We start from the raw sequence: 96,602 nt of genomic DNA on the forward strand, positions 1-96,602 counted from the left end.
CCGGTGAAAGCGGATAACACAACCGAAGGAGAAGAAAAAGGTAAATTCACTGTAGGGGGTGTTGAAGGTAATGANGTAACTGTTAACGATACATCTAAACAAGATGAACAACCGAAAATCGATATTAATAACATAGCGGGTCAAGCTCAAGTAGCTGAGGGTACTGAAGGTTATGCTCAATTCTTGCCATCAAATATCGCAACTGAAGAGATAAGTAATACAACCGAAAATGGTGTAACAAAAGTTGTTAAAGGTTTTGTTGTAAAAGGTACAACAACTAGTATTCCAGCTGATTCAGAGGTCGATGTTACGATTACCGCTAATGGAGAAAATTATTTCACCGGTAAGGCTAAAGTAGGTGCTGATGGTGCTTGGGAAATCAAAGTTCCGACAAGTACAGTAACGACAACAGTAACAGGCTCTGGCGAAGATGAAGTTACAGAGGTAGTGACAGAATTCAATAATCCTAAATTCGATGTTTCTTATGATGTTACTGCGAAAGTTACTGTTAATGGTCAAGAAATTACCGATACGGATAAAACTGAAAGTGCACCTGTTGTGACTGATATTTATCTTCAAGATAATTTGACGGATGATGCACAAAATGTAGCTGATTTCTATACAGATAATGGCGAATATGTGGGTCGTATTGATGGTATGGCAGATTCTGATGCAACTAAAGCGATTAGCCGCCAAACAGGTTTAACCAACGATCCAAGTGCAGAATTACACTTTACATTGGATAAAGAACCTAAAGCGGGTCAAGTTGTTAAGGTGTTACGTTATACAATTGTTGATGGTAATGAAGGACGTGTTGAAGATTTAACGGATCAAATGACAAATAATGGTCTTAATTACACTGTTAAACCGACCACACCACAAGCGGAAACAACAAATACACTTTATCGTTACAAAGTAGTTGTTGAAGATCAAAATGGTACTGATTTATCTGAAAAAGTCTTTAACTATCGCTTAGATACCATTGTTGAGTCAATGGATGTTAAAGAGTTAAATTCTGATACCAATACCATGGTTCTTAAAGCAGATGGAGTTTCAGAAATTGGCGCGACCATTAAATATAAATATCATACAGGTAGTGGAGAAAGCGCGCTTAAAGATGCTGTTGATAATGGTGATGGCACTTATACGATTGATTTAGCAAACTGGAATCGTAAGGTCCCTCAAAGTATTACTCTTCAAGTAATTGATGCGGCAGGTAATGTTTCCGAAACGAAAATTAATGCAGTGAGAAACTTGTTTACTAGTTATACAGCTGAAGAGGGACCTGATCCAAATGGTACTCGATTTGATAGACAGTTAGTTACCGGTTTTGCCCAATCTTCTACCAGAGCTGAAAATGGCGCATTTGTTTCTACAGATGGCAATGACACCTTAATTGTCGGTTTAGATAATTTCGGCGGTATGGGGGTGAGCAATGGCTCTGTAGGTCGTAACATCAATGTTGGTTCGAAAATTCATATTGAAATGGGCAAAGGTGATGATCATATCCAAGTTCGAGGGTCTGTCCAATCTATGGGGTCTGCTACCGATGGTTATTTTGATATGGGAGAAGGTAACGATAAGCTGACTTTTGCTGAAACATTTGTTGTTGGTAACTACAACATCAGAATGGGTGAAGGTAATAACACTATTAACTTTAGTGGCACTACTGTACAAGCAGCAGGTTTAGATATTAGTTACGGTGATGGTAATGATGTGTTACGTGCCGATGTCAACAAAGATTTCGCCGGAACTAAAACTATCAGCTTTGGTAATGGCGATAACTATATGGAAGTTGGCTCTATGTATGATAAGAATACGATTACCTTTGGTAACGGTAACGATGTATTTATTGCTAAATCTGTAGGTACAAAAGCACCTTCAAGTGGTGTCATTGATATGGGCGATGGTAATGATACTTTCTCTGTGAGTGGATTATTTGCACGACAAGAAGCTAAGTTAGGTGCTGGAGATGATGTAGCCATTATGGGTGATCGTATCGAAACCGGTGCAGCTTGGGCAAGACTCGACGGTGGTGATGGTAATGATACTTTAGTCTTAACCAAATCAGATGGTAAAGTAAGCTTGCAAAATGTATTGAATTTTGAGGTGATTGATTTAACCACGCCAACGGCTCAAACTATCGGCATTAGCAATAGTTATATTACTCAAGCTAATGACACCACAAAAGCTATCTACATTAAAGGTGGTACAAATGATACCGTGGACTTCGGTGATAACGGTAAATATATTAATGGTACCAAATTTAAAGATGGCGGTGGTGCTATTAAATCTAACTGGAATTTCTGGGAAAAAACCGAATCCGATGTAGTTCACGATGGTATTACTTATGACAAATATACTTATCGTACCGCAAGCGGTGAGGTAAATGATGAGGCTATCTATATCCAACAAGGAGTCCAAATCATCTAATTGTCTTTAGTGACTTAACTTAGTTCAAATCCCCCGCTGTGAAAACTCGGGGGATTTCTTTGAATAGGGAAATTAAAATTTTGAAAAAATTAACCGCACTTTTGGCAATTTTTATATGTGATAACATTATGTATTAGGGGAAATAGAAAATATGTAATTTTTATCTTATGAAAAATTGTCCTTATCACAATTAGAAACTCTTCCCCGAAGGGATTAAAAATTAAAATAAAGGCAATATTTAAATTGGGATTTTTAGATTGAAAAAAAATTAGAAAAGAGTAAGATGTCGAATCTGTTTAAGTGCAAAATAAAATAATAGAATATTCATTTTATTTTTCTTATTACCAATGAGATAGGATTTAAAATTTTTATAAAATACAATCACTTAATTAAAAAGATCTAGAAGGAGTCTTATGAAATATTTATCATTGTCTAAATATTCATTCTCAGTTATCGGTATGTTTATTTTATTCTCACCAAATATATTGGCGAAGACAACATTAACCGATATTTTACAATATGCGTTTATAGCTGATCCGACATTAGACGAAGCAAAAGCTAATATTGCCATGGCTGCAAGTCAAACAAAAGTATCGGAGGCTGGTCATATTCCAGTGGTATCACTAACAGGTACCCAAGTGTTAAGTCAACAGCATCGTTACACCAGTGAACGCCGTTCGGGTCCCGGAGTCGCTGCGAGAGTTAATCTTTATGCGTGGGGAGGAATTGAAGCCGAAATTGAACGTGACAAACATAAACAGACTTACTATCAGCATAAATTGACTGAAACCCAAGAAGTGATGGGGCAGGATATTGCTCAACTTTATCTAATGGCATTAAGGGCGAAAGAAACAATTGCAATTTATAAAGAGAGCTTACAGCGCCACGAAAAGATATTAAAGAATCTTGGGGTGATTGCAAGTTTTGATGAAGGACGTTACTCAGAGGTAAATGAGGCTCTTTCCCGTAAAAATCAGGTTGAAACCACAATTTTAATGCAAGAACGAATTATGCAATCTGCGCTTAATCGCCTAAGCCGTTACAGTCAAAAAGTCCTGTCTGCATCGGATTTGGTTGAACCCTTCAATCAAGTCAATGTGCATCAATTTATTGAGCGTTATAAAAATCCAGAAGTAAAAAATAACCCAAGTTATTTGGCTCAACAAGCTGAGTTTAATAGCTCTCGTGCTGCCGTTGAGGCTGCTAAAGCAAGACGTTTGCCAGCAATTAATCTAGAGGGATCCGCCAGTCGTCACGAGCGTGAACTTTATGTCAATATGTCTTGGGATATTTATAATCCCGCGACGAAATATGCGGAGCAACAAAGTTATTACTCTCAAAAAGCTGCAGAAGCAAAATTACGTGAAATTGAGTTGTCGGTGCAAGAAAAGTCGCTAACCTCTGAAACGGACATGATTCGTAACCAAAAATTGGCTTCCGTAGCTAAGAAGCAAATTGCTTTGCAACGCAAGGTAGTAAGCGATAATGAGTTACAATTTGAGGTAGCAGCTCGTAGTTTGATTGATCTACTTAATTCTTATCAAGAATTAACCCGTATTCAGATTGATGAAGTCACCGCTAGAAATGATTTTCGTGATGCTGCATTAGCTTATCTGGCCTCTCAGGCTCGTATTACAAATTGGGTGGGAATAGAAAACTCACCGAAATCTAAACATAAATAACATAAAAAATTAAGTTGTATGAAATCGATTATTGAACATTTGGCATTAGTGACTCAGTTACATGGCACGCCTATTGCACAAGAAGCATTAACCGCTCAAGTTATCAGAGATCAGCGGTTAGATGTTAATTTTTCCTCTTTAAGGGAGGTTTTAAAAACTTATGGTTTTGAAAACTCTATTTCCAAACGGGAGCTAACCGATATTCCAAGTTTGGCAACGCCTGTTGTGGCTATTTTGGAAGATGAAGAAGCCTTGGTAATTACAAAAATTGAAGGAGCGGGTATAAACCGTCGTTTTCATATTCGTCAAACAGATAAGGTGGAACGGGTTTTAGATTATAAGGAACTAAAGGATATTTATTTAGGTTATTGTTGGTTTATTAAACCTAAAGTTACCTCCGATATTCGTTCTGAATTACCGGAATACCATTTACCGAAGGCTTGGTTTTGGAAAGTAATTTGGCGTTTTAAAGCCTACTACGGACAAGTAATTTTAGCCACCTTCATTATTAACTTTTTGGCATTAGTCAGCTCATTATATGTAATGAATGTCTATGATCGTGTGATTCCGAATAAAACTTATGAAACCTTATGGGCACTGAGTATCGGGGTTGTACTCGCGATTAGTTTTGAATTTGCAGCTAAAATGATTCGTGGACATTTGACGGATATTGCAGGGAAGAAAGCGGATTTGATTATTAGCTCGGCTTTATTTAGACGGGTTATGGCATTGAGGCTTATTGATAAACCAGCATCGTCAGGATCTTATGCCAATAATCTCCGAGATTTTGAGTCTGTCCGTGAATTTATGACCAGTGCGAGCTTACTCGTATTAGTAGATTTACCTTTCCTCTTTTTATTCGTCTTTGTTATTTATTTAATTGGTGGGAAATTAGCGCTTGTTCCATTAATTATTATTCCAACGGTAATTTTAGTAGGGATTGCCGTACAGCCCAAATTAGCGGCAAGAATCAATGAATCTATGCGTGAATCGTCACAACGTCAGGGATTAATCGTTGAAGCATTGGATGGTATTGAAACATTAAAGGCTAATAATGCAACGAATTGGGCACAACAACGTTGGGATATGTACACAGCAAAAACATCAGCTTCACAGATTAAAGTGAAAGATTTAAGTAACTTTGTCGTGAACTTTTCTGTCGGATTACAACAATTAAATACGGTGTTTTTAGTGTTATTAGGTACCTATTTAATTCATAGTGAAGACGAAGCCAGCCGTATTACAATGGGGGCATTAATTGCTTCGGTGATTTTGTCCGGACGGGCATTAGCGCCACTCGCTCAAATTGCAGGGTTGGCAACACGTTTCCAACAAGCACGTTTAGCATTAAAAGGGGTGGATGATATTGTGAACCGCCCGATTGAAAGAGTTGATGATCGGAAGTACATTACTTTAAAACAAACCCAAGGTAAAATTAGCTTTAACAATGTGAACTTTCAATATAATAAAGAAAGCCCGAATGCTTTATCACAATTATCAATCACTATTAACCCGGGTGAAAAAGTAGCTATTTTGGGTCGTGTCGGAAGCGGAAAAAGCACCTTATTAAAATTAGCAGCCGGTTTATATGAACCTCATTCGGGTAATGTCACATTAGATAATGTAGATCTACGCCAAATTGATCCAAATTATCTCCGTAATCAAGTCGCATTGTTTGGTCAGTCCCCACGCCTTTTTTTAGGAACATTACGTGAAAATTTAGATATTGCTAGAGCGGATAATTTTGCGGGTGATGTTGAATTAGTTAATGCTTTATATCGTTTTGGTTTAGAGCATTTAGTAAATAGCCACCCAAGAGGATTAGATATGCCGTTGGGCGAAAATGGACAAGGTTTATCCGGTGGTCAAAAGCAATTGGTTGCACTTGCCCGTTTAACAATCAAAGATCCGCGAGTTGTGTTACTTGATGAACCAACCAGTGATCTTGATCAAGGTACAGAAGAAATGGTACTGCAGGCTCTTGCGCGTTGGATGGGGAATCGCACCATGATTATGGTTACTCATCGTCCTCAAGTGTTGAAATTAGTTAACCGTATTATTGTGATTGATAATGGAAAAGTAGCGATTGATGGACCGAGAGATGCGGTTTTAGAGCATTTAAGAAAGAATGAGCAACAACAAGTACAAAAATCGCAGCCACAACAAAAGCAGGCAGCCAATACAGCTGAAGGAGAGGAATAGTGAGTGAAAAAATAAAGCAATCGGATTTAACATTAATTAATGATTTGAACGCCGCATTACAGGTTGAAAAACACCGAGGTATTTTTTCGGTCATCATTCTCTTTTTTATTTTCCTCGTTACCTTCGTAATATGGGCATATTTTAGCCCTCTTGAAGAAGTAACCCGTGGACAAGGCAGTGTTATTCCGAGTAGCCGTGAACAGATTGTACAGAGTTTGGATCCCGGTATTATTCAAGAAATGAAGGTTAAAGAAGGGGAAATTGTTGAAAAAGGGCAAGTATTATTGACCCTTGATGATACCCGTAGCTCAGCAATATTGCGTGAAAGTGAAGCAAAAGTTCAAAACTTACGTGCAGTGGTTGCTCGTTTACAAGCTGAATCTGCAGGTAAACCATTGGTATTTGCCGACGATATTCCTGAAGATGTGGTTTCACGGGAAACCGCCGCTTATAATGCTCGCCGTAAAGCGATGCTTGATGCAGTGGAGGGGTTAGCACAGAGTAAAGCGCTTTTAGATAAAGAGATTGCAATTACTCAGCCTATGGTAAAAAAAGGAGTAGTTTCTCAAGTAGAATTGCTCAGAATGCAAAGACAATCTTCGGATTTTGCCCAACAAATTACCGAACGCCGTAATCGTTATTCAGCTGATGCTAATAATGAACTGGTTCAGACTGAATCCGAGCTTGCCCAAGCCCGCGAAAATATGGCAATGAGGGCTGATCCGGTAGAACGTTCACAAATTAAAGCACCTTTACGTGGTGTGGTAAAAAATATCCGTATTAATACCGTAGGGGGGGTGGTACAAGCAGGGCAAGATATTCTTGAAATTGTCCCCCTAGATGATACTTTACTTGTGCAAGCTTATATTAGTCCGAAAGATGTCGCGTTTATTCGACCGGGACAACCTGCTTTAGTAAAAATCAGTGCCTATGATTATTCTATTTATGGCGGTCTTGAAGGGAAAGTTACTTTGATAAGCCCTGATACGTTGCAAGATGAACGCCGTCGTAGTGAATTGAACTTAAATGCGGATCAAGCTTATTATCGGATTTTGATTGAAACACAAGGAACATCAATCACTGATAGTAAAGGTCAAAAACTGGATATTACACCGGGAATGACAGCAACGGTAGATATTAAAACCGGTGAAAAAACTGTTTTCCAATATCTCATTAAACCAATCACTCGTATGAAACAAGCATTGCAAGAACGTTAATTCATAAAGAGCATTGAAGGTAAAACAATGCTCTTTTGTTTTTGAAACAAGAAAAAATGCGATGAATTTTCACCGCACTTTTTTGAACTCTATTCTGTCGCCTCTTTCAAAGGCACTTCCGGATCAGGCTGACCGGTGATGCGATTGCGTAAATCACGACGGATAATTTCAATCATCCAGAACCAGAAAATATGACCGACTAATTCGGAAATGTGTTCATAGAGCGGCCATTCCGCAACAGGCGGTGTTAAGCCCAACATTGGGAAAGTGATATAGTGAACACAGATGTTTGCGATAATACCGGCACCGATACCCTGCCAGAATTTGATTTTTGGGAAACGTTCTGCTACTAAGCAGTAACCGATAGCGAACACTAATGAGAAAATGATGTGTGTCACACCAATCCAGTTAAAGGCATGATCTGCAAAAGTGAATGCTGCTTCTGTTGGATCGATACCTAAATAATCACGCAAGAAAACGTGTGGAGGGTTTAAGAAAGCACGTGAACAAACTTGCAATACTTGATCTTGGGTCAATCCCGTAATATCCACTTTACAAGCTGCTGCGAAAAAATCAATTGGGCTACGAGGTGGGAATGGATGCTCAGCTCCCCATTTTACAAAGGCAGAGATGATACCTGCGATAATACCGACAAAAATTGCCACTCCATAACGGCGACGATTTGGCGGAGTTTGAGTGAAAATACCTGACATATTTTGCTCCGAAAATGTTAAAAAATTAACCACACTTCTTTAACATCAAAACCAAAAAAGTGTGCTACAAAATTTCACCGCTTAATCATTATGCGCTTATTTTTACATTGTAAAAAAATAATCTACTGATAATTCACGGTGAAATATGAACACAAATTCTTTACCAATTTAGCTGAACAGTCAAGATTTAAAATTATTTTCTACTCAAAAAAGAGTATTTAAACACTAAAGTTTTCACTCTTTATCGCTTTTCACTACATTCTTTAACACCGAAACCTATAAATCAAATCCCCTATAAAAATGCCCCGCGGCTTATCAGGCAACGGGGCAAAAATTAATATCAATTCAGCCAAAATTATAATTTAGCTGCGAGCATCGCCTCTAATTTTTCTTGGTCGATTGCGAACTTACGAATACCTTCAGCCAGTTTTTCGACTGCCATGGCATCACTGTTGTGCTGCCAGTAGAATTCCGCTTCAGTTAACGGTTGAGGTTTGGTTTTCACTTCACCTTTATATTCAAGTTTACGTACAAGTGCGGTTGAATTTTCTTGTAATTCCTTGAGGAGTGGCGGCGCAATGGTTAAGCGATCACAACCGGCTAATTCGGTGATTTCACCCACATTACGGAAACTTGCTCCCATCACCACGGTATTGTAACCGTACTCTTTGTAATAATTGTAAATTTTGGTGACAGAAATCACGCCCGGATCTTCTGCCGGTGCATATTCTTTTTTATCACTGTTCGCTTTATACCAATCGAGAATACGCCCCACAAACGGCGAAATTAAATATACCCCTGCTTCGGCACAGGCACGGGCTTGCGCTTCTGAGAATAATAAAGTGAGGTTACAATTAATGCCTTCTTTTTCAAGAATTTCTGCCGCACGGATACCTTGCCATGTTGAAGCGATTTTAATCAAAATACGATCATTTGAAATGCCGGCAGCGTTGTAAAGTGCGATCAGTTTACGGGCTTTCTCAACGGTGGCTTGGGTATTATAAGAAAGGCGGGCATCTACCTCAGTAGAAATACGTCCCGGGACGATTTTTAAAATTTCTAAACCAATATTTACCGCTAATTTATCTTCCGCATCAATTAATTGTTGTGCTTTATCATTGCTTTGTGCTTTAGCATAGCTTACAGCTTCATCAATCAATGGCGCGTATTGTGGCAATGCCGAAGCACTTAAAATTAAGGAAGGGTTAGTTGTCGCATCTTGTGGTTGGTATTTTTTAATGGCTTCAATATCGCCGGTATCTGCTACCACCACCGTCATACTACGAAGTGAATCTAATTGAGTTGTCATTGTCTTCTCCTTGTTTTAATTGATGCTCATAACGATAGCATAAATCGAATTTGTAGTGATAGTGTGAAATCGCAATATATCCAATAGTTTTTATAAAAAAATAAAGATTTTTTATTTTTTACAAAAATTGTGATCAATATCACCTTTATCTCCAAATAAACGCTTTACAAAATCAGATATTTAAGATAAACCAGTTAAAGATAAGGATTCTAACCATAATGAACTAAAAACAATAATCCACACAAGGAGCGTATATGCAACATAACTTACTCACTAAATTTGTTTTTTCAGCCCTCACGTTAGCCCTCTCCGGCACTCTTTATGCAGCCCAAGTGCCTGCTGGGACGGAACTTGCGCCTGTACAAAATATTGTGATTAATAACGGTGCGGAGCCACAAAGTTTCGATCCGCATAAAACTGAAGGCGTACCGGAATCACAAGTGGCTTATCAATTATTTGAAGGCTTACTGAGCACTAATTCAGACGGTGAATTAGTGCCGGGTGTAGCAGAAAGTTGGGAAAGCTCACCGGATTATAAAACTTGGACATTCCATCTCCGCAAAGATGCCAAATGGTCAAACGGTGATCCGATTACGGCACAGGATTTTGTGTATTCTTGGCATCGTTTAGTCAATCCTAACACAGCATCACCTTACGCCAGCTTTTTAGACTATATGCAGGTGGCGAACGCGCAAGATATTATTGACGGCAAGAAAAAACCGGAAGAATTAGGCGTTGAAGCCAAAGACGATCACACCTTTGTGGTTTATTCCTCCAATCCCGTACCTTATGCCGCCGGTTTAACCACCCACCAATCTCTATTACCCGTACCGCAAAAAATCATTGAAAAATTTGGTGATGCTTGGGTGAAAAAAGAAAATATTGTCACCAATGGCGCTTATAAACTAAAAGATCACGTGATCAACGAAAAAATTGAGTTTGAACGCAATCCGCTTTATTGGAATGATAAAGAAACGGTCATAAATACAGCGACTTTCTTGGCGATTGAAAATGCGAGTACCGATGTATCGCGTTATCGTGCCGGTGATTTGGATATTACCAATTACGCGCTTCCACCGGAGCAATTTGTCAAGTTGAAAAAAGAATTGCCGGATCAAGTTTTTGCAGCCCGCATTTTGTCAACTTATATGTATGAAATCAATAATAAGAAAGCGCCTTTCAATGATAAACGTGTACGCCAAGCCTTAAATTATGCCCTTGATCGTAATGTTATTACCGATAAAGTACTGGCGCAAGGTCAAACACCCACTTATGTTTTCACACCGACTTATATTGCGGAGGGGGAGCTCATTCAGCAACCGGCTTATTCCCAAGAACCAATGACAAAACGTAATGAAGAAGCCATTAAACTATTAGAAGAAGCCGGTTTCAGCAAATCCAATCCGTTGAAATTTACCATTCTTTACAACACCAATGAAAACCACAAGAAAGTGGCAATAGCTGCTGCCTCTATGTGGAAAGCCAATACCAAAGGATTAATTGATGTGAAATTAGAAAACCAAGAATGGAAAACTTACATTGCCAGCCGCCGTACCGGTCATTACGATTTGGCTCGAGCAGGTTGGCTTGCGGACTACAACCAAGCTACGACTTTCGGTAACTATTTCTTATCAACCTCCAGTAACAACACGGCAAAATACGCCAGTGCGGAATATGATAAGGCAATGGCAGAATCCTATCTTGCCACTGACGCAAAAGGACGTGCGGAAGCCTATGCAAAAGCAGAAGCGATTTTAGCGCAAGATTTTGCTATCGTGCCGATTTATAACTATGTAAACCCTCGCTTAGTGAAAGCTTACGTGGGCGGCTATACCGCTAAAGATCCGCAAGATCATATTTTATTGCGTAATCTTTATATCATTAAACATTAAGAAAAGTGCGGTTGGAAAAACGCCTGTTTTTTTGACCGCACTTTTATTTTTATAAAATCCTTGATTCATAAACAAGGAAAGAAATCGTAGTGATATTTTTGGGTTGGAGTAATCATGTTTAAATTTATTCTTAAACGCGTGTTGGAAGCCATTCCCACGTTGTTTATTTTAATCACCTTTTCTTTTTTTCTGATGCGTTTGGCTCCGGGTAGCCCTTTCACCTCCGAACGAGCCTACCCGCCTGAAGTGATGGCAAACATTGAAGCAAAATATCCCTTAAATGAACCCTTGCATAAACAGTATATGCTGTATTTAGAAAATCTTGCCAAAGGGGATTTCGGCCCCTCTTTTAAATATAAAGATCAGTCCGTAAACGATTTAATAGGTTCGGCATTTCCCGTCTCCCTTAAACTTGGCAGCATTGCTTTTTTGTTTGCACTCACCCTTGGTATTTCAGCCGGAACAATTGCCGCATTAAAACAAAATAGTCGATGGGATTACATTTTGATGAGTATGTCGATGACGGGCGTAATTATGCCTAGTTTCGTATTCGCACCCCTCCTTGTATTATTTTTTGCCATTTGGCTTGGTTGGTTGCCTGCCGGTGGTTGGAATCAAGGGGCTTTACCCTATTTAATTTTACCGGTTGCCTCACTCACCATTGGCTATGTCGCGGGGATTGCACGGATTATGCGGGGCTCAATGATTGAAGTACTTCATTCAAATTTTATTCGTACTGCTAAAGCCAAAGGGCTTTCGACCCGTCGAATTATTTTAAAACACGCCCTTCGCCCGGCACTGTTGCCTGTCATTACTTATCTTGGCCCGGCATTCGTCGGCATTATTACAGGTTCAATGGTGATCGAAAGTGTGTTCGGTTTACCGGGTATGGGAAAATTATTTGTGAATGGTGCGTTGAATCGTGACTATTCTTTAGTGTTGAGTTTAACCATTCTTGTTGGTTCGCTGACTATTTTGTTTAATATGATTGTGGATATTTTATATGCAGTCATTGACCCGAAAATTCGTTATTAGGAGTGTGCAATGACCCAACCTATTAATCAAAAAAACACCGAATTTGTCGAACAACTTGCCGAACGGATAGACGAAATGCAACTTGAGGGGCGTAGTCTCTGGCAAGATGCAAAACGCCGTTTCTTCCGCAATAAAGCCGCCGTAGTCAGTTTAATTTTATTAATGCTGATTGTGTTATTTATTACTTTTGCCCCCTTCTTTTTTCCCTTCACTTATGAAGATACGGATTGGAATATGATGGGTATTGCCCCAACCACTGAAGGGTTACACTTCTTTGGTACGGATTCTTCAGGTAGGGATTTGCTCGTTCGGGTGGCTATTGGAGGACGGATTTCCCTTATGGTAGGCATTGCCGGTGCGTTAATCTCCGTAATAATCGGAACAATTTATGGCGCAATTTCCGGCTATTTTGGCGGCAAAGTGGATATGGTGATGATGCGTTTCCTAGAAATTCTCAGCTCATTCCCTTTTATGTTTTTCGTGATTTTACTCGTCACCCTTTTCGGACAAAATATTTTATTGATCTTCGTTGCTATTGGGGCGATTGCGTGGTTAGGTTTGGCTCGTATTGTACGGGGGCAAACCCTTAGCCTCAAAAACAAGGAATTTGTTGAAGCCGCCATTGTATGCGGTGTACCGCGTCGTCAAATCATTCTCAAACACATCATTCCCAATGTATTAGGTTTAGTGGCGGTTTATGCCTCTTTAGAAGTACCGGGATTGATCCTATTTGAATCCTTTTTGAGTTTCTTAGGTTTGGGGACACAAGAGCCGATGAGCAGTTGGGGGGCATTATTAAGTGATGGCGCAGCACAAATGGAAGTCGCCCCTTGGCTTTTAATTTTTCCGGCATTCTTCCTCTGTTTAACCCTATTTTGTTTCAACTTTATCGGTGATGGCTTGCGTGATGCCCTTGATCCGAAAGATCGTTAGGAGAGGTTTATGGAAAAACAACAGAAAAATCAACCGCACTTATTGGATGTGCAAAACCTCTATGTCAATTTCCATACGCCCGATGGTATTGTTACCGCGGTGAATGATCTTAATTTCACATTAGATGCGGGACAAACTCTCGGTATTGTGGGAGAATCCGGTTCCGGTAAATCCCAAACGGCCTTTGCTTTAATGGGTTTGCTCGCACAGAATGGAAAGGTTTCCGGTTCTGCAATATTTGACGGTACACAACTGGTGAATTTACCCACGGCACAACTCAATAAAATCCGAGCCGAACAAATTGCGATGATTTTCCAAGATCCCATGACATCATTAAATCCTTATATGAAGATTGGTGAACAATTAATGGAAGTCTTGATGCTGCACAAAAGTTACGACAAACAAACTGCATTTAATGAGTCGGTGAAAATGTTGGACGCGGTGAAAATGCCTGAGGCAAAAAAACGTATGGGAATGTATCCCCACGAATTTTCAGGTGGTATGCGTCAGCGTGTAATGATTGCCATGGCATTACTTTGCCGTCCGAAATTGCTCATTGCCGATGAACCGACCACTGCGCTTGATGTGACGGTACAAGCCCAAATTATGACCTTATTGAATGAGCTTAAGCGGGAATTTAATACAGCAATTATTATGATCACTCACGATCTTGGTGTGGTAGCGGGAATTTGCGATAAAGTGCTCGTGATGTATGCCGGTCGCACAATGGAATACGGCAATGCGGAACAAATTTTCTATCATCCGACCCATCCTTATTCCCTTGGGCTGATGGAAGCGATTCCTCGTCTTGATGGTAAAAATGATACGCTCGTAACGATTCCGGGAAATCCGCCAAATTTGTTACATTTACCGGCAGGCTGTCCATTTTCACCTCGTTGCCATTATGCAGGTGAGCAATGTAAAACTGCGCCAAAACTGACCGCACTTTCCAAAGAACATTTGCGGAATTGTTGGATTCCGGCGGAACAATTTGAGGAGCGCCCCCTATGATTAAAGAGAAAAACCTGTTATTAGATGTTAAGAATTTGGGCGTATCCTTCAAAATCAAAAATGATAAAGCCCTCTTTTTTGCTAAACCGCAAACCTTAAAGGCAGTAAAAAATGTGTCTTTCCAGCTTTATGCCGGCGAAACCTTAGGCGTGGTGGGGGAGTCGGGCTGTGGAAAATCCACCCTCGCCCGTGCCATTATTGGCTTAGTGCAAGCAAACGAAGGCGAAATTATTTGGTTAGGCAAAGATCTACGCAAACAATCTCCTAAACAATGGCGTGAAACACGCAAAGATATTCAAATGATTTTCCAAGATCCGCTCGCATCGCTCAATCCTCGAATGAATATCGGCGAAATTATTGCGGAGCCGCTCAAAATTTATCAACCTCATTTGAACGCGGAACAAGTAAAAGAAAAAGTGCAAGCGATGATGTTAAAAGTAGGGCTATTGCCAAATTTAATTAATCGCTATCCCCACGAATTTTCAGGGGGACAATGCCAACGCATCGGTATTGCACGAGCGCTGATCATTGAGCCTAAGATGATTATTTGTGATGAGCCGGTTTCCGCACTGGATGTGTCTATTCAGGCTCAAGTCGTGAATTTGCTGAAATCATTACAAGAAGAAATGGGGTTATCGCTGATTTTTATTGCCCATGATCTTGCTGTGGTAAAACATATTTCCGACCGAGTGCTTGTGATGTATTTAGGCAATACCATGGAGCTAGGGAGCGATGATGAGGTGTATAACCACACCAAACACCCTTACACCAAAGCTCTTATGTCAGCCGTGCCGATTCCTGACCCGAAATTGGAACGAAATAAAAATATTCAGCTTTTAGAAGGGGATCTCCCTTCTCCCATTAACCCGCCATCCGGCTGTGTATTTCGTACCAGATGCCCGTTGGCAGACAAAAATTGTAGTACTAAAAAGCCGACGTTTAACACGGAGAACAACACCCATTTTGTGGCGTGCTTAAAAATCTAGCGGTAAAAGTGCGGTTGAAAAACATGCTTTTTATCCAAATACTTCAACACAGCATTATCATAGAAAATAAAAAAGTTGGCTTATGCCAACTTTTTTATTCTGTTCTAAAATGAACTATTTTTTTAACAAATCACGAATTTCGGTAAGTAATTTTTCTTCGTTTGAAGGTTCGGCAGGCGCTGCCTCAGCCGGTTTTTTCAATTTATTGATGCCTTTTACCATCAAGAAAATGGCAAATGCAATAATAATGAAATCGAAAACGTTTTGAATAAACATACCGTAGTTTAATGTTACTGCCGGAATATCACCTTTTGCCGGTTCTAAAATAAATTTTAAATCTTTAAAATCTACACCGCCGGTTAAGATACCTAATACAGGCATCACAACATCACCAACAAGTGAACTCACAATTTTACCGAATGCACCACCGATAATTACACCGACAGCCATATCGACAACATTACCACGCATCGCGAATTCGCGAAATTCCTTTACAAAGCTCATAAATTTTCCTCTTTGCTAGTTAAAAACTAGGCGTATTATATGTGTTCTTTGTTTAAAAAGTAAACCCTTTAGATAAAGAATGAACTTGGTTGGAATAATTTTTCTATTTCAGAAACCGCTTTCTTATCGCCTAAATACACGATGACATGATCACCGTCCTGAATCTCAACATTTTTATGTCCGATAATCACTTCATTATTACGTAAAATTGCGCCAATAATGCACCCGCTAGGCAAACGAATATTACGAATAGTTTTTCCTACAATATTGGAAGTATTTAAATCACCGTGGGCAACAATTTCAATCGCTTCGGAACCTCCATGATGCAAACTCGCTACATTTTTCACATCACCTTTGCGCACATACCCCAACAAAGCAGAAATTGTCGCTTGTTGCGGAGAAACGGCAATATCAATCGCCCCCCCCTGAATTAGGCTGATATATGCCATACGCTGAATCAACACCATGGCTTTTTTCGCCCCTAAACGTTTTGCCAACAAAGCCGACATAATGTTGGCTTCATCATCGCTACTTAATGATAAAAATACATCAATATTCTCAATGTGTTCTTCAAACAACAAATTTTGATCGGAAGCATCACCATGAAAAACCAAGGTTTTTGCTAATTTTTCCGCTAAGGCTTGTGCACGTTCCTCATTACGCTCAATTAATTTTACCGTGCAATGTTCTTCCAATTGTTTTGCCACGCCGGCGGCAATATTCCCTCCACCAACAATCATCACACGTTTATAAGGCTTTTCGAGGCGTTGTAATTCGCTAATTACCGCTTTAATATGCTCTGTCGCACAAATAAAGGTTATTTCATCACCGGCTTCAATAATTGTCGAACCTTGAGGACGAATCGTTTTGTCACTGCGTAAAATTGAGACAATCCGAAATTCAATATGCGGCATATGTTCTTTGAAGGCCGATAAAGCATACCCCACCAATGCCCCACCGTAATAAGCCTTTACCACCACGACACTGATACGATTCTTGGCAAAATGTGCCACTTGTAATGCGCCGGGATAAGCAATGAGACGGGTAATTTCATCCGTCACCAAATTTTCCGGTGAAATCAAATGGTTGATAGGCACATTTTCATCATTGAATAGTTTCTCTTTTTCCCGTAAATATTCCGAATCACGGATACGTGCAATACGCGTTGGCGTGTTAAATAACGTGTACCCCATTTGGCACGCCACCATGTTGATTTCATCCGATGATGTCACCGCCACCATTAAATCCGCATCCGCTGCACCGGCATCACGCAACACTTTTGGAGAAGAAGGAGAACCTTGAACCACTCTTAAATCATGCTTTTCCTGTAAATCCTGAAGCCGTGGTGATTCATTATCCACTAAGGTAATATCATTATCTTCACTAACCAAACTTTCCGCTAATGTCGTCCCTACTTGTCCGGCACCAAGGATCATTATTTTCATGCCCCACTCCTTGTTAAGATAAGAGGTTGAATACCAATTTTCGCCGAATTTAAACCGCACTTTAAGGCTTCCATTCGGCAACAAATTTCATCGGTTACCGCATTTGCCTGCATCATTTTTTCTTCCGTCACACCTTCAGGTGCTTTTTGAAACAAAATCGAATCCAATAATCGCTCGGCGTGCATTCCTTCTCGACAATAATGCAACACACCGACCTCATCAAATAATGTCGCCACCTTACTTATTCTTGTTGTTGCAATCCCCAAGGCACCGTCTTCACCGCCTAGCTCACGGAATAACACATTTTGAGGAAAACCACCACACGCCAAGAAAAAAGCACGGCGAAACACCACATTCCCCCCGCATGTCATTCTCATATACTGCCAAGCAAAATCAAAATTAGGATGTTCGGCATAACGCTGCGCTAACCCTACCGGCTTTAAAGCTAAACGAACCAACGAAGTGTCCGGTTGGAAATGAAAGGTTGCTGCTGCCACTTCTAATGCCCCTTGCTCGTAGGCATCGTCCGCATCTAAAAAAGCGATCAATTCATTCGTAGATTGTAACGCTCCCCAATTTCGTGCTTTTGCGACACCACCGTTTTTATTCATTGATTCCACAAAAATTCGTTCCGGATACTGGGCAGAAAGTTGATTTGCCAATGCAAGCGTCTCATCGCTTGAAGCGTCATCAATCAACCAAATTTTTCCCAAACAGGGTTGATTCAAGACAGATTCCACCGCCCGTATTAATGTTTTTTCCGCGTTATAGCAGGGAATGATCACATCAATATTAGGAAACATAATTGTCCTCTTTTAGGTTAGACTCGCTTACGCAGCTTAGCATAATAGAATCCGTCTCCGCCATTTTCTTGCGGAATAAACTGAAAACCGACCGCACTTTTATCATCATTCACATTCCCTTCAAAAGGGAGCGGTAATAATTCCGCATTTGAATGCTCTGATAAAAAAGCGCGAATTTGTTCATCATTTTCTTCCGGTAACACTGAGCAGGTGGCATATAACAAAATGCCGTTCGGCTTCAATTTCGACCAAAGGGCTCTTAAAATATTTTTTTGTAATGTTGTAAGTTGTGCGATATCCGTTTCTTGGCGTAGCCATTTAATATCAGGATGGCGGCGTATCACACCGGTAGCGGAACAAGGGGCATCTAATAAAATGCGGTCAAATTTAACCGCACTTTGCCCGATTTCCGCCAACCATTGTTCGGGCTTGGTCGCATCACCGCAAACAATAATCGCCTGCTGATTCAAACGTGCCAGATTTTCTTCCACCCGTTTCAAACGATGAGCTTCCACGTCTAATGCAATCACCTTCGCTTGTGGGGCGAGCTCTAAAATATGGGTAGTTTTCCCCCCCGGTGCGGCGCACGCATCTAAAATCCACTCATCATTTTGCGGTTCAAGTAAAGCCGCCGCCCATTGTGCACTCAAATCCTGCACCGTTACCACACCTTCCGAAAAGTGAGGTAATTTTTGTACCGATGTTGGTGAAGCCAAACGTAACGCCTGAGGATGAGGGCTTGTTTCAGCCAAAATGCCGATTTCCGCTAATAAAGTGCGGTAATTTTCTACGCTATTTTGTTGTGCATTAACCCGTAGCCACATCGGCGGTTTTTGATTATTCGCATTGATGATATCACGCCAATTCGGATAGGCTTTTTTCAACTTATTTACAAACCATTCCGAATGCAAAGTTTGCCAATGCTTATCCACTTGCGCCAAAATGGTTTCTTTTTCACGCAAAAAACGACGTAGTACGCCATTTACTAATCCGCGGAAACTGTCTGATTTCAACGCTTTCGTCGCATTGACAACTTCATCCACCGCAGCGTGGGTCGGGATTCGCATATAAAGCAACTGATACAGCCCAACGAGCAATAAACAATGCACAATACGGGTTTTGCCTTTGAGCGGTTTATCCACAAGACGTTGGATAATCTGCTCCAAACGAGGCAGCACACGGCACACACCAAAACAAATTTCTTGGAGTAGCGGTAAATCTTGCACTTTCAGAGTTGGTTGCGCCTCAGGAATCAAAGTAGAAAGGGATTTTCCTTCATCAAGTACCTGTAAAATCACCTGCGCCGCCACTGCTCTGGAGGAAAGTGCGGTGGATTTTTTCGCTGTTTTTTTCATCGGTTTATTTTTTGCCGATTTTTGCTGCGAACGCTCGTTTTTCATTAGGCTAACACCTTACCAACAGGAAACCAGTCTGCACGTCCATTCAACAAATCTTGAACCGACATCGGCTTTTTACCTGCCGGTTGCAGTTGCAGAATATTCAGTACGCCTTCAGCCGTGGCAATTTGAATGCCCGTTTTATCCGCGCATAAAATCGTCCCCTCCGGTTTATCTTGATGGGGTAACACTTCCGCTTGATACACTTTTAAAGTTTGTGAATTTCCCTCTTTATCTTCTGTACTGAAATAAGCCATAGGCCAAGGATTAAAGGCCCGAATATTGCGTTCAAGTTGTGCGGCGGAAAGAGACCAATCCAATCTCGCCTCTTCTTTGGAAAGTTTGTCCGCATAATTACTTTGGCTATCATCTTGTTTTTCAGCGATAAACTTTCCACTTTCGAGTTGATCAAGTACCTCAATGAGTGCCGGCGGTGCCAATTCAGCCAATTTTTCATAAAGACCGGCTGAGGTTTCTGTCGGCAAAATATCACAATACACTTTGTGCAACATATTACCGGTATCTAACCCTTCATCCATTTGCATAATAGTTACACCTGTTTGCGTATCTCCCGCCCAAATAGCCCGTTGAATCGGAGCAGCACCACGCCAACGAGGCAAAATAGAACCATGTACGTTCAAGCAACCCAAACGTGGCACACTTAACACAACCTTTGGCAAAATCAAGCCATAAGCTACTACCACCATCACATCGGCATTCAGGGCTTGTAATTCTGCTTGCACCTCTTCCTTGCGTAAGGATTTAGGCTGATAAACAGGGATATTATGTTGTTCGGCAAGCTGTTTCACAGGGCTAGCCTGTAATTTTTTACCACGCCCCGCCGGTTTATCAGGCTGTGTATAAACAGCAATCACGTTATGTTGGGAGTGGAGTAAAGCTTGTAAATGCTGCGCCGCGAAATCAGGTGTGCCTGCGAAGATAATATTGAGTGGTTTCATCATGTTCTGCGTTATGTTGATAATGTTCCCAATAGTATGGGAGAGAAAGTAAAATGCGGTCAAAATTAACCGCACTTTTCGTGATTATGTCGCGTACAAGGGGGAGAGATGTAGGGACACACCGCGTGTGTCCCTACATTTCGTTGAAATCCCTGTTTTATACATTGACTACATAATATCGGTTATTGTTTTGCTATTTGTTTTTTGTATTTAACTAACTTTTCTTTAATACGTTGGCGTTTGAGCGGTGAAAGATAATCCACAAACAAAATACCGTTAAGGTGATCAATTTCATGCTGAATACAAATGGCAAGTAAGCCGTCTGCATTTAAGGTAAATTCTTTACCATCACGATCAAGGGCTTTCACTGTGACTTTTTCTTTCCGCGGCACAAGGGCTCGTACACCCGGAATGGATAAACAACCTTCTTCAATACCGGTTTCGCCTTCCGACGCCAAAATTTCCGGATTAATCAAAACCAGTTGATTTTGTTTATCACCCTCAATATCAATGGTGATAATGCGTTGTAAAATATCAACCTGTGGTGCAGCTAAACCTATGCCTTCTTGTTGATACATGGTATCGAACATATCATCTATAATTTTGCGAATGTCATCATTGACTTCAGAAACGGGCTCACAAACGACTTTTAAATGTTCGTCAGGATAAATTAATACATTAAGTGCGGTCATAATTTCTCTTATTGTTTAAACTGTAATTTGTTGCACGATTGTAGCACAGGAAGGCTCTCCTGTCCTTAATTTGGGTGATTGACATAAACGCTATTATCCGAACTCCAATTCAACCGCACTTTCGCCCAGCATATTGGCTAATTCCGTCAAAATTTCATCGGTAGGGGTAATCGACCACTGAACCCCAAGACGTAGAAGCGCTCTGCCTTTTGGACTTTGATAATACACATTAATCGGTAATGTTCCGCCGCTCACCGGTTCAAGCATTTGTTTTAGTTGCTTAATAAACATTGGCGTTATCTGTTCGTCCGATAAACTAATAGCAAGAGATTTTGCATAACGGGAACGGGCTTCATCTAAGGTCATCATATCCCGTACGGTCATTTTTAAACCACCGGAAAAATCATCAAAGCTCACTTGTCCCGATACCACAACGACAGTATCTTTTTGCAATTTTTCACCAAATTGCGCCAAACTTTCGCCAAACAACGTAATATCCAAACGTCCAGAGCGATCATCCAATGTTGCCACACCCAATCGATTACCTTTTTTGGTGATGGCGATACGTGAAGCCACAATTAAGCCGGCTGCTGTACTAATCTGCCCACGGCGGTTTGGTGTGAGTTCTTTTAAGCGTGTTGAACTGTAATGAGACAGCTCTTTTAAATAACGACTAATCGGATGACTACTTAAATAAAGCCCTAAGGTTTCACGCTCGCCGTCTAGAATTTGTTTTTCCGTGTAAGGTGGCGTATTGGCATAAGCACTTTCCACTTCTTCGTGACTTTCCGTCAGCACACCGAACATATCCGATTGCCCCATCGCTTCATCTTTGGCGTGTTGATCGGAGGCTTTGAGGGCATCTTCTAAATTTTTAGACAAGGCGGCACGATGTGGCCCTAATTTATCAAACGCCCCTGACATAATTAGGCTTTCAAAGGTACGTCGGTTGATTTTTTTCAAATCGACACGAGCGCATAAATCAAATAAATCTTTAAAAAATCCCCCTGCATTGCGTGCAGTAATTAATGCGTCAATAGGTCCTTCTCCCACGCCTTTAATCGCACCGATACCATACACAATTTCACCGTTTTCATTCACACTGAAATGATGTTTGCCCACGTTGATATCCGGCGGTGTGACTTTTAATCCCATACGCAAACATTCATCGTACAAGCCGACAATTTTATCCGTATTATCCATTTCCGATGTCATCACCGCCGCCATAAATTCCGCAGGAAAATGGGTTTTCAACCAAAGTGTTTGATAAGAAACCAAAGCATAGGCTGCCGAGTGGGATTTATTAAAACCATAGCCGGCAAATTTTTCCACCAAGTCGAAGATCTTCATGGCAAGTTCGCCGTCAACGCCATTTTTGATCGCGCCCGCTTCAAATACGGAACGTTGCTTTGCCATTTCTTCCGGTTTTTTCTTACCCATCGCACGGCGTAATAAATCCGCTCCGCCCAATGTATAACCGGCTAAAACCTGCGCAATTTGCATCACTTGCTCTTGATACAAAATAATGCCGTAAGTCGGTTCTAAAATGGGTTTCAGGCTTTCGTGTTGATAATTTGCATCAGGATAAGAAACCTCCTCGCGCCCGTGTTTACGGTCGATAAAATTATCCACCATACCCGATTGCAACGGGCCGGGGCGGAACAGTGCCACCAACGCGATAATATCTTCAAAACAGTCCGGTTGCAGGCGTTTAATCAAATCTTTCATACCCCGTGATTCCAACTGGAACACGGCGGTGGTTTCAGAACGTTTGAGCAACTCAAAAGACTCAGGATCATCCAATGGAATGGCCGCAATATCCACCATGGGCTTGCCTTCCCGCACCATACGGGCATTCACCATATCCAACGCCCATTTGATGATGGTGAGGGTGCGTAATCCCAAGAAGTCAAATTTTACCAAACCGGCATATTCCACATCATTTTTATCGAAATGGGTAACGGGATGAAGCCCTTCGCTGTCACAATAAAGTGGTGAGAAATCGGTAATGAGTGTCGGTGAAATTACCACTCCACCGGCATGCTTACCGGCATTTCGGGTTACACCTTCCAGCTTGCGCGCCATATCAATCAGGGCCTGTACTTCCTCATCGCTATCATAGGCAACCTGTAATTGCGGCTCAGCTTCAAAGGCTTTGGCAAGGGTCATACCCGGATCGGGCGGAACCAATTTAGAAATGCGATCCACAAAACCATAAGGATGACCCAATACCCGCCCTACATCACGGATTACCGCTTTCGCCGCCATCGTACCAAAGGTGATAATTTGTGATACCGCTCCACGCCCATAGGTTTCCGCCACGTGCTCAATCACCCGATCCCGTCCGTCCATACAGAAATCCACGTCAAAATCGGGCATAGACACACGTTCAGGATTTAGGAAACGTTCAAAAAGCAAATCAAATTCCAGTGGATCGAGATCAGTAATTTTTAACGCATATGCCACCAATGAGCCCGCACCGGAACCTCGGCCCGGCCCCACGGGAATATCGTTATCTTTCGACCATTGAATAAACTCCATCACGATCAAGAAATAACCGGGGAAGCCCATTTGGTTAATCACATCGAGTTCAACCTGCAAGCGTTCATCATATTCGCCACGTCTTTCTGACCGCACTTTTTCATCGGGAAACAAAAATGCTAAGCGTTCTTCCAAGCCCTCTTTCGATTTCATCACCAAATAATCTTCCGTGCTCAGTTCCCCCGTTGGAAATTGCGGTAAGAAATATTGCCCAAGGCGTAAGGTGACACTACAACGCTGTGCGATTAATAAGGTATTTTCAAGAGCGGAAGGAATATCGGCAAATAAGGCACACATTTCCTCTTCCGTGCGGAAATACTGTTGTGCTGTGTAAAGTTTAGGACGTTTGGGATCGTCTAAGGTATAGCCATCATGAATAGCAACTCGAATTTCATGAGCCTCTGCATCATCGGATTTTAAAAAGACCACATCATTGGTCACCACAAGAGGGAGATTTTGTGTTTCGGCTAAAGCACAGGCAGCTTTAATATAGCGTTCTTCATCGGGCTTGCCGGTTCGTGTTAATGCCAAATAAAAATGATCAGGAAAAAATTCTTGATAAAAATCAACCGCACTTTGTGTTTCAGTGGCATTTTCTTTCAACAATTTTTTACCCACATCACCTTTTGTTCCACCGGATAAAATAATCACGCCCTCGCGGTGTTCGATCAACCAATCTTGATCGATATAAGGCAAATCGGCATAGCCCCGTTGATACGCCTTCGACAAGAGCAGGGTGATATTTTTATAGCCCGTATTATTTTTCGCCAACAAGGTCAGCTCAAATAATTCATCGCCGCATAGCTCACTGCGCACCCGCACATCCGCCCCGATAATCGGTTTAATCCCGGCAGATAAAGCCTCTCCATAAAAACGCACGACACCACAAAAATTGGAAAAATCTGTCAGTGCCATCGCCACCATATTATTCGCCGCACAGGTTTTGACCAAAGGTTTCACTTTGGCAATTCCATCAATCATCGAGAAATCACTGTGTGTACGAAGGTGAACGAAACGGGGTTGTGATGGCATGGAAAATCCTCATAGGTTAATGTGCGGTCATTTTAACGAGATTTTTTTAACGACTCAATCAAACAAAAAGTGCGGTGAATTTCACCGCACTTTTATAACGTTTATTATCTTATTTTCTTGCGAGAGGTGGAACAAACATTAAACCTAAATCCCAAGGTTGTTCAATCCAAGTATTTTGTGGGATGTCGATCACATAATCATCCACTAATTCTGCCCCTGCCGGTTTGGCAAAAACGGTAACAAATTTTGCATTAGGATACATTTCACGAATTGCACGAGCAGTGTTGCCTGTATCCACTAAATCATCCACCACAATAAAGCCTTCTCCGCCGTTAGGCACTTCTGCTGCGTGTAAAACTTGCAGTTCACCTTGATTTTTATGATCGTGATAGCTAGCAATACAAACGGTTTCTACATGGCGAATATTTAATTCGCGTGATAACACGGCTGCAGGAAATAAACCGCCACGGCTCACCGCAATAATGCCTTTCCATTGGGAAGCGGGAAGTAAACGCTCTGATAATTTGCGGGCGTGCATTTGGAACATATCCCAAGTTACCACATATTTTTCGCTCATAATTACACCTTAATATCAATAAATAAAAATTGCGTAAGGATAACCTGAAACAAGGTTTTATGCTATTATTTCGTGAAATTTTTCGTAAAAAGGAGCGAATATGTCTGAAATTACCACCCTACAACCACAATTATTATGGAAATGGTTTGATCAAATTTGTGCCATCCCTCATCCGTCTCATCATGAGGATAAATTGGCAAATTTCATTGTGAATTGGGCGAAAGAAAAACAGTTTTTTGTGGAACGTGATGAAGCGGGCAATGTACTGATTCGTAAACCGGCAACAGTGGGAATGGAAAACCGCATTCCGGTGGCATTGCAAGCCCATTTGGATATGGTACCGCAAGCCAATGAGGGCAATCCGCACGATTTCACCAAAGATCCGATTCGCCCTTATATTGACGGCGATTGGGTAAAAGCACAAGGTACAACGTTGGGGGCGGACAACGGAATTGGTTTAGCCTCCGCCCTTGCCGTGTTGGAAAGTTATGATGTGGCGCATCCCCCTCTTGAAGTATTACTCACAATGACAGAAGAAACCGGCATGGACGGTGCATTAAACCTTCGCCGTAATTGGTTGCAATCGGACATCCTCATTAATACAGATACGGAAGAAATCGGCGAAATTTATATTGGCTGTGCTGGCGGCATTAATGCCAATTTGGAACTACCGATAGAACGAGAAAACAATGCTTTCGAGCATTGCGTTCAACTCACCTTAAAGGGCTTGCGTGGCGGACATTCCGGTTGCGATATTCACACAGGCAGAGCCAACGCCATTAAAGTGTTAGCCCGTGTATTAGCAAAACTTGCTCAAAACCAACCGCACTTTGCTTTAGCGGAAATTCGTGGCGGTTCTATTCGTAATGCGATTCCTCGCGAAGCCGCTGCGGTGATGGCATTCAATGGTGAGGTTAATGTCCTTGAAAGTGCGGTCAAAAATCTTGAAGTTTTACTCAAAGAAGAATTGGCGATTGCCGAACCGAATTTAACCCTTTTTATTGAACCGACAAATAAAGCCGAAACGGTATTCACCGCACAAAGTACAAAAACGGTGATTCACCTGCTCAATGCCTTGCCAAATGGTGTGATTCGCAACAGTGATGTGATTAAAAATGTAGTGGAAAGCTCGCTCAGTATTGGTGTGTTAAAAACCGAAGGCGACAACGTAAAAGGCACGATTTTAGTCCGTTCATTGATTGAAAGCGGTAAGGCTTATGTGACCGAATTATTAAGTTCCGTTGCTACCTTGGCTGGCGCAAAAACCGAATTTTCCGCCCCTTACCCAGGCTGGAAACCGGTGAACGACTCCGCCATTCTCAACCTAACGAAAAAACATTATGCCGACGTATTAGGCAAAGCCCCTGAAATCAAAGTGATCCACGCAGGTTTGGAATGTGGCTTACTTAAAGAGCATTATCCGCATATTGATATGGTGTCTTTAGGACCAACCATCCGCAACGCCCACTCACCGGATGAAAAAGTACAGATTTCAGCGGTGCAGACTTATTGGGAGGTGTTGGTGAGAGTTTTGGGGGATGTTTTGATTAAATAAAAAGACTAAAATGGCAGGATTACACCTGCCATTTTTATTTATTAATAAAATGAAAACTAAGTGCATATCCAGATCTTAATATCTTCAATCCATCTAGGAACAGAATACGAGTCAGATAAAAGTTCTACATATTTTTTAGCAAACTGTAACTTCATTTCTCCGTCATTACTATCAAAGAAATTCTTTAAATTACTCTGTTCACTGGGTCTTAGATCTAAACTAAAAGATGATGCTAATTCCATATAATCCTTATTTTCATCTATAAAATCAATTATAGGAAATTCATCTTTAAAATATTTCAAAGTATCAACAAATAGTTTTCCGTTTAAACAATCTTCAATTTCTGTTTCAGGTGAAATTGGATTTTCATGAATATTAACCATCATAGTTTCTTGGCTTCTTGGATTATTGACTATCCTTTGACATTTGAAGAATTCATCACTATCAACTTTATAATTAACTAGAGATCTATCTGTATCTGATAACAATAAAATCTTCCCTCTTTTGATATTTTTGCCTATACTATCTTTCATTTCACTATAAGGCGTTAACATATTAGAATATATTTTCTTAATTTTTTTAGCACCTCCGACAGGAACAATCCTTAATTTATTTAAATTAATCTCATTTTCGAAATATCTTTCTAAATAAATTTTCTCTGAACTACCTTCACATATAATCCAATTATATGGAGTATCAGAAAAAATATTAATTAATATTGATTGGACAAAATCAGTGGTACTTTTAAGTTGAATATCATATGGAAGTCGACCTTTAGATTCCTCTTTTTGTTGAGACATTTGTTCTTGGTAGTTACTAGTATTAATAAGATCAAAATGATGACTACTATCTATTTTTGAAATAATACACGTATTTCCATTATTTAAAATTGGTAGATATCCATACCAATGTGATGTAAACAAAACTTGTCTACAGTCATTCCCAATATCAAATAATGAATTAAATTGGTCAAAGCAAGCCGATATATGCAGAGAAGCCTCTGGCTCATCAATTCCTAATATCAGATTCTTTCCATCAACCCTATGATTCTTCAACAAACTATGAGCAACATCTATAATGGCTTTTTGTTTCTCTCCAGAACTCATTTCTGACATAGGTATAGTTTGGTCATCTTTTATTTTTTTATGCAATTTTCGCACATTAAAGTATGTATCGATTATTAACTTATAGATATCTGAACGTTTAACTTTTGATTGTCTATGCTGTACTGTCTTATACACATATCCATCTAACTCACTTTCTAAATCAGAAATAAATCTATCTAAATTTCCATTTATTTCTCTAATCGTAGACTCTGTAATTTTACTTTTCAAAATATCTTCTAGAGACTCTCCCATTAACATCTGAACTTGTTTTGTTTCAAGTTTCATAAACTGTTCAGTATCAATATCTTTAGGAATATAAACATAATCATATAAATCTCTAATATACTTAATTACTTTTTCCAAAGAATCATCAGTTATAATATCTGTTTTTATTGAATCAATAATAGGACAAATAGCTATATTCTCATAATTAATACCAATAGGAATAATTAATTTAGAGTCGTAGATATCTTTACTACAAATAATCTCTTTTAAAGACAAAAACGTGCTCTTAGCATTATTACCCATGCCATTGATATCTTCTTTTTTGATAGATCTAAACAACCTATCTAATTCGGTCAAAATACTTAACAAATCAGAGGAAATTGTTTCATCTCTATCTATTATAAAAATTGGCAATATATAGGGATTCGCTGCTCCATCACGTCCAGATGTCACTCCTTTTTTCTTTGCATTAAGATGAAGATTCCATTCTTTATCACGATTAAAAAAATAATCTAGAGCTTCTAGTATAGAACTTTTCCCTATACCATTTCTCCCCAAGATACCGCATAAATTATGTCCATCGGATAAAGGTATAAAATTCACTTTAGAATAAGTTTTAAAATAGGTAATAAATAATCCAGATATCATAACATCCCCTTTTAACAATAAATTAAAGCCAATAATAAACGCATAGTATACACTTTCATTATAAATAGCTATAAATTAGTAATCGTAAGTTTAATATTTTTATATATCCAACAAAAAAAGCCCATTTCGGAGCTTTTCCTTATCTATCTTATAAAATTAATCTTCCATTTTGGCATCTAATAATGCTGTTAAACTCTGCGCTAGTATCATTAGCAACAAGTTCAAATCCCGATTCTATTTCACATCGCTTATAAAAGTTTACTTCACCCACTTCCACAAGGTCATCAGCACAAGTAATCCAATCATCAAATTTGAGAAAATAAAGGCAAACATTGCTATGCCGGATAGTACTTGATTATGGTAAAAAACAACGGCACTATTTGCCATGGAGGCTAAGCCGAATGAGAAAGCCCATAAACCGATGTTTAAGCCTTTTTCGATAATCCAAGGGAAAATTCTCAATAGAAAAAACATTTGCAAAAAGCCATAGCCCCATAGGATTTTGGCGAAAGTATCGACTTTGCCTTGATTGACGGCGAGATAAGCGGAAGCGCAAACAAATGCCGGGGCGAGAATAATCCCCATGGTGGCACGAAAAGGCGGTTCTAAGGAAGAAATGCGTAAATGTTGGAGTAATACGGGTTCAAACATTATCCACGCTAGGAAACCGGCACCGAAAAATAAATAGCCAAGATCATGATAGCCTAATAAAGCGACTGAACTTGCGCTAGTGAAGTTTGCGGCGACAGAGGGTAAATAAAAGGGTGGGCGTGTTGATTTTTGCTCAAAAACACCGCCTTTCCAGAGTTCACTCATTCTAAAAGAAGAAAACAATAATTGCCCGATGGTTCCGAGCCAAATCATCACTTCCGCTATCACAGGATTCCAACGATAGGCAATATCGCCGACTAACATGGTTGTGATAGGAATCAAGGCAATAAAAGAAAAGCGGACAGGGCAGTGGTATTCCTCTTTTACTTCGTGGAAATAATAACTCAATTTATACCCATACATAGCAATAAAGGCCAACCAAACGGTCATTGCCGTAATACCGATCACATCGCTAATAGTTTGCGCCCAAGGGAAGAAATCCGCCAAATGCCACCATGCCAAAGAGAGTGCCCCTAATCCTAAAGGGATACCAAAATAGCCGGTGGGCAGAGGAAAAGTTTTTGTTGTACCCATTTAATTATCCTTATAAAAAATCTTTGCATAAGTCTAACAATAAATAGTATGACTTTCTCAAAAATTTCAAATTCTTGAAAAAATGACCGCACTTTGAATTCTCATTGCTAAGTCATTGTTCCTATAATAGTCAACAAAAAAGCCCCTTTCGGGGCTTTTTTATCTATATTGCAAAATTACTCTTCCATTTCGGAATTTAATAATGCCGCTAGGCTTTGCGTTGCATCATCTGCGATAAATTCAAATTCCGCTTCGATATCCGCATCGGTTGCAAAAGTAGAAATTGGCTCTTCAATTGCTTCCACCGCTAATTCCGCTGCTTTTTGGCGGTTTTTAATGCGGTTTTGGTGATACGCAAAACCGGTACCAGCCGGAATTAAACGACCCACGATCACGTTTTCTTTCAAACCGCGTAATTCGTCACGTTTACCTGCCACAGCTGCTTCGGTAAGAACACGTGTGGTTTCTTGGAACGATGCAGCAGAGATGAAGGATTCCGTTGCAAGAGATGCTTTGGTAATACCCAATAATTCGCGCTCGAACTCAACCAACGGTTTGCCTTCCGCTTCACGTTTACGATTGACGATTTTCACGCGGGCCACTTCCACTTGTTCCCCTTCAAGGAATTCAGAGTCGTAAGCCTTAGTGATCACCGCTTTACGCAACATTTGGCGAACGATGACTTCAATGTGCTTATCATTGATTTTTACCCCTTGTAAGCGGTAAACATCTTGCACTTCATTCACAATATATTCGGTTACAGCACGTACGCCACGTAAACGTAAAATATCATGTGGTGTTTCCGCACCATCAGAAATCACATCACCACGTTGTACCATTTCACCTTCAAATACGTTGAGCTGACGCCATTTTGGAATCATTTCTTCGTACACTTCTCCTTCTGCCGGCGTAATTAGCAAGCGACGTTTACCTTTGGTTTCTTTACCGAAGGAAACGATACCTGAAATTTCAGCCAAGATTGCCGGCTCTTTTGGTTTACGGGCTTCAAATAAATCCGCAACCCGTGGAAGACCACCGGTAATGTCTTTGGTTCCCACAGATTCTTGCGGAATACGCGCCAATGGTTCACCCACTTTCACCGCTGCGCCATCGTCTAAGCTCACGATTGCTTTACCCGGTAGGAAGTATTGTGCAATAACATCGGTTTCCGGTAAGAATACGTCATTACCGTTTGCATCAACTAATTTGATGGTTGGACGTAAATCTTTACCTGCGGTTGCACGTTCACCCACATCTTGTACCACAATAGAGGATAAACCGGTTAATTCATCGGTTTGACGTGTTACGGTTAAACCGTCCACGATATCTACGAATTTCACGAAACCAGCTACTTCGGATACAACCGGCATGGTATGCGGATCCCAGTTCGCCACAGTTTCACCCGCAGTTACTTCTTGACCATCACCTTTACTTAATACCGCACCATAAGGCACTTTATAGTGTTCTTTGGTACGACCAAATGCATCAGTAATAGTTAATTCCGTATTACGGGATGTTAAAACTAATTTACCTTCGTCATTCGTTACAAATTTCGCATTTGCTAAGTGTAATGTACCGGTATTTTTCGCCTGTACGCTAGATTCCTTCGCAGCCGCAGATGCTGCACCACCGATATGGAACGTACGCATGGTTAACTGTGTTCCCGGCTCACCGATAGATTGTGCCGCAATTACACCTACCGCTTCCCCTTGATTGATTAAGTGACCACGCGCCAAGTCACGACCGTAACATTTCGCGCACACACCATAATCAGTATCACAGGTTACAACAGAGCGTACTTTTACGCTATCCACCGAATTTGCATCTAATACATCACAGAGTTTTTCATCCAATAATGTATTACGTGCAATTAAGACTTCTTCCGTACCCGGTTTATAAATGTCTTCTGCCGCCACACGACCTAACACTAATTCACGAAGTGGAACTTTTTCATCTCCGCCTTCAATTAATGGGGTCATTACTAAACCTTCATGCGTGCCACAGTCATCTTCAATAATCACTAAGTCTTGTGCCACATCCACCAAACGACGGGTTAAATAACCGGAGTTTGCTGTTTTTAATGCGGTATCCGCCAAACCTTTACGCGCACCGTGAGTTGAAATAAAGTACTGAAGTACGTTCAATCCTTCACGGAAATTAGCTGTGATTGGCGTTTCAATGATTGAACCGTCCGGACGTGCCATCAAACCACGCATACCGGCTAGCTGACGAATCTGTGCTGCGGAACCACGCGCACCGGAATCCGCCATCATAAAGATACTGTTAAAGGAGGCTTGCTTTTCAGGTTTACCTTCACGGTTGAGTACTTCTTCTGTAGAAAGGTTTTCCATCATTGCTTTTGCAACGCGTTCGTTCGCCGCAGCCCAAATATCGATCACTTTATTATAGCGTTCACCTGCCGTAACAAGACCGGATTGGAATTGCTCTTGGATTTCCGCCACCTCGTCTTCCGCTGCAGAAATAATTTCATATTTCTTCTCAGGGATGACCATATCATCAATACCCACTGATGAACCGGAACGAGCAGCATAAGCGAAACCGGTGTACATAATTTGGTCAGCAAACATAACCGCTTCTTTTAAACCTAAACGGCGATATGCTTCATTAATTAATTTAGAAATCGCTTTTTTGCCTAATGTTTGATTAAACAATGCATACGGCATACCTTTTGGTGCGATCATCCATAAAATTGCACGACCGATCGTAGTATCTGTGAGCGTAGTTTTCGTTTCAAACTCATTCGCATCGTTTTTCACATATTTGGTAATACGTACTTTTACACGAGAATGTAATTCGGCCTGACCGGTACGATAAGCCTTTTCAGCCTCGCGCGGATCTTGCAATAACATACCTTCGCCTTTACCGTTTACTTTTTCACGGGTCATATAGTAAAGACCCAACACCACATCTTGTGATGGAACGATAATCGGCTCACCGTTCGCCGGTGAAAGCACGTTGTTGGTTGACATCATCAACGCACGGGCTTCTAATTGTGCTTCAAGGGTTAATGGTACGTGAACCGCCATTTGGTCACCATCGAAGTCCGCGTTAAACGCTGCACAGACGAGCGGATGTAATTGAATCGCTTTACCTTCAATTAAGATTGGCTCAAATGCTTGAATACCCAAACGGTGAAGTGTTGGTGCACGGTTCAATAGAATCGGGTGTTCACGAATCACTTCCGCAAGGATATCCCAAACGATCGCATCTTCACGTTCAACCATTTTCTTCGCGGCTTTGATCGTAGTCGCATAACCGCGGCTTTCTAATTTCGCATAGATAAACGGACGGAATAATTCCAATGCCATTTTCTTCGGTAAACCGCATTGATGTAGGTGCAAGTATGGCCCGACGGTAATAACGGAACGACCGGAGTAATCCACACGTTTACCCAATAAGTTTTGACGGAAACGACCTTGTTTACCTTTAATCATATCCGCTAAAGATTTTAACGGACGGCGGTTAGAACCGGTAATCGCACGACCACGGCGACCGTTATCCAATAAGGCATCGACCGATTCTTGTAACATCCGTTTTTCGTTGCGCACGATAATATCCGGCGCAATCAAATCTAATAAACGTTTTAAACGATTGTTACGGTTGATCACACGACGGTATAAATCGTTCAAATCAGAAGTGGCAAAACGACCACCATCAAGTGGTACTAACGGACGTAAATCCGGTGGAAGTACCGGTAATACGGTCATCACCATCCACTCCGGTTTATTACCGGATTGCACAAATGCTTCTAACAATTTTAAGCGTTTAGTGATTTTTTTACGTTTAGTTTCAGAATTGGTTTCTTGTAACTCTTCACGTAGTTTTTCGCATTCCACGTCAAGATCCATACCTTTTAACAGATCTTGGATCGCTTCCGCACCCATTTTGGCTTCAAATTCATCTTGCCAACGATCTTCGGCATCAAGATATTGCTCTTCCGTTAATAATTGACCGCGTTCTAAATCCGTCATACCCGGTTCAGTCACAATGTACATTTCAAAATAAAGTACACGCTCAATATCACGTAACGGCATATCAAGTAATAAACCGATACGGGATGGAAGGGATTTTAAGAACCAAATGTGTGCCACCGGTGAGGCTAATTCAATATGACCCATACGTTCACGACGCACTTTGGTTTGTGTCACTTCAACGCCACATTTTTCACAAATCACACCACGGTGTTTTAAACGTTTATATTTACCACATAAACATTCGTAGTCTTTTACCGGCCCGAAGATACGCGCACAGAAAAGACCATCACGTTCAGGTTTGAACGTACGGTAGTTAATGGTTTCAGGTTTTTTCACCTCACCAAATGACCAAGAACGGATCATATCCGGTGACGCTAACCCAATTTTAATCACATCAAAATCTTCACTGGTTTTTGACTGTGCTTTTAAAAACTTAACTAAGTCTTTCACAAATGTTCTCCTGTCGGAGTTAAAGGTTTAAAGTGCGGTTAAAAATCACCGAGAATTTTGACCGCACTTCGGCGATTTTTGTAGTGTGTGAATTATGCCAATCCACACACCCTACTTTCATTACTCTTCGTCTAACTCAATATTTAAACCAAGTGAACGGATTTCTTTCATAATCACGTTGAAAGATTCCGGCGTACCCGGATCCATTTGTTGGTTGCCGCTGACGATGTTTTTATACATCTTCGTACGACCGTTCACATCATCGGATTTCACGGTTAGCATTTCCTGTAAAGTATAAGCTGCACCATATGCTTCAAGCGCCCATACCTCCATCTCACCGAAACGTTGACCACCGAATTGTGCTTTACCACCTAATGGTTGTTGCGTGACGAGACTATAAGAGCCCGTTGAACGTGCGTGCATTTTGTCATCAACCAAGTGGTTCAATTTGAGCATATACATATAACCTACGGTTACCGGACGCTCAAATTTCTCACCGGTACGTCCATCGTATAAGGTGATCTGTCCGGAAGTCGGTAAACCGCCGAGTTTTAATAACTCTTTGATTTCCGTTTCATCCGCACCATCAAACACTGGGGTAGCAACCGGTAAACCTTTACGCAAGTTATCTGCTAAACGTAGCACTTCTTCATCAGTGAAAGTGCTTAAATCCACTTTTTGTGAACCATGACCTAAATCATAGGCTTTTTGCATATAACTGCGTAATTTTTCTACTTCTTGTTTTTGTTTAAGCATCGCATTGATTTGATCACCAATACCTTTTGCCGCTAAACCTAAGTGAGTTTCAAGGATCTGACCGATATTCATACGGGATGGAACGCCCAGAGGGTTTAATACGATTTCAACCGGTTGGCCGTTTTCATCGTACGGCATATCCTCAACAGGATTAATTTTTGAGATAACCCCTTTGTTACCGTGACGACCCGCCATTTTATCACCAGGTTGGATTTGGCGTTTCACCGCAAGATAAACTTTCACCACTTTCAATACACCCGGCGCAAGATCATCACCTTTGATGATTTTCTTACGTTTCACTTCAAGTTTGAGTTCAAACTCTTTACGAAGCTCTTCGTATTGCTCTGCGAGTTGCTCTAATTGATTTTGTTTCTCTTCATCGGCAATGGTTTGTTCTAACCATTTAGTACGATCTAATTTATCTAATTGCGCTTCATCTACGCCACCCGAAATAAGAAGATTGCGAACACGCGCGAATAAACCAGCCTCTAAGATTTCTAATTCATCGGAAAGATCTTTCTTCGCTTCTTTTAATTGCATTTCTTCGATTTCTAGCGCACGTTTGTCTTTTTCCACGCCATCACGGGTGAAGACTTGTACGTCGATAACCGTACCGCTTACGCTGTTTGGTACGCGTAATGAAGAATCTTTTACATCAGAGGCTTTTTCACCGAAAATTGCACGTAACAATTTTTCTTCCGGTGTTAATTGGGTTTCACCTTTCGGTGTCACTTTACCGACTAAGATGTCTCCACCTTTTACTTCCGCACCCACATAAACGATACCGGATTCATCTAATTTGCTGAGTGCCGATTCACCCACATTTGGAATATCTGCGGTGATTTCTTCTGCGCCTAATTTAGTATCACGAGCCACACAAGAAAGTTCTTGGATATGAATGGTGGTAAAGCGATCTTGTTGAACCACACGCTCAGACACTAACATGGAGTCTTCAAAGTTATAACCGTTCCATGGCATAAATGCCACACGGATATTTTGACCTAACGCCAGTTCCCCTAAATCGGTTGAAGGACCGTCAGCCAACACCTCACCACGATTAATCGGATCGCCTAAATTCACACAAGGAATTTGGTTGATACAGGTATTTTGGTTAGAACGGGTGTATTTGATTAAGTTATAAATATCAATCCCCGCTTCACCTGCAACGGTTTCATCTTCATTCACTTTAATCACAATACGTGATGCATCCACATATTGAACGATACCACCACGTTTCGCCACAACAGCCACACCGGAATCAAGAGCAATTGGTTTTTCCATACCTGTTCCCACTAACGGCTTGTCAGCACGTAATGTTGGAACAGCCTGACGTTGCATGTTTGCCCCCATCAATGCACGGTTCGCATCATCATGCTCAAGGAATGGGATCAATGCCGCCGCTACAGACACTACTTGTTGAGTGGATACGTCCATATAATGGATATCTTCAGGTTTATATAAACCGGACTCACCACGCTCACCACGAGCCGTAACAAAAGCATCAGTAAAGCGATTATTCTCGTCTAGATTTGAGTTTGCCTGAGCGATGATATAATTTGCTTCATCAATGGCTGATAAATATTCAATTTCTTCCGTCACTTGACCGTCAATGACTTTGCGATATGGGGTTTCTAAGAAACCGTAATCATTAGTACGAGCAAATGCGGAAAGGGAGTTAATCAAACCGATGTTCGGACCTTCAGGCGTTTCGATTGGACATAAACGACCATAATGGGTGTTATGTACGTCACGTACTTCAAAGCCTGCACGTTCACGGGTTAAACCGCCCGGACCCAACGCAGAAATACGACGTTTGTGGGTCACTTCTGATAATGGGTTGTTTTGATCCATAAATTGCGAAAGTTGTGAAGAACCAAAGAATTCTTTCACTGCCGCAGAAATTGGTTTCGGATTAATTAAATCCTGTGGCGTGATCGCATCCAAATCACCTAAAGATAAGCGTTCTTTGACCGCTCTTTCTACACGTACTAAACCAATACGGAATTGGTTTTCAGCCATTTCGCCCACAGAACGGATACGACGGTTACCTAAGTGGTCGATATCATCCACTTCACCACGACCGTTACGGATATCAATGAGTTTACGCATTACGGCAATGATATCCTCATGGCTTAAAATCCCACTTCCCACACCTTCAGGAATACCTAAAGAACGGTTGAATTTCATACGACCTACTGCAGATAAATCATAACGTTCCGCAGAGAAAAATAAGTTGTGGAATAAGGCTTCTGAAGATTCCGGTGTTGGTGGCTCACCCGGGCGCATCATACGATAGATTTCATAAAGCGCACTGGTTTTATCGTCAGTCGGATCAACACGTAAGGTTTCGGAAATATAAGGACCGTAATCTAAATCATTGGTGAACAAGGTTTCAATAACGTTGTAGCCTGCTTGTGCTAATTTCGCTAGAACTTCTAAAGAAATCTCACCATTTGCCGGACAAATAATTTCACCGGATTCCAAATCCACATAATCTTTTGCGGCGACTTTACCCACGATATATTCGGTAGGTACCACAACTTGTGTGACCTTATCTTTTTCTAACGCTTTAATATGACGTGCAGTAATACGACGACCACGTTCTACATAGACTTTTCCGTTTACTTCAATGTCAAAGGAAGCCGTTTCACCACGCAAACGTTCCGGCACAAGGGTCATTAATAATTTATTATCTGCGATTTCAAAGGTCACCTTATCGAAGAATAAATTTAAGATTTCTTCGGTGGTGTAGCCTAACGCACGAAGAATAATTGTTGCCGGTAATTTACGGCGACGGTCAATACGTGCATAAAGATTATCTTTCGGATCGAATTCAAAATCCAACCAAGAACCACGGTAAGGAATGATACGTGCGTTATAAAGCACTTTACCTGATGAATGAGTTTTACCTTTATCGGAATCAAAAAATACGCCGGGGCTACGGTGTAATTGTGAAACGATAACACGCTCGGTACCGTTAATCACAAAAGTACCATTATCAGTCATTAATGGGATCTCACCCATATACACTTCATTTTCTTTAATATCTTTAATTGCGCGTGAAGATGACTCTTTATCATAGCTCACAAGGCGTAATTTAACTCGTAAACCTGCCGCATAAGTCGAACCGCGAATTTGGCACTCACGAACATCAAATTCCGGCTCTTCTAAACGGTAATCAACATATTGTAATTCTGTGTAGCCATTATTGCTAACAATTGGAAAGACTGAACGGAAAGCAGCTTCTAAGCCTTGCTGACCATCAGGATCTTTTTGAATAAATTTATCAAACGAATCTAATTGAATGGTTAATAAATAAGGTACATTTAAAACTTGCGGACGTTTACCGAAGTCTTTACGAATTCGTTTTTTCTCAGAATAGGAGAGACCCATTGGTTGGTTTTCCTCTATCAATTTTAGTGAGACTGAGCTGATACAAGAAAAAGTGCGGTCAATTCTGACCGGATTTTAACTTATACCAAAGTATGGACACCGTTTTCAGGAACCGCACTCTGAACCTTACTTCTGTAGTGGGCTACTCAAATAAAAACGTCTATTATTAATTTGAGTGGAAACAGATAAGATTAAACGGAAAATTATTATCTGTTTTTGTGCCTATTTTGATAGCACAAAATGGCTGATGGGTAAACCACCAGCCATCAAGCCTGAGAAACAGGGCATAAGAGAATCAAAAATTATTTGATCTCTACTTTTGCACCGGCTTCTTCTAATTCTTTCTTAAGCGCTTCAGCTTCTTCTTTAGAGATGCCTTCTTTTAACGCTGCAGGCGCAGATTCAACCAAGTCTTTCGCTTCTTTTAAGCCTAAACCGGTCGCACCACGTACTGCTTTGATTACTGCTACTTTGTTTGCACCAGCTTCAGCAAGAACTACATCAAATTCAGTTTTTTCTTCTGCCGCTGCCGCTGCGCCACCTGCTGGTGCTGCCGCTACTGCTGCCGCTGCTGAAACGCCGAATTTTTCTTCCATCGCTGTGATTAATTCAACGATTTCAGTTACAGTTTTAGAAGCAATCGCTTCAATGATTTGTTCGTTAGTTAATGACATAACAATCAATTCCTAAAATAAATAAAGTTAAATGAAGTAAGAAACGCTTAACAATTAAGCTGCTTCTTGTAATTTGTCGCGTAATGCCGCAAGAGTGCGAGCAAGTTTGCCTGCCGCAGCTTCTTTCATTGTGCCCATTAAACGTGCAATTGCTTCTTCGTAAGTTGGTAATGTTGCTAAGAATTCAACATCTTGGATCTTACCTTCAAAGGCTGCACCTTTAATTTCAAACTTATCGTTTGCTTTAGCAAACTCTTTGAACAAGCGGGCAGCTGCGCCCGGGTGTTCATTAGAGAACGCGATAAGTGTTGGACCTACAAACGTATCCTTCAAGCATTCGTAATCTGTGCCTTCAACCGCACGGCGTAATAAAGTATTACGAACCACACGCATCGTTACACCAGCTTCACGAGCTGATTTACGTAATTCAGTCATTTTATCAACAGTCACACCGCGGGAATCTGCGATCACTGCTGAAAGTGCACCTTTGGCTGCTTCATTTACTTCAGCAACAATTGCTTGTTTGTCTTGAAGATTTAATGCCATTGGCTTTTAGCTCCTGAATACACTCCGATTTCTCGGAATTAATTTACCCAATCTAAGATTAGGACGACTTCGGTGCCCAGAAGCAAGAAAAATTCTTATTCTGTACACCATCTACGTAGGATGATTAAGATTGCTCCCCTACGGTCTTGGACGGGGCTTGAATAGGTCAAGCACCAACCAGAAATTTTACGCGCTAGGCGCAAACAAGGGTGGAATTATAGAGCCAACCCCTCCCTTTGTAAAGTCTATTGTTGAAAAATTCTGCGAATTTTAACCGCACTTTTTTGTTATTTTCTCACCGCAATGGCTTCAATTTCCAGCCCAACATCTTTTGGTAAACGTGCGACTTCTACACAAGAGCGAGCGGGAAAAGTCGGATGATTGTTCTCTTTAAAGAAACGCTCATACTCCGCATTCACTACAGCAAAATCATTTAAATCTTTCACGAATACGGTCGTTTTTACAATGTCCGCCACGCTTAAACCGGCTTGTTCCACAATTGCTTTTACATTTTCTAAAGATTGACGGGCTTGCGCTACAATATCAGTCGGCACTTCGCCTGTTGCCGGATTTACCGGAATCTGACCTGAAGTCAACACCAAATTCCCTAAATCAACCGCCTGAACATAAGGACCAATTGCCGCAGGGGCTTTCTCGGTATGAATAATTTTTGTCATCATTAATTCTCCTTTTCTTATCTACCATCGAGAAAAATGCGGTAAAATCAACCGCACTTTTTATTAATCAATTTCCTTCAACACATCATCAGAAAGCTCTTTTTGTGAATCTTCTTTTACCTTTCCATCATTGACTTTAAATTCTAAATTTTGGAAATAGGCTTCACGGAACGTCACATAAGGATCTTGTGCTTGATTCAATAATTCTGCATTATCCAAATTTTTTGCCCGTGCGTCTAATGCTTGCACACCGTATTTAACCAATGAAAGTGGGTTACCCGCAACCCACTCCCAGAACGGATACATATAGGCAGCATCGACTACCGCACCGGTTAATTGGCGGGGTGTTGTCGCATTATAAAGTGGAAGCACCATATAAGCCCCCTCATCAACACCGTAACTACCTAACGTCTCACCAAATCCACGTTGTTCATAAACCTGTAATTCTTTGCTTGCACTGGCAAAATCAAATAAACCACCGATGCCGAATACGGTATTAATCCAAAAACGATTAAAATGCACAAAAGCTTTTTTAGGCTCGCCCTCAATCATACGGTTTATAAAACTCACCGGCTCATCCAAATTATTCGCTACATTAGTGAGCCCTTTTGTTAGTGGCTTCGGTAGATAATCACGCCAACCTTTTGCTGCGGGTTCTAATACGTAGCGATCCACTACTTTGTAGTTAAAATCCCACATCGTGCGGTTAAACCCTTCCATTGGATCATTACGCTCTCCATTTGGCTTGGTTGCACAGCCGGTTAATACCATTGCCCCCAAAAGTGCGGTCAATATTGCCTGTTTTTTCATAAAATATCCTTTAATTCCGAGAATAGTTTAGAGCGTCCCCATAACTTATAAACTATAAGCCCTAATATACGGCAACTTACCTTTCTCCAACATATCTTGAATGCCGCTCTGGTGATCATTGTTACCTAAACCGCGTAATTCAAAGGTAACACCAATACTGTTATCATACAACACCTCATCTTGTCCTTGATTTTGGCGGCTTGTCACATAACGTCTTGCGCCTACACCAACCGCCCAACAGCAGCTGTTATACTGTACGCCAAGGTACTGTTCTACCGGTTTTTTCAAGGCTAAGTCTTGATAATACTTTCCTACTACCGCCCAATTATCCGTCACTTCCCAGGCGGCCACTAAACCTAATTGTTTAATATCTTGGTTGTAGGCATTAGCGGATCGCCCTAAATTTTGGTCGATATAAGCTTGGCTCGCATAACGATAATTTAACTGAATTAAATTATTTCTTTCCGGATTATATTCAATGCTGGTATTGGCTAATGAGGTTTTCTTTAACTGAGTATCATATTGATAGCTACCGTGCCAGTTCCAATTATCGTTGATTTTCCAGTTTGATTCCAACGCCCAAGAGGAAGAAGAACGCTGCGTACTATTTGCCGGATTACTGTCGATTTTAGAGTCCGTTAAGTAGTAGGTTTGTCCGGCAGAGAAATTAAAACGCTCCGTTGAATGTCTATCATAAAAACGGGTTGTTCCCCCTAATGTGATTTGGTTAGCAGAAGCAATACGGTCTAACCCACTATAACGGCGATCACGGAACAACGAATAATAATCTTGCTGAACTAACGAGGAATCGTAACCATACCCCAAATAATCACTAGTACGGCTCGAACCGATATTGCTTTGATTACGATATGGGCGATACAAATACTGCACGCGCGGTTCAAAGGTTTGCGTGTAATCTTTTAAGAAGGTGGTATCCCGTGCCAAAACGGTTTGTAAATCCACTTTAATTTGCGGAATGACCCGATTAACCCGACTTTCAATCTCTTCTGCGCCTACCCCTTTTCCTTTTTTCTGTTGGTAATGGGTCGCATAAAGTTTGGTTTCAATATTCAGGCTACCATATTTATTCGACATTGCCGTGGCTAAACTTGGCTCAAGATGAAAACGCCAAGCCGTTGGCATAAGAGTACTATCATTATCAAAACGCACTGCTTGAGAAAATAATTTGAAGTCTAACCAGCCATTTGCTAAATCATTTTTATAATAGTTAAAATCAATTTGCGGCATCGCCCGATAAGGTCCGATATTGACCTCATCAAAAATTTGGAATTGGCGGGCGGAAATGGCGAAATTATAATTTGGCTGATAATAAGCGATACGGGCATATTGGTTGGCATAACCGTCCGTGCTACTCCCATAGTCAGAAGTAAAATCGGTGAAATAGCGTTTATCACTCACACGCGTATAGTCAATATTCAAACGCCAATTTTGAAGGAAAGACGAACTGTGATTCCAATAAAAAAGATGACGTTTACGATCCTCGCTATAGTATTTATCATAGCGATCACGCCCTAGATATTCACCGGCAACTTTGCCTTCGCCAACCGGCGTTAAATAACGAAATTCACCGTTTAATTGCCAACCACGGTGTGACATATATTTCGGTGTAATGGTCGCATCATAATTCGGTGCGATATTCCAATAAATCGGTTGGGAATACCAATACCCGTCACGGCTCGAACTTCCTGCACTCGGAATTAATAAACCGGAACGGCGGCGATCACCGATAGGGAGTTGCAAATAAGGGGTATAAAATACCGGCACACCCAGCACTTTAAAACGTGCGTGCCACATTTCCGCATATTCTTCTTTAATATACTGACGAATTTCCGAGGCATCCACCGCCCACGCATTATCATTTGGTAAGCAGGAAGTAAAAGTGGCATTTTTCATCACACGGGTATTATTGCGCAATTCAATCTCTTGCGCTTTTCCCCGCCCTTGGCGACCCACCAACTGATAATCGGCTTCCGTCACATTTCCGTCTTTCGAATCCAAATTAAAATCCGCGTTTTGCCCCAACAGATTAATTTGATCGTCTTTATAATCAAATCCACCACTCACATGAGCAAAACGTTGTAATGCTGCCCCTTCACCGGTTTGCTTTACTTCCACGGAATCGGCAACCAAATGACGATTACCTTGCTTGAGATCCGCATTTCCTCTATAAATAGCACTTGTCGGCTGATTAATTTCCGCATCGTCTGCTTCAATATAAACAGGCAGATCATTTGGATTATTCGAGACGACTTCTTCACCGGAAAACTTAGGCACGCCGACCAAACATTGAGCACGCAAATCCGCCAAACCCGTTTGGCTATAAAGTGCGGTCAAAATAGAAAGGGAAATTAAAGTATATTTTTTATTCATAATTCAATGTTTCATTGATGAAATTGAAGCGATTATACTGGAATATCATTTACAACAACAGCCATTTATATGGTCGTTCACTAAGCCCATGGATTGCATAAAGGCATAGCAAGTGGTTTCCCCTACAAAGACAAAACCCCGTTTCTTTAAGGCTTTTGACATGGCTTTGGAAATGTCGGTTTTTGTCGGTACGGCAGATAAATCCGGTACATCATTTACCATGGGCCGATGGTTCACGAAGGACCAAATAAAATCACTGAAATTTTCACCGCACTTTTCCATCGCCAAATAAGCATTGGCATTTTTGACGATGGCTTCCAATTTCGCACGATGGCGAATCAGCCCTTCATTTTGCATACAGGCATCAATATCAAGTGCGGTCATTTTTGCGACTTTTTCGGGATCAAATTGATGAAATGCCGCACGATAGGCTTCACGTTTTTTCAATACGGTAACCCATGACAATCCGGCTTGTTGCCCTTCCAAACAGATTTTCTCAAATAACTTTTGACTATCAAATTCCGGCTTGCCCCACTCATTATCGTGATACGCAATGTAAATGGGTAAATCCCCTGCCCACGAACATCTTGTCATTGAATCTCCTTTTTGAGTTCGCTATAAACCTTCGTAAAATCCGGCATCACTCCACGCCATAAACGGAACGAATGTGCCGCTTGCGCTACCAACATTCCCAATCCGTCGCTGATATTCGCCAACCCCAGACTTTTACAATTTGCAATAAAGGGCGTGTCTGCTCCTTTGGCGTATTGCATATCATAAAAAGCCAGCCCCAATTTGAGGATATCCGCCGAGACGGGGACGGTATTTCCGCTTAAACCCGCAGAGGTGGCATTAATAATCAAATCGTAAGATTGGCAAGGAATATTATCCATCGCCACCGATTGAATCTCGCCATAAGGCTGAAATGTCTCCGCCAAGGCTTCAGCTTTTACTAAAGTGCGGTTAGCTAACACAATATTTTGTTGGGCTTGTAATAAGGGCAATAATACACCTTGAGTTGCACCGCCTGCCCCTAAAATCAAAATACGCTGATTCGGTTTTGTCCAATTTAAACGCACTAAATCCGTCACTAATCCCACGCCGTCCGTGTTATCGGCATAAAGCCTACCATTCTCTAATTTTTTCAGCGTATTACAAGCCTGTGCAAGTCTAGCCCGCTCACTGTGTTCATCGGCAAGTTGATAGGCTCGCGCTTTAAAAGGTGCAGTCACATTACAGCCTTTTGCACCACAAGAGAAGAATACGGCAAGTTGTTGCTCAAAGGTTTCCGGATCACCCAATTTTGCCTCATAGATCATCTCTTGTTGGGTTTGTGCCGCAAATTTACCTTGAATCCAGGGCGATAAACTTTGTGCAATAGGATTTCCCCACACCGCATAGCTATCCATAATTATCCTTGTCTAAAAAGTTGGTTAGTAATCAAATCACGAATTTCCGACGGATTTTTGGCTTTACCCACCGCCAAATCTAACACGGGAAAATCCTCACCAAATTGTAACCGCACTTCCTCTGCGGTTCTGCAAGGAGGCGCACCGGTTAAATTCGCGCTCGTTGAAGTCAAAGCAAAACCCGTTGCTTCGCATAAGCCCTGCACCGCAGGATGATCGGTCAAACGTACTGCAATGCGATTAAATTTTCCGGTAAGAAAAGCGGGAACATTCGATTTTGCCGGCACGACCCAAGTAATAGGGCGATCGTAGTGAGCCTTTAATCTCGCAAGTTGAGTGTCATTTAAACCGCAAATATCAATAAAAGGTAACAAGAAATCCAGCGTTGGCGCAATCAAAATCAACCCTTTTTCCACCGGACGCTGTTTTAAATCAAGCAATTTTTTGACCGCACTTTCGCTGAGTGGATTACACCCTAAACCAAACACCGCCTCGGTGGGGTAAGCAACAACCTGATCTTGTAATAAATATACGGCGATTTGTTGTAAAGTCATTTGGACATCTCAAAAATATGACGACAAGTTTTATTGGCGCATTGCATTTGTTGCCCTGTTTCCTTTTCACTTTTTAATAAGGCGAGGGGGAAACCGCATTGCGGGCAAGGAGCTTCATAAGGCTGTGTCGGTAAAGAAAATTTACAATGGGGAAAGCTGTCGCAACCATAAAATGTTTTACCTTGTCGCCCACAGCGAGCCACCAAATTTCCTTTCCGACATTCGGGGCAGGGTATTTGCGCGTCTATTTTTTGTTCTTCGTGCACCACAAAATCACACTGCGGATAAGCACGGCAACCAATAAACATCCCAAATGCCCCTTGCTTCAACTGTAATAAATCGCCACATTGCGGACAGGATTCCTCAAGCTCTTTCAATACCTTATGCTCTACTCGATGCAGAGGACGTAAATAATCACATTGCGGATAGGCGCTACAACCCAAAAACAACCCTTTTTTGCCTTGCTTCATTTGCAAAATCGAACCGCACTTAGGGCAGTGTTCTTCTTGTTTAGTGTGATGAAAAAGGGATTCGTTCATAATCACTCCGCATTCGATAATATTTCTTCCAGCATCTCTTGGTTTTCCATCCAATCAGTCTCTACCGCTTCCAACGCTTTTTTTGCCTCCACTTGTTGCACCAAAAGTGCAGTCAGTTTTTCTTTATTTTCAGCACTGTAAAGGGCAGAATCCGCAAGTCGGTTTTCAATTTCCGCAAGCTGTTCGGTCAATGTATTCATTTTTTCTTCTAACTGTTTGACTTTCTTACGAAGCGGGGCAGTTTGCTGGCGTAATTCAGCCTCTCGGCGTTTTTGTTCTTTACGACTTTGGTTGGAATGGGCACTTTCTGTCGGCACATTTTCTTCCGCTGATTTTGTGGCAGATTGGCTGTTTTGTTCCATCAGCCATTTTTGATAATCCTCTAAATCCCCTTTAAATTCTTCCACTTGTTTATCATGTACCAAGTAAAATTCTTCCACCGTATTGCGTAGTAAATGGCGATCGTGCGACACCACCACCAATGATCCCTCATAATCCACCAAGGCTTCCGTCAAGGCTTGACGCATATCAAGATCCAAATGGTTGGTCGGCTCGTCTAACAACAATAAATTCGGGCGTTGCCAGACAATCAACGCCAAAACCAAACGAGCTTTTTCACCACCGGAAAAGGAGGACACGGGCTGATTCACCTTATCACCGTGAAAAGCAAAACTGCCGAGGTAATCACGCAGTTGTTGCTCTGTTTGATCCGGTGCGAGTTTTTGCATATGCCACAAGGCAGATTCTTCCGCACGGAGCGTATCAAGCTGATGCTGGGCGAAATAGCCCAATTGCACACCTTTGGCGAGCTGTACCGTACCGGAAAGTGCGGTCAGTTCTTGCGCCAAAAGTTTAATCAAAGTCGATTTCCCCGCCCCATTTTTACCAAGTAATCCAATACGGGAACCCGGCACAAAATTGAGTTTAATTTTACTCAAAATTTCAACCGCACTTTCCCCACTGCCATAGCCTGCGCTCGCTTGTTCAATCATCACTAAAGGATTAGGCAAAGAAACAGGCGGGCGAAAAGCAAAAGTAAAGGGATTATCCGCATACGCCGGCGCAATTAATTCCATTCGTTCTAAGGCTTTCACACGGCTTTGCGCCTGTTTTGCTTTAGTGGCTTTAGCTTTAAAGCGATCAATATAACTTTGTAAATGGGCAATTTTTTGTTGTTGCTGGCGATACATTGCCGCTTGTTGAGCGAGTTTGGTGGCACGTTGCACTTCAAATGAGGAATAATCCCCCGTATATTCGTTGAGCTTTTGATGCTCTATATGCAAAATTTTAGTCACGATAGGATCAAGAAAATCACGATCATGAGAAATCAACACTAACGTGCCTTGATAATTCATTAACCAACGTTCAAGCCAAATGACCGCGTCCAAATCTAAATGGTTGGTGGGTTCGTCAAGCAATAATAAATCCGAAGGGCAAAGCAACGCTTGCGCTAAATTCAACCGCATCCGCCAACCACCCGAAAAAGATTTTACCTCATGTTTCGTTTCCGCCTGCGTAAATCCCAGACCGTGCAACAGCGTTTCCGCCCGAGATTGAATCGTCCAAGCATTAATGGCATCAAGCCTGTCGTGAATACGTGCAATGGCGTTGCCGTCATTGCGTTCATTCGCCTGTTCCAGTTCTGCCTGCAAACGACAATATTCTCGATCCCCTTGAATTACATAATCCAATGCGGATATTTCTAACGCCGGCGTTTCCTGATTCACCCATGATACCGCCCAACTCGACGGATAAGAGATTTCTCCCCCCTCGGGCTGAAGCTCTTTTTTCAATAACGCAAACAAAGAAGATTTGCCACAACCGTTTTTCCCCACCAACCCCACTTTTTGTTTTGGATTAATAGTCGCCGTAGCATTTTCCAATAATTCCGTTTGACCACGTTTTAAGGAAATATTATTAAATATAATCATGTTTATAAAATATGCCTGATTTTATGGCTATTTTGCCGAATTAGATACAGTCCAACTACGACACGAAAACGGAACTCATACCTTAACAACGATATTGTCTATTCCGTCAAAGAATTACATCATAATCTAAATACAAACGGTCAGTTTGCCAAAAAATTTTGTAAACTGACCGCCTGTATTTTGTGATAAAGATAAAAATCAGCTTTTAGTTTTTAGCCTTTAACAAACGAATAATTTCTTTTAACGATTCAATTTCATTTTGTTTTTGTGCTAATAAGTCATCTTTATTTTTTATTAATTCATCTTTAAATAAAATGAGATTGTCTTTATTTTGAATAATTAATTTTAATTTTTCTATTTCTACGGCACTTAATTCATTACTACCGTAATAGGTAACATTATTATTATCGGCGGAATCGTTAAGCATAAAATAAACGCCCTTATTTGCAGTTTGCATAAATTCTAGGGCATCCATATTGAAGATATTCGCAATTTGTTCGAGTTTTTCCAAACTGAGCTTGGTTTCTCCCCGTTCAATGCGTGCATAGCCGTTAAGCGACATATTCATTTTTTCTGCCATTTCTTCCTGCGACCATTTGCGAATTTCCCGCATTGTCCTAATTTTTTCCTTCAAATCCATTACACACCTCATTTTTTGGTAAATTTGCACCGTAAAAAGAGAATTTCACACCGTTTACGTTACTGGTTCATTTATCGCGAAAGACTAGAATAGATTGTAGGTTTTATCTGTTTTTTATGCAAGTTTACATTGTGATAGGGTTCAGTATGTCTGATTTTCTTTCCTCTTTCCTTTCGTCTTTCAATTTTAATTTAGGCACATTCGGTTTTCCGTTAGAAACGGTCATTATCTTCTTTGCGGTGATTGCATTGTCGGTTTATTTGGATCTCTTTGCTCATCGTAACAACAAAGAGATCACGGTCAAAGATGCCTCTCTCTGGTCTCTGTTTTGGATTGGGCTGGCATTGGCATTTTATGGTTATTTGTGGGGGCGTTTTGATAAAGCGTGGGCAGATTTGTACCTTGCGGGCTATGTCTTGGAAAAAAGTTTATCCGTCGATAATTTAATGGTGTTTATGGCGATTTTTGCTTCATTTGGGATTACGGGGAAATTACAACATCGAATCTTATACTGGGGCATTATCGGGGCATTGATTTTCCGTGCGGTATTTGTCGTGATTGGAGCGGGATTATTTGCTGCAAGCCCTTATGTTGGCTTTATTTTTGCGGCTTTTATGATTTGGAGTGCCGTCAAAATGCTAACCGCGGGGGAGAATGATGATGAAGAAATTGAGGACTATTCAAACCATTGGAGCGTACGTTGGACGGGTAAACTGATTCCAACCTATACCAAATTATTTGGCGAGCGTTTTATAGTGAGACACGCTGAATTAAATGCTCAGCAGATCTCGTCCATTACACGCAAAGGCTTACGCTATGCCACGCCTGCCTTTTTATGCCTAATGGCGATTGAAACCTCCGATGTGGCATTTGCTTTTGATTCTGTGCCGGCGGTGATTGCGGTAACACAAGAACCACTCTTAGTTTATGCCGCAATGATTTTCGCCATTCTCGGTTTGCGTAGCTTATATTTTATTCTTGCCGCATTAACCAAATATTTAGTACACCTCGAAAAAGCCATTATTGCTCTCTTATTTTTCATTGGCATCAAAATGGGCATTCAATCTTGGAATCATGCCATCGGTGATACGGGAATTCATATTTCCCCGAATACCAGCTTATTGATTGTATTAGGCGTGTTGGCGTTAGGGGTGATTGCTTCGTTTGTATTTCCAGATAAATCAGAAAATTAAATAAAATTTAAGGAGATTAAGTATATGTATAAGACTAAACGCATATTGATCACTTTTTTATCTTTATGCTCTCTTTCTCTCAACGCACAACAATATGTAATGCCTCCAACATCCAGTACAAGCAGTTATGTTCCCGTCATTAGTGATGAATTAATGAAGCAGTGTGTAGAAATTTATAACAAAGCAGATTGGTTGGATAAGGCATTAAATAAGACTTATTTAAATCAATATTCAAGTTATGACATAGCTGAATATAACCGCAAAGTGAATCAAGTCAACCAGTGGACAAATTGGTTTAATCAACATTGTGCAGGAAAACAATCTCATTCTGCGTGCCAAGCTGCACAAGAATTAAATCGTAAAGCGGGTAATCCTACCCAAAGCTGTCGTTAAATTTATTTAATCAACCATAACAGGAGAGACAAAATGTCAGTATCTTTATCAAAAGGCGGTAACGTGAGTTTAAGTAAATCCGCTCCAGGGTTAACAAAATTAGTCATTGGTTTGGGCTGGGATACCCGTTCAACAGATGGCGCAGAATTTGACCTTGACGGAAGTGCATTCTTACTCACATCAAGTGGAAAAGTGCGGTCAGATTCCGATTTTATTTTCTACAATAATTTAGTTGCCGCCGATGGCAGTGTCGAACACACGGGTGATAACCGCACGGGTGAAGGTGATGGAGACGATGAAAGTTTAATCGTACATTTGAATAAATTGCCAACGGCCATTGAGAAAATTGCGGTAACGGTTACTATTCACGATGCTGAAAGTCGCAAACAAAGTTTCGGGCAGGTGTCTAATGCGTTTATTCGTTGTGTAAACGGTGATAATAATCAAGAAATTGCCCGCTTTGATTTAACCGAAGATGCCTCAACAGAAACAGCGATGATTTTTGGTGAAATTTATCGTCATAATGGGGAATGGAAATTCCGTGCCGTCGGTCAAGGCTTTGCGGGTGGATTGGCTGCTCTAGCAAGAAATTACGGTATTAGCATCTAATAACAGCGAAATAGGTAAGCGATTACCTATTTTTCTTTGTGGAGAAACAAAATGGCAATAGATGTAACGAAAAAACCGAAAATTTCACTGAGCAAGGTGGTGTTAGAAAAATCGGGGGATTCTCACCGAGTCGATCTTTCAAAGAGTAATGAACAAATTACGATTAATTTAAATTGGACGCAAAAGAAAAATGCAGGGCTGTTCGCTAATTTGTTTAATAAAAATCAGGATATTGATTTGGATTTGGGTTGTTATTACGAATTGAATAATGGCGAGGCATCTGTTATTGACGGATTGCAATTTTCCCACAATCGGGGCGGTGCGAAAAATCAGAGAACCCGTCAAGGTTGCTATACTCAGGCACCTTGGATTTGGCATTGTGGCGATGATAGAGGTTCGGGCAGCCAATCCGGTGAGAATATTTTGGTCAATCCAAGTGGAGTAGAGGCTATCCGCCGTATCATTGTGTACTGTTTTATTTATGATGGTATCGCAAAATGGGGAGAATCTGACGCCGTTGTTACGGTGAAAGTGCCCGGACAGCCCGATATTGTGGTGGAAATGGGCAGACAAACCGATCCGAGAACATTTTGTGCGATTGCTTCTATTGAATTTAATGGAAAACAGATGGCAGTTCGCAAAGAAATTACTTTCCATAAGGGACATAAAGAGTGCGATAGGTACTATGGTTGGGGCTTTAGTTGGGGAACCGGGTCAAAGTAAAGTATTTTCGTGAGAGTAAAAAGTCACTTTTAGAAAGTGGCTTTTTTTATGAAATATAATCACTTCGACAAAAGCAAGCAAGGTGGGCAACGATAAATATCCGCTTGCCTGAATTGGCAAAATAGGCGCTTGCAGGCGGTGAGATATTGGCAAAAATAGACACATCTCAAATAACAAAAAAGAATTATTCTCAATAACTAAAGTATGTTATAATTTGGCGCTTTTTACTTTTAACAGGAAAACAGTGATGTCTAAATTATATCAATTTCTTTTCGCTGCCGCCGTACTGGTATTCAGTGGCTTTACCTCCGCCGTCACAGTAAAAGACCAAAAGGGCGAGTTCAGCTTAGAGTATGTGCCACAACGGGTAGTTGCTTTGGAATACTCTTATGTTGATGCGTTGGCGCAAATCGGTGTTAGTCCTATCGGTGTGGCAGATGACAATGACAAAACCCGTATATTGCAGCAGGTACGGGACAAAATTCAACCATGGCAATCGGTCGGCACACGTTCCCAACCAAGCCTTGAAGCTATTTCGGCGCTCAAACCGGATTTAATCATTGCCGATGAAAACCGTCACAGCGGTGTATATGAAGAACTAAAAAAGATCGCGCCGACAGTTGTATTTAATTCCCGCAATGAAAATTACCGTGAAAACCTTGAAACAGCCCAAAAAATTGGTGATTTACTCGGCAAATCCGATCAAATGCAGGCACGCATTGCCCAACATCAACGGCGGATAAGCGATATCGCCCAGCAACTATCGAAAGGATATAAAACAATCATTGGCATTTCCCGTGAAACGGAATTTCGTTTATACAATAATGAATCCTATGCCGGTGGTTTAGTTGAGGCCTTGGGGCTTACAATGCCTAAAGCCCCTGCCGATAACAAACCCAGTGCGTTGGTCGGCTTAGAACAAGTCGTAGCAGAAAAACCGGAACTAATGATTATTACTCACTACCGAGACGAAAGCATTGCGAAAAAATGGCAAAGCGAAGCCCTGTGGAAATTGATTCCGGCGGTAAAACAACAACGCATTTTGACCGTGGACAGTAACCTTTGGGCAAGAGCAAGAGGGATCGAAGCAGCAGAACTAATGGCACAGCAGCTGCAAACTTTTTTGACAAATACAAAATAGATGGCACTTTTGCTACGTTGGGCTCTCCCGATTATCACCTTACTTCTGCTAATATGGGGAGGCCTATTTCTCTATTACCCCACCCCGATTTCAGCCTTGGACAGCCTTAGTATTTTTGGGCAGTCAGTGGATGAAATCGTCCAAATCACTGTCTTTGATCTTCGTTTACCCCGTGCATTAACAGCTGCAATAATGGGGGCAAATTTAGCCGTTGCCGGCACACTGCTTCAAACGATTACCCGCAACCCGCTTGCATCTCCCTCGCTATTAAGCGTCAATGCCGGCGCCAGTTTAGCAATGGTCATTGCCACCGCTGTATTACCGACAACTTCTCACCATTACAGTATTGCACTGATCGCTAGTCTTGGCGGTGGTCTTAGCTGGTTGTTGGTAATGATGATTAGCGGAGGTTGGCAACTGAATGCAAATCGCCAGCGAGTTATTCTAGCCGGCATTGCGGTATCGCTGTTTTGCGCCGCATTGACCAAACTGGTCATCATCATTGCCGAAGATCACGCCGCCAATATTATGAATTGGTTGGCTGGTGGTTTAGCACACGTTCGTTGGGGCGAATGGCAAGTGGCATTCCCTTTCTTTTTACTCACGATACTGTTTAGCCTACTATTTGCCAGCCGATTGAACTTACTTCATTTAAGCGATGAATCAGCACAAACACTAGGGATAAATTTATCCCTCATCCGTTGGTTAAGTAATGTCGTCGCACTACTGATTGTCGGTTCAAGCGTTACTATTGCCGGTCCGATTGCTTTTATCGGCTTATTAATTCCCCACCTTGCACGTTATTGGATAGGTTATGATCTTCGAAAAGCACTACCGATAGCAATGCTATTCGGTGCAAGTTTGATGCTGTTTGCCGACATTATGGCGCGAGCGGTCAATTTTCCTAGTGAGATCCCCGCCGGAGCAATTTTAGCGCTGATCGGAGCACCAATTTTTATCCTATTTGCACGAGGAAAACAGACATAATGGTAAACACACGGTCAGTTCCGCGCACTTTTTTACAAAAAAGCCTCTATTTTGTCTGTTTGCCAATATTATTAGGACTAATAATGGCAAACCTCCAATTCGGTACGGTGAGCCTATCTTGGCGAACTATTTTTGACATTGTACAAAACCCTGCTCATCCTTACGCTTTTACCTTAATGGAATACCGTCTTCCCCGCACTTTACTGGCAGTTGTGATTGGCGGTTCATTGGCAGTTTCGGGGGTATTGATTCAAAGTATCGTCAGAAATCCACTCGCTTCGCCGGATATTTTAGGCATTAATAGCGCAGCAGGGCTAGTCGCCGTAGTATGCTTACTGTTCTTCCCTGCTCTTGATTTCTATTGGCTACCTATATCCGCCTTTATCGGTGGTGTAAGTGCTTTTTTATTACTTTGGTGGCTATGTGGACGAGATTTTCGCCCGATAAAAATGGCGATTGTTGGTGTGGCATTGGCGAGTTTATGGGTCGCTCTCAGTCACTATCTGATGCTCTCATACCCAATGGACATTAACGTCGCAATGCTATGGCTGACCGGCAGTTTGTGGGGACGCAGTTGGAATTATGTCTCGGTTGCCGTGCCACTCCTCTGCATATTATTACCGCTGAGTGTGGTATTTTGTCGAGATTTAGATACCTTATCCTTAGGTGAGCAAAAGGCCGCCAGCCTTGGTGTGCCATTGCAGGCAACACAAATAACCATTTTACTCTTGGCTGTTGCCCTCGCTACTACGGCAGTTGCTGTTTGCGGCCCGATTAGCTTTCTTGGTTTAGCCGCACCGCATTTGGCACGTTATCTTGTGGGCGGAAGACATGGCCGCTTACTTCCGACCGCCTTTTTATTAGGGGCGATATTACTACTGCTGGCGGATATTTTGGCCCGTGTCATCGCTCCCCCCATTGAACTTCCCGCCGGTATTCTTACTGCCATTTTAGGAGCACCCTACTTTTTCTATTTACTTATGAGAATAAAATAATGCTTGCTGTTACCGATCTTCAACTGGCTTACCAAGAGACTATTATTATCCCAAATCTAAACATCACCTTTCCACAAAACCAAATTACGGCATTACTTGGGCCAAACGGTTGTGGCAAATCTACTCTATTGAAAGCTCTTGCCCGTTTGCTGAAGCCTAAATCGGGAAAAATTCACTATCAAGCGGTCGATATTTGGCAAAAATCTGCAAAAACCTATGCCAAAACCCTTTCATTCTTACCGCAAAAACAGATTATTCCTGAGGGGATCAGCGTGAGAGAGTTAGTTTCTTTCGGACGTTCTCCTTATCTGAATTTATGGGGGCGATTAAGCCCGCAAGATGAAAGCTTAGTGGAACAAGCGTTAGCGGCTACCCAAATGACAGTATTTGCCGATTATCCGGCGACAAGCCTTTCCGGTGGTCAGCAACAACGAGCGTTTCTGGCGATGGTGCTGGCACAAAATACTGAAACTGTTTTACTAGACGAGCCGACCACCTATTTGGATCTCAGCCATCAAGCCGAGCTAATGACAATGATGCGTACCTTACAGAAACAGGGCAAAACAGTTATCACAGTATTACACGATCTCAATCAAGCCTGCCGCTACTGCGATCATTTGGTTGTTCTGAAACAGGGTGAATTGGTTAAACAGGGTACACCGAAACAGGTAATGAGTGAACGACTGCTGAAACAAGTATTCGATCTGGATGTCGAAATTCACGCCGATCCCGTCAGCCAAACGCCGATGTTTGTCTTTAAATCATAACATTCTACAATTTCTAATAAATTATATTTTTGTTCGGTTTACCTATGCTTCACATTCAGGATCACCGATACCATTATCTAAAATTTATCGTTCTGTGTTTGGATCATTAGATGAATTTCCCCCAAATCAACAAGCAATAAAAAAATCTGCACCTTAATCTGTTGGGTTTTACCAACATTTAGGTGCAGATTTAATTAATGATGTTTAATTAAGTTAAGAAACTTAATGACTTCACCGAGTAGAGATTACCACTGGTAACCTACCCCCACGCCACCGGAGTAGTGACCTACAGAGTTAGCCGTACCGGTTAATTTCAAGATAACCTTACCGTTATCACTGGCTCTTGAGTAACCCAATGCAACCGCTGATGCACCGCTATATCCGCCTGCTGCTGCGGCAACCATTGATTTACCCGGCAACATTACCTGTGGTAATGACGCAGCGGCTGCAGCATTTGCACCAATTCCACGAACGCGTTTATCCAATTTATCAACACGGTTATTGACGTTATAGACATCTCCACGAACCTGATCTAACTGGGCTTTATTCACAGCATCTGTCGGTTTCACACCCGGTGCAACATTGCTAATGATTTTGTTACCGGCATTGATACCACTAGTCGTTACGCTTGGTCCGCCATTAATAGTTAAACCATCATTATTAACCGTGGTATTACCGATATTCACGCTACCATTATCCCCTAAAGTGATATTTTCAGCTAATTTCACTGTTAGGTTACCGCCTTCGTTAACAACACCAATGTTCTTATCGGTTAATTTACCGTTTGCACCACCCGTGATGTTTAACGTCTCGTTCAGTTTCTTAGCAATTTCTTTACCGTCATCACCTTTGAACTTCAAGCCGTCATTTAAGGTTGCCACTTCTTCGGTTTGACCATTTGGTTTTTCGTAAACAATACGCGTTTTACTTGCACCATCTTTACCGTCATTACCGTCCAGGCCTTTAGTGCCATTTTTCACACTAATGTTGGCAGACGCACTATCTTTGCCGTCAGCACCTCTTGGACCGGTTAAGCCGATTGAGCCGTCTTTACCGTTGATTACAACAGATGATCCGTCTTTGCCGTTTACACCGACTGAACCGTCAACACCATCTTTGCCCGGCTGACCGTCTTTACCCGGTTCGCCTTTTTCACCGATAACTAAGTTGTTACCCGTTGAAATTTCGTAACCGTTATCGATCTGTTTCACAACAATATTGTTACCTTGGTTGAGGTTAAAGGTTTCGTTATTGTTGATCCGCTTATCCGTCGCCGTATCTTGACCATTAGTCGCAAGATTAAAGCCGCTGTTTGTAATCGCTGTATGGAGCTGACCACCATTGATCGCTTGTTTGCTGTTCGGGCTAATATCCCCATCTGCCACATTGTTCACCACTTTATTACCGGCATCAATACCGTTTTGGGTGATGGATGGGCCGTCTTTGATGGTAAGACCATCGTTGCCGACTGTGGTGTTACCCATTGTTAAGTTGCCGTCTTTCAACGTCGTTCCGCCAATGGTTACACTACCGTCTTTAGTCAGGTTCAGATCTTTATTGAGGCTGACCGCAAAGTCTTTACCGCCGGAAGCGTTAGTACCGTTTGCAACCACTTTCACGTTTGTATCACCTTCGCTGACACTTTCTTCTTTCGCAATCTGTTTTTTCATTTCATCGGAAAGATCGATGTCATAGGTCGTCGTGAAGTTTGCGTCATCACGATTCGCTGTCACTTTCACGCTATCAGAACCTTTAACCACAGATTTTTCTGCATTAATGGTATAAATGGTTTGATTGTTAGCTCCTGTGCTACTTGTCACATTCACGTTCTTACCAGCCGTGACTTCTGTTTTCGCTGCCGCCATACTTGTATTTAGCTGGGAAAGATTAACCGCATCCGTTGCATTCACACCGTCCGCAACATTGGTGATCCGTTTATTCCCTGCATTGATACCGTCAATAGTAACACTTGGTCCACCGGCAATGGTTAACCCTTTATCATTGAGGGTGGTGTTGCCGATAGTCACGCTACCGTCTTTGGTGAGGTTCAGATCTTTGCTCAATTTAACGGATAAGTTGCCGTTTTCATTGGTAACACCGATATTATCGTTGGTAAGTTTGGTTGTATCCGTTACACCGCCGGTAATATTCAGGGTTTCACCCAATTTCTTCGCAATTTCCTTACCATTGTCGCCTTTGAACTTCAAGCCGTCATCTTTGGTTGCGATTTCACGAGTCGTGGTTGAACCGTCTGTATTGGTCGTGTTGTAAACCAAACGCTCAATGCCTTTACCGCCTTTATCGTCGGCATCTAAGGTACCGGTACCGTTAGCAACAGTAATATTGACTGATGCACCATCTTTGCCGTCAGCGCCTCTTGGACCGGTTAAGCCGATTGAACCGTCTTTACCATTTAAGACCACAGACGCACCGTCTTTACCGTTCACGCCAATCTTACCGTCCACACCGTCTTTGCCGTCTTTACCAACCGTGATGTTATTTGAGGTTGCAATTTCATAACCATTGTTGATTTGTTTAATCACAATGTTATTACCCGCATTGAGGTTGAACGTTTCGTTGTTGGTTAAACGTTTACCTTCTTCGCTCAAGTCGTCAGACGTCTCAACCACACCGTTAGAGCCCACTACTTTTACAGATTTCAGCGCAAATCCGACCGCACTTAAGGTAGTGTTGGTGATATCTTTGGTCGCATATTTCAAATCGCCCACATTCACGGCATTCTTCAACGCATCGCCGGTAATGTTATTCAATACGTCATTGAAAGTGGCGTTACCTGAAATCAAGATACCGTGTGGTAATACGCCGCTATCCACATTGGTAATTAATACCGGTGCGGAAGCATTTTCGCCGATAAATTTCACCGTGTCACTCGGCACGTTGGTTAATGCACCATTATTATCTACATAGCTGTTTGTAGTGTTAAAGGTAATGTTGGTTGTGCCTGTTGCATTGTCATAAACTGCATTGACTGATACACCTGTACCGTTATTAAAGTTCACCGTATTACCGTGCGTTACAAAATCAACCGCTTGACCGTTGTTTTGTAAGTTCCAACCGGCATTCAAGATATCGCCCACCGTCGCCGCGTTATTAGTGATGTTTTGGTATTTATTACCTGCTGTATCCGGATTAGACTTGGTGTCATTTGTTACATTGTCTAAGTTACCTTTTACATTAGTAATAGTTGTATTACCTGCATTGAAACCATCTTTGTTAATAGTCACATTGCCAATTGCTAAGCTACCGTTTTCGGTTAGGTTCAGATCTTTCGATAATTTCACTTCCAACGTACCATTGTTGTTATTCACACCAATGTTGCCGTCTGTAAGCTTATCTTTATCCGCTCCGCCTGTGATGTTTAACGTTTCGTTGAGTTTCTTCGCAATTTCCTTGCCATCATCGCCTTTAAATTTCAAGCCATCGTTCAAGGTTGCAATCGTTTCTGTCTCACCGTTTGGTTTAACATACTCAATACGGGTTTTACTTTCACCGTTTTTGCCATCGTTACCGTCAAGGCCTTTCGCACCGTCTTTCACAGAGATATTAGCAGATACGCCGTCTTTACCATCTGCGCCTTTCGGACCGGTTAAGCCGATTGAGCCGTCTTTTCCGTTAATCACGACAGATGATCCGTCTTTACCGTTTACGCCGATTGAGCCATCCACGCCGTCCTTACCGTCTTTACCCGCTGCACCAACAGTGATGTTGTTTGAGGTCGCAATCTCGTAGCCGTTTGCAATTTGCTTGATCACAAGATTGTTACCGGCATCTAGCGTGAAGGTTTCGTTATTTGCTAAACGTTTATCTTCATCAGACAGACCGTCTGCGCTGGCTTGACCGTTTGTGCCTGCCACTGATTTAGTGGTGAGGTTAAAGCCGCTATTGGTGATCGCTGTGTAGAGCTGACCGCCGTTAATTGCGTCTTTACTGTTATTGCTGACATTACCGTCTGCAACATTAGTAATTTTCTTATCACCCGCATCAATACCGCTTGTTGTGACATTTGGCCCACCAACTAGGGTGAAACCGTTGTCATTCAAGGTGGTATTGCCGATTGTTAAGCTACCGTCTTTCGTTAAGTTAAGATCTTTTGCTAATTTAACGACTAAACTGCCCGCTTGATTCACCACACCGAGGTTGTTATCGGTCAGTTTATTGCTGTCCGTTAATCCGCCGGTGATATTCAAGGTTTCACCGAGTTTCTTCGCAATCTCGTCACCATTATCGCCTTTGAATTTCAAGCCGTCATCTTTAGTGGCAATTTCACGGGTAGTAGTTGAACCATCGGTATTGGTGGTGTTGTACACTAAGCGAGTAATGCCTTCTTTGCCTTTACCTGTTTCATCTAACGTGCCTGTACCGTTTACCACAGTGAAGTTGGCTGAAGCACCGTCTTTACCATTTTCGCCTTTCGGACCCGTTAAGCCAATAGAACCGTCTTTGCCGTTAATCACAACAGATGCGCCATCCTTACCGTTCACACCGATTGTGCCATCAACGCCGTCCTTGCCGTCTTTACCTACAGTGATGTTGGTGAAAGTGACATTTTCTGCAGTAGAGACTTCATAGCCATTTTCAATTTGTTTAATGCGAACATTATTGCCGGCATCTAAGGTGAAGGTTTCGTTATTGGTTAGACGTTTGTCTGCCTCAGATAACCCGTCTTTCACACTGGATTGACCGTTAGTATCCATTACAGCTTTGGATGCCAGTGTAAAGCCAACCGCATTTAATGTGCTGTTGGTAATGTCTTTGGTCGCGTTTTTCAAATCCCCCGCATTTACAACATTATTCAACGCCTCGCCGGAGAGGTTGTTTAACACATCATTAAAGGTTTGACCTGCCGGTACAATGGCATTATTTGGTAATACTCCGCTGTCCACATTGGTAATCGCAACCGGTGCTGACGCATTGCCACCGATAAATTTTACTTTATTGGTTGGCTCAGCCGTCGCATTACCTTTATCGTCCACATAGCTGTTGGTTGTGTTAAAGGTAATGTCGGTAGTGCCTGTTGTGTTATTGTAGGTTGTACCTACTTTCACACCTTGACCATTTTTGAAGTTCACCGTATTACCGTGGGTAACAAAATCCACTGCTTGACCGTTATTCTGCAAATTCCAACCTGCATTTAACACATCACCGACTGTTGCTGCGTTGTTTGTCACATTCGCATACTTATTACCCGTACTATCCGGATTAGAGGTGGTGTTATTCGCCACAGGATCTAAATTGCTGGTGACGTTAGTAATGGTGGTATTACCGGCATTGAACCCGTCTTTGCTGAGGGTAACATTTCCGATCGCCACACTGCCGTTCTCGGTTAAGTTCAGATCTTTGGCTAATTTCACCGTGAGGTTGCCGTCTTTGTTGATCACCCCGATATTATTGTCGGTCAGTTTCGCTTCTTCACTTACACCGCCGATAATATTCAAGGTTTCACCGAGTTTCTTCGCAATCTCTTTACCGTTATCGCCTTTGAACTTCAAGCCATCATCTTTGGTTGCGATTTCACGGGTGGTGGTTGAGCCGTCCGTATTAGTCGTGTTGTACACTAAACGCTCAATGCCTTTACCGCCTTTATCATCTGTATCTAACGTACCCGTACCGTTTGCAACGGTGAAGTTTGCCGATGCGCCGTCTTTACCGTTAATGCCGATTGTGCCGTCTTTGCCATTTAAGGCAATACCAGCACCATTTTTACCGTCTGCACCTTTCGGGCCGGTTAAACCGATAGAGCCGTCTTTACCGTTAATGACCACCGCAGAACCGTCTTTGCCGTTCACACCAATCGTGCCATCAACACCATCTTGACCGTCTTTACCGGCTGCGCCCACAGTAATATTGTTGGAAGTCGCAATCGTCACTTTCTTACCACTTTGAGTGATATTGATATTATCACCCGCTTCAATGGTCACGGTTTCACCCATTGCCACTTTTTCAGTCGTATTGCCGCTAACTTTACCCGTACCGGATTGTGCAGTGGTCAAGTTCCAACCTTTCGCCACTTCATTGCTAATATTGGTCACGTTTTGGTTAGTCGCATATAACTGACTACCGTTTACCGCATCTTTACTGTCCGCTGAAAGGGCACCCTCTGAGACATTCGTGATTTTCTTATCACCTGCATTAATGCCGCCTGTTGTCATACTCGGACCATTATTAATGGTTAAGCCAGTGCTATTCAATACAGTATCACCTAATGTCACACTACCTGCAGTTGTAAGATCTAAGGTGTTATTTAATGAAACAGAGTAGTTCTTACCGCCTGTGTCATTTGTACCGTTTTCAGTAACGATAACATTTGAACCTGTTGCATTAACGCTTTCTTCTTTCGCAAGCTGTGCCTTCGCTTCATCCGATAAGTCCACTGCGTAATCAGTCACATTGTTACCTTTATCCGTTGGACTCACCTTAATGCTACTTGAACCGTTACTTACCGTACTGGTGTTCGCATTTACCGTGTAAACCGTTTGACCTTCCGCTCCCATCTCACTGGCCACGTTAACATTATTACCCGCTTTCACTTCGGTTTTTGAGGCTGCCGTTGACGCATTTAATTGGTCAAGGTTCACTGCATCCGTGCCGTTCGTACCATTCGCTACATTGGTGATCTGTTTACCACCTGCGTTAATTCCGCCTGTCGTTATACTCGGTCCATTAGTGATCGTTAAACCACTACTGTTTAATAACGTATCACCTAGCGTTACGCTACCTGTATCAGTTAAGTTCAGCGTGTTCGAGAGTTTCACTTCCAACGTACCATTGTTGTTATTCACACCAATGTTATTGTCTGTAAGTTTATCTTTATCCGCACCACCGGTGATATTTAACGTCTCGTTCAGCTTCTTCGCAATCTCTTTACCGTCATCGCCAACAAACTTCAAGCCGTCTTCCAACGTTGCTACAGTATGGTTCGTACCGTTCTTATCTTCATAAACAATACGGGTCATTCCATCTTTACCGTCTTTACCATCCGTACCATCAACGCCTACCGGTCCTTTTCCTACCGTAATCGTTGCATTCGCACCATCTTTGCCGTCTGCACCTTTCGGGCCGGTTAAGCTTATTGAACCGTCTTTTCCGTTGATAACCACTGAAGCACCATCTTTGCCGTTCACACCAATCGTGCCATCAATGCCATCTTTTCCGTCTTTACCAACTGTTACATTCGCAAAGGTCGGTGTATCCGATGTAGAAATACTAATCGTACCATTGGTTTGAGTAATGTTGATGTTATTGCCCGCATCAATCGTCACCGTCTCACCCATGTTAATTTGCTCAAGGGTGGTTCCACTCACATTACCCGTACCTGATTGTGAAGTCGTAATGTTCCAGCCTTTCGCCACTTCATTGGTGATATTGGTGATATTTTGTGCCGCAGCATACAACTGACTACCGTTTACCGCATCTTTACTGTCCGCTGAAAGGGTACCTTCTGAGACATTAGTAATTTTCTTATCACCTGCATTAATACCGTCTTTGGTCATACTCGGACCGTTATTGATGGTTAAACCACTACCATTTAATACGGTATCACCAATCGTTACACTTCCTGTGTCACTTAGGTTCAAGGTGTTGTTTAACTGAACAGAATAGTTTTTACCACCCGTATTATTTACACCGTTTTCAGTAACGATAACATTTGAACCTGTTGCGTTTACACTCTCTTCTTTTGCAAGCTGCTCTTTCGCTTCATCCGATAAGTCCACTGCGTAATCAGTCACATTGTTGCCTTTATCTGTCGGCGTAACTTTAATTTTGCCTGAACCGTTACTTACCGTGCTGGTATTCGCATTCACAGTGTAAACCGTTTGACCTTCCGCTCCCGTCTCACGGGTCACGTTGACATTATTACCCGCTTTCACTTCGGTTTTTGATGCCGCCGTTGAAGCATTTAATTGGTCAAGGTTCACTGCATCCGTGCCGTTCGTACCATTCGCTACATTGGTGATCTGTTTACCACCCGCATTAATGCCGCCTTGCGTTACACTTGGACCGTCTTTGATGGTTAAACCATCATTGTTCAACGTCGTGTTGCCTATTACTACACTACCGTTAGCAGTCAAGTTCAGATCTTTCGATAATTTCACTTCCAACGTACCATTGTTATTATTCACACCAATGTTATTGTCTGTAAGCTTATCTTTATCCGCACCACCGGTGATATCTAACGTCTCGTTCAGTTTCTTCGCAATCACGCTACTGTCATCGCCTTTGAACTTCAAGCCGTCTTCCAAGGTCGCTACTGTATGGTTACCTTTGCCATCTTCGTAAACAATACGTGAAATGCCATCTGCTCCATTCTTACCATCAACACCGTCTACACCTTTCTCTACCTTGATATCTACTCGGCTTGTTCCGTCTTTACCGTTAGTGCCATCTTTACCATTTAAGCCGATTTTGCCGTCTTTTCCGTCTTTACCGGTTACAACTACAGCCTCTACTTCAATGTCTTTATCTAAAGAATAAGTGTAAGTATGGTTATCTCCATCAAGCGTTTGTTTAACCGTTAGGTTTTTACCTGCATCAAAGTTCACCACCGAACCCGGTTTCACTTTCGTTGCTGTCGATGCGCCATCAACCGAACCACCCGCTGAAGAGGTTGCGTTCGCTAGCCAACCGCTATTGTTGATTGCATCAACCACAGTTTGCACTGTCGCTAAGCCATCTTTTCCATTAACGCCCGGAACGCCGGTTTTTCCGTCTGCATTATTTGTAATACTACCTACATTAACATCGTATTTCACTTCACCGTTCGCGCCTACTGATGCAGTGGTATAAGTACCATTTACAAAGTTCAAGCCATCTTTCAAGCTTACGCTTTGCCCATTCGCACCATTCGCTTTATAAGTGATGTTTGTCACTTCTGCCGCTTTAGTCCCGTTATAAGCAACTTCATAAGTCGTTGTGTGGTTTGTCTGATCTTCTTTTGATGTCACAGTAATAGCGTCTGTACCTGCTACTTTCACTGCTTCACGTGACGCATCTTTTACAGCATTTTTCGATACGCTGACTTCATAGGTTTCACCTTTCTCACCGGCATTTTTTCCTGATTGCGTTGTTACTGTCGCAATGTTGTCCTCATCCGCTTTTTTCACCACTTTTTCTGTTGAAATAGAGGCATTTAATTGGTCAAGGTTCACCGCATCCGTGCCATTCGTACCGTTTGCTACGTTAGTGATAGTCTTATTACCTGCATTGATACCATCTTTGGTTACACTTGGTCCGTTATTAATAGTTAGACCACTATTATTTAATGTGGTATCGCCAAGCTTAACACTGCCTGCGTTGGTAAGATCAAGCGTGTTATTCAGATTGATTTTCACCTTGCCATCGGCAACAGTCGTATTGAGATTACTATTTCCCCCAACAACTTCAATTGGCTCGCCTAATTGATGGGTGATGTTATTGCCATCTTCTGCTTTCAAGCTAAAGCCTTTATGGGCTTTTTCAATCGCTTCCGTCGCATTGGCATTTAAACCAACAGTGATGTTGCTACCTTCTACGGCTGTTTCAATATAATTATTTTCCTTACCAACAATATCAAAACGTCCACCGTTGGTAATATTTAAACCGGTTGCTTGATTATTTTTGTCCGCACCCACCGTGAAATTTTGTACGGCATTATCTAACTTGTCTTTTGCCGCTTGGCTTAAGTCAAAACCAATTTCACCATTTTTCGCTGTGGTATTGATATAGTCAGAACCTTTGAATTTCACTTCCTCTGAAAGTTTATTCGTACCGTTACCATTGTCTGCGCTATATTTTAAGTTCACATCATTGGCAACTTTGGTCATATTCACTGAAAGATCATAATTCGCCGGATTTTGACCGCTCTTTGTGACATTTACACTTTTATCTGTGGAATTCACTGTCGTACGGCCATCGTCCACATATTTTTTGGTTGTCGCGTCATTATCTGAAACCGGCGCACCAACATTAGTAATGTTATTACCGCCGAAATCAACTTTTCCGCCGCCTCTAACCGTTAAATTTCCCGTATCCACAGAAGTAAAGTTAGGCGTTAATGAAGTGGCAATAGTCACTTTCTTAGCGGCTTGAGTAATATTAATATTGTCGCCCGCTTCAATAGTAACCGTTTCACCCATCGCAACTTTTTCAGTTGTATTATTAGAAACATTACCTGTTCCTGATTTAGATGTGGTGAGATTCCAACCTTTCGCTACTTCATTACTGATATTAGTTACATTTTGGTTAGTTGCATAAAGTTGGCTGCCATTTACCGCATCTTTACTGGTATTAGAAAGGTCACCCTCAGACACATTAGTAATTTTTTTATTACCCGCATCAATACCGTCTTTAACGACTTTAGGGCCACCATTAATGGTTAAACCGGTGCTGTTTAACATTGTATCGCCTAACTTAACACTACCTGCATTTGTTAAATCAAGAGTATTGTTTAGAGTGACAGAATAATTTTTACCGCCAGTATCATTTGTTGTATTTTGAGTAACAATTAAATTAGAAGTGGTTGAATTAACACTTTCTTCTTTTTTAAGCTGATTTTTTGCATCATCAGAAAGATCAACCGAGTAATTTGTTACATTATTTGCACCAACTGTCTCCGTTACTTTTACTTTGTCAGACCCATTGGTTACCGTAGATTTATCGGCATTTACCGTGTAAATAGTCTGATTATTAGCCCCTTTGGCTTCAGTAACATTAACGTTATTACCTGCTTTCACTTCAGTTTTTGAAGCTGCCGCTGATGCGTTTAATTGACTTAAGTTCACCGCATCAGTACCGTTTGTACCATTCGCGACGTTAGTGATTTTCTTATCACCTGCGTTGATACCTTCTTTGGTAACTTTAGGTCCATTATTAATGGTTAAACCAGTGCTGTTTAATACGGTATCGCCTAGTTTGACACTACCTGCATCGGTGAGATTTAGGGTGTTGTTTAAATTAACTTTAACCTTACCATTATCAACGAGGGTGTTAATATTCGAGTTATTACCCTCAATATCAATGGTATTCCCCACCTTTTTGCTAATATTGCCACTTTGCGTATTTAAACCAAAGGTTGCTTTGTCACTTAAATCAAAAGAAACCTTGCCATTTTCCGCTTTCGTAGTGATTAAATCAGAACCTTTAAAATTAACGCGATTACTCAGTGAATTTTCACCCTGTGTATTATTATCACCTGAATATTTTAATTTCACGTCATTGGCAACTTTGGTCATATTCACTGAAAGATCATAATTCGCCGGATTTTGACCGCTCTTTGTGACATTTACACTTTTATCTGTGGAATTTACCGTGGTACGACCGGAATCAACATATTTTTTGGTTGTCGCATCATTGTCGTTAACCGGCGCACCAATATTCGCTAAAACATTACCACCAAAATTCACATTGCCGTTTGGTCTAACGGTTAAATTACCGGTATTAACACTACTAAAATTAGGCGTAGAAGAGGTAGCAATAGTTACTTTTTTACCCGATTGAGTGATATTGATGTTATTACCCGCATCAATAATAACAGTGTCTCCCATTGCAACTTTAGTTAAATTATTACCACTTACATTACCCGTACCAGATTTAGAGGTCGTGATATTCCACCCCTTATTCACTTCTGTGTTAAGGTTCGTCACATTTTGATTGGTTGCGTAAAGCTGGCTACCGTTTACTGCGTCTTTGCTATTCGCCTCTACCGTACCGTTAGACACATTGGTAATTTTCTTATTGCCCGCATTAATTCCAGTAGTAGTTACACTTGGGCCATTGCTAATGGTTAAACCTGTACTGTTCAGATTGGTATTGCCAAGTTTTACATTTCCGTTATTACCCAAATCCAAACTATTATTTAAGTTGATCTGAATTTTTCCATTATTAACCTTGGTATTAATGTTGCTATTGCCACCAATAACATCGACATACTCACCTAATTTTTTATTAACCGTCTGATTATCTTGTGCTTTTAAGCCAAAACCTTTGGCAATATCCCCTGCATTTTTGGTGATATTCTGAGCATTTTTAGTAATATTCTGTGCATTATTGGTAATATTTTGCGCATTTTTAGTAATGTTTTGCGCATTTTTGCTCACATTATCAATAGCATCTTTAGACTTTTGTGATAAATCAACTTTTATACTGGTTCCATCCACTGCAGTGGTAAGATAGGTTTCGTTACCACTAATGATATCAAAACGTTTTGCATCTTTAGTGACATTAATACCCGTAGCATTATGATTTTTATCCGCCCCTACTACAAAATCGGTTAAACCACTACTTACATTATCTAAAGCCCTCACTACGGCATAAAGTTGTGAGCCATTGATTGCATCTGTTGATGTATTGGAAATAGACCCCGCCGCTACATTTTGAATTTGACGGTATTGATAGTCACGAGTAAGAGTTTGACCTCTTGTTGTTCGAGTACCTTTATAAGAACTCCCTGAACCAATCGAAAGCACAGGAGTGTGGTCACCAGGTTGTCCAGCAAAAGTATATTCTACCCCACCAATCTCTATTGATTTAGTTGTATTTCCAGTATTTGTCGGTTCGGCAACAGAGTGAGCACCTAATGCAATACTACCTGCCTGAGGAGACTTTCCTGTAGGATAGTTATCCCAAACAACGGCATTATGTCCTAATGCAATACTGTTTTGTTTATTCCAAACCGTTGCAGACCCTCCAATTGCAATAGAATGCTCATTAGGCGAAACCTGATGGGGATCACTTGAAGCTGTCGTATTAGAATATGTGAATGCAGGTAAACCAGTAAAATCTTCCCCTTCACCAATAACAATCGTTTTAGGATCTCCCCTATCTGCCCTATTACCAACTTGACTCGCCAAAACAACATCAGCCGCCAAAAGAGTAATTAATCCAAGGGATATTTTAGAAAGTATAAAACTCGTGTTTTTAACCGACGCCGTTATACTATCCTTATCTACCAATTGATTATTCAACGTTGATTTACTATACCCTTTCGCTAACTCAGATACAGCCACCCAAGCGCTAATTGATTGGTTCCAAATTACTTTAAATATTTTATTCATGTGATTTCCTTTTCATCAATGTCATCCAAATCGACCTAAAGTCAATTATAGTTAAGCTCATTTCTATACTCCTAGAGTATAAAAATTGCCGGATTCTATCTTAAAGTTTGTTGCAAAAACAACCTATTTTTTGTAAAGGAAATGTAAATTAAATAAATAAATAAATAAATAAATAAATAAATAAATAAATAAATAAATAAATAAATAAATAAATAAATAAATAAATNTAAATAAATAAATAAATAAATAAATAAATAAATAAATAAATAAATAAATAAATAAATAAATAAATAAATAAATAAATCAAGATGTTACATCTTAAAAATATAAAAACAACACTTAATTAAACAATTTCAAAATTTATATATACCACTTTTAATACTCTATTTTAATCGGCAAGTCAGATCTCATCCAACTATCAAATCCGCCAACTATGCTATAGACATTTTCATAACCTTGTTTCGCTAAAAATTCTGCTACGTTACGGCTACTTATACCGTGATAGCAAATAATAATGATTGGAGAATCAAAATCCACTAATTCCTCAAATTGTAAAAAGGTTTGATTGGTTAAATGAAAGGCATCCTTTGGGTGTGAATAGGTATAACGCTGTGCATCGCGCACATCGGCAAGTATTGCCCCTTGCTGCATCATTTCCCACGCTTGTTGAGGGGTAATTTCTTTAAACGACATTATAAAGATCCTTTTGCGTGCTGTTTATACACGCCGTCAATAATCACAAGGCTCATCGCCAACACTAAACAAATAAAAAGCGGGTAACTTTCCCCATCAATTTTTTCGCCGATAAAAAACGAAACAAACACCATCATAATGGTTTCTACATAGCCCAATAGCCCGAGTAAATTCATCGGCAGCATATTGCTGGCAATCACATAAGCGATTAATGCCGTACCGCTAATCAAACCAAGCAGCACCAATAACGCCCAAATATTCGAATTGCTTTGTTCCACCACAATAAAATCCGTTTGTAAGGCAAAGTAAATGCTAATAGGGATTAAACTGAGCATTTCGAGACAAAAAGAGGCAAGATCGGTATTTTTCAACGCTTTTCGAATAGAAAAATACGAGGTATAACCCACACAAATGACAATGGCTTCCCAAGATAATCCGCCTTTGATCACGATATTTGAAATCACACCAAGAGTGGCAATTAACACAGCAATAAATTTAAAAGTGGAAATCCGTTCTTTAAAAATTAATCGCCCTGCAGCCACCATCACAATAGGCAGCAATAAATAGCCAAAAGAAACGCTCAGTGAACTCCCATTATTCGGCGCCCATAAAAATAACCACATTTGAAAGCCCATTAATGCCCCACAAAAGATATAGGAAAGGGCAAAGTGCGGTCGTTTTTGAAGGTGTTTTAAACGTTGAATCAAAACATTTTTTTGTTTGAACATCAATACGGCTAACACCACAAAGGGAAACGTAAAAATCATTCGATACCCAAAGATATCCGTACCGCTTAAAGGTTTAAGTAAAGTGGAAAAATAATACATATACCCAAACAAAAAAGAGGCTAAGAGTGAAACGAGAATACCTTTTAACATAGGAAATCCTTAGGGTCTGTGGACATTTTGTTTTTTACCTGCACTGTCGCACCATTCTATTCCAACATTGCCCAAAACGCACGAATTAAGGGTTGGACTAAATTCCTTTTCTGCGTATAAATCCCCAATTCAAAAGGCGCAACAGGAACATCTAAATTCAAGTGGGAAATTTGATCACGCATCGGGCTGTTATCAATCACTGCATCGGGCAACATTGCCAGACCAAAGCCTAGCCCCACCATCGGTACAATGCCTTCATGCCCAGCCACTGTGGCATAAATTTTCGGATGTTTAATTTGCTTTTCACGTAACCATTGCTCAATCCGTTGCCTTGCCTGCCCCTCAACAGGAAAAATAAAAGGCATTTGTTGCCAATTAATGGGTTTCTCTTGCAATAATTGCGTTGCCAAACAGGCAACACGTGGTGCAATTAATGAAAGGTGAATATCGTCAATTTTATGAAATACCACACTTGCAGGCAGATTATTCGGTTTTCCGGCAAGGGCAATATCCGCTTGCTGACTTTGCACTAATTCCAAGGCTAACGCAGGATCACCGGTGGTGAGCTGAATTTCCACTTTAGGATAACGTTGGCGAAACTGTTTTAACACCTGTGGCAAATGGCTATATGATGCCGTTACCGAACAAAACAGTTTGAGCTCACCACTCAATTCATCCAACTCATCATTGAGTTGCTGTTTAAATTGTTGCCAGTTTTGCCATTCAGCCTTAGCAAATTGGAGAAACATCTCACCATATTCAGTGAGATTCACTTGGCGATTATCACGAATAAAAAGGATTTTCCCAAGTTCCTCTTCCATACGTTGAATTTGACGGGAAAGCGTTGAAGGCGACATATGGTTTTGGGTGGCGGTTTTGGCGAAGTTTTTGGTTTCTGCTAGTTTTATGAATAAGTTGAGATCAGTGAAGTCCATAATAATTCCGGTTTTATTAAAGTCAGATTTCGCCTGACGGCGACCCACTTTCTTTTACTTGTGTAAAAGAAAGTAGGCAAAGAAAACACACCCCATAATTGCAAAAAATGAAATAAATCATTCCTATAATATCACTTTACGCAATCACAAAAAACCTTATAATCCCATTCATAATAAAAGCGATGCAAACACAACCTCATACAATTATTCACCCTGAAAAAATTAAGGAAAATATATGGCTAACTATTTCAACACATTGAATTTACGTCAAAAATTAGACCAATTAGGTCGTTGTCGTTTTATGGATCGTGAAGAATTTGCAGATGAAGCAAACTTCTTAAAAAATAAAAAAATTGTCATTGTGGGCTGTGGAGCGCAAGGTTTAAACCAAGGTTTAAATATGCGTGATTCCGGTTTAGATGTAAGCTATGCCTTACGCCCTGAAGCCATTGCGGAGAAACGCGCCTCATTTCAACGTGCAACGGAAAACGGTTTCAAAGTCGGCACTTACCAAGAATTAATCCCAACAGCCGATTTAGTGGTAAACCTCACGCCGGACAAACAACACTCAAAAGTAGTGGCAGATGTAATGCCATTAATGAAACAAGGTGCGGCATTCGGCTATTCCCACGGTTTCAACATCGTTGAACAAGGTGAGCAAATTCGCCCTGATTTAACTGTTGTGATGGTCGCTCCAAAATGTCCGGGTACAGAAGTGCGTGAAGAGTATAAACGTGGTTTCGGTGTGCCAACATTAATTGCCGTTCACCCTGAAAATGACCCGAAGGGCGAGGGTATGGCCATTGCTAAAGCATGGGCAGCTGCGACAGGCGGTCATCGTGCGGGTGTGTTAGAGTCTTCATTCGTAGCAGAAGTAAAATCCGACTTAATGGGTGAGCAAACCATTCTTTGCGGTATGTTACAAGCCGGTTCTATCGTGTGCTACGATAAATTAGTGGCAGACGGCAAAGATCCAGCCTACGCCGGAAAATTAATCCAATACGGCTGGGAAACTATCACTGAAGCCTTAAAACAGGGCGGTATCACGTTAATGATGGATCGCTTGTCCAACAGTGCAAAATTACGCGCCTTTGAGCTTGCCGAACAAATTAAGGAAAAACTCGGTTTCTTATACTACAAACATATGGATGACATTATCAGCGGTCACTTCTCTGAAACCATGATGGCAGACTGGGCAAACGGCGATAAAGATTTATTCGCATGGCGTGAAGCCACTGCCAAAACCGCTTTTGAAAATGCACCGAAATATGATGGCAAAATCAGCGAGCAAGAATATTTTGATAACGGCGTACTAATGATCGCAATGGTGAAAGCAGGTGTTGAGCTTGCCTTTGATGCCATGGTAGAAAGTGGTATCTATGAAGAGTCCGCTTACTACGAATCACTTCACGAGTTACCATTAATTGCGAATACTATCGCGCGTAAACGTTTATATGAAATGAACGTGGTAATTTCTGACACCGCAGAATACGGAAACTATTTATTCTCTAATGTAGCAACCCCAATTCTTGCCAAAGAAATTATCCCAACCCTGCAAAAAGGTGACTTGGGCGAACCAACCCCAACCGTTGAAATTGACAATATCACCTTACGTGATGTAAACGATGCGATCCGTAACCATCCGGTTGAATTAATCGGTCAAGAATTACGTGGCTATATGACAGATATGAAACGTATCGCAGTTGCAGGTTAATTATTAAACAGCTAAAATTTAAGCCGATTTAATTGTAAATCGGCTTTTTTATATTTAGGGGAACCAAAAATGAAAAACAATAAGAAATATGACCGCACTTTTAAACTGAGTTTAGTAGCAGTCACATTAAGTATGGTGAATTTGGCTTGGGCTGGTGAAGTGGCTTGTAATAATAGTCGTGTTGAGATTATCGGACAAAATGGAGCTATGCTAAATAACTGTGTAATCGATCAACCCGCTAAATACGGGAAAATCCACATTGAAAATAGCCCAAATACGGTTGTCAATAATACCCAAATTTCTGTTCCAAATGATATATTTTCAGGTATCCACATTATGAATTCTGATGTAGAGCTCAATAATGTAACTTTATCCGCAACGCTTATTGAAGCGAAACAAATAAGCCAAGTCGCAGTTGAAGCAATAAACTCGGCTGTGAATATTAATGGGGGACACTATAAAACAGAGACCGCTCAAGAAACAAGTGAAGCCTTTCGTTTAAATAATTCTACTTTAAATGTAAAAAATGCAACCATTTCTCTCAGTGGAGAAGCCGGTAGTGGTTTATCATTAGAAAATAATAGCATTGCCAATTTGGAGAATGTCACAATTACCGCAATCAATGGAGCAGATGCAGTATTTTACGATGCAGACAACAATAATACCCGCTCAGGTATTAATATTTCGAATTCTACATTAAAAGCAGATGAAGTTTTATTTGGAATGGTTACAAGTGCCGATCAAAATACTGAAGGTCGATTCCGGGTGAATATTAATAATTCAATATTCGATGCTCCTAGAATTATTAGAGCAGAAACCGATATTGTGGATAGTTTTTCTATCACTGAAAATATCACGTTCACAGCCAGTAATAGTAAATTAACCGGTTTAATAAATGTTGAGGATAATAAAAGTCAGCTCAACGTAACGTTAACGAATTCCACTTGGACAATCAAACCATATTTTTATGAAGATGAAGAGGAGGAAAGTGAATTACATTCTTCCAGCGTGACAAATCTTGCACTTAACAATAGCGTGATAAATTTGGAACAAACCGATGATTTCCAAACCCTCACCATCAAAGGCAACCTCACCGGCTCAGGCACATTTAACCTTAATACCAATATCGCAGAAAACAAAGGCGATAAAATTATTGTGCAAGGCACAGCTGAGGGTAATCACACCCTAGGGGTGAAAGATCACGGTGTAGCGATTGCGAATAAAAAACTCACGCTTGTAGAAACCAATGGCGGTAATGCGGCATTTAGCTTAACCAACCCTAATAAGCGTGTGGATTTAGGTGCATATCAGTATTTCCTAACCAAAGAAGGGAATAACTGGGTCTTGGCGAATTCACAAAGTGCAGTTACGCCACCTACAACACCTGACGAATCAAAAACACCAACGAATCCTAGCGTACAGCCGGAAAGGCCAAGCATACCGACAATGCCTGTTGCGCCAATTATCCCAATTCAACCTAATAATCCAACTTTACCGCAAACCGCTTTATTATCCAATAAAGCCAATGCACAAGTCTCACTCCGCCAAGCTCAATTATTACTTGTAGAAAACGAACTTAGCGGTATTCATCAACGCTTAGGCGAGGTAAAAAATGGCGAAAAAGGCAATGTGTGGGTACGCAATGTGAATTCTCGTGAAAAATTGACCGCACTTTCCACCGGTGATAGCCAAACTTCCGGCTTTAAACAAAGTGTTCACAGCTTACAAGTGGGAGCGGATGCCACTGTAAATGATAATTTCCGCCTAGGTGGATTTGTCGGACGCAGCCAAGCCAATGTTGATTTCAATGGTCACTACGGTGATGGTAAAGTACACAGTAACAGCGTGGGCTTATACGCCACTTATCTCGCCAACAACGGCATTTATGTGGATAACATTGTGAAATATAGCCGTTTGAAAGCCCAATCCGATCACACAGAAAAACATCGTTACCATGCCTATACGCTGTCAAGTGAGCTCGGTAAACAATTCAAACTGAGCGACGATTGGATCATCACGCCACAAGCGCAATTAGGCTGGACGCACATTCAAGGTAAGAAAAATGAAGATAGCCTTTCTTCTGTTTACTCTCGTGTCGGCTTGCGTGTGGCGAAAAGTTTCACTCTTGCAAATGGTTGGAACTTACAACCTTATGCAGAAATTAATGCTATTACCAGCCGCAATAACAACAGCAAAATTCATTATGCAAACGCGGCACTGAATGTTGAAGACAGCCGTGGACGTTTTGAAAGTGTTTTAGGTGTGAATGCCGGTGCCACTAACCATCGTCTTGGTTTAGAAGTGAGCCGTGCAGACGGAAAACGTTACGACAAACCTTACCAAATCCAAGCGGTATATCGCTATCAATGGTAATCAGAAAAATCCTAAAACAAAAGTGCGGTTAATTTTAACCGCACTTTTTTCTCTCAATAAAGCACCTTTTCTTTCCCGATTTAGCTGTCAGTTGGGGTTCATCATCAATTGAAAAATAACCACAGTATCAATTTTGCTAAAAAATTGTCACCAGCACTCTTTTTTACATTTATTGATAATTTTTTATTATTTGAGATCAATATCACAGTTTAGTTGAAAATTTTTTATTAAAATCATTTTAACTCGATGATAGATGTTGATGGACGAGTTATTAAAGACAAAGAATTTTAACTCACTATTATAGGAGAAATATTATGGCACACTATCCCGCCGAACCGTTCCGCATTAAAAGTGTTGAACCCGTTTCTATTTTGCCGAAAACCGAACGTGAAAAAGCGATGAAAGAAGCAGGATACAATACCTTCTTACTTGATTCTAAAGATGTATATATCGATCTGCTTACCGACAGTGGCACAAATGCAATGAGTGATCGCCAATGGGCAGGCATTATGTTAGGTGATGAAGCCTATGCCGGTAGCCGAAACTTCTACCATCTTCAGGAAACCGTGCAAGAATTATTTGGCTTTAAGTATATTGTACCAACCCATCAAGGACGCGGTGCGGAAAATATTCTTTCCCGTATAGCAATTAAACCCGGGCAGTATGTGCCCGGTAATATGTACTTTACAACCACCCGCTATCACCAAGAAGCAAATGGTGGTATTTTCTACGACATCATTCGTGATGAAGCACATGATGCAACGCTCAATATACCATTTAAAGGAGATATTGATCTTAAAAAACTGGAAAATTTGATCAATGAAAAGGGTGCGGAAAACATTGCTTATGTTTGCTTAGCCGTGACAGTAAACCTTGCGGGTGGTCAACCGGTTTCTATCGCGAATATGAAAGCAGTACGTGAATTAACAAAAAAACACGATATTAAAGTATTCTATGATGCGACACGCTGTGTTGAGAACGCTTATTTCATTAAAGAACAAGAGGAAGGCTATCAAGATCGCTCTATTAAATCAATTATTCATGAAATGTTCAGTTATGCCGACGGCTGTACTATGAGTGGCAAGAAAGACTGTTTAACCAATATTGGCGGTTTCTTATGTATGAATGATGAAGAATTATTTATGAAATCAAAAGAAATGGTGGTGGTCTTTGAAGGTATGCCGTCTTATGGCGGTATGGCAGGTCGCGATATGGAAGCGATGGCAATCGGCTTAAAAGAAGCAACTCAGGAAGAATATATTGAACATCGAGTGAAACAAGTTCGTTACCTCGGTGAAAAATTAAAAGCAGCCGGTGTGCCTATTGTTGAACCGATTGGCGGTCATGCCGTATTCTTAGATGCTCGCCGTTTCTGCCCACATTTAAAACAAGAAGAAGACTTCCCTGCACAAGCCCTTGCAGCCGCTATTTATGTTGAATGTGGTGTACGTACAATGGAACGCGGTATTATTTCTGCCGGTCGCGACATTAAAACCGGTGAAAATCATCATCCCAAATTAGAAACTGTGCGTATCACTATTCCTCGCCGTGTTTATACCTATGCGCATATGGATCTTGTTGCCGAGGGTATTATCCACTTGTTCAAACACAAAGAAGATATTAAAGGTCTTCGTTTTGTATATGAACCAAAACAGCTGCGTTTCTTCACCGCACGTTTTGAACAAAAATAAGTGTAATGCTCCTACTTCAGTAATGGAGTAGGAGCTTTTTTATGTCCAAACTTAAAGCGAAAACATTCTAATGACATTGTTTTTTTGATGTGTTGTCAAATAAGGACGTGACTCGCCTTTCTATAAAAATAAGAAAGGAGAAAACTCATGAATAAAACACTAGGTAGTACGCTCATTACCTCCGGAACAATGATTGGTGCAGGAATGCTTGCTATGCCACTCACATCCGCAGGAATGGGATTAATGTTCACCATTCTTTTACTTTGTATTTTATGGGTATTATTGACATATAGTGCATTGCTTTTTGTCGAGGTGTATCAAACGGCAGAATATGATGCCGGAATAGGTACGTTAGCATCACAATATTTTGGAAGGTTGGGAAGAATCGTTGCAACAAGCGTATTAATGATCTTTTTATATGCTTTATTATCTGCTTATGTCACGGGAGGAGGCTCAATTCTTGCCTCAACATTGCCAGATTTTGCAATGCCTAATCTGAAAATGAAAGCCTCTATCCTACTATTCACCATATTTTTTGGCATTTTTATCATTATTGGTACACAAATTGTCGATATACTAAATCGCATCTTGTTTGTATCTATGCTCTTAGCATTGCTCGTTGTTTTAGGTTTAATGATTCCTGAAATCAAATTGGATAACCTTATGGCAATGCCAATAGATAATGCTTTACTCATTTCAGCAAGCCCGGTTTTCTTTACTGCGTTTGGATTCCATGGTTCAATTCCATGTCTGAATAAATACCTTGAAGGAGATATAAAAGCACTCAGAATTTCGATCATTTTTGGTTCTGCAATTACTTTAATTAGCTACATTCTATGGCAATGTTCAACTCATGGCGTATTGAGTCAAACAAAATTTCTCGAAATACTCCATCAAGATCCGACACTAAACGGGCTTATTGAAGCGGTTAGAATAATTACTAGAAGCAGTATTATTGCAGGCATAGTCAAAATCTTCTCGGCTCTTGCATTGATCACTTCTTTCTTAGGTGTTGCGCTAGGTTTACTTGAATGTATTGAGGATTTGCTCAAACGTGCCTGTAATATTTCAGCGAATCGGTTATGCCTAGGATTTTTAACTTTCCTTCCCCCGCTACTGTTCGCATTTTTTTATCCTGAAGGTTTTATTTTAGCACTGGGCTACGCAGGACAAATGTTTGCACTCTATGCTGTTGTATTACCGGCAGCATTAGTATGGAAAGCACGAAAACATCACCCAAATCTTCCCTATCGCGTTATTGGAGGCAAGAGTATTCTAATAGTAATATCTATTTTAGGTATTATAATTGTCAATATCCCTTTCTTTATAAAACTAGGATTTTTACCAGTGGTTATTGGCTAATAAAAAATTGGCATTCTTATTTAGAATGTCAATTTAAATTTATTTTTCATTCTTAATATTTTTTAAATATCGATAAACGCTAGGCTCTGATATTCTTAAATACTTTGCGACAAAAGGTACAGCACCTTTAATATTAAATATTCCTTTTTCAAATAGAACTCGTATAGAATTTTCTTTTTGTCTTAATGTTAAACTTTTATCTGAGTCTAATAAAGTAAGATCTATATACTCAGATAAAATATCCTCAACCGAATTTTCAAGTTTTTCCTGACTAATTATTTCAGACTCTTCCATTTCTGCAAATGCAGAATCAATACCTAATAAATTAACAAACACCCCTAAATTTTCTAATGAAATGAGTTTACTCATTGTATCGACAAGCTCTGAAGTATCATGATTAATACATAATATCCCTTCTAGTTTATCACCATTTTTTATAAAGTAAGTCGAACCTCGAATAAGTTTATTGGAATCCCCCACTGCTTTATAATTAGAAATAAAATCTTTATCTAAATAAACTTTATCCTGTAGCATATTTAATGCAAAAGAGCTTAGCGGTGAAGATAGGGTTCTGCCACTCACATGATTATTCGCTATCGCCTCCATTGAAGTTTTATTTTTCTCAACAGAATGAAAAACCACCTCATATTTTGGTCCAAGCACATTACCTAAAAAATGAGTTAACCCAATAAAATACTTCTTTTGTACATTATTCATAATATTGTGACTTAGTCCCTTTTATTAAATGCTAGTATTTATGATTAATAAAAAGGCATATCTAAAAATATGCCTAAATAATGAAATAATTTATATTTATAACTTAACTTCTAGCTTCTCATAAGCCCGTTTTACTTTCTCTAGGGCTTTTTCAACCGAAATATCACGAGCTAACATCACCCCTAAGCGTCGATGCCCATTGACCTCGCCTTTACCGAATAATCGGATATTGGTGTGAGGCTCAACAAGGGCTTTATCAATTCCACCAAATTGGATGTTTTTTGATTTTCCTTCTACCACAATGGCTTTGGATGCCGATGGGCTGATAAGCGTAATTTCAGGAATCGGTAAACCTAAAATAGCTCGAGCGTGGAGGGCAAATTCAGATAATTCCTGTGAAATTAAAGTCACCATACCGGTATCATGCGGACGTGGTGAAACTTCATTGAAAATTACCTCATCACCACAAACAAACATTTCCACGCCGAAAATACCTCGTCCACCTAACGCACCTGTGATTTTTTCAGCAATAGCCTGCGCTTTTTGTAATGCACTATCAGACATAGCTTGCGGTTGCCAAGATTCACGATAATCTCCATCTTCTTGGCGGTGCCCGATAGGTGCGAGGAAACTCGTTCCATTGATATGACGAACGGTTAATAAGGTGATTTCATAATCAAATTTAACGAAACCTTCTACAATGACACGTCCGGCACCGGCCCGCCCGCCTTCTTGCGCATAATCCCATGCTTTTTGTAAATCCGCTTTTGATTTCAAAATACTTTGCCCATGACCGGACGAAGACATAATCGGTTTTACCACACAAGGAATACCGATTTTTTCTACCGCACTTTGGAAATCTTCAAAGTTATCCACAAATTGGTAAGCTGAGGTTGGTAAACCTAATTCTTCTGAAGCCAAACGACGAATACCTTCTCGGTTCATCGTGAGTTGTGTTGCTTTTGCCGTTGGTACAACATTAAAACCGGCTTGTTCCAATTCCACTAAAGTCGCCGTGGCAATCGCCTCCACTTCAGGCACAATATAATCAGGTTTTTCCTTTTCTACCAAGGCTTTCAATGCCTCACCGTCTAACATCGAAATGGTATAAGCACGGTGTGCTACTTGCTGTGCCGGTGCGTTTTCATAGCGATCTACGGCGATGACTTCTACACCTAAACGTTGCAGCTCAATCACTACTTCTTTACCTAACTCGCCGGAGCCAAGCATCATCACTTTCGTTGCATTCGGGCTTAATGCGGTACCAAGGGTTGTCATATTGTCTCCTTATTTTAACAACGATTCGTCAAGAGAAAGATCATCGTTTTTGTTCACACCCACGCCACGTGCAATGACATTTTTTGCAATTTCATGAGCTTCATCAAGAGAATGTTCCGTATAAGTGCCACATTGATAAATATTTAATTCTGGGATAGCAGACTGATCTTTCACATTCAAAATATCTTGCATTGATGCTAACCATGCTTGCACCACTTGTTGCTCATTTGGCGTGCCGATTAAAGACATATAAAAACCGGTGCGACACCCCATTGGCGAAATATCAATAATTTCCACGCTATCATTATTTAAATGATCACGCATAAAACCGGCAAATAAATGCTCAAGAGTATGAATCCCTTTTGGTGGTAGAATTTCTTTATTTGGGATACAAAAACGTAAGTCAAAAATTGTAATATCATCACCTTTTGGAGTACGCATTGTTTTCGCAATACGCACAGCAGGAGCATTCATTTTGGTGTGATCCACTTTAAAGCTGTCAAGTAATGGCATGATTCTTTCCTTTTAAATCAGTTAGTTGTAAATATTCTTCAAGAAATTGTCAGTTTTTCCAATTCTCTTTGAACTTTCCTGCAAAGCCTCAGTCTTATAGAGTAAGCAACTTGCAGTTGTTTAATAAAATTGGTTCCTTAGGTTATTCGCCCTTCACTCGTTGAAGGGCTTTTTTTTTTGGCATTTTATAATAAGAACGGCGTACTTAAAAACAATAACAGCATATAACGCACTAATTTACCAAGAAAAATAAACAGGCAGCTTGCCGTAAAGTTTAAACGCAACCAACCCGCAATGGCACAAAATAACCCCCCCACAACGGGAAGCCAGCTCAATAATAATGCCACTGAGCCATAACGTTGAAACTTTTCCATCACCCATAAAGTGCGGTCGTTTTTACCTTCAAATTTAGGAAACCAACGTCCAATCGCATAAGTCGTGAGACTTCCCAAACCATTTCCCAATGTGGCAATAAAAACAAGCCCTAAAATATCCGCACTTATCACAGAATTAAGAGTTAATTTGGGAATAGCCAATGTCATAAATACAATTTCCGAATTACCGGGCAGCACAGTGGCGCTTAAAAAAGCACTGGCAAACATTAACCATAATGCGTGACTCTGCCAAAAGTCAGCCCAAAAGCTAAAGGAAAACCAATCCATAGCTAGATATCCGGCTGATAAGTCCGAATATAATGTTCACGATCCGTTTCGGTAATTTCTCGCACGACACGACAAGGATTGCCAAAAGCAAGAACGTTATTCGGCAGATCTTTACTAACGACACTGCCTGCGCCAATAACGACATTATCGCCAATGGTTACTCCCGGCAAAATCACCACATTACCGCCAATCCATACGTTATTACCAATGGTAATTGGTTTTGCCTGCTCCCAGCCAATATTACGCAATTCTGCATCTAAAGGATGACCTACAGTATAAAGACTCACATTAGGGGCTAACATTACATCATCACCAATAGTGATACCACCATTATCTAACATCACGCAATGATAATTAGCAAAGAAATTTTTCCCCACTTTGATGTTAATCCCATAATCACAGTGAAAAGGCGCGTTAATAGAGGTGGTTTCATCCGCTTGAGCAAACAATTTTCTGATTAATTTATTTTGCGTTTCATCATCATTCGGTGAAGTGCGGTTAAATTCAAACAAGATTTCCCGAGCCTGTCTGCGCATATTTTTTAATTCCGGTTCTGCCGGTAAATGCGCCAATCCTGCCATCATTTTTTCATATTCTGTCATTTTTATGCCTTAATAATTTGCTGAGTGCGAACATCAAAAACATCCATACCTGCATTTAATCCAGCCTGAACACCTAAATCCGCATCTTCAAATACAATGCAATTTGTCGGGTTCACCCCCGTTAATTCCGCACAACGTAAAAACGTTTCCGGATGCGGTTTGTGTTCTTTTACATCATCGGCACTGACAATAGCATTGAAATAAGGCGCAATAGCGAGTTTATCCATTAACATATTGATTAAATGGCGGTGAGATCCGGAACCCAATGAAATCGGTTTTTTCTGATGATAATGTCGAACAATGTCAAAGGTGGGAAGCAATTTCGATTCGGTAGGAATTAATTGATAAGAGAGTACCCGTTTCGCTTCAATCACTTCATCAAGGTGGCGTTGCGGCATACCGGCTTTTTCCATAATCGCCGAGGCAATGGTTCTCACCGTTGCCCCGCCTAGCTGATACATAATTTGGCTATCAAAATCATAACCGAACCTTTCACCCACCATTCCCCAAGCGCGGGCATGTACCGGCATAGTATCAATCAATGTGCCGTCCATATCAAAAATCAACCCTTCATAACGGTTAAAAAGTGCATTGTCTATCATATTTATTTGTTAATTCCTTATGCGTTTTATGATTTGTTACAGATTTGTGATCTCTGCACTGTTTTCTTTAGCTAAAGTGCGGTAGATTATGAGGGTGATTTTAGTGTAACAGGAGCAAAAATGCGACTGCTTGATCAGCTTGAGCGTTGGAAATTACGCGGACAGATTAATCAGCCGATTATTGAAATTGTGCTTCAACTGCGTGATCGCCTCAAAAAGCATTGGAAAGCGGATGTGAATACCACATTAGTCAATATGTTATTGTTCCATATCGCCTGTAGTTTAGGCCGTATTGACCGCGGCGGTTGTGCTTCTCCGCTTTATCAGGAAATATTTGAGGAAATTCAACACGCGACTGTTTTTCCTCAAGTTTTGGCGGTTCACGAAGATCTCCTTTCTTTCATACCTTTCGAGATTCCTCATGCAGAACAAACCTATTTTTTGGCAAATGTTTATTCGTTGCTACTGGAACAAGAACATATTTGCCAATTAGCAACAACCGCTCCTGCCGACTAACTAAATACCAACCCTAATCCCAATTCTTTCAATCCGTTACTTTCTTGTCTAAGCTCGTTAAAAATCAATGGGTTGTGTTCAAGATAACCTTGTTCAAACTCCAATGTCCAATCCTTAAAAGTGCGGTTAGTTTTGAGGGTGATTTTTTGGGTTTTATCTGTGGCTTGGCGTGATTTATTTAAAATGACGGCAAGGCGCAATAATCGAATTAGCGACAATACATCCCGTTCATCATAGCGGGCAAATTTCACCAAATCCGTCATTTTTAATATGCCAATATGCAAACGAACAAGTAACACAAGTAAGCGTTGTTGTTCACGGTCAAATCCTGGTAATTTCATATTTTGCAGAATGTAGGCTGAATGTTTTTGCATACCTTTATGATTAATCACAATACCAACCTCATGTAAACGAGCTGCCCAAAGCAATAAATTCCGCATTTCTTCTGCAAGTTCCGGATTGCCCCACCCGGTATATTGATGCGCCAATAAATTTGCGCTCCCGGCTGTGCGGTGCGCTTGATCGGTATCAATATCAAACTGTTCCGTCAATCCCCATGCTGTACGAGCACGAATATCCGCTACTTGGAAATTTTTCTCAAGGCTGTACATCACCCCTTCACGCAATGCACCATCAGAATAACGCATGTGTTCAATATTAAACACATCGAATACGGCATTTAAAATAGCCAATCCCGGGACAAACACATCTACCCGCTCCGGATTCAATCCGATAATATTTAATTCACTAAAATGTTTCGCACGTAAAGTCTGTTCAATTAAATCCTCTAAACGTGCTTTCGTGATAATCCCATTTGGGTCTAAGGTGGTTGCAATGACCTGATGTACCGCTTTTATCGTACCGGACGAACCCAATACGGATTGCCAACCCAGATTACGGTATTCCCAGCCTAAATCTTCAATTTTATTCGTTGCATTTTGATAAGCTTTTTCAAAATTTTCTTTGGAAATTTCACCGTTTTTAAAATATTTTGATGCAAAACTTACACAACCCATATGACGGCTTTCCGCTACAATCGGGGTGAAATCATCACCAATGATCATTTCGGTCGAGCCACCGCCGATATCAATCACTAATTTTCTGCCTTTTTCCGGCTGAGTATGACACACACCGGCATAAATTGTTTTAGCCTCGGTTTGCCCGCTAATAATATTTATCGGATAAGGAAATACCTTTGCCGCCTGACGTAAAAATTCATCATTATTGACCGCTCTTCGCAACGTGTAAGTACCCACTACACTCACGTTTTCTTGGGAAAAGCCTTGCAAACGTTCCGCAAAGAGTGCCAAGCAGTCCACACCGCGGGTTATTGCTTCTTGATTTAACACACCATTTTCATCTAACCCTTCGGCCAATTTCACTTTTTGCTTTAAACGTGATAATACCTGAATTGAGCCATTCATAATGCGTGCCACAATCATATGAAAACTGTTTGAACCAAGATCAATGGCGGCAATTTCCCGCACATTCGCACGAGAGTAAGGTAGAGTGTCTTGTGTTGATAGCATTTCGTTATCCATAAAAATGATTCCTAAAATTCAAATTGATAAAGTAAATCAAAAACTTGGTTTGTGCTAGAAACCGATTGAAAATAAAGTTGTGGTAATAAGCGATAACGCAGGGTAACTTCGGCTAAACCATCAAATAAACCTACCCCATATTTTACTTGTAAGCGTTTGCCAATATTACCGCTTACTTGCACTTTAGAATTATCACCCACACCGGCAGTACCAAGGTTCAAATCTTGAATCCCAAAGGCTTCCCCAATACCGCCCACAAGTTTACCGCTCTTCGCCAAACCCATACCAAGCAAAGCAGCCCCTACGGAACCACCGCTTCCCGCTTGTCCACTGTCCTCCAAAGAACGCCCCGTTAATAAATAGGAAAGGGCTTGATCTTGCGGCTTACTTGGGTTTGTGAATACTGTAACTTCCGGATTCGTTGCCACACCGACCACTTTTACACCGGCGGTGATATTGCTGTCCTCCATGGCTTCCGGATTACGGATCGCCTCAATATTTAACATAGGTTGCGAAGGTAAACCGGCGAAATTAATTTGCCCTTTGCGAATCAGCAAGTCCTGTCCAAAAGAAGCATAACGCCCATTTTTCAAATCAATTTGACCATACAAGCCTAACCGCCCCTTATCCTGTTTTACCGAAAGCAAACCTTCTAAATTTGATTTGAAACCATAGGCATCAAAATGCACATCGTTGCCAATTTTGATTTTCAAATCAGAACGAATTTCCATACCGGATTGGGTGGTAGAAGCAAATTCACGGTTAATTAATTCCTCTTTACTTTTACGTGGTCCGTTCAAAATAACTTCATCTTCACTCACCGGTTCTGCATTATCGGGCAAAGAATCGACTTTAATACGTGCCCACGGGATCGCAACATCGCCCGATACTTCTAATAATTTGGGCGTTGCCTTTGCCAATACATTGGCAGAAAGACGGAGTTTACCCATAGAAGGCAGATCGAGCTTAAAATTCTCCGTTTCCGCCCGCACTTCCGTATTCCAATTGGCTAAATTTGCCCAATTTGCACGACCGGTCATCGTTAAACGTCCTTCCGGCGTTTGAACATTGCCTTGCAGGGTCGAATTTGTGCCGTTAAAACGAATGGCAATATCACCACTGGTCACTTCAAAGGGGAGCATTTTCAGTTTGCTTTTCATATTACGAACATCAAAATGCCCATTCAATAGCGGTTTTTCAAGATTTCCCGCCAATGTGAGTGTCGAGGCAATTTCACCATTGAGGCTTTCGCCATTACTCAACAGCTGATTTACCAATGATAAATTCAAACGCTCAATGTTGAATGTTCCGCCAAGATGACGAGCACCGCTTAAATCACTCAATTTCAAATCCGTATGAATACGGCCTTGATTTTGCACATTGATATCAGATTTTAATGTCAGATTATTATGTTGAATATCCGCATTGATCGCCAATTTAGGAATATTCAGCTTAAAAGTACGATAATCCAACTTTTGTGCAACAGCAAGATTATCGCCGATTAAGGCAATATTTAAAGTGAACGGCTTATCACTAAACCACGCCACTTTTCCTTCACTACGAAGTTGGCCTTTTAGGCTATCTTGTTTAGTAAATTTATTCACCAAATCCAAATTAATGCGCTTCACATTAAACGGAATTTCGCCACTTGTACCTGCCGTAAACGTTTGAGGGAAACACAAATCCACGTCCGTATTTATCCAACAATGTGCTCCAACTGAGACTTGTGTTTTTTTATTATCATAAGTAACGGGAATAGATTGATTCGATTTTACCTCGCCAATCGGCGTATCAATTTTTACCTGACTCAGACTACCTTGCCATTTTTGAGAAGTGCGGTCAAAATTCCCGGTGATTTGCAAATTCGCCGCAGCAGGCTCACCTTGAGAGACTAAAACCAATTTGTGATTTTTTTCATCACCGGAAAACGTTAAATTGACAGCACGCATTGCCACTGAATCACCATAGCGAATATTGCCGCCTTTCACGCTCAAATCTCCTTTCAGCAGCGGTGCACCCGACAGATTGCCTTTAACTGCCGCGTTGGCAATATTTAAGGTTTGCCAGTGAAGATTTTGAGTGTTGAGATCAAGGGTCACATTCGGTTCGCTAAATTTGCCTTTTATTACGGCCTTTCCAATCACAGAACCCGATAAATCACCATACAATCCCCGTAAATTGGGTGCATTAATATCCAATGCTAAATCAGATTGTTCACTCAATATACCTTTAGCGTAAATCCGATTATCACCGTAATTTAGCAAGAGTTCTGGAGTATTTAGCAACACCTTATCGCTCAATACTAGGTTACCTTTCAAACTTAACGGGCGGTTAGAAAGTGTACCGTTTAAATCCAACTTAGGTATATCCACATACCAACCTTCACGCCCCGCTGCCCCTGATGTCGCCAATTTACCGGATAGCACCGCCGGCATTGTAGGGACGTAAGGGCGGATACTCATTTTATCTAGACTCGTATCCAGATTCCATTTCACGCCGTATTTCCAGCTTACCGATCCGCTCAATTTCGCCATACCGCCAAGCGCCGCGAGGTCTAATTGATTGATCTTTACTTCATATAATTTGCCTTCGGCATCAAGAGTTAAATGAGTAGAAGGAATATGCTCCATGCCTTCAACCTTACCCTCAAACTCCGCACTATAATTCAGTAAATCACCGCTTAATTTCAAGGCTACATCATTCAATTTAAGTGGCGACAATCCCTCTGCAAAAGCATATTGCCCCTTAGACGCTTTTAAGGAGAGATTCAGCGGCATTTTTTCTTCCGCTAATTTGATCTCACTATTCAACTGCGCATCCAGCAGCCCTTTTGTTGTTAAAGAAAGTGCGGTCGTTTTTTTCAATGATCCTGAAAGGGAAAATTGCACATCACTTTTAGGGAAAATTTCTTTTCCTTCAGATTGAATGGCATTCAGTTTGGAAGTCAAAGTCAAATTCACCGGAAAATCGCCATTAAGTCGCAATAACCCCTGTGAAGTTAAATTGCCTAAGGAACTTTCTAACGCTAATTTTTTAAGTTGAACATCATGCCCAATGGCATCGGCTTGTAAAATCAAATCCTGCAAAGTAATGCGTTGCAATTCTTCAGATTGTTCGTTTTGAGAGACATATTGCCAATCCTTCGCAACAAGGCTTGGAACGTGAATATCAAAGGGTAGATTCACTGCATTTAAATTTCCTAAAAATGCCGGAGTCAGATTTTGTTCAATTGCCTCCCAATCTATCGGTTGATTATTTTTCGGTTCAGCCGGTTTTTCTGTTTTGCTGAGTTGAACGGTTGTTACGTTAAGTTTATTAAATTCTGTGGACGCTAGGGTCAAACCCGATTCATTATTTAAACTGACCGCACTTTGAAAATGTTCAAGGGCAATGTAGGTTTGGTCAAGTTGAAGATTGAGATCTTCTACCGTCACATTTTTCACATCAAGACTGACCGGCAAATTCACTTTTTCCATCTCATTATTTTCAGCCTGCCGAGGTTCTGAGGGAGGTAATTTTGATGTATCAATTAAAATATTAGGAGATTGTACGGTAATATCTTCCACACAAATTTTGCGAGAAAGTAAACAACCAAAATCCAGTTGTAGGCGAGCTTGAGCAATTTGGGTATCAATACCCGCCGTTTGATAACGTATATTGTGCAATACTAAACCTTGTTGCAAGCCGCCTTCCATATGTTCAATAGAAAGATCATCAAGCAGTTTATCTACCAACTGAATGAGGCTCTGTTGCCCCACATCAAAAGAGAGCATTCCCACAAAGGCAAAAATAGGTACAAAAATGACCGCACTTCCCACACATAAGGCTTTACGTAAGCAAGTTTTTTTCTTCTTGAATTTAGGTTGCGGTGGCGCTTCTTCCGTTTGTTTGATTTCTTGTTCCGACATAATGTCACCTAAATCTCTGTGCCTAAGCCAATATAGAATTGAATGTTTTTACTGTCATCTTTGTCGCGTATTGGTGTCGCAATATCAAATTTAATCGCGCCCACAGGTGATGCCCAACGCACTCCTAAACCCGCGCCATATCGTAATTCTTCATTGCTAAAACGGTTTGCCGCAAGCCCGGCATCCACAAAGGCTGCCCCCCACCAAGAAGGGTAAACTTGGTATTGATATTCAAAGGAGCCTGTAAGTAAACGGGAGCCGCCCACTAGTTTGTTATTACGATCTTTCGGAGAAATTTTTTTATAGCCGTAACCACGCACACTACGATCGCCACCTGCAAAAAAACGTAATGTCGGCGGAATCTTATTAATATCTTTGGTATGTAAATAGCCGATTTCAGCACGGGTAAGAATACGGTGATTTTCCGCATAAGTACGAATCCAACCCGTTGAAGCCTGCACTTTAAAAAAGCTCGCATCAGAAAGCAGACCTTTGTAAGCAACATCAACGGTAATTTTCTGTGAATCGCCCCAAGTTGGGAACACTCCGCCACGTAAACGGATGCGATTCAATCCACCAGTGGGATAAACCAAAAGGGTTTTATCCTCAATATCAGCTTGAGTAAATTTATCATAACGCGCACGTACACCGGCAAAATATTGCCAACCTTCATCATGATTCCAATAACGCAGCCCTGCTAAAGTAATCGCAGTGGTTTTGGTATCATTTTTATCCTCATTTTCCAAACCGCCGGAAAATTCGTAATAATAATTCAATGGATTTTTTAATAGTGGGATTTTATAGGAAACCTCAAGGGTTTGTTTCAGAGAAGAAACATAAAGGTTAGTACGGAAACTATGCCCACGATTATTGATCCAAGGTTTTGTCCAACCAATTTGCAAATGCGGGCCGGTATCCGTGGCGAATCCAATACCAAGCTCCATGGCATTTTTCTTACGCGGATTCAACAATACGTCTAAATTAACCACTTTATGTTGCTCATCCACATGCGGTTGTAACAAAACGGAACTGAACCAGCCGGTGGAAGAGAAATCATTTGTCAATCCGGAAAGTTGGCTCAATAAATAAGGATCACCGGTCCGAATCTTCAACATATTTTGCAAATAATCTTCACGGATCTGTGAACGACTGAATTTAATCTCGCCATAACGATAACGAACGCCACTGTCGAACAACATTCGCCACCAAGCTTGATGGGTTTCCGGACTGATTTCTAAACGGGAAACGGTAAATTTTCCATCTAAATAGCCACGTGCGAGGGCAAGAGTAGAAATACTACTTTTATAATCATCATATTTTTGGTGTTCGACCAATTCTCCCTCTTTAGGTAAATTTTTACGTAATCCCTCAAAATTCTCATCTTGTGCCGCTTCACCCTCAATTTTAACATCCACATCTGCAATTCTGCTTGGCTCTCCCGGTTTGACGTGAGCGATCAATAAATCACGACCGGTTTTACGCTTCTTTAATTCAAAGGTGACGGATGAATCATAGTAACCAAATACACGCAAGCCTTTATCAACAGCCTCCGTAACCAGTTGTTTATAACGGTCGGAGCCATCCATTTCTTCTTTATTAATCAGCTCAACATTAAGCTGCGTGTTGCGAATTGCCCGTTCCCCCCGAATACCACGAATATCAATGTCCACAGTTTGTTCTGCAAATGCAGAAAATGCAGGGAAATACAATAAAAGTGCGGTCAGTTTGAGAAGGGATTTTTTCATTTTTAATTCGCTAAGTATAATAAAAAATAACAATTAACGGCGCTAGTTTACCCTAAACTTTAAGGGGTTGAAGGTTTTTTTTAATCATTTAATAAAATACAAAAAATGCGGTTAAAATCAACCGCACTTTTCTTTTAATAACCGGAAAACTTTACTTCCTGCACAATTCGTTTAGCCGTAGCAATAGGCAATTGCCCGATAAAGGTGATTTCCTTGTTGCCAACTACCTCGCTATACAGGGTATATTCACCTTGTTTCCAAGCTTGATCCGGATTTAACTGTTGGCTTTCCGCCTCGGTGACATATAGCGTAAAGGTAAACAACCCATCACTAAATAAAGTGCTGTCAATCATTTCTCCGTCAAATAAATCTTGGCTGTGACGAAGAATTTCAAACCCTTTTGGCAACCAGCTTGGTTTCCAATTTAGAGAAGAAACCGCATTTTGCGTTTCATTTAGTAATGGCGGCATGGAAACCTTATTTAAATACTCCGTTAATCCTTTTAAACGATCATCAATATAAAGCGTGACTACACGAAACTGATCAAGTAATTTACCATCCCTGTCAAGCATATCGCTACGCAATAATAAGCCGTTTTCTTCATCAACAAAAACTAAGTATTGATAGCGAAAATCATCTTTCGGCACAATACGAATGGTATCTACGAAACGTCCGGCAACACGGCTTTTCCCTAAGGGAATAAAATCATAATTTTCTGCTAATTTATTAAAATTACTACGAATCACCGCAGGTAAAGCATCAACAATATTTCCGCTATTCAATGTAAAAGCCCGTGAATCCAATTGAAAATAACTCACTAGATTATCACGCTGAATAATTTCCTGCTGATCGCCGTCCAGTGTGACAAGCTGTGCGTAAGTTTTGTTATCCCGTTTGATATGACGATAACGGAAAGAATCCATATTAGAAGGCGATGTCTGCACGAAGGCGATTTCGTAATTGAGATTGTTCACCGCGTTTGCCATTTTTTCCAAGGTTTTCTTTGCCGAAAGTCCTTCCGCCGAAACAGAAGAACTAAGCAAAGATATAAGCAAAAGTGCGGTCAATTTAAGAGAGTTTTTTTTCATAACTTCTTTACAATTAATAAAAAAATTCACCATGCCATCACAAAGATTGGTGGTGAATTTATTTGTTCATTTGTTGATTTAATAATTATTTTGCTTGATTAGTACCGATATTCAATGTATCGGCATGCATACGGCGCTGTAATTCATAATTTTGTAACATTGCACCAATCCGGCGATTTTTTTGTTCCATTTGGTCAGTTGTTGCGACATCTTTAGTCGGAGCGTTATAACTGACCTCTTGAACAGCATTATTAAATGGTAATGTTTGTAAAATCGGGGTTTCCGGCGCATTACTTACATCATTTTTCGCATTAAAGGATTGTACGCCAAGCACGGCAACCAAACACACACCGGCAGCCACAGCAATTTGTGCCATAGGTGCAAAGAAAGACTTAAATTTACGCATAAACGGCAAGCGTTGTGTTTCTTCAGGTGTTGGCTGGGATTGAATAATTTCAGTTTTTTCAATTTCTTCACGTTCAATCAGATCTGCCATTTTTGCGGTAAAATCAGTACCTAAAATGACCGCACTTTCTTTACGCATTACCGCACGAGCCACATGATAAGTAGCCCAAGATCGATGCAAAGATTCATCTTCACAGAGTTCCTCTATGAATGCTGCATCCACCTGTTCGCCATCCATACAGGCTGAAAGTAACTCTTTTTGCATTTTAATCTCCCACTTTATTAACGTTGCATAAGCGGTTGTATTTTGTTTTCGATAATTTCACGCGCACGGAAAATTCGAGAACGCACAGTGCCTACGGGACAGTTCATAATTTCTGCGATATCTTCGTAGCTTAATCCTTCTAATTCACGAAGCGTAATCGCACTCTTTAAATCTTCCGGCATACCATTAATCGTATCAAATACGATTCTTTCCAGTTCGTCGGATAACATTTCATTTTCTGGGGTATCCACATCACGGAGATGAGTTCCTACATCGTAGCCCTCGGCATCTTCTGCCAAAATATCTTCGCTCGGTGGACGACGTCCTTGCGCCGTTAAATAATTTTTTGCCGTATTTACGGCAATTCGATACAGCCAAGTGTAGAACGCACTATCTCCCCGGAAAGATTCGATGGAACGATAGGCTTTTATAAAGGATTCCTGCACAACATCAGGAATATCATTACGCGAAACATAGCGGGTAAGTAACCCAGCTACTTTATTTTGATAACGCGAAACCAATAAATTAAAGGCTTTTTTATCGCCTTGTTGTACCTTTTCTACCAAAGCTTGATCCGTTAGCTGCTCAGCCATATTTCTCCTAACACTATGCCTAACACGCCTTAATATTCAAGACATCAAGCTCTAACTTGCTCTATCTGACATAAACGAGTTCAAAAAGTTCAAAGATTAAAAAATAAATTTATAGTCAACTGAGAGTAGACTGTTCGTGATGTTGACACTCCAAACTATAATTTGGATCTGTCTTCGTGATGGTCGAAATAATATCAACCGTCTTCTGCCGCCAAAAGCTCAATAAAGGTGGGATCCGTTTCACGGTATTGCACGCAGTATCCGCGTTCCCAATCCAACAGCAAGGATTCAGAGGTGACATTATCCACCATATACTCAATTTTTTGCAACAACGTGCGGAGGATTTTTAGCTATGTTGATCAGCTGTCCGATTGTATGTAATATCGCTCGAACTACGCTGGCTCGTATATGAGGACAAAACCGCTTCAACCTAAACCTAGGCATAATCTATTTCATTATAAAAAACTTTATTTTAATTAATATATACCTTATCTGCTTCAATCCACATATCTATATCCTTTTTCCCTGAATAAAAAACTCGATACCACTTTTTATTAGCTTTATCTATTCGACTTGAAAGTATTAATACCTTATCATCTTTAACTAAATACATCTTACTTTTGCTTCCATTTTTTTAAACTTTTGTTTGTTTTTCTTACCATATTTATAGTATTTCTAATATCACTTGAAGAATATTTATATGTCCCCAAACTTTCATTTCCGAATGCACTGTTTTCGAATATTGTTCATGCCAAAAAACAATCTTAATAGGCTTTTCCGTCTTGCTCATAAACTTGGATGAAAGACGAATCTTCCGTGTTCATCTGCCCGTAATGGTGATTCACTTACCGGATATGGGTTTTATGTTTGGGGAGAAGATAGGCTGATTCAGTGTACTGTGTAGGTTCTGCCTGCGACTATAGGTTGCTCTGGGCTAAATTCCGGTTGTTAATTTTAAAAGAACAAAAAATCAACCGCACTTTATAAAAAATGCGGTTAATAATCTATTTAATTTATATCAACTGAGTCAGCTTTAATCCACATATTGATTTCTTTTTTTCCTTTATAGTTGATAAAATACCATTTTATCCCTTTATCATCTAATCTATCTTTAATGATTTTTATTCTATCCCCTTTAATTAAATACATATTTGATTTAATTAATTCATCTGAATACAAATAGGATTTGTCTTTGATTTTAACATAATTAGATTCCGAAATAAGTTTAGCTTGTTTTAAATACCCATAATTAGTTAACAAATTTATAGCATTATTAATTTCTGAAATATCATAATCAACTAATAATAGAACAGAAATATAATTATTTACTTCATATTCCACTTCATCTGTAAGTCTGTTATTTTTTATATAAGCAAATAAACTACCCCAAGCTATTGGCAATCCTATATTAGGAAAAACATATGATAAGAAATCATTTTCAGAACAAACTTCCACTCTAGCATCATCTTCATTAATAAAAATAGCATTATCCATATCTATAATTGCACACTTTGAATAATGAATTTTTTGATATTCATTATGGGTAACAAGAATATTTGAATCTAAATCATAGTTAACTCTTAAAAACTTTTTATCACCAGATAAATCTTCTGCGTTGCTCTGAAAAAATGTAACCTTAATACTTTCTTTATTTTTCTTGGAAAAACAATTTTTTTCTGCTAAATTTATATCTGCATCTAAAGGATTCTTTAATAATAATTTACTTTTACTTTTCTTATTATACAAAAATAACTGACTACAGCTAGAATCAGTCTTATCATAAAGTCGGTAATCATCATTCTCAAAAAGAACCACTTCTTTTGAAAAAACATTCAAGGAAAGTAATAACAATAATATTAGTAAATTTTTATTCATAGTTTCCCCTTCAGCTTTTTAAATCTATTAACCATGTCGGTACCCCGTCTGTGATTTCCATAATATTCTATGATTTCTCTCTCATAATTTTTATGCTCCTCTCCCCACGTGCTAGGATCCTTATTTATATTTGAATGAACTTTATAGAAATAATTTAAAGCCTCAGCAAAATCTTCTGCCACATTGCCCGGTCTATTAACATCATGATCTAACACTGTTGCCTTTCCCAAATTAGATTTCACATACTTAGATATTTGGTAATTATATCCTTTTGGCTTTTTAACCAACGCTTTATTATTTAATCTATCAATAAAATCTTCAATTTGTAAATCTTGATACTCTTCAATAATTACAGCTTCTGCAAAAATAGCTACAGCTTTACTAGGCACAAATTTAGTATAATTATCAACAGAATATCCCTCCCTCAAAAACTGCTTTAATCTTGAACCTGTCATGCCATTATAATAGGCAATATATTTATTGTTAACATTATTCACATCCCATCCACAACACTTAAAATATTTATTAAATAATGATGGGTATTGTTGTTTAAACTTAAACATTTGAATCGGTAATTCCCCTGCGCCAGAAGAATTAATTGTTTTTTGCATAGCACCAGCTGTTAATATTTCACTATCATAGGAATGAACAGCATCCATATTACCTTCATTCTCTGACATTGCTAGTAAAATAGTTTTTTCATCTTGAGTTATCCTGCCTGTAGAAATTAGATAGTCCCAACGTGAATAAGAACTAAGTTTTTTATTTCCCCAATAAACCGGTCCATAAGTTTTACCGTATCTAGTACACTTAATGGCATTAATAAGTTTCTTACCGCATTGACACTCTCCTTTTTTAGGCTTAGCAACATCAACCGGCTTACCATTAGCCTGACTTCGCTGTTCTATCGTATTTTCTTTTTTCTCACCATCTTGTTTTTTTTGTTCTTTTTTATCTATTTTTTCTGGCTTTTTAGACTGCTTTTGCTCTATTTTTTTATCCGATACCTCTGAATCCGGCATATTTCTCGTCCTAAAACCCAAAGGATAATACAGTTTCATTCCTTCCGCTAAATAATCGGAATAGTTTACTTGATTATGAAACATTAAAGCCTCCACAGTATTCACACCTAATTCGGCCTCAAGCTTCTCCCAACTATCCCCTTTTCTCACAAGATAATAAGCCCGCTGATAGTTTTTTTCCTCATTGTTTTCATTCGCAAGCGCTCTTGTGTTAATCGTATAAACAGCCGGTAAAAAAGCTTTAATTGATGTCTTTCCTTCCGGCCAAATAAATTTTTCCGTTTCTGAATGTTGTGTCTTTGGAAACTCGCTGTTCCAGAAACGGACAACCAGCTCTTTGGGTGAGCTTGGCGTAGATTCCACCCATTGTTTATTAATCCATATTTTTCCTTGGCTATCTGCTTTAGGAGGTAATCCTGTGACTAAATGACCATTCATATAGAGTTCAAAATAACAATAAGGCATAGCATTTCGTTCATTATCAAAAAACTCAATGCGATATAATTCTTGTTTTGCCATCTATTTTCCTATCTTATGTTATCAGTTGATTTTATTGCTTAACTTTCAATTTTCGCTTTGCCCACATAGACTTTCAATTGTTCAACGGTTTCACGATAAACTCGACCCGTTCGTGCATCTTCATCAAGCATTCCTTCTGTCACTCTCTCACCTTGACTGTCTAAAATCGTATAAGGCACTTTTTTCTCATTACAACGCCCATAAATATCATAAACATCCAAACGAGTTGAGTAATATGTATTCGGTGTGATGGCATTATTTATTAGGGTTTCAAACGGANTTACNCCTTCCGCTTCCCCCCCTTCTTGACACAACTCCCCCTCCACATACACATCCCCCACCAAGGTGATGCCTTCCCGGTTGATGATAATCGACCCGCCCGGACCACTGAGTTCTACCTG

67 protein-coding genes are annotated in these 96,602 nt (G+C 40.7%); 23 read left to right on the forward strand and 44 right to left on the reverse strand.

The window, feature by feature from the left end:
• Positions 1-447 precede the first annotated feature (447 nt).
• The 4 genes from A3GE_RS11355 to A3GE_RS0110540 all read left to right on the forward strand — a co-directional run bounded on the left by A3GE_RS11355 (position 448) and on the right by A3GE_RS0110540 (position 7,534).
• Positions 448-2,433, forward strand: coding sequence for a hypothetical protein (locus A3GE_RS11355; RefSeq protein WP_136126865.1), 1,986 nt, complete (start codon positions 448-450; stop codon positions 2,431-2,433).
• Positions 2,434-2,846: 413 nt separating this feature from the next.
• A complete protein-coding gene (locus tag A3GE_RS0110530; protein ID WP_018357222.1) occupies positions 2,847-4,115 on the forward strand; it encodes a TolC family protein in 1,269 nt (422 codons plus the stop codon).
• A gap of 18 nt (positions 4,116-4,133) precedes the next feature.
• Positions 4,134-6,317 carry a type I secretion system permease/ATPase gene (locus A3GE_RS0110535; protein ID WP_018357223.1) on the forward strand — a complete coding sequence of 728 codons (2,184 nt, stop codon included), beginning with the start codon at positions 4,134-4,136 and terminating at the stop codon, positions 6,315-6,317.
• Complete coding sequence (locus A3GE_RS0110540; RefSeq protein WP_018357224.1) at positions 6,317-7,534, forward strand: HlyD family type I secretion periplasmic adaptor subunit; 1,218 nt, start codon at positions 6,317-6,319, stop codon at positions 7,532-7,534. Before A3GE_RS0110535 ends, A3GE_RS0110540 begins: the two co-directional genes overlap by 1 nt.
• Before the next feature lie 89 nt (positions 7,535-7,623).
• On the opposite strand, the gene A3GE_RS0110545 is transcribed toward A3GE_RS0110540, so the two are convergent.
• Both A3GE_RS0110545 and tal read right to left on the reverse strand, forming a co-directional pair.
• Complete coding sequence (locus A3GE_RS0110545; RefSeq protein WP_018357225.1) at positions 7,624-8,247, reverse strand: YagU family protein; 624 nt, start codon at positions 8,245-8,247, stop codon at positions 7,624-7,626.
• A 355-nt stretch (positions 8,248-8,602) separates the two neighbouring features.
• Complete coding sequence (gene tal, locus A3GE_RS0110550) at positions 8,603-9,556, reverse strand: transaldolase (RefSeq protein ID WP_018357226.1); 954 nt, start codon at positions 9,554-9,556, stop codon at positions 8,603-8,605.
• A gap of 254 nt (positions 9,557-9,810) precedes the next feature.
• Here tal and A3GE_RS0110555 point away from each other — a divergent pair, with 254 nt between their 5' ends.
• The 5 genes from A3GE_RS0110555 (at position 9,811) to oppF (ending at position 15,413) form a co-directional block, all read left to right on the forward strand.
• Positions 9,811-11,448 (forward strand): ABC transporter substrate-binding protein, encoded by a 1,638-nt coding sequence (locus A3GE_RS0110555; protein ID WP_018357227.1) that lies wholly within the window; start codon positions 9,811-9,813, stop codon positions 11,446-11,448.
• 114 nt (positions 11,449-11,562) lie between these two features.
• Positions 11,563-12,483, forward strand: a complete 921-nt coding sequence (gene oppB, locus A3GE_RS0110560) for an oligopeptide ABC transporter permease OppB (RefSeq protein ID WP_018357228.1) — start codon at positions 11,563-11,565, stop codon at positions 12,481-12,483.
• A gap of 9 nt (positions 12,484-12,492) precedes the next feature.
• Positions 12,493-13,416 (forward strand): oligopeptide ABC transporter permease OppC, encoded by a 924-nt coding sequence (gene oppC / locus A3GE_RS0110565; RefSeq protein WP_018357229.1) that lies wholly within the window; start codon positions 12,493-12,495, stop codon positions 13,414-13,416.
• A gap of 9 nt (positions 13,417-13,425) precedes the next feature.
• Positions 13,426-14,427: an ABC transporter ATP-binding protein gene (gene oppD / locus A3GE_RS0110570; protein ID WP_018357230.1), complete on the forward strand. Its 1,002-nt coding sequence runs from the start codon at positions 13,426-13,428 to the stop codon at positions 14,425-14,427.
• A complete protein-coding gene (gene oppF, locus A3GE_RS0110575; protein WP_018357231.1) occupies positions 14,424-15,413 on the forward strand; it encodes a murein tripeptide/oligopeptide ABC transporter ATP binding protein OppF in 990 nt (329 codons plus the stop codon). The genes oppD and oppF overlap by 4 nt, the downstream gene beginning before the upstream one ends.
• Before the next feature lie 114 nt (positions 15,414-15,527).
• Here oppF and mscL read toward each other — a convergent pair whose 3' ends face one another.
• From mscL to gpt, 8 genes are all read right to left on the reverse strand, one after another.
• Entirely contained in the window at positions 15,528-15,917 is a 390-nt protein-coding gene (gene mscL / locus A3GE_RS0110580; RefSeq protein ID WP_018357232.1) for a large-conductance mechanosensitive channel protein MscL, read from the reverse strand.
• A 68-nt stretch (positions 15,918-15,985) separates the two neighbouring features.
• Positions 15,986-17,362 carry a Trk system potassium transporter TrkA gene (trkA, locus tag A3GE_RS0110585; RefSeq protein ID WP_018357233.1) on the reverse strand — a complete coding sequence of 459 codons (1,377 nt, stop codon included), beginning with the start codon at positions 17,360-17,362 and terminating at the stop codon, positions 15,986-15,988.
• Positions 17,359-18,165, reverse strand: a complete 807-nt coding sequence (locus tag A3GE_RS0110590; protein WP_018357234.1) for a glycosyltransferase family A protein — start codon at positions 18,163-18,165, stop codon at positions 17,359-17,361. Before A3GE_RS0110590 ends, trkA begins: the two co-directional genes overlap by 4 nt.
• Positions 18,166-18,182: 17 nt before the next feature.
• Positions 18,183-19,520 (reverse strand): 16S rRNA (cytosine(967)-C(5))-methyltransferase RsmB, encoded by a 1,338-nt coding sequence (gene rsmB, locus A3GE_RS0110595; RefSeq protein ID WP_026215481.1) that lies wholly within the window; start codon positions 19,518-19,520, stop codon positions 18,183-18,185.
• Between the two features lie 44 nt (positions 19,521-19,564).
• On the reverse strand, positions 19,565-20,521 hold the full coding sequence (gene fmt, locus A3GE_RS0110600; protein WP_018357236.1) for a methionyl-tRNA formyltransferase: 957 nt from the start codon (positions 20,519-20,521) through the stop codon (positions 19,565-19,567).
• A gap of 182 nt (positions 20,522-20,703) precedes the next feature.
• Positions 20,704-21,213: a peptide deformylase gene (gene def, locus A3GE_RS0110605; protein WP_018357237.1), complete on the reverse strand. Its 510-nt coding sequence runs from the start codon at positions 21,211-21,213 to the stop codon at positions 20,704-20,706.
• Positions 21,214-21,306: 93 nt separating this feature from the next.
• Entirely contained in the window at positions 21,307-24,786 is a 3,480-nt protein-coding gene (gene dnaE / locus A3GE_RS0110610; RefSeq protein ID WP_018357238.1) for a DNA polymerase III subunit alpha, read from the reverse strand.
• Between the two features lie 109 nt (positions 24,787-24,895).
• A complete protein-coding gene (gpt, locus tag A3GE_RS0110615; protein WP_018357239.1) occupies positions 24,896-25,363 on the reverse strand; it encodes a xanthine phosphoribosyltransferase in 468 nt (155 codons plus the stop codon).
• A gap of 100 nt (positions 25,364-25,463) precedes the next feature.
• On the opposite strand from gpt, the gene pepD reads away from it, so the two are divergent.
• Complete coding sequence (gene pepD, locus A3GE_RS0110620; protein ID WP_018357240.1) at positions 25,464-26,918, forward strand: beta-Ala-His dipeptidase; 1,455 nt, start codon at positions 25,464-25,466, stop codon at positions 26,916-26,918.
• A gap of 56 nt (positions 26,919-26,974) precedes the next feature.
• Here the strand turns inward: pepD and A3GE_RS0110625 are convergent, their stop codons facing one another.
• The 15 genes from A3GE_RS0110625 to A3GE_RS0110695 all read right to left on the reverse strand — a co-directional run bounded on the left by A3GE_RS0110625 (position 26,975) and on the right by A3GE_RS0110695 (position 48,847).
• Positions 26,975-28,897: an AAA family ATPase gene (locus A3GE_RS0110625; protein ID WP_018357241.1), complete on the reverse strand. Its 1,923-nt coding sequence runs from the start codon at positions 28,895-28,897 to the stop codon at positions 26,975-26,977.
• Between the two features lie 258 nt (positions 28,898-29,155).
• Complete coding sequence (gene tehA, locus A3GE_RS0110630) at positions 29,156-30,082, reverse strand: dicarboxylate transporter/tellurite-resistance protein TehA (protein ID WP_018357242.1); 927 nt, start codon at positions 30,080-30,082, stop codon at positions 29,156-29,158.
• A 176-nt stretch (positions 30,083-30,258) separates the two neighbouring features.
• Positions 30,259-34,527 (reverse strand): DNA-directed RNA polymerase subunit beta', encoded by a 4,269-nt coding sequence (gene rpoC / locus A3GE_RS0110635; protein WP_018357243.1) that lies wholly within the window; start codon positions 34,525-34,527, stop codon positions 30,259-30,261.
• A gap of 120 nt (positions 34,528-34,647) precedes the next feature.
• Positions 34,648-38,676 carry a DNA-directed RNA polymerase subunit beta gene (gene rpoB / locus A3GE_RS0110640; protein WP_018357244.1) on the reverse strand — a complete coding sequence of 1,343 codons (4,029 nt, stop codon included), beginning with the start codon at positions 38,674-38,676 and terminating at the stop codon, positions 34,648-34,650.
• A 302-nt stretch (positions 38,677-38,978) separates the two neighbouring features.
• The gene (rplL, locus tag A3GE_RS0110645; protein ID WP_018357245.1) at positions 38,979-39,350 is read right to left on the reverse strand and encodes a 50S ribosomal protein L7/L12; all 372 of its coding nucleotides are present in this window, start codon (positions 39,348-39,350) and stop codon (positions 38,979-38,981) included.
• Between the two features lie 54 nt (positions 39,351-39,404).
• Complete coding sequence (gene rplJ, locus A3GE_RS0110650) at positions 39,405-39,896, reverse strand: 50S ribosomal protein L10 (protein ID WP_018357246.1); 492 nt, start codon at positions 39,894-39,896, stop codon at positions 39,405-39,407.
• Between the two features lie 287 nt (positions 39,897-40,183).
• The gene (locus tag A3GE_RS0110655) at positions 40,184-40,573 is read right to left on the reverse strand and encodes a RidA family protein (RefSeq protein WP_026215482.1); all 390 of its coding nucleotides are present in this window, start codon (positions 40,571-40,573) and stop codon (positions 40,184-40,186) included.
• Positions 40,574-40,636: 63 nt separating this feature from the next.
• Entirely contained in the window at positions 40,637-41,383 is a 747-nt protein-coding gene (locus A3GE_RS0110660; protein WP_018357248.1) for an MlaA family lipoprotein, read from the reverse strand.
• A gap of 45 nt (positions 41,384-41,428) precedes the next feature.
• Entirely contained in the window at positions 41,429-43,774 is a 2,346-nt protein-coding gene (gene lptD, locus A3GE_RS0110665) for an LPS assembly protein LptD (RefSeq protein WP_018357249.1), read from the reverse strand.
• A gap of 45 nt (positions 43,775-43,819) precedes the next feature.
• Entirely contained in the window at positions 43,820-44,368 is a 549-nt protein-coding gene (locus tag A3GE_RS0110670; RefSeq protein ID WP_018357250.1) for a DNA-3-methyladenine glycosylase I, read from the reverse strand.
• Positions 44,365-45,183, reverse strand: coding sequence for a shikimate dehydrogenase (aroE, locus tag A3GE_RS0110675; RefSeq protein WP_018357251.1), 819 nt, complete (start codon positions 45,181-45,183; stop codon positions 44,365-44,367). The genes A3GE_RS0110670 and aroE overlap by 4 nt, the downstream gene beginning before the upstream one ends.
• Before the next feature lie 2 nt (positions 45,184-45,185).
• Positions 45,186-45,737, reverse strand: coding sequence for an L-threonylcarbamoyladenylate synthase type 1 TsaC (gene tsaC, locus A3GE_RS0110680; RefSeq protein WP_018357252.1), 552 nt, complete (start codon positions 45,735-45,737; stop codon positions 45,186-45,188).
• Complete coding sequence (locus A3GE_RS0110685) at positions 45,734-46,276, reverse strand: DNA topoisomerase family protein (RefSeq protein WP_018357253.1); 543 nt, start codon at positions 46,274-46,276, stop codon at positions 45,734-45,736. Before A3GE_RS0110685 ends, tsaC begins: the two co-directional genes overlap by 4 nt.
• A gap of 2 nt (positions 46,277-46,278) precedes the next feature.
• The gene (locus A3GE_RS0110690; protein WP_018357254.1) at positions 46,279-48,207 is read right to left on the reverse strand and encodes an ABC transporter ATP-binding protein; all 1,929 of its coding nucleotides are present in this window, start codon (positions 48,205-48,207) and stop codon (positions 46,279-46,281) included.
• A 205-nt stretch (positions 48,208-48,412) separates the two neighbouring features.
• A complete protein-coding gene (locus tag A3GE_RS0110695; RefSeq protein ID WP_026215483.1) occupies positions 48,413-48,847 on the reverse strand; it encodes a helix-turn-helix domain-containing protein in 435 nt (144 codons plus the stop codon).
• 146 nt (positions 48,848-48,993) lie between these two features.
• On the opposite strand from A3GE_RS0110695, the gene A3GE_RS0110700 reads away from it, so the two are divergent.
• The 8 genes from A3GE_RS0110700 to fecE all read left to right on the forward strand — a co-directional run bounded on the left by A3GE_RS0110700 (position 48,994) and on the right by fecE (position 55,655).
• Entirely contained in the window at positions 48,994-50,040 is a 1,047-nt protein-coding gene (locus A3GE_RS0110700) for a TerC family protein (protein ID WP_018357256.1), read from the forward strand.
• Between the two features lie 24 nt (positions 50,041-50,064).
• On the forward strand, positions 50,065-50,433 hold the full coding sequence (locus A3GE_RS0110705; protein ID WP_018357257.1) for a hypothetical protein: 369 nt from the start codon (positions 50,065-50,067) through the stop codon (positions 50,431-50,433).
• 33 nt (positions 50,434-50,466) lie between these two features.
• The gene (locus tag A3GE_RS0110710) at positions 50,467-51,042 is read left to right on the forward strand and encodes a TerD family protein (protein ID WP_018357258.1); all 576 of its coding nucleotides are present in this window, start codon (positions 50,467-50,469) and stop codon (positions 51,040-51,042) included.
• 51 nt (positions 51,043-51,093) lie between these two features.
• Complete coding sequence (locus tag A3GE_RS0110715; protein WP_018357259.1) at positions 51,094-51,765, forward strand: TerD family protein; 672 nt, start codon at positions 51,094-51,096, stop codon at positions 51,763-51,765.
• 247 nt (positions 51,766-52,012) lie between these two features.
• Positions 52,013-52,906 (forward strand): Fe(3+) dicitrate ABC transporter substrate-binding protein, encoded by an 894-nt coding sequence (locus A3GE_RS0110720; protein WP_018357260.1) that lies wholly within the window; start codon positions 52,013-52,015, stop codon positions 52,904-52,906.
• On the forward strand, positions 52,907-53,893 hold the full coding sequence (gene fecC, locus A3GE_RS0110725; protein WP_018357261.1) for an iron-dicitrate ABC transporter permease FecC: 987 nt from the start codon (positions 52,907-52,909) through the stop codon (positions 53,891-53,893).
• Positions 53,893-54,888 carry a Fe(3+) dicitrate ABC transporter permease subunit FecD gene (gene fecD / locus A3GE_RS0110730; protein ID WP_018357262.1) on the forward strand — a complete coding sequence of 332 codons (996 nt, stop codon included), beginning with the start codon at positions 53,893-53,895 and terminating at the stop codon, positions 54,886-54,888. The genes fecC and fecD overlap by 1 nt, the downstream gene beginning before the upstream one ends.
• Entirely contained in the window at positions 54,885-55,655 is a 771-nt protein-coding gene (gene fecE / locus A3GE_RS0110735; protein WP_026215486.1) for a Fe(3+) dicitrate ABC transporter ATP-binding protein FecE, read from the forward strand. Before fecD ends, fecE begins: the two co-directional genes overlap by 4 nt.
• Before the next feature lie 245 nt (positions 55,656-55,900).
• On the opposite strand, the gene A3GE_RS12150 is transcribed toward fecE, so the two are convergent.
• From A3GE_RS12150 to ilvY, 4 genes are all read right to left on the reverse strand, one after another.
• Positions 55,901-68,704 (reverse strand): YadA-like family protein, encoded by a 12,804-nt coding sequence (locus A3GE_RS12150; protein WP_018357264.1) that lies wholly within the window; start codon positions 68,702-68,704, stop codon positions 55,901-55,903.
• A 375-nt stretch (positions 68,705-69,079) separates the two neighbouring features.
• Positions 69,080-69,397 (reverse strand): thiosulfate sulfurtransferase GlpE, encoded by a 318-nt coding sequence (gene glpE / locus A3GE_RS0110750; RefSeq protein WP_018357266.1) that lies wholly within the window; start codon positions 69,395-69,397, stop codon positions 69,080-69,082.
• Positions 69,397-70,275, reverse strand: coding sequence for an EamA family transporter RarD (gene rarD, locus A3GE_RS0110755; RefSeq protein ID WP_018357267.1), 879 nt, complete (start codon positions 70,273-70,275; stop codon positions 69,397-69,399). Before rarD ends, glpE begins: the two co-directional genes overlap by 1 nt.
• Positions 70,276-70,331: 56 nt before the next feature.
• On the reverse strand, positions 70,332-71,210 hold the full coding sequence (gene ilvY, locus A3GE_RS0110760; protein ID WP_026215487.1) for an HTH-type transcriptional activator IlvY: 879 nt from the start codon (positions 71,208-71,210) through the stop codon (positions 70,332-70,334).
• Between the two features lie 235 nt (positions 71,211-71,445).
• Between ilvY and ilvC the strand changes: the two genes are divergently transcribed.
• From ilvC to A3GE_RS0110780, 4 genes are all read left to right on the forward strand, one after another.
• Complete coding sequence (gene ilvC / locus A3GE_RS0110765; protein ID WP_018357269.1) at positions 71,446-72,924, forward strand: ketol-acid reductoisomerase; 1,479 nt, start codon at positions 71,446-71,448, stop codon at positions 72,922-72,924.
• A 69-nt stretch (positions 72,925-72,993) separates the two neighbouring features.
• The gene (locus A3GE_RS11985; RefSeq protein WP_018357270.1) at positions 72,994-75,297 is read left to right on the forward strand and encodes an autotransporter outer membrane beta-barrel domain-containing protein; all 2,304 of its coding nucleotides are present in this window, start codon (positions 72,994-72,996) and stop codon (positions 75,295-75,297) included.
• 314 nt (positions 75,298-75,611) lie between these two features.
• Positions 75,612-76,988: a tyrosine phenol-lyase gene (locus A3GE_RS0110775; protein ID WP_018357271.1), complete on the forward strand. Its 1,377-nt coding sequence runs from the start codon at positions 75,612-75,614 to the stop codon at positions 76,986-76,988.
• Positions 76,989-77,135: 147 nt separating this feature from the next.
• Complete coding sequence (locus A3GE_RS0110780; protein ID WP_018357272.1) at positions 77,136-78,350, forward strand: aromatic amino acid transporter; 1,215 nt, start codon at positions 77,136-77,138, stop codon at positions 78,348-78,350.
• 39 nt (positions 78,351-78,389) lie between these two features.
• On the opposite strand, the gene A3GE_RS0110785 is transcribed toward A3GE_RS0110780, so the two are convergent.
• From A3GE_RS0110785 to A3GE_RS0110810, 6 genes are all read right to left on the reverse strand, one after another.
• Positions 78,390-79,067, reverse strand: coding sequence for a helix-turn-helix transcriptional regulator (locus A3GE_RS0110785; protein ID WP_018357273.1), 678 nt, complete (start codon positions 79,065-79,067; stop codon positions 78,390-78,392).
• 96 nt (positions 79,068-79,163) lie between these two features.
• Complete coding sequence (purT, locus tag A3GE_RS0110790; protein WP_018357274.1) at positions 79,164-80,345, reverse strand: formate-dependent phosphoribosylglycinamide formyltransferase; 1,182 nt, start codon at positions 80,343-80,345, stop codon at positions 79,164-79,166.
• Positions 80,346-80,354: 9 nt separating this feature from the next.
• Positions 80,355-80,858, reverse strand: coding sequence for an S-ribosylhomocysteine lyase (luxS, locus tag A3GE_RS0110795; RefSeq protein WP_018357275.1), 504 nt, complete (start codon positions 80,856-80,858; stop codon positions 80,355-80,357).
• A 185-nt stretch (positions 80,859-81,043) separates the two neighbouring features.
• On the reverse strand, positions 81,044-81,520 hold the full coding sequence (locus tag A3GE_RS0110800) for a YqaA family protein (RefSeq protein ID WP_018357276.1): 477 nt from the start codon (positions 81,518-81,520) through the stop codon (positions 81,044-81,046).
• 2 nt (positions 81,521-81,522) lie between these two features.
• On the reverse strand, positions 81,523-82,122 hold the full coding sequence (locus A3GE_RS0110805) for a sugar O-acetyltransferase (protein ID WP_018357277.1): 600 nt from the start codon (positions 82,120-82,122) through the stop codon (positions 81,523-81,525).
• Positions 82,123-82,124: 2 nt separating this feature from the next.
• Entirely contained in the window at positions 82,125-82,724 is a 600-nt protein-coding gene (locus tag A3GE_RS0110810; RefSeq protein WP_018357278.1) for a beta-phosphoglucomutase family hydrolase, read from the reverse strand.
• 120 nt (positions 82,725-82,844) lie between these two features.
• On the opposite strand from A3GE_RS0110810, the gene A3GE_RS0110815 reads away from it, so the two are divergent.
• Complete coding sequence (locus A3GE_RS0110815; protein ID WP_018357279.1) at positions 82,845-83,240, forward strand: PRD domain-containing protein; 396 nt, start codon at positions 82,845-82,847, stop codon at positions 83,238-83,240.
• Here A3GE_RS0110815 and ppx read toward each other — a convergent pair.
• The 9 genes from ppx to A3GE_RS12405 all read right to left on the reverse strand — a co-directional run bounded on the left by ppx (position 83,237) and on the right by A3GE_RS12405 (position 96,201).
• Entirely contained in the window at positions 83,237-84,781 is a 1,545-nt protein-coding gene (gene ppx / locus A3GE_RS0110820; protein ID WP_018357280.1) for an exopolyphosphatase, read from the reverse strand. The genes A3GE_RS0110815 and ppx overlap by 4 nt on opposite strands.
• A gap of 11 nt (positions 84,782-84,792) precedes the next feature.
• Complete coding sequence (gene tamB, locus A3GE_RS0110825; protein WP_018357281.1) at positions 84,793-88,689, reverse strand: autotransporter assembly complex protein TamB; 3,897 nt, start codon at positions 88,687-88,689, stop codon at positions 84,793-84,795.
• An 8-nt stretch (positions 88,690-88,697) separates the two neighbouring features.
• Positions 88,698-90,434 carry an autotransporter assembly complex protein TamA gene (gene tamA, locus A3GE_RS0110830; protein WP_018357282.1) on the reverse strand — a complete coding sequence of 579 codons (1,737 nt, stop codon included), beginning with the start codon at positions 90,432-90,434 and terminating at the stop codon, positions 88,698-88,700.
• A 134-nt stretch (positions 90,435-90,568) separates the two neighbouring features.
• Positions 90,569-91,522, reverse strand: a complete 954-nt coding sequence (rseB, locus tag A3GE_RS0110835) for a sigma-E factor regulatory protein RseB (RefSeq protein ID WP_026215488.1) — start codon at positions 91,520-91,522, stop codon at positions 90,569-90,571.
• An 85-nt stretch (positions 91,523-91,607) separates the two neighbouring features.
• A complete protein-coding gene (locus A3GE_RS0110840; protein ID WP_018357284.1) occupies positions 91,608-92,192 on the reverse strand; it encodes a sigma-E factor negative regulatory protein in 585 nt (194 codons plus the stop codon).
• Positions 92,193-92,209: 17 nt separating this feature from the next.
• Positions 92,210-92,785, reverse strand: coding sequence for an RNA polymerase sigma factor RpoE (gene rpoE, locus A3GE_RS0110845; protein WP_018357285.1), 576 nt, complete (start codon positions 92,783-92,785; stop codon positions 92,210-92,212).
• A gap of 194 nt (positions 92,786-92,979) precedes the next feature.
• On the reverse strand, positions 92,980-93,114 hold the full coding sequence (locus tag A3GE_RS12455; RefSeq protein WP_256802919.1) for a hypothetical protein: 135 nt from the start codon (positions 93,112-93,114) through the stop codon (positions 92,980-92,982).
• Positions 93,115-93,793: 679 nt separating this feature from the next.
• Complete coding sequence (locus tag A3GE_RS0110860; RefSeq protein ID WP_018357288.1) at positions 93,794-94,660, reverse strand: hypothetical protein; 867 nt, start codon at positions 94,658-94,660, stop codon at positions 93,794-93,796.
• Positions 94,657-96,201, reverse strand: coding sequence for a hypothetical protein (locus A3GE_RS12405; protein WP_018357289.1), 1,545 nt, complete (start codon positions 96,199-96,201; stop codon positions 94,657-94,659). The genes A3GE_RS0110860 and A3GE_RS12405 overlap by 4 nt, the downstream gene beginning before the upstream one ends.
• Positions 96,202-96,602 lie beyond the last annotated feature (401 nt).

Source organism: Rodentibacter pneumotropicus DSM 21403 (assembly GCF_000379905.1).
Taxonomy (GTDB): domain Bacteria; phylum Pseudomonadota; class Gammaproteobacteria; order Enterobacterales; family Pasteurellaceae; genus Rodentibacter; species Rodentibacter pneumotropicus.

Bases quoted from the DNA above. Each gene is read 5' to 3' on its own strand.
- A3GE_RS0110530 (WP_018357222.1), top strand. From the start codon at position 2,847: ATGAAATATTTATCATTGTCTAAATATTCATTCTCAGTTATCGGTATG.
- A3GE_RS0110535 (WP_018357223.1), top strand. From the start codon at position 4,134: ATGAAATCGATTATTGAACATTTGGCATTAGTGACTCAGTTACATGGC.
- A3GE_RS0110545 (WP_018357225.1), bottom strand. From the start codon at position 8,247: ATGTCAGGTATTTTCACTCAAACTCCGCCAAATCGTCGCCGTTATGGA.
- tal (WP_018357226.1), bottom strand. From the start codon at position 9,556: ATGACAACTCAATTAGATTCACTTCGTAGTATGACGGTGGTGGTAGCA.
- A3GE_RS0110555 (WP_018357227.1), top strand. From the start codon at position 9,811: ATGCAACATAACTTACTCACTAAATTTGTTTTTTCAGCCCTCACGTTA.
- oppB (WP_018357228.1), top strand. From the start codon at position 11,563: ATGTTTAAATTTATTCTTAAACGCGTGTTGGAAGCCATTCCCACGTTG.
- oppC (WP_018357229.1), top strand. From the start codon at position 12,493: ATGACCCAACCTATTAATCAAAAAAACACCGAATTTGTCGAACAACTT.
- oppD (WP_018357230.1), top strand. From the start codon at position 13,426: ATGGAAAAACAACAGAAAAATCAACCGCACTTATTGGATGTGCAAAAC.
- oppF (WP_018357231.1), top strand. From the start codon at position 14,424: ATGATTAAAGAGAAAAACCTGTTATTAGATGTTAAGAATTTGGGCGTA.
- mscL (WP_018357232.1), bottom strand. From the start codon at position 15,917: ATGAGCTTTGTAAAGGAATTTCGCGAATTCGCGATGCGTGGTAATGTT.
- trkA (WP_018357233.1), bottom strand. From the start codon at position 17,362: ATGAAAATAATGATCCTTGGTGCCGGACAAGTAGGGACGACATTAGCG.
- A3GE_RS0110590 (WP_018357234.1), bottom strand. From the start codon at position 18,165: ATGTTTCCTAATATTGATGTGATCATTCCCTGCTATAACGCGGAAAAA.
- rsmB (WP_026215481.1), bottom strand. From the start codon at position 19,520: ATGAAAAAAACAGCGAAAAAATCCACCGCACTTTCCTCCAGAGCAGTG.
- fmt (WP_018357236.1), bottom strand. From the start codon at position 20,521: ATGAAACCACTCAATATTATCTTCGCAGGCACACCTGATTTCGCGGCG.
- def (WP_018357237.1), bottom strand. From the start codon at position 21,213: ATGACCGCACTTAATGTATTAATTTATCCTGACGAACATTTAAAAGTC.
- dnaE (WP_018357238.1), bottom strand. From the start codon at position 24,786: ATGCCATCACAACCCCGTTTCGTTCACCTTCGTACACACAGTGATTTC.
- gpt (WP_018357239.1), bottom strand. From the start codon at position 25,363: ATGAGCGAAAAATATGTGGTAACTTGGGATATGTTCCAAATGCACGCC.
- pepD (WP_018357240.1), top strand. From the start codon at position 25,464: ATGTCTGAAATTACCACCCTACAACCACAATTATTATGGAAATGGTTT.
- A3GE_RS0110625 (WP_018357241.1), bottom strand. From the start codon at position 28,897: ATGATATCTGGATTATTTATTACCTATTTTAAAACTTATTCTAAAGTG.
- tehA (WP_018357242.1), bottom strand. From the start codon at position 30,082: ATGGGTACAACAAAAACTTTTCCTCTGCCCACCGGCTATTTTGGTATC.
- rpoB (WP_018357244.1), bottom strand. From the start codon at position 38,676: ATGGGTCTCTCCTATTCTGAGAAAAAACGAATTCGTAAAGACTTCGGT.
- rplL (WP_018357245.1), bottom strand. From the start codon at position 39,350: ATGTCATTAACTAACGAACAAATCATTGAAGCGATTGCTTCTAAAACT.
- rplJ (WP_018357246.1), bottom strand. From the start codon at position 39,896: ATGGCATTAAATCTTCAAGACAAACAAGCAATTGTTGCTGAAGTAAAT.
- A3GE_RS0110655 (WP_026215482.1), bottom strand. From the start codon at position 40,573: ATGACAAAAATTATTCATACCGAGAAAGCCCCTGCGGCAATTGGTCCT.
- A3GE_RS0110660 (WP_018357248.1), bottom strand. From the start codon at position 41,383: ATGAAAAAACAGGCAATATTGACCGCACTTTTGGGGGCAATGGTATTA.
- lptD (WP_018357249.1), bottom strand. From the start codon at position 43,774: ATGAATAAAAAATATACTTTAATTTCCCTTTCTATTTTGACCGCACTT.
- A3GE_RS0110670 (WP_018357250.1), bottom strand. From the start codon at position 44,368: ATGACAAGATGTTCGTGGGCAGGGGATTTACCCATTTACATTGCGTAT.
- aroE (WP_018357251.1), bottom strand. From the start codon at position 45,183: ATGGATAGCTATGCGGTGTGGGGAAATCCTATTGCACAAAGTTTATCG.
- tsaC (WP_018357252.1), bottom strand. From the start codon at position 45,737: ATGACTTTACAACAAATCGCCGTATATTTATTACAAGATCAGGTTGTT.
- A3GE_RS0110685 (WP_018357253.1), bottom strand. From the start codon at position 46,276: ATGAACGAATCCCTTTTTCATCACACTAAACAAGAAGAACACTGCCCT.
- A3GE_RS0110690 (WP_018357254.1), bottom strand. From the start codon at position 48,207: ATGATTATATTTAATAATATTTCCTTAAAACGTGGTCAAACGGAATTA.
- A3GE_RS0110695 (WP_026215483.1), bottom strand. From the start codon at position 48,847: ATGGATTTGAAGGAAAAAATTAGGACAATGCGGGAAATTCGCAAATGG.
- A3GE_RS0110700 (WP_018357256.1), top strand. From the start codon at position 48,994: ATGTCTGATTTTCTTTCCTCTTTCCTTTCGTCTTTCAATTTTAATTTA.
- A3GE_RS0110705 (WP_018357257.1), top strand. From the start codon at position 50,065: ATGTATAAGACTAAACGCATATTGATCACTTTTTTATCTTTATGCTCT.
- A3GE_RS0110710 (WP_018357258.1), top strand. From the start codon at position 50,467: ATGTCAGTATCTTTATCAAAAGGCGGTAACGTGAGTTTAAGTAAATCC.
- A3GE_RS0110715 (WP_018357259.1), top strand. From the start codon at position 51,094: ATGGCAATAGATGTAACGAAAAAACCGAAAATTTCACTGAGCAAGGTG.
- A3GE_RS0110720 (WP_018357260.1), top strand. From the start codon at position 52,013: ATGTCTAAATTATATCAATTTCTTTTCGCTGCCGCCGTACTGGTATTC.
- fecC (WP_018357261.1), top strand. From the start codon at position 52,907: ATGGCACTTTTGCTACGTTGGGCTCTCCCGATTATCACCTTACTTCTG.
- fecD (WP_018357262.1), top strand. From the start codon at position 53,893: ATGGTAAACACACGGTCAGTTCCGCGCACTTTTTTACAAAAAAGCCTC.
- A3GE_RS12150 (WP_018357264.1), bottom strand. From the start codon at position 68,704: ATGAATAAAATATTTAAAGTAATTTGGAACCAATCAATTAGCGCTTGG.
- glpE (WP_018357266.1), bottom strand. From the start codon at position 69,397: ATGTCGTTTAAAGAAATTACCCCTCAACAAGCGTGGGAAATGATGCAG.
- rarD (WP_018357267.1), bottom strand. From the start codon at position 70,275: ATGTTAAAAGGTATTCTCGTTTCACTCTTAGCCTCTTTTTTGTTTGGG.
- ilvY (WP_026215487.1), bottom strand. From the start codon at position 71,210: ATGGACTTCACTGATCTCAACTTATTCATAAAACTAGCAGAAACCAAA.
- ilvC (WP_018357269.1), top strand. From the start codon at position 71,446: ATGGCTAACTATTTCAACACATTGAATTTACGTCAAAAATTAGACCAA.
- A3GE_RS11985 (WP_018357270.1), top strand. From the start codon at position 72,994: ATGAAAAACAATAAGAAATATGACCGCACTTTTAAACTGAGTTTAGTA.
- A3GE_RS0110775 (WP_018357271.1), top strand. From the start codon at position 75,612: ATGGCACACTATCCCGCCGAACCGTTCCGCATTAAAAGTGTTGAACCC.
- A3GE_RS0110780 (WP_018357272.1), top strand. From the start codon at position 77,136: ATGAATAAAACACTAGGTAGTACGCTCATTACCTCCGGAACAATGATT.
- A3GE_RS0110785 (WP_018357273.1), bottom strand. From the start codon at position 79,067: ATGAATAATGTACAAAAGAAGTATTTTATTGGGTTAACTCATTTTTTA.
- purT (WP_018357274.1), bottom strand. From the start codon at position 80,345: ATGACAACCCTTGGTACCGCATTAAGCCCGAATGCAACGAAAGTGATG.
- luxS (WP_018357275.1), bottom strand. From the start codon at position 80,858: ATGCCATTACTTGACAGCTTTAAAGTGGATCACACCAAAATGAATGCT.
- A3GE_RS0110800 (WP_018357276.1), bottom strand. From the start codon at position 81,520: ATGGATTGGTTTTCCTTTAGCTTTTGGGCTGACTTTTGGCAGAGTCAC.
- A3GE_RS0110805 (WP_018357277.1), bottom strand. From the start codon at position 82,122: ATGACAGAATATGAAAAAATGATGGCAGGATTGGCGCATTTACCGGCA.
- A3GE_RS0110810 (WP_018357278.1), bottom strand. From the start codon at position 82,724: ATGATAGACAATGCACTTTTTAACCGTTATGAAGGGTTGATTTTTGAT.
- A3GE_RS0110815 (WP_018357279.1), top strand. From the start codon at position 82,845: ATGCGACTGCTTGATCAGCTTGAGCGTTGGAAATTACGCGGACAGATT.
- ppx (WP_018357280.1), bottom strand. From the start codon at position 84,781: ATGGATAACGAAATGCTATCAACACAAGACACTCTACCTTACTCTCGT.
- tamB (WP_018357281.1), bottom strand. From the start codon at position 88,689: ATGTCGGAACAAGAAATCAAACAAACGGAAGAAGCGCCACCGCAACCT.
- tamA (WP_018357282.1), bottom strand. From the start codon at position 90,434: ATGAAAAAATCCCTTCTCAAACTGACCGCACTTTTATTGTATTTCCCT.
- rseB (WP_026215488.1), bottom strand. From the start codon at position 91,522: ATGAAAAAAAACTCTCTTAAATTGACCGCACTTTTGCTTATATCTTTG.
- A3GE_RS0110840 (WP_018357284.1), bottom strand. From the start codon at position 92,192: ATGCAAAAAGAGTTACTTTCAGCCTGTATGGATGGCGAACAGGTGGAT.
- rpoE (WP_018357285.1), bottom strand. From the start codon at position 92,785: ATGGCTGAGCAGCTAACGGATCAAGCTTTGGTAGAAAAGGTACAACAA.
- A3GE_RS0110860 (WP_018357288.1), bottom strand. From the start codon at position 94,660: ATGAATAAAAATTTACTAATATTATTGTTATTACTTTCCTTGAATGTT.
- A3GE_RS12405 (WP_018357289.1), bottom strand. From the start codon at position 96,201: ATGGCAAAACAAGAATTATATCGCATTGAGTTTTTTGATAATGAACGA.